The organism is Rhodoferax koreense (assembly GCF_001955695.1).
GTDB classification, from domain to species: Bacteria; Pseudomonadota; Gammaproteobacteria; order Burkholderiales; family Burkholderiaceae_C; genus Rhodoferax_B; species Rhodoferax_B koreensis.
Genome location: NZ_CP019236.1, coordinates 4,405,409 through 4,516,905, shown reverse-complemented (window position 1 = coordinate 4,516,905; position 111,497 = coordinate 4,405,409). Strand labels below are relative to the sequence as shown.

At 65.9% G+C, this 111,497-nt stretch carries 110 protein-coding genes and 2 tRNA genes (2 of these 112 running past the window's edge); 71 read left to right on the top strand and 41 right to left on the bottom strand.

Going from position 1 to position 111,497, the window contains the following annotated elements; all coding sequences use genetic code 11:
• Together RD110_RS20980 and RD110_RS20975 are read right to left on the bottom strand one after the other, a co-directional pair.
• Positions 1–447, bottom strand: partial view of an acyl-CoA dehydrogenase family protein gene (locus RD110_RS20980; protein ID WP_076201728.1) — the beginning only. 711 nt of this gene lie to the left of the window's left edge; only the first 447 of its 1,158 coding nucleotides appear in the window; its start codon is at positions 445–447; the stop codon falls past the left edge of the window.
• A gap of 10 nt (positions 448–457) precedes the next feature.
• The gene (locus RD110_RS20975) at positions 458–1,267 is read right to left on the bottom strand and encodes a citryl-CoA lyase (RefSeq protein WP_076201727.1); all 810 of its coding nucleotides are present in this window, start codon (positions 1,265–1,267) and stop codon (positions 458–460) included.
• Between the two features lie 111 nt (positions 1,268–1,378).
• Between RD110_RS20975 and RD110_RS20970 the strand changes: the two genes are divergently transcribed.
• Both RD110_RS20970 and RD110_RS20965 read left to right on the top strand, forming a co-directional pair.
• The gene (locus RD110_RS20970; RefSeq protein ID WP_076201725.1) at positions 1,379–2,311 is read left to right on the top strand and encodes a LysR family transcriptional regulator; all 933 of its coding nucleotides are present in this window, start codon (positions 1,379–1,381) and stop codon (positions 2,309–2,311) included.
• Between the two features lie 276 nt (positions 2,312–2,587).
• Positions 2,588–5,170, top strand: a complete 2,583-nt coding sequence (locus RD110_RS20965) for a sensor domain-containing protein (RefSeq protein ID WP_083686408.1) — start codon at positions 2,588–2,590, stop codon at positions 5,168–5,170.
• Here the strand turns inward: RD110_RS20965 and RD110_RS20960 are convergent.
• Positions 5,160–6,137: an NADPH:quinone oxidoreductase family protein gene (locus RD110_RS20960; protein WP_076201722.1), complete on the bottom strand. Its 978-nt coding sequence runs from the start codon at positions 6,135–6,137 to the stop codon at positions 5,160–5,162. The genes RD110_RS20965 and RD110_RS20960 overlap by 11 nt on opposite strands.
• A 102-nt stretch (positions 6,138–6,239) precedes the next feature.
• Here RD110_RS20960 and surE point away from each other — a divergent pair, with 102 nt between their 5' ends.
• From surE to rpoS, 4 genes are all read left to right on the top strand, one after another.
• Positions 6,240–7,034 carry a 5'/3'-nucleotidase SurE gene (gene surE, locus RD110_RS20955; RefSeq protein WP_076201720.1) on the top strand — a complete coding sequence of 265 codons (795 nt, stop codon included), beginning with the start codon at positions 6,240–6,242 and terminating at the stop codon, positions 7,032–7,034.
• Positions 7,035–7,038: 4 nt separating this feature from the next.
• Positions 7,039–7,839: a protein-L-isoaspartate(D-aspartate) O-methyltransferase gene (locus RD110_RS20950; protein WP_076205379.1), complete on the top strand. Its 801-nt coding sequence runs from the start codon at positions 7,039–7,041 to the stop codon at positions 7,837–7,839.
• 11 nt (positions 7,840–7,850) lie between these two features.
• Positions 7,851–8,774, top strand: coding sequence for a peptidoglycan DD-metalloendopeptidase family protein (locus RD110_RS20945; RefSeq protein WP_076201718.1), 924 nt, complete (start codon positions 7,851–7,853; stop codon positions 8,772–8,774).
• 150 nt (positions 8,775–8,924) lie between these two features.
• Positions 8,925–9,812, top strand: a complete 888-nt coding sequence (rpoS, locus tag RD110_RS20940) for an RNA polymerase sigma factor RpoS (protein ID WP_076205377.1) — start codon at positions 8,925–8,927, stop codon at positions 9,810–9,812.
• 57 nt (positions 9,813–9,869) lie between these two features.
• Here the strand turns inward: rpoS and trxB are convergent, their stop codons facing one another.
• Positions 9,870–10,820 (bottom strand): thioredoxin-disulfide reductase, encoded by a 951-nt coding sequence (trxB, locus tag RD110_RS20935; protein ID WP_076201716.1) that lies wholly within the window; start codon positions 10,818–10,820, stop codon positions 9,870–9,872.
• A gap of 173 nt (positions 10,821–10,993) precedes the next feature.
• On the opposite strand from trxB, the gene RD110_RS20930 reads away from it, so the two are divergent.
• From RD110_RS20930 to lolA, 3 genes are all read left to right on the top strand, one after another.
• A complete protein-coding gene (locus RD110_RS20930; RefSeq protein WP_076201714.1) occupies positions 10,994–11,668 on the top strand; it encodes a Crp/Fnr family transcriptional regulator in 675 nt (224 codons plus the stop codon).
• A 99-nt stretch (positions 11,669–11,767) separates the two neighbouring features.
• Positions 11,768–14,101 (top strand): DNA translocase FtsK, encoded by a 2,334-nt coding sequence (locus tag RD110_RS20925; RefSeq protein WP_076201713.1) that lies wholly within the window; start codon positions 11,768–11,770, stop codon positions 14,099–14,101.
• 6 nt (positions 14,102–14,107) lie between these two features.
• A complete protein-coding gene (lolA, locus tag RD110_RS20920) occupies positions 14,108–14,743 on the top strand; it encodes an outer membrane lipoprotein periplasmic chaperone LolA (RefSeq protein WP_076201711.1) in 636 nt (211 codons plus the stop codon).
• On the opposite strand, the gene RD110_RS20915 is transcribed toward lolA, so the two are convergent.
• Positions 14,706–15,449 (bottom strand): alpha/beta fold hydrolase, encoded by a 744-nt coding sequence (locus RD110_RS20915; protein WP_157900267.1) that lies wholly within the window; start codon positions 15,447–15,449, stop codon positions 14,706–14,708. The genes lolA and RD110_RS20915 overlap by 38 nt on opposite strands.
• Positions 15,450–15,511: 62 nt before the next feature.
• On the opposite strand from RD110_RS20915, the gene RD110_RS20910 reads away from it, so the two are divergent.
• Positions 15,512–15,988, top strand: a complete 477-nt coding sequence (locus RD110_RS20910) for a universal stress protein (RefSeq protein WP_076201707.1) — start codon at positions 15,512–15,514, stop codon at positions 15,986–15,988.
• An 11-nt stretch (positions 15,989–15,999) separates the two neighbouring features.
• On the top strand, positions 16,000–16,719 hold the full coding sequence (locus RD110_RS20905; protein ID WP_076201705.1) for a histidine phosphatase family protein: 720 nt from the start codon (positions 16,000–16,002) through the stop codon (positions 16,717–16,719).
• Positions 16,720–16,724: 5 nt separating this feature from the next.
• On the opposite strand, the gene RD110_RS20900 is transcribed toward RD110_RS20905, so the two are convergent.
• The 5 genes from RD110_RS20900 to RD110_RS20880 all read right to left on the bottom strand — a co-directional run bounded on the left by RD110_RS20900 (position 16,725) and on the right by RD110_RS20880 (position 21,906).
• A complete protein-coding gene (locus RD110_RS20900) occupies positions 16,725–17,237 on the bottom strand; it encodes a CinA family protein (RefSeq protein WP_076201704.1) in 513 nt (170 codons plus the stop codon).
• 42 nt (positions 17,238–17,279) lie between these two features.
• Positions 17,280–18,587 (bottom strand): TRAP transporter large permease, encoded by a 1,308-nt coding sequence (locus RD110_RS20895; RefSeq protein WP_076201702.1) that lies wholly within the window; start codon positions 18,585–18,587, stop codon positions 17,280–17,282.
• Positions 18,584–19,177 (bottom strand): TRAP transporter small permease subunit, encoded by a 594-nt coding sequence (locus RD110_RS20890; RefSeq protein ID WP_076201700.1) that lies wholly within the window; start codon positions 19,175–19,177, stop codon positions 18,584–18,586. Before RD110_RS20890 ends, RD110_RS20895 begins: the two co-directional genes overlap by 4 nt.
• 18 nt (positions 19,178–19,195) lie before the next feature.
• Positions 19,196–20,269: a TRAP transporter substrate-binding protein gene (locus tag RD110_RS20885; protein ID WP_076201698.1), complete on the bottom strand. Its 1,074-nt coding sequence runs from the start codon at positions 20,267–20,269 to the stop codon at positions 19,196–19,198.
• A gap of 104 nt (positions 20,270–20,373) precedes the next feature.
• Positions 20,374–21,906, bottom strand: coding sequence for an amidohydrolase family protein (locus RD110_RS20880; RefSeq protein WP_204249992.1), 1,533 nt, complete (start codon positions 21,904–21,906; stop codon positions 20,374–20,376).
• Positions 21,907–22,109: 203 nt separating this feature from the next.
• Between RD110_RS20880 and RD110_RS20875 the strand changes: the two genes are divergently transcribed.
• The gene (locus RD110_RS20875; RefSeq protein ID WP_076201696.1) at positions 22,110–22,850 is read left to right on the top strand and encodes an aspartate/glutamate racemase family protein; all 741 of its coding nucleotides are present in this window, start codon (positions 22,110–22,112) and stop codon (positions 22,848–22,850) included.
• 4 nt (positions 22,851–22,854) lie between these two features.
• Here the strand turns inward: RD110_RS20875 and RD110_RS20870 are convergent, their stop codons facing one another.
• Complete coding sequence (locus RD110_RS20870) at positions 22,855–24,258, bottom strand: amidase (protein WP_076201694.1); 1,404 nt, start codon at positions 24,256–24,258, stop codon at positions 22,855–22,857.
• 178 nt (positions 24,259–24,436) lie between these two features.
• On the opposite strand from RD110_RS20870, the gene RD110_RS20865 reads away from it, so the two are divergent.
• Entirely contained in the window at positions 24,437–24,733 is a 297-nt protein-coding gene (locus tag RD110_RS20865; protein ID WP_076201692.1) for a YfhL family 4Fe-4S dicluster ferredoxin, read from the top strand.
• Here RD110_RS20865 and pth read toward each other — a convergent pair.
• From pth to RD110_RS20830, 7 genes are all read right to left on the bottom strand, one after another.
• Positions 24,730–25,356, bottom strand: coding sequence for an aminoacyl-tRNA hydrolase (gene pth, locus RD110_RS20860; protein ID WP_076201690.1), 627 nt, complete (start codon positions 25,354–25,356; stop codon positions 24,730–24,732). The two genes, RD110_RS20865 and pth, sit on opposite strands and share 4 nt — an antisense overlap.
• Before the next feature lie 116 nt (positions 25,357–25,472).
• Positions 25,473–26,126 carry a 50S ribosomal protein L25/general stress protein Ctc gene (locus RD110_RS20855; RefSeq protein WP_076201688.1) on the bottom strand — a complete coding sequence of 218 codons (654 nt, stop codon included), beginning with the start codon at positions 26,124–26,126 and terminating at the stop codon, positions 25,473–25,475.
• A gap of 111 nt (positions 26,127–26,237) precedes the next feature.
• Complete coding sequence (locus tag RD110_RS20850; protein ID WP_076201686.1) at positions 26,238–27,212, bottom strand: ribose-phosphate pyrophosphokinase; 975 nt, start codon at positions 27,210–27,212, stop codon at positions 26,238–26,240.
• 91 nt (positions 27,213–27,303) lie between these two features.
• Positions 27,304–27,380 (bottom strand) — tRNA-Gln (locus RD110_RS20845).
• 81 nt (positions 27,381–27,461) lie between these two features.
• The gene (ispE, locus tag RD110_RS20840; RefSeq protein ID WP_076205370.1) at positions 27,462–28,328 is read right to left on the bottom strand and encodes a 4-(cytidine 5'-diphospho)-2-C-methyl-D-erythritol kinase; all 867 of its coding nucleotides are present in this window, start codon (positions 28,326–28,328) and stop codon (positions 27,462–27,464) included.
• A gap of 5 nt (positions 28,329–28,333) precedes the next feature.
• Complete coding sequence (locus RD110_RS20835) at positions 28,334–28,804, bottom strand: outer membrane lipoprotein LolB (protein ID WP_076201684.1); 471 nt, start codon at positions 28,802–28,804, stop codon at positions 28,334–28,336.
• A 29-nt stretch (positions 28,805–28,833) separates the two neighbouring features.
• The gene (locus RD110_RS20830; protein WP_083686406.1) at positions 28,834–30,603 is read right to left on the bottom strand and encodes a tetratricopeptide repeat protein; all 1,770 of its coding nucleotides are present in this window, start codon (positions 30,601–30,603) and stop codon (positions 28,834–28,836) included.
• Between the two features lie 142 nt (positions 30,604–30,745).
• Here RD110_RS20830 and mutM point away from each other — a divergent pair, with 142 nt between their 5' ends.
• The 3 genes from mutM (at position 30,746) to mutY (ending at position 34,690) form a co-directional block, all read left to right on the top strand.
• A complete protein-coding gene (mutM, locus tag RD110_RS20825; RefSeq protein WP_076201682.1) occupies positions 30,746–31,561 on the top strand; it encodes a bifunctional DNA-formamidopyrimidine glycosylase/DNA-(apurinic or apyrimidinic site) lyase in 816 nt (271 codons plus the stop codon).
• A 100-nt stretch (positions 31,562–31,661) separates the two neighbouring features.
• Positions 31,662–33,620 (top strand): dynamin family protein, encoded by a 1,959-nt coding sequence (locus tag RD110_RS20820; RefSeq protein WP_076201680.1) that lies wholly within the window; start codon positions 31,662–31,664, stop codon positions 33,618–33,620.
• On the top strand, positions 33,617–34,690 hold the full coding sequence (gene mutY, locus RD110_RS20815) for an A/G-specific adenine glycosylase (RefSeq protein ID WP_076201678.1): 1,074 nt from the start codon (positions 33,617–33,619) through the stop codon (positions 34,688–34,690). Before RD110_RS20820 ends, mutY begins: the two co-directional genes overlap by 4 nt.
• A 91-nt stretch (positions 34,691–34,781) precedes the next feature.
• Here the strand turns inward: mutY and rapZ are convergent, their stop codons facing one another.
• The 3 genes from rapZ to RD110_RS20800 are packed head-to-tail and all read right to left on the bottom strand — an operon-like array spanning position 34,782 to position 38,295.
• Entirely contained in the window at positions 34,782–35,696 is a 915-nt protein-coding gene (gene rapZ / locus RD110_RS20810; RefSeq protein ID WP_076201676.1) for an RNase adapter RapZ, read from the bottom strand.
• A 25-nt stretch (positions 35,697–35,721) separates the two neighbouring features.
• Entirely contained in the window at positions 35,722–37,365 is a 1,644-nt protein-coding gene (gene recN / locus RD110_RS20805) for a DNA repair protein RecN (protein WP_076201674.1), read from the bottom strand.
• Positions 37,366–37,392: 27 nt separating this feature from the next.
• On the bottom strand, positions 37,393–38,295 hold the full coding sequence (locus RD110_RS20800) for an NAD kinase (protein WP_076201672.1): 903 nt from the start codon (positions 38,293–38,295) through the stop codon (positions 37,393–37,395).
• A gap of 28 nt (positions 38,296–38,323) precedes the next feature.
• Here RD110_RS20800 and hrcA point away from each other — a divergent pair, with 28 nt between their 5' ends.
• Together hrcA and RD110_RS20790 are read left to right on the top strand one after the other, a co-directional pair.
• A complete protein-coding gene (gene hrcA, locus RD110_RS20795) occupies positions 38,324–39,328 on the top strand; it encodes a heat-inducible transcriptional repressor HrcA (RefSeq protein ID WP_076201670.1) in 1,005 nt (334 codons plus the stop codon).
• 55 nt (positions 39,329–39,383) lie between these two features.
• Positions 39,384–39,460, top strand: a tRNA-Ile gene (locus tag RD110_RS20790).
• A 52-nt stretch (positions 39,461–39,512) separates the two neighbouring features.
• Here RD110_RS20790 and RD110_RS20785 read toward each other — a convergent pair.
• Together RD110_RS20785 and RD110_RS20780 are read right to left on the bottom strand one after the other, a co-directional pair.
• Positions 39,513–39,746 (bottom strand): hypothetical protein, encoded by a 234-nt coding sequence (locus RD110_RS20785; RefSeq protein ID WP_076201668.1) that lies wholly within the window; start codon positions 39,744–39,746, stop codon positions 39,513–39,515.
• Positions 39,747–39,778: 32 nt separating this feature from the next.
• On the bottom strand, positions 39,779–40,963 hold the full coding sequence (locus tag RD110_RS20780; RefSeq protein ID WP_076201666.1) for a hypothetical protein: 1,185 nt from the start codon (positions 40,961–40,963) through the stop codon (positions 39,779–39,781).
• A gap of 125 nt (positions 40,964–41,088) precedes the next feature.
• Here RD110_RS20780 and galE point away from each other — a divergent pair, with 125 nt between their 5' ends.
• Positions 41,089–42,099 (top strand): UDP-glucose 4-epimerase GalE, encoded by a 1,011-nt coding sequence (gene galE / locus RD110_RS20775; RefSeq protein ID WP_076201664.1) that lies wholly within the window; start codon positions 41,089–41,091, stop codon positions 42,097–42,099.
• On the opposite strand, the gene RD110_RS20770 is transcribed toward galE, so the two are convergent.
• Together RD110_RS20770 and metK are read right to left on the bottom strand one after the other, a co-directional pair.
• Complete coding sequence (locus RD110_RS20770) at positions 42,096–43,316, bottom strand: multidrug effflux MFS transporter (RefSeq protein WP_076201662.1); 1,221 nt, start codon at positions 43,314–43,316, stop codon at positions 42,096–42,098. The genes galE and RD110_RS20770 overlap by 4 nt on opposite strands.
• Positions 43,317–43,352: 36 nt before the next feature.
• Entirely contained in the window at positions 43,353–44,534 is a 1,182-nt protein-coding gene (gene metK, locus RD110_RS20765) for a methionine adenosyltransferase (protein WP_076201660.1), read from the bottom strand.
• A 144-nt stretch (positions 44,535–44,678) separates the two neighbouring features.
• Between metK and RD110_RS20760 the strand changes: the two genes are divergently transcribed.
• Together RD110_RS20760 and RD110_RS20755 are read left to right on the top strand one after the other, a co-directional pair.
• On the top strand, positions 44,679–45,554 hold the full coding sequence (locus RD110_RS20760) for a lysophospholipid acyltransferase family protein (protein WP_076201658.1): 876 nt from the start codon (positions 44,679–44,681) through the stop codon (positions 45,552–45,554).
• A gap of 16 nt (positions 45,555–45,570) precedes the next feature.
• The gene (locus RD110_RS20755; protein WP_076201657.1) at positions 45,571–46,437 is read left to right on the top strand and encodes an LpxL/LpxP family acyltransferase; all 867 of its coding nucleotides are present in this window, start codon (positions 45,571–45,573) and stop codon (positions 46,435–46,437) included.
• A gap of 62 nt (positions 46,438–46,499) precedes the next feature.
• Here RD110_RS20755 and yihA read toward each other — a convergent pair whose 3' ends face one another.
• On the bottom strand, positions 46,500–47,288 hold the full coding sequence (gene yihA, locus RD110_RS20750; RefSeq protein ID WP_083686404.1) for a ribosome biogenesis GTP-binding protein YihA/YsxC: 789 nt from the start codon (positions 47,286–47,288) through the stop codon (positions 46,500–46,502).
• Between the two features lie 132 nt (positions 47,289–47,420).
• Between yihA and RD110_RS20745 the strand changes: the two genes are divergently transcribed.
• From RD110_RS20745 to RD110_RS20725, 5 genes are all read left to right on the top strand, one after another.
• Positions 47,421–48,071 (top strand): c-type cytochrome, encoded by a 651-nt coding sequence (locus RD110_RS20745; RefSeq protein WP_076201655.1) that lies wholly within the window; start codon positions 47,421–47,423, stop codon positions 48,069–48,071.
• Between the two features lie 126 nt (positions 48,072–48,197).
• Entirely contained in the window at positions 48,198–50,363 is a 2,166-nt protein-coding gene (locus tag RD110_RS20740; RefSeq protein WP_076201653.1) for a cytochrome c biogenesis protein ResB, read from the top strand.
• A complete protein-coding gene (gene ccsB / locus RD110_RS20735) occupies positions 50,360–51,736 on the top strand; it encodes a c-type cytochrome biogenesis protein CcsB (RefSeq protein ID WP_076201652.1) in 1,377 nt (458 codons plus the stop codon). The genes RD110_RS20740 and ccsB overlap by 4 nt, the downstream gene beginning before the upstream one ends.
• Positions 51,737–51,785: 49 nt before the next feature.
• Positions 51,786–52,784, top strand: a complete 999-nt coding sequence (gene msrP / locus RD110_RS20730) for a protein-methionine-sulfoxide reductase catalytic subunit MsrP (protein ID WP_076201650.1) — start codon at positions 51,786–51,788, stop codon at positions 52,782–52,784.
• A 94-nt stretch (positions 52,785–52,878) separates the two neighbouring features.
• On the top strand, positions 52,879–53,547 hold the full coding sequence (locus tag RD110_RS20725; protein WP_076201649.1) for a protein-methionine-sulfoxide reductase heme-binding subunit MsrQ: 669 nt from the start codon (positions 52,879–52,881) through the stop codon (positions 53,545–53,547).
• 34 nt (positions 53,548–53,581) lie between these two features.
• On the opposite strand, the gene lysA is transcribed toward RD110_RS20725, so the two are convergent.
• Together lysA and lptM are read right to left on the bottom strand one after the other, a co-directional pair.
• On the bottom strand, positions 53,582–54,859 hold the full coding sequence (gene lysA, locus RD110_RS20720; RefSeq protein WP_076205366.1) for a diaminopimelate decarboxylase: 1,278 nt from the start codon (positions 54,857–54,859) through the stop codon (positions 53,582–53,584).
• 49 nt (positions 54,860–54,908) lie between these two features.
• Positions 54,909–55,154 (bottom strand): LPS translocon maturation chaperone LptM, encoded by a 246-nt coding sequence (lptM, locus tag RD110_RS20715; RefSeq protein ID WP_239467084.1) that lies wholly within the window; start codon positions 55,152–55,154, stop codon positions 54,909–54,911.
• Between the two features lie 35 nt (positions 55,155–55,189).
• On the opposite strand from lptM, the gene cyaY reads away from it, so the two are divergent.
• Positions 55,190–55,519, top strand: a complete 330-nt coding sequence (gene cyaY / locus RD110_RS20710; protein WP_076201645.1) for an iron donor protein CyaY — start codon at positions 55,190–55,192, stop codon at positions 55,517–55,519.
• On the opposite strand, the gene RD110_RS20705 is transcribed toward cyaY, so the two are convergent.
• Positions 55,509–57,914 (bottom strand): penicillin-binding protein 1A, encoded by a 2,406-nt coding sequence (locus tag RD110_RS20705; protein ID WP_076201644.1) that lies wholly within the window; start codon positions 57,912–57,914, stop codon positions 55,509–55,511. The two genes, cyaY and RD110_RS20705, sit on opposite strands and share 11 nt — an antisense overlap.
• A 263-nt stretch (positions 57,915–58,177) precedes the next feature.
• Between RD110_RS20705 and RD110_RS20700 the strand changes: the two genes are divergently transcribed.
• The 5 genes from RD110_RS20700 to RD110_RS20680 are packed head-to-tail and all read left to right on the top strand — an operon-like array spanning position 58,178 to position 63,254.
• Entirely contained in the window at positions 58,178–59,257 is a 1,080-nt protein-coding gene (locus tag RD110_RS20700) for a pilus assembly protein PilM (protein ID WP_076201642.1), read from the top strand.
• On the top strand, positions 59,254–59,898 hold the full coding sequence (locus RD110_RS20695) for a PilN domain-containing protein (RefSeq protein WP_076201641.1): 645 nt from the start codon (positions 59,254–59,256) through the stop codon (positions 59,896–59,898). The genes RD110_RS20700 and RD110_RS20695 overlap by 4 nt, the downstream gene beginning before the upstream one ends.
• A 4-nt stretch (positions 59,899–59,902) precedes the next feature.
• Positions 59,903–60,565, top strand: a complete 663-nt coding sequence (locus tag RD110_RS20690) for a type IV pilus inner membrane component PilO (RefSeq protein WP_076201639.1) — start codon at positions 59,903–59,905, stop codon at positions 60,563–60,565.
• Positions 60,562–61,101 carry a pilus assembly protein PilP gene (locus RD110_RS20685; RefSeq protein WP_076201637.1) on the top strand — a complete coding sequence of 180 codons (540 nt, stop codon included), beginning with the start codon at positions 60,562–60,564 and terminating at the stop codon, positions 61,099–61,101. The genes RD110_RS20690 and RD110_RS20685 overlap by 4 nt, the downstream gene beginning before the upstream one ends.
• 14 nt (positions 61,102–61,115) lie before the next feature.
• Positions 61,116–63,254, top strand: coding sequence for a type IV pilus secretin PilQ (locus RD110_RS20680; protein WP_076201636.1), 2,139 nt, complete (start codon positions 61,116–61,118; stop codon positions 63,252–63,254).
• A 208-nt stretch (positions 63,255–63,462) separates the two neighbouring features.
• On the opposite strand, the gene RD110_RS28265 is transcribed toward RD110_RS20680, so the two are convergent.
• Both RD110_RS28265 and RD110_RS28260 read right to left on the bottom strand, forming a co-directional pair.
• Entirely contained in the window at positions 63,463–63,882 is a 420-nt protein-coding gene (locus RD110_RS28265; RefSeq protein ID WP_162277369.1) for a hypothetical protein, read from the bottom strand.
• A gap of 27 nt (positions 63,883–63,909) precedes the next feature.
• A complete protein-coding gene (locus RD110_RS28260; protein ID WP_162277368.1) occupies positions 63,910–64,548 on the bottom strand; it encodes a hypothetical protein in 639 nt (212 codons plus the stop codon).
• A 19-nt stretch (positions 64,549–64,567) separates the two neighbouring features.
• Between RD110_RS28260 and RD110_RS28255 the strand changes: the two genes are divergently transcribed.
• The 6 genes from RD110_RS28255 to RD110_RS20645 all read left to right on the top strand — a co-directional run bounded on the left by RD110_RS28255 (position 64,568) and on the right by RD110_RS20645 (position 69,743).
• Complete coding sequence (locus RD110_RS28255) at positions 64,568–65,284, top strand: hypothetical protein (RefSeq protein WP_162277367.1); 717 nt, start codon at positions 64,568–64,570, stop codon at positions 65,282–65,284.
• Complete coding sequence (locus tag RD110_RS20665; protein ID WP_076201631.1) at positions 65,281–65,811, top strand: shikimate kinase; 531 nt, start codon at positions 65,281–65,283, stop codon at positions 65,809–65,811. Before RD110_RS28255 ends, RD110_RS20665 begins: the two co-directional genes overlap by 4 nt.
• Before the next feature lie 49 nt (positions 65,812–65,860).
• Positions 65,861–67,015: a 3-dehydroquinate synthase gene (gene aroB / locus RD110_RS20660; protein ID WP_076201629.1), complete on the top strand. Its 1,155-nt coding sequence runs from the start codon at positions 65,861–65,863 to the stop codon at positions 67,013–67,015.
• 63 nt (positions 67,016–67,078) lie between these two features.
• A complete protein-coding gene (locus RD110_RS20655; protein ID WP_076205363.1) occupies positions 67,079–68,269 on the top strand; it encodes a deoxyguanosinetriphosphate triphosphohydrolase in 1,191 nt (396 codons plus the stop codon).
• Positions 68,266–68,859 (top strand): DUF1415 domain-containing protein, encoded by a 594-nt coding sequence (locus RD110_RS20650; RefSeq protein ID WP_076201628.1) that lies wholly within the window; start codon positions 68,266–68,268, stop codon positions 68,857–68,859. Before RD110_RS20655 ends, RD110_RS20650 begins: the two co-directional genes overlap by 4 nt.
• A complete protein-coding gene (locus tag RD110_RS20645; protein WP_076201626.1) occupies positions 68,856–69,743 on the top strand; it encodes a class I SAM-dependent methyltransferase in 888 nt (295 codons plus the stop codon). The genes RD110_RS20650 and RD110_RS20645 overlap by 4 nt, the downstream gene beginning before the upstream one ends.
• Positions 69,744–69,811: 68 nt before the next feature.
• Here the strand turns inward: RD110_RS20645 and RD110_RS20640 are convergent, their stop codons facing one another.
• Positions 69,812–70,180: a YXWGXW repeat-containing protein gene (locus tag RD110_RS20640; protein WP_076201625.1), complete on the bottom strand. Its 369-nt coding sequence runs from the start codon at positions 70,178–70,180 to the stop codon at positions 69,812–69,814.
• 161 nt (positions 70,181–70,341) lie between these two features.
• Between RD110_RS20640 and RD110_RS20635 the strand changes: the two genes are divergently transcribed.
• From RD110_RS20635 to RD110_RS20595, 9 genes are all read left to right on the top strand, one after another.
• Entirely contained in the window at positions 70,342–71,055 is a 714-nt protein-coding gene (locus tag RD110_RS20635) for a transposase (protein WP_076201623.1), read from the top strand.
• 165 nt (positions 71,056–71,220) lie between these two features.
• A complete protein-coding gene (locus tag RD110_RS20630; RefSeq protein ID WP_076201621.1) occupies positions 71,221–75,951 on the top strand; it encodes a glutamate synthase-related protein in 4,731 nt (1,576 codons plus the stop codon).
• Positions 75,952–75,980: 29 nt separating this feature from the next.
• On the top strand, positions 75,981–77,459 hold the full coding sequence (locus tag RD110_RS20625) for a glutamate synthase subunit beta (RefSeq protein WP_076201620.1): 1,479 nt from the start codon (positions 75,981–75,983) through the stop codon (positions 77,457–77,459).
• 132 nt (positions 77,460–77,591) lie between these two features.
• On the top strand, positions 77,592–78,434 hold the full coding sequence (locus RD110_RS20620) for an ABC transporter ATP-binding protein (protein ID WP_204249991.1): 843 nt from the start codon (positions 77,592–77,594) through the stop codon (positions 78,432–78,434).
• A complete protein-coding gene (mlaE, locus tag RD110_RS20615) occupies positions 78,431–79,213 on the top strand; it encodes a lipid asymmetry maintenance ABC transporter permease subunit MlaE (RefSeq protein WP_076201616.1) in 783 nt (260 codons plus the stop codon). The genes RD110_RS20620 and mlaE overlap by 4 nt, the downstream gene beginning before the upstream one ends.
• Positions 79,214–79,228: 15 nt before the next feature.
• Positions 79,229–79,717, top strand: coding sequence for an outer membrane lipid asymmetry maintenance protein MlaD (mlaD, locus tag RD110_RS20610; protein WP_076201615.1), 489 nt, complete (start codon positions 79,229–79,231; stop codon positions 79,715–79,717).
• Between the two features lie 25 nt (positions 79,718–79,742).
• Positions 79,743–80,498 carry an MlaA family lipoprotein gene (locus RD110_RS20605; protein ID WP_076201613.1) on the top strand — a complete coding sequence of 252 codons (756 nt, stop codon included), beginning with the start codon at positions 79,743–79,745 and terminating at the stop codon, positions 80,496–80,498.
• A gap of 110 nt (positions 80,499–80,608) precedes the next feature.
• On the top strand, positions 80,609–81,262 hold the full coding sequence (locus RD110_RS20600; protein ID WP_076201611.1) for an MlaC/ttg2D family ABC transporter substrate-binding protein: 654 nt from the start codon (positions 80,609–80,611) through the stop codon (positions 81,260–81,262).
• Between the two features lie 11 nt (positions 81,263–81,273).
• A complete protein-coding gene (locus RD110_RS20595; RefSeq protein WP_076205360.1) occupies positions 81,274–81,546 on the top strand; it encodes an STAS domain-containing protein in 273 nt (90 codons plus the stop codon).
• Between the two features lie 20 nt (positions 81,547–81,566).
• On the opposite strand, the gene RD110_RS20590 is transcribed toward RD110_RS20595, so the two are convergent.
• From RD110_RS20590 to RD110_RS20560, 7 genes are all read right to left on the bottom strand, one after another.
• Positions 81,567–82,730: a CaiB/BaiF CoA transferase family protein gene (locus RD110_RS20590; protein ID WP_076201609.1), complete on the bottom strand. Its 1,164-nt coding sequence runs from the start codon at positions 82,728–82,730 to the stop codon at positions 81,567–81,569.
• An 8-nt stretch (positions 82,731–82,738) separates the two neighbouring features.
• Positions 82,739–83,695, bottom strand: a complete 957-nt coding sequence (locus tag RD110_RS20585) for a hydroxymethylglutaryl-CoA lyase (protein ID WP_076201608.1) — start codon at positions 83,693–83,695, stop codon at positions 82,739–82,741.
• Positions 83,696–83,761: 66 nt separating this feature from the next.
• A complete protein-coding gene (locus RD110_RS20580; RefSeq protein ID WP_076201606.1) occupies positions 83,762–85,048 on the bottom strand; it encodes a TRAP transporter large permease in 1,287 nt (428 codons plus the stop codon).
• Positions 85,032–85,655 (bottom strand): TRAP transporter small permease, encoded by a 624-nt coding sequence (locus RD110_RS20575; RefSeq protein WP_076201605.1) that lies wholly within the window; start codon positions 85,653–85,655, stop codon positions 85,032–85,034. The genes RD110_RS20580 and RD110_RS20575 overlap by 17 nt, the downstream gene beginning before the upstream one ends.
• Positions 85,652–86,653, bottom strand: coding sequence for a TRAP transporter substrate-binding protein (locus RD110_RS20570; protein ID WP_076201603.1), 1,002 nt, complete (start codon positions 86,651–86,653; stop codon positions 85,652–85,654). The genes RD110_RS20575 and RD110_RS20570 overlap by 4 nt, the downstream gene beginning before the upstream one ends.
• A 90-nt stretch (positions 86,654–86,743) precedes the next feature.
• The gene (locus RD110_RS20565) at positions 86,744–87,703 is read right to left on the bottom strand and encodes an SMP-30/gluconolactonase/LRE family protein (protein ID WP_076201602.1); all 960 of its coding nucleotides are present in this window, start codon (positions 87,701–87,703) and stop codon (positions 86,744–86,746) included.
• A gap of 214 nt (positions 87,704–87,917) precedes the next feature.
• Positions 87,918–88,883, bottom strand: a complete 966-nt coding sequence (locus tag RD110_RS20560; protein WP_076201600.1) for a LysR family transcriptional regulator — start codon at positions 88,881–88,883, stop codon at positions 87,918–87,920.
• 172 nt (positions 88,884–89,055) lie between these two features.
• Here RD110_RS20560 and RD110_RS20555 point away from each other — a divergent pair, with 172 nt between their 5' ends.
• From RD110_RS20555 to hisD, 7 genes are all read left to right on the top strand, one after another.
• Positions 89,056–90,228, top strand: a complete 1,173-nt coding sequence (locus RD110_RS20555; protein ID WP_076201599.1) for an aminotransferase class V-fold PLP-dependent enzyme — start codon at positions 89,056–89,058, stop codon at positions 90,226–90,228.
• A gap of 81 nt (positions 90,229–90,309) precedes the next feature.
• Positions 90,310–91,257 (top strand): ABC transporter ATP-binding protein, encoded by a 948-nt coding sequence (locus RD110_RS20550; RefSeq protein WP_076201597.1) that lies wholly within the window; start codon positions 90,310–90,312, stop codon positions 91,255–91,257.
• Between the two features lie 14 nt (positions 91,258–91,271).
• The gene (locus RD110_RS20545; RefSeq protein ID WP_076201595.1) at positions 91,272–92,027 is read left to right on the top strand and encodes an ABC transporter permease; all 756 of its coding nucleotides are present in this window, start codon (positions 91,272–91,274) and stop codon (positions 92,025–92,027) included.
• Between the two features lie 6 nt (positions 92,028–92,033).
• Complete coding sequence (locus RD110_RS20540; RefSeq protein ID WP_076201594.1) at positions 92,034–92,276, top strand: BolA family protein; 243 nt, start codon at positions 92,034–92,036, stop codon at positions 92,274–92,276.
• 74 nt (positions 92,277–92,350) lie between these two features.
• Positions 92,351–93,631: a UDP-N-acetylglucosamine 1-carboxyvinyltransferase gene (murA, locus tag RD110_RS20535; protein ID WP_076201592.1), complete on the top strand. Its 1,281-nt coding sequence runs from the start codon at positions 92,351–92,353 to the stop codon at positions 93,629–93,631.
• A gap of 2 nt (positions 93,632–93,633) precedes the next feature.
• Entirely contained in the window at positions 93,634–94,299 is a 666-nt protein-coding gene (gene hisG, locus RD110_RS20530) for an ATP phosphoribosyltransferase (RefSeq protein ID WP_076205357.1), read from the top strand.
• Positions 94,300–94,304: 5 nt separating this feature from the next.
• Positions 94,305–95,621: a histidinol dehydrogenase gene (hisD, locus tag RD110_RS20525; RefSeq protein ID WP_076201591.1), complete on the top strand. Its 1,317-nt coding sequence runs from the start codon at positions 94,305–94,307 to the stop codon at positions 95,619–95,621.
• A 177-nt stretch (positions 95,622–95,798) separates the two neighbouring features.
• On the opposite strand, the gene RD110_RS20520 is transcribed toward hisD, so the two are convergent.
• Positions 95,799–98,036: an NADP-dependent isocitrate dehydrogenase gene (locus RD110_RS20520; protein ID WP_076201589.1), complete on the bottom strand. Its 2,238-nt coding sequence runs from the start codon at positions 98,034–98,036 to the stop codon at positions 95,799–95,801.
• A 276-nt stretch (positions 98,037–98,312) separates the two neighbouring features.
• Between RD110_RS20520 and hisC the strand changes: the two genes are divergently transcribed.
• From hisC to tatC, 13 genes are all read left to right on the top strand, one after another.
• Positions 98,313–99,404 (top strand): histidinol-phosphate transaminase, encoded by a 1,092-nt coding sequence (hisC, locus tag RD110_RS20515; RefSeq protein WP_076201587.1) that lies wholly within the window; start codon positions 98,313–98,315, stop codon positions 99,402–99,404.
• On the top strand, positions 99,401–100,036 hold the full coding sequence (gene hisB, locus RD110_RS20510; protein ID WP_076201586.1) for an imidazoleglycerol-phosphate dehydratase HisB: 636 nt from the start codon (positions 99,401–99,403) through the stop codon (positions 100,034–100,036). Before hisC ends, hisB begins: the two co-directional genes overlap by 4 nt.
• A gap of 52 nt (positions 100,037–100,088) precedes the next feature.
• On the top strand, positions 100,089–100,760 hold the full coding sequence (hisH, locus tag RD110_RS20505) for an imidazole glycerol phosphate synthase subunit HisH (protein ID WP_076201584.1): 672 nt from the start codon (positions 100,089–100,091) through the stop codon (positions 100,758–100,760).
• Between the two features lie 49 nt (positions 100,761–100,809).
• Positions 100,810–101,550: a 1-(5-phosphoribosyl)-5-[(5-phosphoribosylamino)methylideneamino]imidazole-4-carboxamide isomerase gene (gene hisA / locus RD110_RS20500; protein ID WP_076201582.1), complete on the top strand. Its 741-nt coding sequence runs from the start codon at positions 100,810–100,812 to the stop codon at positions 101,548–101,550.
• Positions 101,551–101,685: 135 nt separating this feature from the next.
• Positions 101,686–102,507 carry a D-hexose-6-phosphate mutarotase gene (locus RD110_RS20495; RefSeq protein WP_204249990.1) on the top strand — a complete coding sequence of 274 codons (822 nt, stop codon included), beginning with the start codon at positions 101,686–101,688 and terminating at the stop codon, positions 102,505–102,507.
• Between the two features lie 25 nt (positions 102,508–102,532).
• Complete coding sequence (gene hisF, locus RD110_RS20490) at positions 102,533–103,312, top strand: imidazole glycerol phosphate synthase subunit HisF (RefSeq protein WP_076201579.1); 780 nt, start codon at positions 102,533–102,535, stop codon at positions 103,310–103,312.
• Positions 103,313–103,338: 26 nt separating this feature from the next.
• A complete protein-coding gene (gene hisI, locus RD110_RS20485; protein ID WP_204250086.1) occupies positions 103,339–103,752 on the top strand; it encodes a phosphoribosyl-AMP cyclohydrolase in 414 nt (137 codons plus the stop codon).
• Positions 103,753–103,756: 4 nt separating this feature from the next.
• Positions 103,757–104,146, top strand: coding sequence for a phosphoribosyl-ATP diphosphatase (locus RD110_RS20480; RefSeq protein ID WP_076201577.1), 390 nt, complete (start codon positions 103,757–103,759; stop codon positions 104,144–104,146).
• Entirely contained in the window at positions 104,143–104,541 is a 399-nt protein-coding gene (locus RD110_RS20475) for a DUF4870 family protein (protein ID WP_076201576.1), read from the top strand. Before RD110_RS20480 ends, RD110_RS20475 begins: the two co-directional genes overlap by 4 nt.
• Before the next feature lie 4 nt (positions 104,542–104,545).
• Positions 104,546–104,902 carry a histidine triad nucleotide-binding protein gene (locus RD110_RS20470; protein ID WP_076201572.1) on the top strand — a complete coding sequence of 119 codons (357 nt, stop codon included), beginning with the start codon at positions 104,546–104,548 and terminating at the stop codon, positions 104,900–104,902.
• 93 nt (positions 104,903–104,995) lie between these two features.
• Positions 104,996–105,238, top strand: coding sequence for a Sec-independent protein translocase subunit TatA (gene tatA / locus RD110_RS20465; protein WP_076201571.1), 243 nt, complete (start codon positions 104,996–104,998; stop codon positions 105,236–105,238).
• 15 nt (positions 105,239–105,253) lie between these two features.
• Positions 105,254–105,730, top strand: coding sequence for a Sec-independent protein translocase protein TatB (tatB, locus tag RD110_RS20460; protein ID WP_076201568.1), 477 nt, complete (start codon positions 105,254–105,256; stop codon positions 105,728–105,730).
• Positions 105,731–105,801: 71 nt separating this feature from the next.
• Positions 105,802–106,596, top strand: coding sequence for a twin-arginine translocase subunit TatC (tatC, locus tag RD110_RS20455; RefSeq protein WP_076205355.1), 795 nt, complete (start codon positions 105,802–105,804; stop codon positions 106,594–106,596).
• 59 nt (positions 106,597–106,655) lie between these two features.
• Here tatC and RD110_RS20450 read toward each other — a convergent pair whose 3' ends face one another.
• Positions 106,656–107,816, bottom strand: coding sequence for a S1C family serine protease (locus tag RD110_RS20450; protein WP_076201567.1), 1,161 nt, complete (start codon positions 107,814–107,816; stop codon positions 106,656–106,658).
• Positions 107,817–108,033: 217 nt separating this feature from the next.
• Here RD110_RS20450 and RD110_RS20445 point away from each other — a divergent pair, with 217 nt between their 5' ends.
• The 4 genes from RD110_RS20445 to RD110_RS20430 form a co-directional block, all read left to right on the top strand.
• A complete protein-coding gene (locus tag RD110_RS20445) occupies positions 108,034–109,380 on the top strand; it encodes an MFS transporter (RefSeq protein WP_076201566.1) in 1,347 nt (448 codons plus the stop codon).
• A gap of 38 nt (positions 109,381–109,418) precedes the next feature.
• Positions 109,419–110,261, top strand: coding sequence for a Nif3-like dinuclear metal center hexameric protein (locus RD110_RS20440; RefSeq protein ID WP_083686398.1), 843 nt, complete (start codon positions 109,419–109,421; stop codon positions 110,259–110,261).
• Complete coding sequence (pdxA, locus tag RD110_RS20435) at positions 110,258–111,310, top strand: 4-hydroxythreonine-4-phosphate dehydrogenase PdxA (protein ID WP_076201565.1); 1,053 nt, start codon at positions 110,258–110,260, stop codon at positions 111,308–111,310. The genes RD110_RS20440 and pdxA overlap by 4 nt, the downstream gene beginning before the upstream one ends.
• A gap of 121 nt (positions 111,311–111,431) precedes the next feature.
• Positions 111,432–111,497, top strand: partial view of a hypothetical protein gene (locus RD110_RS20430; protein WP_157900265.1) — the beginning only. The gene runs 228 nt beyond the window's last position; the window shows 66 of its 294 coding nt (coding positions 1–66); its start codon is at positions 111,432–111,434; its stop codon lies off the right edge, out of view.

The following is a 111,497-nucleotide window of genomic DNA, read 5'->3' as shown; positions in this document are numbered from 1 at the left end:
GAATGCGTCGCCCTCTCGCACCGCCCGCGTCTGCACGTTGCCCACGTCGGAGCCGGCGTTGGGCTCGGACATGCTCCAGGCAGTGAGCAATTCACCCTTCACGATGCGCGGCAGGTATTTCTGTTTGTGCGCCTCGGAGCCGATGCCGAGGATGGCGCGCGGCGTCGCGCCGTCGGTGCACGAAAACAGCATGGCGGTGTTGGCACAGTACCGGGCCAGTTGCTCGACGACCAGCACGTTCTCCAGCAGGCCAAGCTCCGAGCCGCCGTAGGCGGAGGGCATGCACATGCCGGTGTAGCCGTGGTCCGCGAGCACCCTGAGGTTGGCGACCGGCGCCTGGTATTGCTTGTCGGCCAGGGCGGCGCCGGGCGCAAAGCGTTCGCGGGCCAGCGCACGCACGTTGTCGCGGATCAGGCGTTGTTCTTCGGTGAGTCCGAGGTCTTGCATGGGTGGTGGCTCAGGTCCGGTTGTGTTCGCTCGACTCGTCTTCGGTGCGTTCCCACACCTCGCGGCCGATCGGGTTGCGCAGTTCCTCGGCCAGATGGCCGACGATGCCGATGGTCCGGCCGATGACGGCCAGGCCGCGGCACAGCCGCCAGGGGATGTCCAGTTCGGAGGACAGCGCGCCGATGGCGCCGGTGGCATTGACCGGCAGCTGGCCAGGCTTGCCCAGCGCGCGCTCGGCGGCCTGGGCCACCAGCTTCATCAACGCCACGTAGCGGCCGCTGAGGCCGTTGGCCTCGGCGAGGTTGAACAGCACTGGTGTGCGCGGATCGATGGGTTTGTGCAACGGGTGGCCGATGCCCGGGATCGCCGTGCGGCTGGCGCGGTGGCGGGCCACGATGTCTTCCGCCAGGGCGGGCAGGTGCTCCATCGTGGTCTCGGGCCGGATGGCTTCCTGCAGGAGGCGGGCCGACCCCTCGGCCGTGCCGGCGAAAGTCGTGCCCATGCCCAGGATGCCCGCGGCCACGGCACCCTGCAGCGACTCTGGGGCGCCCAGGTAGGTCAGCCGCGCGGCGATGACCATCGGCGTCATGCCGTGTTCGACCAGCGTACCCAGCAGGGCGTTGAACACTTGCGATTCGCGGGCGTCGGGCCGGCGGCCCTTGATTTCGAGGAAGGCGAAGTCGCCGAGATTGAGGTGGCCGAGGATGTCGGTGCACAGGTCCAGCCCCTGGACGGTGATGCTGTGCGGGTCGCTCCAGCCCATGTCGGACCGGAGTTTTTTGGGCTTGCGTGCCGGGGATGCCGCTGGGGCATGGTCCATGTCGTTGTCTCCTGCCTTTGTAGTGGGCGCGAAGTTATCACCGCGCGTTCATCCATACAATCGATGGGCGGCATGTGCTGCATTCATCAGGCTAATGACAAGGCATTGTCCATGGACCTTCAGAAAACCGATCTCAACCTGCTGCTGGCCTTCGATGCGCTGATGCAGGACGGCAACCTCACGCGCGCGGGTTTCCGGCTCGGCCTGTCCCAGCCGTCGATGAGCCATGCGCTGGCCCGGCTGCGAAAGCTTTGGGACGATCCGCTGTTCGTGCGTGTGCCCAGCGGCATGGAGCCCACACCGTTTGCAAGGCAGATCGCGGTGTCGGTGCGCGAGGGCCTCGGCCTGCTGCAAGGCGCGCTCGGCGTGGCGGCGGTGTTCGACCCGAAGACGTGCACGCGCACCTTCCAGATCCTGATGAGCGACATCGGCGAGCTGGTCTACCTGCCGACGCTGATCACCAAGCTCAAGGCCGTTGCGCCGGATGTGAACCTGCGCATCCTGCAACTGCCACGCGAGTCCTATCAAGAGGCCTTCGCCAGCGGCGAAGCGGATCTGGCCATCGGCTACCTGCCGGCCCTGAAAGCTGGTTTCTACCAGCAACGGCTGTTCGTCGATTCCTATGTCTGCATCGCCCGCGAAGCCCATCCGCGCATCGAACGGGTGCTCACGCTGGCACAGTTCACGCAGGAGTCGCACATCATGGTCGAGCCCGCGGGTTCGCGCTACCGCACGGCCTCGTTGCAGTCATCGACGACGACCTTCATCGAACGCCATCTGGCCGATCGGGGCCTGAGGCGGCGCGTTGCGCTGCGCGTGCCGCATTTCATGGTGGTGCCCGGCATCGTCCAGCAGACCGACCTGCTGGCCACGGTGCCGAGCTCGGTGGTGGCGCACATCAGGCCGATGCCGCGGGTCCAGTTGCTGCCGCTGCCCATCGACGCGCCAACTTTCGAGGTGTGCCAGTTCTGGCACGAGCGCAATCACCACGACGCCGCGAACCAATGGCTGCGCCGCACCATGGCGGAGCTGTTCAAGGGCTGAGCGTGGCCGTGGCGCGGAAGCCGCGACGAGGGCATCGGCTTCTTGAGGATGGGATGGGCGCGTCCCGGGCGACCCCGAACCCGTCAACTTTGCGAGGTGAACCGTAGCTTGGCAGGAGCCGATGCGGAAAAACCCTCGTCATGCACTAATATGGACGGGTCAGGTGCTTAATTCGCGAAATTTTCGATCGGATGAGGCGCATGGCGACGCGAATCCGTCGGACTAGGCCGGGCCCGGTCTCAACGGAACTTCTCCCATGGCCTGCAGGACTGATGTGTGGACTCCGAATCTTCCGATCTAACGCCGACGGTGATCACGGTCGAAGGCTTCAATGCCAACGACCATTTCTACCTGGAAGCCGGCGAAACGACGCGTGAGGAGTTGACGGAGCCCGAAGCCTCGGAGCCCAACTCGCCGCAGGTGCTGGAGGTGCTGCAGCGCCTGCCGGTGCTGGTTATCGCACTCGACCTGCCGCGCCGGATCATCGTGTTCTGGAACCAGGAGTGCGAGTCGGTCACCGCCTACCGCAGCGAGGAGATCGTCGGCAATCCGGGTGCGCTGCAACTGCTCTATCCCGAGCCGGTCTACCTGGCGCGCAAGTTGGCCGATCTGCACGAAACGCAGTCCAGTCTTCGCAACATGGAGTGGACGCTGACCACGCGTTCGGGCAGCAAGCGGCGCATCGCCTGGTCGGCCATCGAGGGTCTGAAGATCGGGGCGGCATCGGGTATCTCGTGGTGGATCGGCCTGGACGTGACCGCCCGTTCCGAAGCCGACCGCCGGCTGCGCGATCGCGACAAGCTGTTGAATTCGGTGTTCCGCCATTTGCCGGACATGGTCTACCTGAAGGACGGCGAAAGTCGCTGGCTGTTGACCAATCCGGCCGCCCGCGCGGTGCTCGGGCTCACCGAGCAGGAGGCTTACGGCTACACGGATCTGGAGATCGCCAACCGCAACCATCCGGCCAGCGCCGGACTGCGCCACAGCGCGCTGGCCGAGGAGGCCACTTGGCAGTCGGGCCGGGCCTCGCACATGCAGGAAACGGCCGACGACGGCCAGGGCAATGTCCGTTCGTTCGATGTGGTGCGTGTGCCGACCTTCGGCCGGCGCGGCCAGCGCCTGCACCTGTTGGTGGTGCGCCGCGACATCACCGACCAGCGCATTGCCGCCACCAAGCTCGAGCTCGCCGGCCGTGTGCTGGAGCAGAGCACCGACGGGATCATCATCACCGACGAGAAGAACCGCATCATCATGGTCAATGGCGCGTTCTCGGAGATCACGGGCTACCAGGCGGCGGAAGTGCTCGGGCGCGACCCCGGCATGCTGGCCTCGGGGCAGCACGGCCCCGAGTTCTTCCAGGCTTTGTGGAAGACTTTGAACGAGGAAGGGCGCTGGGCCGGCGAGATCTGGAACCGGCGCAAGAATGGCGAGGTCTATCCGCAGTGGATGAGCCTGTCGGCGCTGCACCAGCGCGCGCACGGGGAAATCACGCATTACGTGGCCTCCTTCTCCGACCTGAGTTCGCGCAAGGCGGCCGAGGAAAAAATTGCCTACCTGTCGAGCCAGGACCTGATCACCGGCCTGCCCAACCGCGCGCAGACCGCACTGCGTTCGACCCTGGTGCTCAAGCACGCGCAGGCCACGCGCGAACAGGTGGCGCTGATCGTGATCGACGTCGACAACTTCAAGACACTCAACGACTCGCTGGGCCATGCCGCGGGCGACCAGTTGCTGCGTGAGGTGGGCAATCGGCTCAGCGCCGCGCACAACGAACGCACCATCGTCGGCCGCCTCAGTGGCGACGAGTTCCTGGTGCTGGTGCGCAATGTGCAGGGCACGGCGGAGGCGGCGCACATGGTGAATGCGCTCACCGAGGCCGTGGGCCGCACCATGACCCTGGCCGACCTGCCGGTGAATGTGTCGATCTCCGCCGGCATCGCCATGTTTCCGTCCGATGGCGAGCACTTCGACGCCCTGTTCGGCCGTGCCGACTCGGCGCTGTACGCGGCCAAGCGCAACGGCCGCGGCACCTACCAGTTCGCCAACGCCACCATGAACGAGGCCGCGCTCGAGCGGCTGCGCATCGAGGCGGCATTGCGCACCGCCATCGAGAGCGACACGCTCCGGCTCGAATACCAGCCGCTGATCCACCTGCCCAGCGGTCGCATCGTCGGCACCGAGGCACTGTGCCGTTGGGACCATCCGGAGCGCGGCAGCATTCCGCCGGGCTTGTTCATCCCGATTGCCGAAGACTGCGGCCTGATCGAGGCGCTCGGCGGCCTGGTGCTGAGAAAGGCTGCGCTGCAGCTGCGGGCCTGGCACGACGCGGGACATCCCGAGCTGATGATGTCGGTGAATCTGTCTGCCCGGCAGTTCCAGCGCGGCGTGGTGCTCAAGCAGGTGGAGGACGCCCTCGCCATCAGCGGGATTTCACCGGACCGCCTGGAGCTCGAGCTCACGGAGAGCGTGCTGCTGCACGATGGCGAGGCGGTGATGGCGGTGCTGCGCCGGCTCAAGGCGCTGGGCGTGAAGCTGTCCATCGACGATTTCGGAACGGGCTATTCGAGCTTCGCCTACCTGCGCCGCATCAAGTTCGACAAGATCAAGATCGACCAGTCCTTCGTACGCGACCTCATCGACGATCCCGACAACGCGGCGATCGTGCGCGGTGTGATCTCACTCGCGCTCAGCCTCGGGTTAGCCGTGCTGGCCGAAGGCGTGGAAACCGAGGAAGTGGCGCAACGCCTGCGCCATCTGCAATGCACCTATGCGCAGGGCTACCACTTCGACCGGCCGCTCAGGCCGGAGGTGTTTGCCCAAAGGCTGCAGAGCCTGCGGCCTTCCGGCTTCACGGGTTGACCAGGACGAGTTTGCCCTTGACCTCGCGCGAGCCCATGCGCGCGTAGGCGGCCTTGAGTTCGGCCATCGGCAGGGTCCGGTCGATCACCGGCTTGATCCTGCCTTCGCCGTACCAGCGCACGAGTTCGGCCAGGGCCTCAGCGCTGGCCTCGGGTTCCTGCCTGGCGAAGCCGCCCCAGGAGACGCCGACGATGGAGGCGCCCTTGAGCAGCGCCAGGTTGAACGGCAGGGCTGGAATCTGCCCCGCGGCGAAACCCACGACGAGGTAGCGCCCGCGCCACGCGATGGCGCGAAATGCGGGCTCGGCCAATGCGCCGCCGACCGGGTCGTAGATCACATCCGGCCCCTTGCCGCCGGTCAGCCCCTTGATGGCTTCGCGCAGGTCCTGGCTGCCGTAGTCGATGGTCTCGTCGGCGCCGAGGCCCTTGCAGAACGCGCATTTCTCGGCGGTGGAGGCGGCGGCGATCACGCGCGCACCCACCGCCTTGGCGATCTGGATCGCCGAACTGCCCACGCCGCCGGCCGCGCCCAGGATGAGCACGGTTTCACCGGCCCTGAGTCGCGCGCGGTCCACCAGGGCATGGTGCGAGGTGGCGTAGATCATGATGAACGCGGCCGCGTCCACGTGGGGAAAACCATCGGGCAGCGGCAGGCACATGGCCGCCTCGGCAATGACGTGCGTGCCGAAGCCGCCGGTGCCGGCCAGGCAAGCCACGTTCTGCCCGACCTTCAACCGGGTCACGCCCGCGCCGAGGGCCTCGACCACGCCCGCGTATTCGGCGCCGGGCACGAAGGGCAAGGGCGGCTTGAGCTGGTATTTGTTCTGCACGATCAGCAGGTCGGGAAAGTTCAGGCTCGCGGCCCGGATGGCCACGCGCACCTGGCCGGCAGCCGGCTCGGGCGTGGGCAGTTCCTGCCAGGTGAGCGCATCGACGCCGGTCGGGTTTTCGCAGAGCCATGCAAACATTGGGGTCTCCAGTCGGGGGATTCGGGTCGCCGATGATCGCCGGTTTTTCTGCCTGGCGCTGTCCCCTGCGGCGCCTACAATGCCCCCACTTTCTGACATGCCATGAAGATCCTCATTTCCAACGACGACGGCTTCCAGGCACCGGGCATTCTTGCGCTCTACGAGGCGCTCAAGGACGTGGCCGAGGTCGAAGTGGTGGCGCCGGAGCACAACAACAGCGCCAAGTCGAACGCGCTCACGCTGGCGCAGCCGCTGTACGTGCACGAGGCGGCCAACGGCTTTCGTTATGTGAACGGCACGCCGGCCGACTGCGTGCACATCGCCATGACCGGGCTGCTCGGCTACCGGCCCGACCTGGTGGTCTCGGGCATCAACAACGGCGCCAACATGGGCGACGACACCATCTACTCCGGCACCGTGGGGGCGGCCATGGAAGGTTATCTCTTCGGCGTGCCGGCCATCGCCTTTTCGCAGACCGAGAAAGGCTGGCGCCACATCGACGCGGCCGGCCGTGTGGTGCGCGACATGGTGCAGCGCATGGCCCAGCAGCGGCTCATCGGCGAAAAGCCCTGGCTGCTCAACGTGAACATCCCGAACCTGCCCTACGAGGAACTCAAGCCCGTGCAGGTGTGCCGGCTGGGCCGCCGGCACGCCGCGGAGAAGGTCATCACCATGACCAGCCCGCGCGGTGAAACCATGTACTGGATCGGCGATGCCGGCGCGGCCATGGACGATTCCGAAGGCACGGACTTTCACGCCACCAGGCTCGGCCATGTGGCGATGACGCCACTGAAGGTCGACCTCACGGACCGCGACGGGCTGCGCCACTGGGCGCAGGTGGCATCGAAGCTGGCCGGCACGGCGGACGCGGTTGGCGGCCAGGCCGGCCAGGGTTGACGCCATGGCACAACAACGTCCCTCATTTCCGGCGCGGCTGGACTTTTCCTCGGGCAAGCCCGGCGCGCCTGGAAAGATCCTGCCGGTCTCTGGTGCCAGCCCGGCACCATCGAAGCCGAAGCCCCAGGCGGCGCATGCGACGCAGGGCCTGGGCATGGATTCGGCCGCGGTGCGCGCGCGCATGGTGCGCCATCTCGCGGCCTCGGGTATCGCCTCGGCCGCGGTGCTGCAGGCCATGGGGACGGTGGAGCGGCATCGCTTCGTCGACTCCGCGCTGGTGAACCAGGCCTATGAGGACACCAGCCTGCCGATCGGCCTGGGCCAGACCATTTCCAAGCCCAATGTGGTGGCCCGCATGAGCGAGCTGCTGCTGGGCGCCGAACTCGCGCGGACCGGGTCGCTGGCGCGTGTGCTGGAGATCGGCACCGGGTGCGGCTACCAGGCCGCGGTCCTGAGCCTGCTGGCACGCGAGGTCTACAGCATCGAGCGGCTGCGCGGCCTGCACGACAAGGCGCGCGAGAACCTGCGCCACTTCCGGCTGCCCAATGTGCATCTGCTGTTCGGCGACGGCATGCTCGGTTATGCCAAGGGCGCGCCGTACGCAGGCATCATCGCCGCAGCTGGCGGCGCTGCGGTGCCGCAAGCCTGGACCGACCAGCTCGCCATCGGCGGCAGGCTGGTGGCGCCGATGGTCAGTGGCACGGGTCAGCAGGCCCTGGTGGTGATCGACCGCACGGCGCAAGGGCTCAAACAGCAGGTGCTCGAGGCGGTCCATTTTGTCCCCTTAAAATCCGGCATCGCTTGAAGGAATTACACATGCTGGGTTTGCGCAGTCAGGGTCGGAAGAAAAGCATTTTGCTGGTTGGCGTGTTGGCTGCGTTGGTGCTCGGAGGCTGTTCTTCTACCAAGCCGGGTGCGAGCCGCGCGCCCATCGAAGACCGCGGCACGGCGGCGGCCTCCGGCGGCAGCGTCGGCGCACCGCTGGAGGCGGCTCCGCTGAAGCCGCTGCCCGGTGCCGAAAACGCCGGCAAGCCGGGGTACTACACCGTGAAGCCCGGCGACACGCTGATCCGCATCGGCCTGGAGACGGGCCAGAACTGGCGCGACATCGTGCGCTGGAATGCGCTGGACAACCCGAATGTGATCGAAGTCGGACAGGTTTTACGCGTGGTTTCGCCCAACGTGACGCCGAGCGCCGACACCGGCGTGGTGACGCGTCCGGTGGCCTCCTCATCCATTACGCCGGCACCGGCAGCACCGGCTTCTTCGGCTTCGTCCGCCTCTGCCGCGGCCAGTGCCGCCAGCGCGGCCAAGCCCGCGGCAACGGTGGCGCCGCCGGTGGCCAGCGCGCCTGCGGCTTCGGCTGGCGAGGACGACCTGTCCTTCATCTGGCCCACGCCCGGTGGGGTGCTGGCTGGTTTCGACGAAGCCAAGAACAAGGGCCTGGACCTGAGCGGCAAGGCGGGCGATCCGGTGCTGGCCGCGGCCGATGGCCGCGTGGTCTATGCCGGCGCAGGCCTGCGCGGTTATGGCAACCTGATCATCCTGAAGCACAACAACACCTTTCTCACCGCGTACGCGCACAACCAGACCCTGCTGGTCAAGGAAGACCAGTCGGTGCGCAAGGGCCAGAAAGTGGCCGAGATGGGCAGCAGCGACACCGACCGCGTGAAGCTGCACTTCGAGATCCGCCGGCAGGGCAAGCCGGTCGATCCCGCCAAATACCTGCCGGCGAGGTAGGCCTTGGAACATCCCGACGCCTCCGGCAAACCCTCGGGTTCGGACGCGTCGGGCGTGTCGCTGCCGCGCTTGCGGGTTGCCGAGCCGCGTTACGCTGGCTCGACCGATCCATCGGAAGACAGCCTTGCCGGCATTGGCGAAGCGGCCGAGATGGCCGACGGCATCGAGCCGGCCGCGGTGGCCGGCGACAGCAGCGACACACTCACCCTGTACCTGCGCGACGTGCGCCGCACACCGTTGTTCACGCCGTCGGAGGAATTCGAGATGGCCACGCGGGCCCGCGCGGGCGACTTCGAGGCGCGCCAGCGCATGATCGAGCACAACCTGCGGCTGGTGGTGAGCATCGCCAAGTCCTATCTCGGCCGCGGCGTGCCCATGAGCGATCTCATCGAGGAAGGCAACCTCGGCCTGATGCACGCCATCGACAAATTCGAGCCCGAACGCGGTTTCCGGTTCTCGACCTATGCGACCTGGTGGATTCGGCAGGCGGTGGAGCGTGCGGTGATGAACCAGGGGCGGGTGATCCGCCTGCCCGTGCACGTGGTGCGTGAACTGCAACAGGTGCTTCGCGCGCGCCGCGCGCTGGAGAACGATTCGGCTTTCTCGGCGCTGCGGCCCGAGGGCGTGCGCGTCGACGACGTGGCCGCACTGCTCGGGCGGGACACGCAGTCCGTGGCCGATCTGCTGGCGCTGGCGGAAACGCCGCGCTCGCTCGACGCGTCGATGGACCGATCGGAAGACGGCAGCAGCATCGGTGACAGCCTGCCGGACGATCTGGCCATCGACCCTTCGAACACCACCCAGACCCATGAGGTGGAGCGCCTGCTCGAAGTCTGGATCGGCACGCTGACCGCACGCGAGCGCGAAGTGCTCGATGCGCGTTTCGGGCTGCACGAACGGGAGCCGGAAACCCTGGAAACGCTCAGCGAGCGGCTGGGCCTGACGCGGGAGCGGATCCGTCAGATCCAGATGGAGGCGCTGCGCAAACTGCGCACCTATCTATCGCGGCACGGGATCGGCAAGGATTCGGTCTTGTAGCGCCCCGGGCCCTCATCCCGACCCTCTACGGGAGGGAGAGGGCGCAAATCCGGTGCCTTATTGATTTTCCAGGAAGCGCTGCGCATCGAGCGCGGCCATGCAGCCCGTGCCGGCGCTGGTGATGGCCTGGCGGTAGACATGGTCCTGCACGTCGCCGGCGGCGAACACGCCCGGCACGCTGGTCATCGTGGCGAAGCCCTCGAGGCCGGAGCGTGTGACGATGTAGCCGTTCTTCATCGTCAGTTTGCCTTCGAAGATTTCGGTGTTGGGCTTGTGGCCGATGGCGATGAAGCATCCCTTGAGGGCCACGTCGTGCAGCGCGCCGTCGAGCGTGTGGCGCAAACGCACGCCGGTCACGCCCGAGGCGTCGCCGAGCACTTCGTCGAGCGTATGGAACAGCTTCAACTCGATCTTGCCGGCGGCCACCTTGTCCATCAGCTTGTCGACCAGGATGGCCTCGGCCTTGAACTTGTCGCGCCGGTGCACCAGCACCACCTTGCTGGCGATGTTTGACAAATACAACGCTTCTTCAACCGCCGTGTTGCCGCCGCCGACCACGCAAACCTCCTGGTCGCGGTAGAAAAAACCGTCGCAGGTGGCGCAGCCCGAAACGCCACGGCCCTGGAACGCGGTTTCCGACGGCAGACCGAGGTACTGCGCAGAGGCCCCGGTGCACAGGATCAGCGCATCGCAGGTGTAACTGCCGCTGTCGCCCTTGAGCTTGAACGGCCGTTCGGTGAAGTCGACTTCGCTGATGTGGTCGAAGATGATTTCGGTGTTGAAGCGCTGGGCGTGCTCGAGAAACCGCTGCATCAGCTCCGGCCCTTGCACCCCATGCACGTCGGCAGGCCAGTTGTCCACCTCGGTGGTGGTCATGAGTTGGCCGCCCTGGGCGATGCCGGTGATCAGCACCGGCTGCAGGTTGGCGCGCGCCGCATAGACGGCGGCCGAGTAGCCGGCAGGGCCGGAGCCCAGGATCAGCACCTTGGCGTGTTTGCTTGGGTTCATGGTGGAAAAACCTGTGGTGAAAATGGATGTGTGGCTGTACAGTTTGCGACTTGTTACAACAAAACAAGACGGTACGTGAGAAACGCCGGGCTGGTGATACGCTTGCTCAGAATTTTGCCCTTGATTGTAAGAACCCACCCCGTGCAGGGAAGAGAAGTAGAAGGAGCCCGTAAATGTCGATGCTTTCCAACCTAGAACTGCTGCTGCGTGTGCCGCTGTTTTCCATGATGACGGCGGACCAAGCAGAAGTGGTGGCCAAGGCCATCATCAAGCAGCGCTTCAAGCGTGGAGAAATGATCGTGGAGCAGGGGCGCAAGTCCAACGCACTGTTCATCGTGCTCAGCGGCCGGGCGCGTGTGCTCACCACCGATGCGCGCGGGCGTGAGGTGATCCTGGCCACGCTGGGCATGGGCGACTATCTGGGCGAGATGAGCCTGATCGACAACGAGCCGCATTCGGCCACCGTCACCACCGAGGTGCCGACCGACTGCCTGATGCTCGGCCGTGCCGAGTTCGAGCACTGCCTCAGCACCAACGCCGCCATGTCGCGCGCGGTGATGACCGGCCTGGTCAAGCGGCTGCGCAAGGCCGACCAGAAGATCGAATCGCTGGCGCTGATGGATGTCTATGGCCGTGTGGCCCATGTGCTGCTGGAGCAGGCCAATCCCGACGCCGAGGGCAAGATGGTCATCAAGGAAAAGATCTCGCGTCAGGACGTGGCCAAGATGGTCGGCGCCTCGCGCGAGATGGTCAGCCGCGTGATGAAGGATCTGGAAGAACGCGGCTACATCCAGAGCAACGACAACGGCTCCTTGGCCCTTCGCTCGGTGCTGGGCACCCTCAACTGATCCGCGCCGTCCGGACGCCTCCGGCCCGTTGCCCGGCAGGCGTCTGCGTTGCGGGGCCGTGACCCGGCATGGGGTAAAGTTGGGCTGACTTCCTAGCCCATGACTTATTCCCTCAACACCCTCAATTCCTCCGGTCCGGTGGTTTCGCCGTTGCGCAGCGGCGCAAGGCGCTTCGCGCGCGAGATCGGCCTGATCCTCGGCCTGCTGGCCCTGGTGTTCTGGCTGCTGGCTTTGTTCAGTTTTTCGCTGCAGGATCCGGCCTGGTCCACCTCGGGTCAGATTGCGCAGGCGCGCAACTGGGGTGGCCGCTTCGGGGCCTGGCTGGCCGACGTCAGCTACTACAGCCTGGGCTTCTCGGTCTGGTGGTGCTTCGCCGCGGGCGTGCGCACCTGGCTGTCCACGCTGGCCGAATGGATGCGCGGCAGCGACGAAACCCGCAAGCCCGGCGCTTCCGAAAGCCACTGGCTGCACAGCCGCACGGTGTTCTGGTGCGGCCTGGCGCTGCTGCTGTGCGCCAGCTCCGCGCTCGAATGGTCGCGGCTGTACCGCCTGGAGGCCGCGCTGCCGGGCCACGCCGGTGGCATCCTCGGCTTCCTGATCGGCCCCTTGAGTGTCAAATGGCTGGGGTTTGCGGGCTCCGGCCTGGTCTGGATCGCGCTGGGCGTGATCGGCGTCTCGGCGGTATTCCGTTTTTCCTGGAGCCATGTCGCCGAAAGCCTCGGGGCCTGGGCCCATTCGCTGGTGGAAATCCGCCGCGAGAAACGCGAGGTCGCCGAAGACCTCGCGGTGGGCAAGAAGGCCGCACGCAAGCGCCAGGAAACCGTGCTCGAGGAGCGTGTGGAGATCCAGGCGCACCATCCGGTGCCGGTGGTGATCGAGCCGGTGCTGGTCGAGGCGCCCAAGAGCCAGCGCGTGGCCAAGGAGCGCCAGAAGCCGCTGTTCACCGAGATGCCCGATTCGCGCCTGCCGCAGGTCGACCTGCTCGACGGCGCGCAGGTGCGCCAGGAAACCGTGTCGCCCGAGACGCTGGAGATGACCAGCCGCATGATCGAGAAGAAGCTCAAGGACTTCGGCGTCGAGGTGCGGGTGGTGCTGGCCTCGCCCGGCCCCGTGATCACGCGCTACGAGATCGAGCCGGCCACCGGGGTGAAGGGTTCGCAGATCGTCGGCTTGGCCAAGGATCTGGCGCGTTCGCTGAGCCTGGTGTCGATCCGCGTGGTGGAGACCATCCCCGGCAAGAACTACATGGCGCTGGAGCTGCCCAACGCCAAGCGCCAGTCGATCACGCTCTCGGAAATCCTCGGCTCGCAGGTCTACCACGAGGCCAAGTCGATGCTGACCATGGGCCTGGGCAAGGACATCATCGGCAACCCGGTGGTGGTCGACCTGGCCAAGATGCCGCACGTGCTGGTGGCCGGCACCACCGGCTCGGGCAAGTCGGTGGGCATCAACGCGATGATCCTGTCGCTGCTGTACAAGGCCGAGGCCAAGGACGTGCGGCTGCTCATGATCGACCCGAAGATGCTGGAAATGTCGGTCTACGAAGGCATTCCGCACCTGCTGGCGCCGGTGGTCACCGACATGCGCCAGGCCGCGCACGGCCTGAACTGGTGCGTGGCCGAGATGGAGCGGCGCTACAAGCTGCTGAGCAAGCTCGGCGTGCGCAACCTGGCCGGGTACAACGCCAAGATCGACGAGGCCAAGGCGCGCGAGGAATTCATCTACAACCCGTTCAGCCTCACGCCGGACGATCCGGAGCCGCTCAAGCGCGAGCCGCACATCGTGGTGGTGATCGACGAACTGGCCGACCTGATGATGGTGGTGGGCAAGAAGATCGAGGAACTCATCGCGCGGCTGGCGCAAAAGGCGCGCGCGGCCGGCATCCACCTGATCCTGGCCACGCAGCGGCCCAGCGTGGACGTGATCACCGGCCTGATCAAGGCCAACATCCCGACGCGCATTTCCTTCAAGGTCAGCAGCAAGATCGACAGCCGCACCATCCTCGACCAGATGGGCGCCGAGGCGCTGCTCGGCCTGGGCGACATGCTCTACATGCCCGGCAGCGGCATGCCGACGCGGGTGCACGGCGCCTTCGTCAGCGACGAGGAAGTGCACCGCGTGGTGAGCTTCCTCAAGACGCAGGGCGAGCCGGATTACATCGAAGGCGTGCTCGAAGGCGGAACCGTGGACGGCGAAGACGGTCTCATGGGTGAAGGTGGCGATGGCGGCGGCGAAAAGGACCCGATGTACGACCAGGCGGTCGAAGTCGTGCTGAAGAACCGCAAGGCCAGCATTTCGCTGGTGCAGCGCCACCTGAAGATCGGCTACAACCGCGCCGCGCGGCTGGTCGAGGACATGGAAAAGGCCGGCCTGGTGAGCGCGATGAGTGGCGCCGGGCAACGCGAAATCCTCGTTCCCGCAAGGGCCGAGTAAACGTCGATGAAAAATATTGTTGCTGCGATTTTGATAGCTACTGGCGCGCATGCTGCCTGCGCTGACGGCCTGGAAAGCCTGGAAAACTTCGTCAAGACCGTGAAGTCCGGCCGGGCCGACTTCACCCAGGTCGTGACCTCGCCGCCGAAGGAGGGCCAGGCCGTGCGCAGCAAGACCTCCACCGGCACCTTCGAATTCCAGCGGCCGAGCCGTTTTCGTTTCATCTACAAGAAGCCGTTCGAGCAGAGCATCGTGGCCGATGGCCAGACCTTGTGGCTCTACGACGCGGACCTGAACCAGGTCACCGCGCGCCGGCAGTCGCAGGTGCTCGGCAGCACGCCGGCCGCCTTGATTGCTTCCGCGCCCGACTTGCGTGCCCTGCAGGCCGATTTCGCGCTGCAGGCTGCGCCGGACAAGGACGGTCTGCAGTGGGTGGTGGCCACGCCCAAGGCCAAGGACGGCCAGTTGCAGAACGTGCGCATCGGCTTCAAGGCCGGCGATGAACTGGCCGCGCTGGAAATCCTGGACAGTTTCGGGCAGCGCTCGGTGATGAGTTTCACGAAGGTGGAGGTCAATCCTTCGTTGCCCGCCGAGAACTTCCAGTTCAAGCCGCCGGCTGGGGCGGATGTGGTGCGCCAATAGCGAAGGCGCTGCGCAGCCACGCCAGCATTTCGCGATTCACCGGTTCCGGTGCTTCCATCGTCGGCATGTGCCCACATCCCGCCAGCATTCTCAATTCGGCCCCCGGCACCAGACCCGCAATTTCGCGCGAATGTTCGGGCGGCGCCAGCCGGTCCATGTCTCCGCACAGCACCAGCGTGGCGCAACGCAGGGCCGGCAGATGCGGCCGCAGGTCAGGCCGCGCCATGACGGCGCGGTTCTGCCGCGTCAACTGATCGTCTCCGGCGCGCAGCATCATCGACAGATAAGCCTGCGCCAGCACGGGATCGGCCGCGTGTCGCGGCGCCAGCGCCAGCGGGATGTTGGCGCGCAGCACCTCCGCCGCGCGGCCCTGCGCGAAGAGGTTCAGCACGCCTTCGCGCAGCTGCCGCATCGCCGCCGTCTCAGGCCGGGCGCTGGTGCCGATCAGGACCAGGCCGCGAACCCGCGCGCCGCCGAGATGCGCGGCCTGCATGGCGATCATGCCGCCCATGGAGGCGCCGCACAGCAGCAGCTCCCCCGGATGCTCGTCGAGCAGGGCTTGTGCCATGGTTTCGATCGTCGGAAGGCGCGTGTGCACGTCGCTCACCATCGGCCGCAGCGCGACAGGCAGCACGTCAAGTGGCGCACGCCACATCTGCGCATCGCAGGCCAGGCCGGGGATCAGGACCAGTTGCGGCAGGGACATGACTTCCTCGTGCATTGCGGGCGGGTTATGCTGGGCAACAGAACCAAAAAGGAGAATGTGCCATGAAAATCTTGCTACCCGTCGATGGCTCGGAAGTCTCGCTCGAAGCCGTGCGCCAGGCGATCCGCATGACGCGCCAGGGCCTGCGGGCGCATTTCGTGCTGGCCAACGTGCAGGAGCCGGCGCACCTCTACGAGATGATGATCAATCCCGACCGCGCCCTCATCGAGCGCGCCAGCGCCGAAGCCGGCGAGTTCGCGCTGCGCGGCGGCGAGGCACTGCTGAAGCAGGCGGGGCTCGCCTATGAATCCGAGGTGGCCACCGGCGACCCGGCCCACACCATCGTCGACCTGGTGGAGCGTTTCGGCTGCGACATGATCATCCTCGGCGCACGCGACAAGGGCAGCCTGCGCAGCGCCTTGCTGGGCTCGGTGGCGCACGAGGTGCTGCATGCCGCGCAGGTCCCGGTGATGGTGATCAAGCCGCGCGGCGAGGGCGATCCGGTGGACGAGGCCGCGCTCACCGACCCCGTGGCTTGACGGCGCCAGGCATGCAGCACGCGACGGAACTGATCCTGGTTCGCCACGGCGAAACCGACTGGAACCGCGAGCTGCGTTTCCAGGGCCAGATCGACGTGCCGCTGAACGCCGTCGGCCACGCCCAGGCCGAACGGGTGGCCGCGCGGCTGGGCGACGAAGCTGGCATCCATGCCGTGGGGGCCAGCGACCTGCAGCGTGCGGTGCAGACGGCGGCGGCCATCCGGCAACGGAGTGCGCCGCAGGTGGATGCGGACGTGTTCCAGCTCGCCGGCCTGCGTGAGCAGAACTTCGGCATGGTCGACGGCATGCGCGTGGCCGACATCCAGCGCGAGCACAGCGAAGCCTGGGCCCAGTGGGTGCGCTTCGACGCCGATTACGCGTTCGACGGCGCCGAGAGCCCGCGCCAGTTCCATGCGCGCGTGATGGCCGCGCTGCACGACCTCGCGCTGCGCCATCCGGGCCGGAAGCTGGTGGTGGTGACCCACGGCGGCGTGCTCGACATGGTGTATCGCACGGCCCATGGCCTGGCGCTTTCCGGGCCGCGGCAGGCGGTGATTCCCAACGCCGGCATCAATCGCGTGCGCATGGCCATCGAACAGGCCGCGCTGCGCTTCGAGATCGTCGACTGGGCCGATGCGCGCCACCTCCAGGATCTGCCGGCGCAGCCGGTGTACGACCAGAGCAGGCTGGCGCTGGCGGCGGCGTTGGCCGTGCCCTCCGCGCCGCGCTGAAGGGATCAGGTCGAAGGCTGCGTCAGCAGCGTCGCTTCAAACAAGTTCAGCAAGTGCCGCGCGAACACATCCATGTTCGCGGCGCGATTCGTGTCGCCGGTCTCGACGCTGAGGCAGGCCGAGGCACGGCCGGCCACCGCCAGGCACACATGGCCCGCGGCGTCGCCATAGCGGTTGCCCGTCGGGCCGGCCGCGCCGCTCTCGCCCAGGCCCCAGGTGGCACCGTGGCTGCCGCATGCCTGGCGAGCGATCAGCGCGGCGTAGGCTTCGGTGCTCGGGCGCATGCCGGCGAGGTCGGCCTCGGTCAGGCCCAGCAGCGCTTTGCGCGCTTGCAGGGTGTAGACCACGGCGCCGCCCACAAAATAGGCCGAGGCGCCCGGCAGCGCGAGCAGCGCCGCCGAAACCAGGCCACCGGTGGAGGATTCGGCGACGGCCACGGTCTCGCCGCGGCGGCGCAACAGGGCGCCGACACGCTCGGCAAGCACGTTCAGCGCCGGCAACGCAGGGGGCTGGGACATGGCGACTCCTTCATTCGGCCGCATTGTCGCCGCCAGGCAGACTTACTTGCCGAAGGAGGCCTCCGGCAACCACAGCGCGAGCCCGGGAAAGGCCACCAGCAGCACCACGAGCAGCAGCATCATCACCAGGAAGGGCAGGGTGCCGACGATCACGTCGGTGATCAGCCCCTCCTTGCGGATGCCCTGTACCACATACAGGTTCATGCCCACCGGCGGCGTGATCAGCGCGAGCTCGGCCATCACCACGAGGTAGATGCCGAACCAGACCGGGTCGATCTTCAACGCCGTGATGAGCGGGAACACGATGGGGATGGTGCCGATGACCATGGCCAGTGCGTCCAGGAAGCAGCCCAGGATCAGGTAGAACACCGTGAGCACGAACAGCAGCATCAGCGGCGACGAGGCGAAGTTGCTCGCCAGCGCGGCCAGCGCCTGGGGCACACCCATCAGGCCGAGCACGAAGTTGAGGTAGAAGGCCGCGGCGGTGATCAGCATGATCATGGCCGTCACCGTGGCGGTGGTGACGAAGCTCTCGTGCAGCATCTTCATCGAGAACTTGCCGTAGGCGATGCACAGCAGCAGCGCCATCACCACGCCCAGCGCAGCCGATTCGGTGGGCGTGGCCCAGCCGAGGTAGATGCTGCCCATGACCACCACGAACAGCGCCGTCGGCGGCAGCAGGTGAACCAGACGGCGCAGGCGCACGCCCAGTGGTGCTGGTGCGGCCACGGCGCCAGCCAGCGAAGGCTTCCACCAGCAGGCGAGCACGACCACGGCCATGAACAGCCCGGTGAGCAACAGACCCGGAATGACGCCGGCCGCGTACAGGCGCCCGACCGAGGTGTTGGTCATCGCGCCGTAGATGATCATGTTGATCGACGGCGGAATCAGGATGCCCAGCGTGGCGCCGGCGGCGATGGTGCCCAGCACCAGCCGAGGGTCGTAGTTCTGGCCCTTGAAGGCCGGGATCGCCACCGTGCCGATGGTGGCGGCGGTGGCCACCGACGAGCCCGACACCGCGGCGAACATTGCCGAGGCGCCGATGTTCGTGTGCAGCAGGCCCCCGGGCAGGGGGTTCAACCAGTCGGACAGCGACTTGTACATGCGGTCGGTGAAACCGCCGCGCACCAGCAGTTCACCCAGCAGCACGAACAGCGGCACGGCGACCAGCACGAAGTTGTTCGTGGCGCCCCAGTACTGCGTGCCGAACTCCATCACGGCCGGCGTGCCGAGGTAGAACATGGCGCCCAGCATGCTGATCACGAACATGACGAAGGCCACGTGCAGGCCCAGCGCCATCAGGCCGACCAGCAGCGCGAAGCCCACGAGGGCCGAGGTCAGGCTGATCATGCGCGTTCTCCTTCGCGCTCGGCGCGGGCGGCGAGTTCGGCTTCGAGTTCGTCCTGCGCGCTGGCCGGGCCGTAGAAGCGGTTGAGTTCCGGCGCGCCGCTCACCAGCAGGATCACGGCGTGCACGGCATAGGCCAGGGCGATCAATGCGAACAGCGCCAGCCCGAGCAGCCAGATGCCTTGGGGCTGCCACAGCGGTGTCTGCAGCGGATTGCTGGCGGTGCTCTGGAATTCGATCGATTCCATCAGCACGGTGCTGCCGCGCCAGGCGGCGAAACACGTGAACACGGCCATGCCGACCATGGCCACGGTATTGAGGATGCGTTGCCACATCGGCGACATGCGCACCAGGAACACGTCGACGCGTGTGTGGCCGCGCATGGCCATGGTGTAGGACGCGCCGATGACGGCGATGATGGCCAGCACATAGCCGCCGAAGTCATCGGTGCCCTGCAGCGTGAACCCGAACAGCTTGCGGCCGATGATTTCAATGGTGATGGCGAACGACAGCAGCAGCACGAGATAGCCGCACAGCACGGCAGCGACGCGCGCCACGGGCTCGACCACGCGGCTGATCGGGTTGGGATTCATGGCGGGGCCTCTCTGGGATCACTTGATGTCGAAACCGCGGGCCTTGCCCACCGTGGCGTTCCAGACCTCGGTGCATTTCGGATCGACCTTGTTGCACGAGGCCTTCCACAACGGCAGCACGGAACTCGTCACCGCGGCCTTCACCTTGGCGGCATCGGCCGGGGTCACCGGCACCATCGTCATCTTGAACTTCGTACCCTTGGTGCAGGGCTCCGCGCCGACGTTGCAGTTCATTGCGTCGTCGTTGGACGTATCGGCCAGGTCCCACATGCGGTCTTCCATCTGCTTGAAGCCGGCAAGCAGCTTCTTCTGCGCATCGGGCGAGAACTTGTTCCAGTAGTCCAGGTTCATGAAGTGGCCCTGGACCGAGCCGGAGACCGACAGCGGCAGGAAGTGGGTCGTGACCTCGGGCCACTTGCCCGAGTTGCCCGAGGTCGGCGAGGTCACGCCGCAGTCGGCCACGCCGCGCTGCAGTGCCGGATACACCTCGGAGAATTGCAGCGTGACGGGCGTGGCGCCCAGTGTCTTGATGAGCTCGGCCATGGACGGCGTGAAGCTGCGGATCTTCATGCCCTTGACGTCGTCGATGGTCTTGATCGGCTTGTTGCAATAGAAGACCTGCGGGCCGAACGGCCACAGCGTGAGCACCTTGGCGTTGAAACGCTTCTGCAGCCGCTGGTCGAACACCTCGCGGTACGCGTCCACGGCCTTGCGCAGGTCCTTCATGTTGGTGGAGACGCCGATCAGGTCCACGCCCTCGAAGAACGGGTCGTCGCGCGAAGCCATGCCGATCTGCACGCTCATCACGTCGAAGGTGCCCGAGCGCAGCAGGCGCAGCGCGTCGGCGGCCTGCACGTTGACCACGTCCATCGGGTTGTAGTTGATGGTGATCGGCGCGCCCATCAGCTTGGGCAGGGCGATGAAGAAGGGCTTCTCGATCTCGTCCACGTGTTTGGTATTCGACGAAAAATTGCCGGCGATGCGCATCGTCGTGGGGTCTGCCGCGTGGCTTTGCGGACTGAACCCGGCGATGGCCAGTGCAAGGGCCGCGCCGACGCTGCGCAGAAAGGAGTTGGCGGGACGAGAGGGCATGGAAATCTCCGGTTGAGGTTGAAGCGGGAGGCTGGTTGCGCATCCGACTGGACCGCTGCACAGGCTTTCAAAGCACGAACTGTTCCAAGTGGTCACCTGCCGGCTCAGCGCAGTGCGACGGCCTGGGCGCGTTCCAGCATGGCGCGGTAGTACGGCGCGAGCCTTTCGGCGTCGCCCGACTGGCGGGCGGCCACCGCCTGGAAAGCGGCATGCAGCGCCCGCGCTTCGGCGCGCAGGGCCTTCTCGTCGATGCCGGCGATGCGGCCGTCCTCGAAGACCACCCGGCCATCCACGATGGTGTAGCGCACGGAGCTGCCGTCTTCGCAGAACACGAGCTGCCGCCGCAGATCGTTGAGCGGCGTGAACGCATGGGTGTCCAGGTCGAGCAGGACCAGGTCGGCCCGGAAGCCGGGCTGGAGCTGGCCCAGGTCGGCGTGGCGCCGGATCGCGCGCGCGCCGCCGCGGATCGCCGCGTGCAGCACCTCCTCGGCCTGCGGCCAGCGCCGGCAGTCGGCGTCGGCCAGCGAATGGACCATGCCGGCCAGCTTGGTGACGGCCCAGAGGTTGGTGGTGTCGTCGGTGTTCATCTCGTCCGTGCCCAGGCACAGCGGCACACCGGCGTCGCTGAGCTTGCGCCAGGGCATGATGCCGCTGCCCAGGCGCAGGTTGCACACCGGGTTGTGGGCCACCGTGCAGCCCGAGGCGGCGAGCAGCGCGATGTCTTCGTCGTCGACCCAGATGGCGTGGATCACCATCATGCGTTCGTCGAGCAGGCCGAGCCGATGCACGTACTTGACGAGCGATTCGCCGAACACCTCCTGCCCGAGCACCCGCTGCAGCCGGGTTTCGAGGATGTGGATGTTGAACGGCAGGTCGTGCTGCTTCGACAGTGCCGACAGCGCGCGGAAGTAGCTCGGCGTGACGCGCTGCGGCGCCGAGCAGGACACGGCCGCCCGCAGCCGCCCACCGGCCGCGCCGTGCCAGTGCGTGATCAGGTGGTGGTAGGCAGCGAGCAGTTCCGCTTCGCTCTGCAGGGGCGCGGCGTCCATGTGGGCGCGCTCGCCGGGCGGCAGCAAGTCGCGCAGGAACGGGTACTTGTCATATTCGACGATGTTGGGCTGGTCGATGGCCACCGTGGCACGGATGCCCGCGTCGGCGTAGGCCTGCAGCATGGCGTCAAGGCCTGTATGCGTGACGATGGGCACGTGGTAGGCGTCGTCGTGCACGGTGGTGATGCCCCGGCGCAGCATTTCCACCGCGCCGAGCAGCGTGCGCACATAGGTGAACCGATCGGCCTGCGCGGCCAGTCCGCCCTTGGCCGAATCGCCGGCCAGGGGCGGCACCTCGTACAGCATGAAGAGCTCCAGCGGCATGCCCTCCAGGCAGCCCTTCATGAAGTTGCCAGGGGAATGGAAATGCGCGTTGACCAAGCCCGGCATCGCCAGCAGGCCGCGGCCGTCGATCACGCGGGCTGCGCGCGCCAGCCATGGTGCGGCCGCGCCCGGACCCAGGGCGGCGATGATGCCGTCCTGGATCACGATGTCGGCCACCGGCCATTCATGGCGTGTGTCGTCCATCGCCAGCACATGGGCATTCTGGATGACGATAGGGGAGAGGGAGGGCGTGGCGGTGCTCATGGATTCAGCAATGGCTGCAATTTGTCGATCTGTGTGTGATCCAAATGTAATAAGATGGTATTCAATCTGTCAAAGAAAATTTTCTTTTAAATCAATGGCTTGAATGCATTTATATGGTGCATTTGAATGAAATTGCGCACGGTAATGGTGAGCGACTTATCGATTTGGTGCGCAATGATTCGAGCTGCTGGGAAAGGGTTTCCATGCGTTTGTTGATCGTCAATTCCAATACGTCGGCCTATGTGACCGCCAAGGTCGCCGATGCCGCGAGGGCCGTGGCCAGCCCGGGCACCGAGATCGCGGCGATGAACGGCACGTTCGGTGCGCACGTGATCGGTACCCGCACCGAACTCGCCGTGGCCGAGCACGCCACCGTCGACCTGCTGGCGCAACATGCGGGGGAGGCCGATGCCGTGGTTATCGCGGTGTCCTATGACGTGGCCCTGCGCGCTGCGCGCGAGATGCTGGACGTGCCGGTGGTAGGCATCACCGAGGCCGCGTTGCTCACCGCCTGCATGCTCGGCGGCCAGATCGGCGTGGTGGTGTTCGGCGCGCGCGTCCTGCCGATCTACCAGGAACTGGTGCGCAGCTACGGCCTGCAGCACCGGGTGGCCGGCTGGCGCGTGGTGGAAAGCAATGCCCCGTATGCGGCCGGCGACCAGAGCGAGGCCGATGCGCTGGCCGTGGCCGCGGCCAACCAGCTCGTGGCGCAGGACCATGCCGAGGTGGTGGTGCTGACGGGCGCCGTGATGGCCGGCGTGCCGGCCAGGTTGCAGCCGCATATCGACGTGCCGGTGCTCGACGGCGTGAGCTGCGCCGTGCGCCAGGCCGAATTGCTGACTTCGATGCGGCCGATCAAGCCGCGCGCCGGCAGCTACGCGCGCCTGCCGCCGCGCGAGATGAGCGGCGTGAGCGAAGCGCTGGCGGCGCAGTTCGGGCGTTAGGTGCCTACGCGCCGGGCGGCTCGGGCCACGGCCGCTGCGGCGCACGCATCAGCTCGAAGGCGCGTGCGACCTGCAGCACGCCCAGGTCGTCGAAGCGCTGGCCCGCGATCTGCAGGCCGATCGGCAGGCCGCGGGCGGTGTAACCGCAGTTGATCGAGGCCGCCGGCTGCTCGGACATGTTGAAAGGCACGGTGAAGCCGATGTGGGCCATGGCGCGCAGCGGGTCGTTGGTGGGCGAGGGCAGTTCCGCGTCGAAGGCCGGCATGGACGACACCGGCGAGACCACGTAGTCGAAGGCTGCGCAGGCCTTCACCGTCGCAACCCGCGTCGCGTGGAACTGGTGGTAGGCGGCGAAGGTTTGTGGCCCGCTGAAATGCGCCACGCTGTCGGCCCAGGCCCGGATGTAGGGCAGCACGGCCTCGCGTTTCTCGGGCGCGAGCGCCGCCAGGTCGACATGGGAGCGCATGCGCCAGGCGTGGTCCATGCCGTCGAGCATGGCCTGCGTCATGAAGGGCTGCATCGGCACGACGATGGCGCCGGCCTGCTCCATCAGGCCGGCCGCGGCCTCGATGGCGGCGCGCACTTCCGGTTCCACCGACAGCCCGCAGCCCGCGTCGAGCAGCAGGCCGATGCGCAAGCCCTTGAGTTTCTCCACGCCGCCGTCGAAGTCCTGCCAGCGGATGGCCTCGAAGGGCAGACTCATGCAGTCGCGCTCGTCCGGCTTCGACAGCACCTGCATCATCAGCGCCGCGTCGGCCACGCTGCGGGTCATCGGGCCGGCGGCGCGGCCGGTGTACGGTGGGTCGATGGGGACGCGGCCCAGGCTCGGCTTCAGGCCGAACACGCCGCACCAGCCGGCAGGCAGCCGGATGGAGCCGCCGATGTCGGTGCCGATGTGCAGCGGCCCGTAACCCGCTGCGGCCGCCGCCCCGGCGCCGGCGCTCGAGCCGCCTGGCGTCTTGCGCAGGTCCCAGGGGTTGCGCGCCAATGCGTGGAAGGTGGAAAGCCCGGAGGACAACATGCCGTAGTCGGGCATCGTGGTCTTGCTGACGAGTACGGCGCCCGCCTCCAGCAGGCGGGCGGCCGGCGGTGCGTGGGCGGCCGCAGGCGCCAGGCTGGTGGCGGCCGTGCCCAGTGGCAGCGGGTCGCCCTGGGTGGCGATGTTGTCCTTGATGGTGGTCGGCACGCCGTCCAGCGGGCCGCACGGGGCGCCGCGCAACCAACGGGTTTCCGAGGCCCGTGCCTGCGCCAATGCCGCGTCCGGCCGCAGCAGGTAGGTTGCCCGCAGATGGGGTTCCCAGCGCGCGATGCGGTCGAGCACGGCCTGCGTGACCTCCACCGGTGAAAGGCTGCGCTGGCGGTAGGCGGCGAGCAGGGTGTGGGCAGGCAGGTCGTGCAGATCGGACATGGCGGTGGCGTGGTGCGCGGTAGGGAAGGGCGGTTCGGCAGAGTGTGCCTCAGCCTGCCGCAGGTGGCTTATCCGCCCTGGCGTCAGGGATGGCGCGCAGGCCCGATAATCGGTGTATGAAGCCTGTTTTTCCGATGGTTGCCGCGTGGCGTGTTCCTGGCCTGTTGAGGAGCCCGGCATGGCGCTGATCATCACCGACGAGTGCATCAACTGCGACGTGTGCGAGCCCGAGTGCCCGAACGATGCGATCTACCTCGGCCAGCAGATCTACGAGATCGACCCGCACAAGTGCACCGAATGTGTGGGCCACTTCGACGAGCCGCAGTGCGTGCAGGTCTGCCCGGTCTCCTGCATCCCGGTGAACCCCGATTTTGTCGAGGACAAGGAGACGCTGTGGCAGAAATACCGTCGCCTGCAGTCGGAAATCAAGTCCGGGACGGCGTCTGAAGCGCCGCCCGTCGGCAAGGAAGACTAGGACGGCGCAGTTTCGGCCGCCGCGGGCGGCTTGGGCGGCTTCGGACGGGGCGGCTTGGTGGTGTGGATCAGCATGGTGGCCTTTTCCATGTCGCCCGCCATCAGCTCGGGCAGGGCCTTGATGGTGCGGTCCATGCTTTCCTCGATCGCAGCCAGGTGTTCCTTGGACGGTTTCTTCAGCACCCAGTGCAGCACCTGGTCTTTCACGCCCGGATGGCCGATGCCGATGCGCAGCCGCCAGTAGTCGCCGGTGCCCAGTTGCGCATGGATGTCCCGCAGGCCGTTGTGCCCGGCGTGGCTGCCGCCGAATTTCAGCTTGGCCTGGCCCGGCACGATGTCGAGCTCATCGTGCGCCACCAGGATTTCGGACGGCTGGATCTTGAAGAACCGGGCCAGCGCCGCCACCGACTTGCCCGACAGGTTCATGAAGGTCTGCGGCTCGAGCAGCCAGCGCGTCTCGCCCGCCACCGTGGTGCGGGCGGCCAGGCCGAAGTACGTCTTCTCCGGCACCAGGTTGAGCTTGAGTTCGCGCGCCACTGCGTCGATCCACCAGAACCCGGCGTTGTGGCGCGTGGCCTCGTATTCGGGCCCGGGATTGCCCAGGCCGACAAACAGTTTGATCATGGCTTGATTATCCGGTCTCGGCGATGCGGGTGTTTGCCTGCAGAACCCATGAAAAAGGGCCCGCCGAAGCGAGCCCATTTTGCAGATCCGGCAGGGCCGGCAAGCAGGTCAGAAGGTTACTTCTTGGCCGGGGTCTTGGCAGCGGGCTTGCCGCCCTTGGCTGCGGGAGCGGCGGCGGCAGCAGCGGCTGCAGGATCCGGTTCCACTTCTTCGGCCTTGGCCACCACGGACACCAGCACGGGGTTTTCCTTGCCCTTGACCAAGGCCGTCACGCCCTTGGGCAGCGTGATGTCCTTGACGTGCAGGGAGGCGCCCTTCTTCAGGCCGGTCAGGTCGACGGCGATGAATTCAGGCAGGTCACCCGGCATGCAGGTGACTTGCAGCTCGGTCAGCACGTGGGTGATCAGGCAGTGGTCGACCTTGAAGGCATCGGACTCTTCCTCACCGCTGTAATGCAGTGGCACCTTCATCGTGAGCTTGGTGTTGGCTTCGACGCGCTGGAAGTCGATGTGCTGGATCAGTTGCTTGTACGGGTGCATCTGCACGTCGCGCAACAGAACCTTGCTCACGGTGCCGTTGATTTCCATGTCCAGGATGCTGGCGTGGAAGGCTTCCTTCTTGATGGCGTGCCACAAGGCGTTGTGGTCCAACTCGATGCGGGTGGCCTCGTTGGCGCCGCCGTAGACGATGCCGGGGGTACGGCCGGTGATGCGGAGACGGCGGCTCGCACCCGTGCCCTGCGATGTGCGCTCAAAAGCGACGAATTTCATAATCAACTCCTGTGGAAGTGCATCGCGACCAATGTCACTTCGTTTTGAAAAAAGCCCGCGGCGCCGTCCCCACTTCGGAGGCGCGCCCGCAGGCTCACTTTTTGCCGCGGATCAGAACAGGTTGTCCTGGTCCGAGAACAAACTCATCACCGACTCGCCGTTGGCAATGCGCTGGATCGTTTCGCCGATCAGCGGGGCCACGGTGAGTTGACGGATTTTCTTGCATGCCGCTGCAGCATCGCTGAGCGGAATGGTGTTAGTGACCACCACCTCGTCCAGGGCCGAGCCCTGGGTGATACGTTCGATGGCCGGGCCGGAGAAGATCGGGTGCGTGCAATACGCATAGACCTTCTTGGCGCCGCGCTCCTTCAGCACCTCGGCGGCCTTCACCAGCGTACCGGCGGTGTCGATCATGTCATCCATGATCACGCAGTTGCGGCCTTCGATCTCGCCGATCACATGCATGACTTCGCTGACGTTGGCCTTGGGACGGCGCTTGTCGATGATGGCCATGTCGCAGCCGAGCTGCTTGGCCAGCGCACGCGCACGCACCACACCGCCGACGTCGGGCGAAACCACGATCAGGTCCTCATAGTTCTTCTGGCGCAGGTCGCCCAGCAGTACCGGCGAGGCATAGATGTTGTCGACCGGAATGTCGAAGAAGCCCTGGATCTGGTCGGCATGCAGGTCCATCGTCAGCACGCGGTCCACGCCCACGGCCTGCAGCATGTTGGCCACCACCTTGGCCGTGATCGGCACCCGGGCCGAACGCGGGCGGCGATCCTGCCGGGCGTAGCCGAAGTAGGGGATCACGGCGCTGATGCGTTCGGCCGAGGCGCGCTTGAGCGCATCGACCATGATCAGCAGCTCCATCAGGTTTTCATTGGTCGGCGCGCAGGTGCTTTGCACCACGAAAACGTCGCGGGCCCGCACGTTCTGGTTGATCTCGACAGTGACTTCACCATCGGAGAAGCGGCCTACGCTTGCAGCGCCCAGCGCGATACCCAGATGTTGGGCGATTTCAGCGGCCATGCCTGGATTGGCATTGCCCGTGAAAACCATGAAGTCGGTGTGATTAGCCTGCATGAGGGATCCGGCGATGAAGAAGCTGTGCCTGTACGTTCAACCAACATGGGTGGCGTACTCTTCGAAGTACGCACCACCCGTCGAACATATTTGGCAGGGGAAGAAGGATTCGAACCTTCGCATGCTGGAATCAAAATCCAGTGCCTTAACCAACTTGGCGACTCCCCTACACGGGTCGACCGTGAAACACGACCGACCATTTAACTTTTATGAAGCTGCAGTGCAGCCTCAATGATAAAAGTTTTCACATTAACCATCGCTGGTGGCCCAACCTAACAGAGGATGAGCCGCCATATTGCTGCACTTGCGAACCTGCCACCGGCTGTCGGCATCCGACACATCGATGTCGTCGGCCTCGCCAGCATCACCTGTCGACATGTGCGCAAACACCGCACTTCCTGAGCCGGTCATCCTGCCTTTAAGGCCTTTGCCTGCAAGCCAAATCAGGGCTTGCGATAAAGCAGGACAGAGCCTTTCGGCTACCGGCTGCAAGTCGTTTTCACCGAAGTGATAAGGGTGTGCAGCAAAGCCTGTGATTATAGCACTAGCAGAATCGCGTTTTAGCCCGTCATCCGAAAAAATCGTTCTGGTCTCCAATCCGTCCTGCGGCTTGACCACCAGAAATTTGCCGGGCGGCAACACAACGGGCGTGATTCTCTCACCAATTCCCTCGACCCAGGCGTTGCGGCCACGCAAAAAAAACGGAACGTCGGCGCCGAGCTGCAGGCCCAGGGTTTCGAGCCGCGAAAGCGGCATGTCGAGGCCCCACAGCCGATTCAAAGCGAGCAGTGTCGATGCGGCGTCCGATGAGCCGCCGCCCATGCCGGCCTGCGCCGGCACCCTTTTCTCGATGCCGATGTCGGCCCCGAGCGAAGTCCGGCCCGCGGCCTGCAGCAGGCGCGCGGCGCGCAGCACGAGGTCGTCCGCAGGCAAGGGCGTGGTGAGGTCCTGCCGGCTCAGCCGGCCGTCGCTGCGCAGTTCGAAATGCAGCGTGTCGCACCAGTCGATCAGCATGAAGGCCGACTGCAGCAAGTGGTAGCCGTCGGCGCGCCGGCCGGTGATGTGCAGGAACAGGTTGAGCTTGGCCGGCGCGGGGACGTCGTAGATGGCCTTCAGCGTTTTCATCGTTCGAGCACCACGCGCAGATCGGCCGCGGGCAGCGGGTCGCTGCGGTGCGCCTGTACCCGGCCGTCGGCCAGGCGCGACAGGTCGGCGCGCCATCCCGGCACCGCAGTGTCGCGGCCGGCGAGCCAGTCGAACAATGCCGCCACCGGTATCACGCTGCCCGTCGCCTGCTGCACCAGCGCATCGATGGAGTCGAAGGACCGGGTCTTCCCGTCGGCCTGCATCTGCGCCGAACCGGGCTGCCAGGACAACACGGCGAGGGTGCCGCCCAGCGGTGTGAAAAGCGCCAACTCGCCCTGCCGCGCGGAGCCCTTGAGTTCGAAGCCGGCACTGAAGGATTGTGCGGACGCGTCTTCCACCTGCAGCGCGAGCCGGCCACTCCAGAAGGCCTCGGGCGTGTCGCGTTGCAGCAGCCTGGGATTGGCGCACCCGGCCAGCAGCGCAGCGCAGGCCAGCAGCATCGGCATGCGCCGCAAAAACCGCAACAACCGCGCGCTCAAAGCTTCACGCGCAGGCGTTTGATGGTTTCCTGCAGGGTTTCGTTGTCGGCGTTGAGCAGCAGGCCTTCCTTCCAGATCGCGGCGGCGCGGTCGCGCTGGCCCAGGCTCCACAGAATCTCGCCGAGGTGGGCGGCGATCTCGGCATCGGGCTGGGCCTTGTAGGCCTGGTCGAGGATGCGCAGCGCTTCCTCCTTGTTGCCCATGCGGAATTCGACCCAGCCCAGGCTGTCGGAAATGAAGGGGTCGTTCGGCACGAATTCCAGCGCCTTCTGGATCAGTTGCCGCGCCTCGGGCAGCCGCACATTGCGATCGGCCAGGGAATAGCCGAGCGCGTTGTAGGCATGGTGGAAATCGGGCTTGACCGCGATGATCTCGCGCAGCAGCCGTTCCATCTCGGCAGGCTTGTCGAGCTTTTCGGCGACCATGGCCTGGTCGTACAGCAAGTCCACGTCCTTCGGATCCTTGGCCAGTGCCGCGGCCAGCAGGTCGTGAGCGGCCTGGTAATCCTTGGCTTCGCGCAGCAACTGCACCTCGGCGGAAAGCTTGAGCCGGGTCTCGGCGGCATTGCGCTCCGGCAGGCTGCGGATCAGCGCGCGCGCCTGCGACAGCTTGCCCTGTTTGGCCAGCAGCGAAGCACGGCGGTTCTGCGCGCCGAACAGGTCTTCCGCATTCTGGATCTTGCCCAGCCAGGCTTCGGCTGCGGGATAGTCCTTGCGCTTCTCGGCCACCTGGGCCAGGGCCAGGTAGGCCTGCGACAGGCCACGGTTGCGCTCCTCCGAAGTGGGCTGGGCCTGGGCCAATGCCAGGAAACGCTGCAGGGATGCTTCGGCTGGCGCGGGGTCGTTGCCCTGCGCCTGCAGCGTGCCGAGCACGAGCCAGGCTTCGGCGAAATCGGGCTTTTCCTTGGTCAGCAACACCAGTTGCTGGGTCGCTTCCGCGGCGCGCATGCCGTCCAGCAGCACGCGTGCATAAGCCATGCGCAGTTCCGGTGCGGGTTTGCCAGCCTCGAAGTACTGCTTGACCAGCAATTCGGCCAAAGGTGTCTTCGGGCCCATCATCTCCAGCGCCAGCAGCACCGGGCCGTCGGACCGGGCGTCGATCGCCTGGGCGCGGCGCGCCGCTTCGAGCGCGCCCGAGGTGTCGCCGGCCATCAACCGCATGCGGCCGACGGTGGTCCAGGCCGAGGCGCCGACCGCCGGGTCCTGCAGGTAGGCGCCCAGGGCCTGTTCGACCACGGTCGCGGCGGACTGCTTGTCCGTGACGCGGGAATAGGTGCGCGGGATCGAGGCGAATGCCAGCGGACGCTCCATCAGCTCGACCATGGCCAGGTCGTTGCGCAGCGGCTCCAGTGTTTCCTGGGGTCGGTTTAGCAGAATGAGGATTTGCAGCAGGTAACGGTTGGCCTCGCGCGACTCCGGCTGGGCCTGCTGCCAGGCGCGGGCGGCCTGCAGCGCGGCATCGCCGGCGCGGGTCTGCAGCGCGATTTCCACGGCGCGCTGATAGAGCCGGCCGTCGTTGGCCTTGCGTGCGCCATCCAGGATCAGCGAAAAGGCCGTGCCCGGGTCGCCGCCGCCGAGATTGAGTTCACCGAGCAGCAATTCGTAGAACAACTCCGCCGTCATCGCCGAATGCACGATGGGCTGGTCCGAAGGGTCGGCCGGGGCTGTCGGGTTCGCCGGTGCGGTCTGGGCCTGCAGGCAGGTAGCACTGGCGGCCAGGGCCAGTGTGGCCAGGCCGTGGGAGGCCAATCGTTGGAGTCGCTTCATCGACCCATAATAATCCAAGGGCAATACCCGACACATTGCGCCGACCGCCATAGACCGGCTTTTCACACTGCCTTTGCCAAGGGTTTACAAACCATGGCTTCGCTTCCATTTCCACCCGCGGCGGTCTGCCGCAACGCCCAAGATGCCCGAACTACCCGAAGTCGAAGTCACCCGCCTGAGTTTTGCCGACCGCATCGCAGGCGCCGAAATCTTCGAAGCCCACCTCGGCAAGCCGCTGCGCTGGGCCCTCGGCGTCGACCCTGACGACCTGATCGGCCGCCAGGTGCTCGGCGTGCGCCGGCGCGGCAAATACCTGCTGCTCGACCTGAGCCGCGGCCTGCTGCTGGTCCATCTCGGCATGTCGGGCAGCCTGAGTTTCGCCGCGCAGCAGCCGGCGCCGGGCGCCCATGACCATTTCGATCTGGTCACCAGCCGCGGCACCTTGCGCCTGAACGACCCGCGCCGTTTCGGTGCCGTGGTCTATGCCGAGAGCGAGACCGCGCAGAACGCGCAGAAACTGCTCGGCCGCCTCGGCGTGGAGCCGCTCGGCGAGGCCTTCGACCTGAAGGCTTTCCAGGCCGGGCTGCGCGCACGCCAGTCGACGATCAAGCAGGTCCTGCTGGCGGGCGAGGTGGTGGTCGGCGTGGGCAACATCTATGCCTCGGAAGCCTTGTTCATGGCCGGCATACGCCCCACGGTGCGCGCCGCCGCCATCAGCGGGCCGCGCATGGCCAGGCTGCATGCGGCAATCCGCGAAGTGCTGACACGCGCCGTGCACAAGGGAGGCAGCACGCTGCGCGACTTCTCCAACGCCCAGGGCCAGAGCGGCTATTTCCAACTGGAAGCCATGGTCTACGACCGCCACGGCGAGCCCTGCCGCGTCTGCGCCACGCCGATCCAGCAGCTGCGCCAGGGCCAGCGCTCCACTTACTTCTGCCCGCAATGCCAGAAGCGCTGAATCGAGGCCGCGCGTCGGGGGGCGGTGCAAGCCTGGGGGTGTGCCTAACACTGCTATATTTTGCCGAGATGTTTCCAATTACGACAAAGAGCACGCACTAGTGGCGACTTCCTTCAACGAGCAATTCGGCCAGTACGGCGCGTGGCGGCGCGAGTTCGCGTTGCGTCTCAAGCTGCTGTCGGCCTGGATGAAGGAGCACGCACTGCTGGACGCGGCGGTGCAGGATCGACTGCGCCGACTCGAGGATCAGATGCGCAGCGACAAGGTCAGCGTCGCCTTCGTCGCCGAATTCTCGCGCGGCAAGTCGGAGCTGATCAACGCGCTGTTCTTCGCGACTTACGGCCGGCGCATCATGCCGGCCGGCGCGGGCCGCACCACCATGTGCCCGACCGAACTCGGCTTCGACCCGGCTTTGCCGGCCAGCCTGCGCCTGCTGCCCATCACCTCGCGGCTGGACACCCGCTCGCTGATGGACTGGCGCCTCGCGCCCGAGGAATGGACGGAGGTGGCGCTGGACGTGCACGATCCGGCGCAGCTCGCGGGTGCGTTGACCAAGGTCACCGAGGTGCGGCGCGTGCCGATCGACGAGGCCCGCGCGCTCGGTTTCTGGCACGACGACCTGCCCGACGACAACCCCATCGCCGATGCGGCCGGCCAGGTGGAAGTGCCGCGCTGGCGCCATGCGCTGGTGAACATCGCCCATCCGCTGCTGCAGCAGGGCCTGGTGATCCTGGATACGCCGGGGCTGAACGCCGTCGGCGCCGAGCCCGAACTCACCATCAACCTGATCGCCCAGGCGCATGCCGTGGTTTTCATCCTGGCCGCCGATGCGGGCGTGACCCGATCCGACATGGCGGTGTGGCGCGAACACCTGAGCGGCGAGGCCACACACGACAACGCGCGCGTGGTGGTGCTCAACAAGATCGACACCTTGTGGGACGCGCTCAGCACCCCCGAGCAGATCGCGCGCGAGATCGACCGGCAGCGGGCCGCTTCCGCCGCCATCCTCGGCCTGCCGGCCGAACGTGTGATGGCGGTGTCGGCCCAGAAGGGCCTGCTGGCCAAGATCAGTGCCGACGACGCGTTGCTGCAGGCCAGCGGCCTGCCCGCGCTCGAACAGCTGCTGGGCCAGGGCATCCTTGGCGAGCGGCAGAACATCCTGCGCGCCACGGTGTCGCGCGGCATCGCCGAGCTACGCCTGGAGACCGGCCGCGTGATCCAGATGCGCCGGCGCGAACTCTCCGAGCAGAAGATAGAACTGCAGGGCCTGGGCGGCAAGAACACGGCCGTCATCAAGAACATGCGGCAGCGCATCGAGCAGGAGAAGCTTGAATTCGACATCGGCAACGCCAAGATCCACGCCGTGCGTTCGGTGCAGCACAAGCTGCTGGGCGAAGTGTTCGGCCTGCTCGGCAGCCGCGCGCTCAAGGCCGAGATGATGGCGCTGGCCACCGCGCTGCAGCGGCCCGGGCTCAAGCTCGGCATGAAAGGCATCTACGCCGAGACTTTCACCCGGCTGCGCGGCAACCTGGACCGCGCGCGCGCCCACAGCCTCGAGATCCAGAGCATGCTGGCCGCCACCTTCCGCCAGCTCAACGCGGAATACGGCTTTTCGCTGCAGGCCCCCGCCGAGCCCGACGTCATGCGCTTCGACAAGGAACTGCAGCAGATCGAACAAGGTCACCTGCGATATCTCGGGCTGGGGCACGCGCTGCGCATGGCCCAGCCCGAATTCGCCGACCGGCTGGTGCGGGCGCTGGCGACACGGCTGCGCGCCGTCTATGAGGCGGCATTCGCCGAGGTGGAGCTGTGGAGCAAGACCGCGGCCGGCCAGCTGGAAGCGCAGTTGCAGGAGCGGCGCACCAGCTTCGGGCGGCGCATCGAGGCCATCGACCGCATCCAGCAGGCGGCCGGCGGCCTCGACGAACGCGTGGCCGAGATCGAAAGCCAGGAGGCTGTGCTCGGCCAGCTGGAAACGCGTCTGCAATTGCTGACGTCCTACTTCGTCTCCACCGGCGTGGCGCTGCAGGACCAGGCCGCCCCCGAGGCTTCGCCATGAGCGACGATATCCTGCCGGCCGTATTGCCCGGCGTGGCGGAGGACCGCGCAGCCGGCTCGGTCGCCGATCGCGTGGTGCACTGGCAAGCCAGCCATGGTCGCCACAGCCTGCCTTGGCAGAACACCGTGGACCCGTACCGCGTCTGGCTGTCCGAGATCATGCTGCAGCAGACCCAGGTCAGCGCGGTGCTCGAATACTTTCCGCGTTTCCTGAACCGCTTCCCGGACGTGGCGTCCCTGGCGGCCGCGCAGCAGGACGAGGTGCTGGTGTTGTGGGCCGGTCTCGGCTACTACAGCCGCGCCCGCAACCTGCATAAATGCGCGCAGCAGGTCGTGGCTTTGCATGGTGGCCAGTTCCCGGGCACGGCGGCCGAATTGCAGACGCTGCCCGGTATCGGCCGCTCCACCGCTGCGGCCATAGCGTCGTTCTGTTACGGCGAACGCGCGGCCATCCTCGATGGCAATGTGAAACGGGTGTTGACACGGGTACTCGGCTTCGACGCCGACCTTTCGGTGGCCAGCAACGAGCGTGCGTTGTGGGACCGAGCCACCGCACTGTTGCCGCTCGACGACCTCGCCGTGGCCATGCCGCGCTATACCCAGGGGCTGATGGACCTGGGCGCCACCATCTGCCTGGCGCGCAACCCGTCCTGCCTGTTGTGCCCGTTGCGCGAAGTCTGTGTCGGCCATCGCTCGGGCGATCCGACGCGGTTTCCGGTGAAGACGAAAAAGCTCAAGCGCAGCACCGAATCCTGGTGGCTGCTCTGGGCGCGGGATGCACAGGGCCGGGTGTGGCTCGAACGCCGCCCCGACGCGGGCGTCTGGGCCGGCCTGTTCTGCCTGCCGGTGTTCGCCAGCCGCGAGGCCATCGGGCTGGCGCAAGAGGGCGGTGTGGAAGACCTGCCCGCATTCCTGCACGTGTTGACCCACAAGGACCTGTTCCTGCATCCGGTGCGGGTGGCGTGGCCGGATGGCGTGGCGCCCGGCGCCAACGGCCAATGGGTGGAGGCCGCACGCTGGGCCGACTTCGGCTTGCCGACGCCGGTGCGCAAGCTGCTTGAAGCGACCTAGTCAGGATCACTTCCACCGTTCGGGCTGAGCCTGTCGCAGCTCGCCCGAGCCCATCGACAAGCTCAGGGCGAAAGGAATTCCCCTGGGCTGATCAGAAAATCGTCGAGCCCGACTTCAAGCCGCGCGACTGGCCGTTGAAGTCGCCGCGCGCATCGAGTTCACGGTGCCGCTTCAGGGTCACCCAGCGCTGGCTGAATGCCGCCGTGAGCTTCTCCACCAGGTACACCGAGCGGTGCTGGCCGCCGGTGCAGCCGATGCCGACCGTCACATAGCTGCGGTGGTCCCGCGCCAGGAGTTCGAGCCAGTGCGAGAGGAACTGCTCGATGTGGCTGAACATCTGCGCCACGTCGCGGCTTTGCCGCAGGAACTGCGCCACCGGTTCGTCGCGGCCGGTGAGTGGCCGCAGGTCGGCTTCGTAGTGCGGATTGGGCAGCATGCGCACGTCGAAGACGTAGTCGGCGTCGAGCGGAATGCCGCGCTTGAAGGCGAAGGATTCGAACACCAGCGTGAGCTGGCTGGAGGCCGACGCCACCAGACCCTTGATGTAGCCCTGCAACTGCGACGAGCGGATGATGCTGGTGTCGATCACATGTGCCTGTTCGCGCAGGTCGGCCAGCAACTCGCGTTCGAGCTCGATGGCTTCGAACAGCGCGCGCTGCTGGTCCATCAGATCCGAACGCGACAGCGGATGCTTGCGCCGCGTCTCCGAATAGCGCCGCACCAGCGTGTCCGTGGCGGCGTCGAGGAACAGCAGCTTGATGTCCACGCCATTGCGCCGCAGGGTGTCGAGCTGTTGCGGCACCAGCGGCAGCGAGGTCGCGCTGCGCACGTCCATGGCGATCGCCACCTTGGCCGCACCCTGCGTCTGCTCCAGCTTCACGAAGGTCAGCAGCAGCTCGGGGGGCAGGTTGTCGACGCAGTAGAAGCCCGCATCCTCGAGCGCGTGCAGCGCCACGGACTTGCCCGAGCCCGACATGCCGGTGATGAGGACGATTTCAGTGTTCATGGTGGTCACCGTCGAGGCGGGTTGTTCAAGGCATGCCCAGCATTTCCTTGGCGTGCGCCAGGGTGGTGCTCGAGAGGCGTTCACCGCCGAGCATGCGCGCAACTTCGGCCACGCGTTCCTCGCCGGCCACGCTGCCCACACTGCTCACGGTGGTTTTGCCTTCGCGCTGCTTGGCCACCACCAGGTGGTGGTCGGCGCACGCGGCCACCTGGGGCAGATGCGTGACGGCCAGCACCTGGCGGTCGCGGCCGAGCTGTTTCATGAGCCGGCCCACGGTCTCGGCCACGGCGCCGCCCACGCCGGAGTCGACCTCGTCGAAGATCAGCGTCTGTGCCGTGCCGAGTTCGCTGGTGGTCACGGCAATCGCCAGCGCGATGCGCGACAACTCGCCGCCGGAGGCCACCTTGCCCACCGGCCGCGGCGAACTGCCCGCATGGCCGGCGACCAGGAACTGCACTTCTTCCATGCCGCTGGCGCTGGGCTCGGCGGGCAGCAGCGCCACCTCGAAACGGCCGCCCTGCATGCCCAGGCCTTGCATGGCCTGGGTGATGGCGCGGGCGAGCTTGGGCGCGGCCAGGTTGCGGGCCTTGCTCAGCAGCTTGGCCTCGGCCAGATAGGCCTCGTGGGCCGCGCGTTCGGCCGCCTCGAGCGCGCCCTGGTCGGCGGCGGCATCGAGTTTGGCCAGTTCCTGCTTCCACGCGGCCAGCAGCGCGGGCAATTCGGCCGGGGTGCGTTTGTAGCGGCGTGCCAGCGACACCCACAAGGCCAATCGCTCATCGAGCTCGGCCAGGCGGTCCGGGTCGAGTTCGGTCTTGCGCAGTGTGCTGTGCAGCGAATGCGCGGCGTCTTCGGCTTGCGCCAGGCTCGATGCCAAAACCTCCGCCAACGCACGGTATTCGGGCGCAATGTGCTCCTGATTTTGTAGCGCCGTGTGCGCACGCACCAGGCCGCCGAGCGCGCCGCTGTCGTCGTTCTCCAGCGCGTCGATGGCGGTCTGCACCGCGTCGAGCAGGGCCTGCGCGTTCGACAGCCGCGCGTGGTCGGTGTTGAGTTCGTCCCATTCGTCGGCCCCGGGCGCGAGTTTTTCCACCTCGCCGATCTGCCAGGCCAGGCGCTCCTGCTCCTGCTGCAGGGAATCGCGTGCCGAACGGGCATCGGCCAGCGCCTTCTGCGTCGTACGCCAGGCGGCCCAACGTTTTTCGAGCGTGGCCGGACCGGTGCCGGCGTAGGCGTCGAGCAGGCCACGCACCGTGTCGGGCCGCGTCAGGCTTTGCCAGGCGTGCTGGCCGTGGATGTCGAGCAACTGGTCGCCGATGTCGCGCAACTGCGTGGCCGTGGCCGGGCTGCCGTTGATCCAGGAACGGCTCTTGCCCTGGGCGTCCACCGTGCGGCGCAGGAGCAGGCTGTCGGCCACGTCGAAGCCGGCGTGTTCCAGCCAGGCCACCGTCGCCGGCGGGCTGTCGAATTCGGCGGCGATGTCGGCCCGTGCCGCACCTTCGCGCACCACGCCGGCATCGGCCCGGCTGCCGAGCGCGAGTTGCACCGCGTCGATCAGGATGGATTTGCCCGCGCCGGTTTCGCCGGTGAGCACGCTGAAGCCCGAGGACAGGTCCAACTCGAGTTCGCGCACGATCACAAAATCGCGCAGGGTGATACGTTTGAGGGCCATTTCAGTGCTGAGCCTTGGAGTGCATGTTCACGAATTGCCTTCGTTCCAGCGCAACTTCTTGCGCAATGTGTCGAAATAGCTCCAGCCCTTGGGATGCAGGAAGCGCACATGGTGCTGCGAGCGCCGCACCGAGATGCGGTCGCCGTGCTGCAGCGAGGCCAGCGACTGCATGTCGAAATTGGCGCTGGCGTCGCGGCCGGCCACGAGTTCGATGACGATCTCGCCGGGGTCGGCCAGCACGATGGGCCGGTTCGACAGGGTATGCGGCGCAATCGGCACCAGCACCCAGCCCGGGATCGAGGGATGCAGCAGCGGCCCGCCCGCGGAAAGCGCGTAGGCCGTGGAGCCGGTGGGCGTGGCGATGATCAGGCCGTCGGCGCGCTGGTTGGCGATGAGCTGGCCGTCCACCTCGACGCGCAGCTCCACCATGCCCGAGGTCGCGCCGCGGTTCACCACCACGTCGTTCATCGCGCGCGCGTCGAACACGCACTGGCCGTCGCGCATCACGCGCGCATGCATCAGGCTGCGATGGTCTTCCTCATAGGCGCCCCGCAGCATCGGCGTGAGCGTGGCCTGGTAGGTGTCGATCGGGATGTCGGTCACGAAGCCGAGCCGTCCCTGGTTGATGCCGATCAGCGGCACCCCGTAGGCCGCGAGCAGCCGCCCGATGCCGAGCATGGTGCCGTCGCCGCCGACCACCAGGCCCAGGTCGCATTCGGCGCCGATGGTGTCCACGTCCAGCGCGCGGTAGCCGGCGATGCCGGTGTTGGCCACCGTCTCGCGTTCCACCACCACCTCGCAGCCTTGGGCCTTGAGGTACGTGGCGATGCCTTCCAGCGCCTGCCGCGAAGCTTCCGTACTGGCGCCGCCGGCCGAGCCGGGAGCGTGGTACTTGCCAAATAACGCGACGCTTCGGAATTTAAGGGTCATTCGCAAATTACATCATTAAAATGATTTGATGCTCGATGATCGTGCCAAGTTGTTGTTGAAAGCGCTGGTCGAGCGGTATATCGCCGAAGGCCAGCCGATCGGTTCGCGCACGCTGTCGCGCGCATCGGGGCTGGACCTGTCGCCGGCCACCATCCGCAACGTGATGTCCGACCTCGAAGACCTCGGCCTGATCGTCAGCCCGCACACCTCGGCCGGGCGCATTCCCACGGCGCGCGGCTACCGGCTTTTCGTCGACACCATGCTCACCGTGCAGCGCGACGGGCCGCAGCCGCCCAGGCTCGCACCCGAGCAGCCACAGAAGGTGATCGCCAACGCGGCCAACCTGCTGTCCAACCTGTCGCAGTTCGTCGGCGTGGTGATGGCGCCGCGGCGCACGTCCGTGTTCCGCCACATCGAATTCCTGCGCCTTTCGGAAAAGCGCCTCTTGGTGATCATCGTCTCGCCCGACGGCGACGTGCAGAACCGCGTGATCTTCACCGAGGCCGACTATTCCCAGACCCAGCTCGTCGAGGCCGCCAACTACCTCAACGCCAACTACGCCGGCCTTGCCATGGAGCAGGTGCGCGAACGGCTCAAGAACGAAGTGGAAAGCCTGCGCGGCGAAATCGCCAGCCTGATGCAGGCCGCGGTGCACGCCAGCTCCGAAGCGCTGACGCAGGAGCAGGACGAAGTGGTCATCTCCGGCGAACGCAACCTCCTGTCGGTGAGCGACTTCGCGGGTGACATGGGCAATCTGCGGCGCGCCTTCGACCTGTTCGAGCAGAAGACGCAACTCATGCGCCTGCTCGACATCTCCAGCCAGGCGGCCGGCGTGCGCATCTACATCGGCGGCGAGAGCCAGGTCGTGCCGTTCGAGGAACTCTCCATCGTCAGCGCACCGTACGAGGTCGACGGCCAGGTCGTCGGCACCCTGGGCGTGATCGGCCCGACGCGCATGCCCTACGACCGGATGATCCAGATCGTGGACATCACCTCCAAGCTGGTCAGCAACGCGCTGAGCCGGCCGAAATAGGCCGGCGGACCAACCGGAAACGGTGGAGGGCGGCCTCTACAATAGCGGCTCGGTCGGGGCGTTAGCTCAGTTGGTTAGAGCAGAGGACTCATAATCCTTTGGTCCACGGTTCAAGTCCGTGACGCCCTACCATTCTTCATCCGTGTTGGCCGATCCATGCCTGCGGTCGCAGGCCGCTCGGTCCCTAGCTGGCCGTCGCGGCCATCCCCACGGAAATGCGGTTTTCCCGCTCCGGCAACAGATACATGGGGATCTCGCGCACCTCGGTGCGCAGGCCGCCGTTCGGGCTCGCCACGGTGAAACGCTCGGTGAGCGCACTCTCCAGGAACTCATCCACCTCGCACTTCAATGCGTCCAGCAACGCCTGGTTGGCGGAGGCGGTGCCTGAATCGGTCGCATGGTCGAAAGGAATTTGCATTTTTGCTAGCACTCCGGCGCGGTGTGGCTTGATCAAGATAAGTATAGAGACTTGTATTTCAATAGCAACCGGGCCAGTTGCTGGCGCATCGGGGCGACGAGCGGCACGAGCAGTTCCATGCGGTCCTTGATGCGCGGGTTGGGCACGTCGAGGTGGATGTTGAGCACGCCGACCAGGCCGGTGTCGCTGGCGAACAGCGGCACGCACACGAAGCTCTGCACGCTGCTCCTGATGTTGGGCTGGTCGAAGTAGTCGAGCATCTCGGCCTTCACGGTGTCGGGGGCTTTCAGGTCTTCCAGTGCGCGGCGGTAGTCCGCGATGCTGGCGTAGGCGACGTGGATGATGTTCACGCAGGCGTTCACCGCGCCGGGCAGGGTGGGGCGCTCCTTCGACGCGCGGTCGGCGTGGGCGGGGGCGAGTGCCACGGGGATCGCGAAATGCTCGAGTTCGTTGTCGGGGGCCTCCACGCCGTCGGCGATCGACGCCGCGGGCAGCATGTCGAGCACGCCGGCCGCGTTGTCCAGGGTGAGGCCGCTGTCGGCGTAGCGCAGGCGGCCGGCCAATGCCTGCTGCAGTGCGGGCCGGGACTGGATTTCGGCCTGCGTGACGTACAGCATGATGTTCAGGCCGTAGCGCACCTTGCGCCCGGCGAGCTGGTGGCCGTCGAAGGTCTGGATCACGCGGCCGACCACCGACAGGAAGCGCCGCAGAAAGACTTCCAGGTCGGCGCGGGCCGAAGGTACCGAGGTGTCGAGCCGGGCCGATTTGGCCGAGATGCTGTCGCAGACGTCATAGGCGCGGCGGAAGTCTTCAAGCACGCCGAGCGGCGGTAGCGAATGCAGCTGGCCTACGGCGGTGGTCAGCTCCTGCGAGCGTTCCTGCAGCGAGGCCAGCAGGCGCTTGACCTCGGCCGAGGCGCGGTCCGCATCACGCTTTTTGGCCCAGGCATTGCCGACGCCGAGCGACAGCAACAACAGGCACAGCAGCCAGAACACCGTGGAGTGCAGCGAAAAATCGGGGCTGGCGGGAGAGGCCGGCACCAGGAAGGAGGCAGCGATCTCCGTCTTCCAACTACTCCACGCGTAACCCACGCCGATCGAGAAGAACGGGATGATCGCGCCCACCCAGGAGGCGGCCAGCAGCCAGTTCAGTGCATCGACGAACTTGTGCATGCCGGCAGTGACGGTTTTGCCGATACCTGGCGTTGGGGGGCTCATGGCACCTATTGTGAAGCTTCGCGTGGACCCTGGCGCGGGCATTGCGCGCCGGCCGCGGGCACGGGCGGGCCCGGTTTTTGCCTCCATAATTCTTTCATCCATCATCGCATCGCGAAAGGCTTCTCATGATTCTGGTGACAGGCGGCGCCGGCTACATCGGCACCCACATCTGCGTCGAGTTGCTCGATGCCGGCCATGACGTGGCCGTGTTCGACAACTTCAGCAACAGCCAGCCCGAGGCCCTGGCGCGGGTGAAGCGCATCACCGGCAAGTCGCCACGCCTGATCGAGGGCGACATCCGCGACCGCGCGGCGCTGGTCGCAGCCCTGCGTGACAACGCGGTCACGGCCGTCATCCATTGCGCGGGGCTGAAGGCCGTGGGCGAGTCGGTGGAAAAACCGCTGAGCTATTACGACAACAACGTCGTCGGCACGGTGCGCCTGCTCGAGGCCATGGGTGAATGTGGCGTGAAGATCCTCGTGTTCAGCTCGTCGGCCACGGTGTACGGCGAGCCGCAGTTCCTGCCGCTGACGGAAGACCACCCGCTGTCGGCAACCAACCCCTATGGCCGCAGCAAGCTCATGATCGAGGACATGCTGCGCGACGTGCAGCGCAGCGACGCCTCCTGGCGCTTCGGCATCCTGCGCTACTTCAATCCGGTGGGCGCGCATGCCAGCGGCCTGATCGGCGAAGATCCGCGCGGCATTCCGAACAACCTCATGCCCTTCGTGGCGCAGGTGGCGGTGGGCAAGCGCGAGAAGCTCAGCGTCTGGGGCAACGACTACGCCACGCCCGACGGCACCGGTGTGCGCGACTACATCCACGTGGTCGACCTGGCCGCCGGCCACCTGAAGGCGTTGGAGGCCCTGCAGCGTTCGCCCGATCTGCTGACGGTGAACCTCGGCACCGGCGTGGGCTACAGCGTGCTCGACATGGTCGAGGCCTTCGAGGCCGCCAGTGGCAAGGCCGTGCCCTACCAGATCATGCCGCGCCGCGCGGGCGACGTGGCCGCCTGTTATGCCGAGCCGGCGGCCGCCTTGCAACTGCTGGACTGGCGTGCCGAGCGCGGGCTGGAGGCGATGTGTGTCGATGCCTGGCGCTGGCAGAGCGCCAATCCGCAGGGATTCGGCGGCTAGCCGCGTCCAATCTCCGGCCAGCGGTGATGCAGCCAGAGCCAGGCGGCCAGGCCGATGCCCATCATCAGCAGGGAAGCCAGCGCGAGCAGCACCGTGGAGTGCATCACCAGCGGTGCGATCACGCCGGCCACCACGCCGTTGGCGGTGGAGCCGACCACGGCCTGCAGCGAGGACGCCATGCCGCGTCGCGCTGGGTAGAGATCCAGCACCAGCAGCGTGACCACCGGCACCATCAGCGCCCAGCCGAAGGCGAACACCGCGATCGGCGGCAGCGCCCAGAGCGGTTGTGCGGTCCACACCAGGTTGGCCGCCAGGTTCAGCAACGCCACCACCGTCATGATCAAAAAGCCGTGGCGGATTTGCCGCTTGGGCGGGATGCGCCCGGCGAGTCGCCCGCTGGCCCAGGCGCCGCCCATGATGCCGGAGATGGTGAGGATGAAGAACCAGAAGAACTGCGTGGGCGCCAGGTGCAGCAGCGTGCCCAGGAACTCCGGCGCCGACAGCACGTACAGGAACATGCCGTTGAACGGCACGCCGCTGGCGAAGGCCAGCAGCACGAAACGTGGGTCCGACATCAGTTGCCGGTAGCCGCTCATCAGGTCGGGCACGTGGAAGGGTTGGCGCTGTGCGGGCTGCAGCGTCTCGGGCAACAGCCGCCAGTTGCTGATCCACAGCACCACACCGACGCCGGTGAGAAACCAGAACACGCTGTGCCAGCCCAGGTGCACGAACAGCCAGCCGCCCACGATGGGGGCGATCGCCGGTGCCACACCGAAGTAGATGGTCACCTGGCTCATGACCTTCTGCGCCTCGGCCGGCGGGTAGACGTCGCGGATCACGGCGCGCGAGACCACGATGCCGGCGCCGGTCGACAGACCCTGCAATGCGCGAAAGAGGACCAGCTGGCCGATGTTCTGCGACAGCGCGCAGCCGGCCGAGGCGATGGTGAACACGGCGATGCCCCAGAGCACCACGGGCCGGCGGCCGAAGCTGTCTGACAGCGCGCCGTGGAACAGGTTCATGAAGGCGAAGCCGAACAGGTAGGCCGACAGCGTCTGCTGCATCTCCACCGGCGTGGCGCCGAGCGAGCGCGCGATGCCGGAGAAGGCCGGGATGTAGGTGTCGATCGCGAACGGGCCCAACATGCCCAGCATCGCGAGCAGCACTGACAGCGCCCACTTGGGGCCGCGCCAGACCGGGTCGGCGTTGGGTGTCATCGCCGGCCCGTTCTCAAGCGCATCGTGTCGGACGTTTTACAGGCCTGCGGCAGCACGCAAGGCAGCTGCTTTATCGGTACGTTCCCACGTGAATTCCGGCTCCTCGCGACCGAAGTGGCCGTACGCGGCGGTCTTCTCGTAGATCGGGCGCAGCAGGTCGAGCATCTGGATGATGCCCTTGGGCCGCAGGTCGAAGTGCTCGGCCACGAGTGCCGACAGCTTGTCGTCGGAGATCACGCCCGTGCCTTCGGTGTAGACCGTGATGTTCATCGGCTTGGCCACGCCGATGGCATAGGCCACCTGGATCTGGCACTGGCGCGCCAAGCCGGCGGCCACGATGTTCTTGGCCACGTAGCGCGCGGCGTAGGCGGCCGAGCGGTCGACCTTGCTCGGGTCCTTGCCCGAGAACGCGCCGCCGCCGTGCGGGCAGGCGCCGCCATAGGTGTCGACGATGATCTTGCGGCCGGTCAGGCCGCAGTCACCCTGCGGGCCGCCGATGACGAAGCGGCCGGTCGGGTTGATCAGGTAGCGCGTGTTCTGCAGCCACTCCTTGGGCAGCACCGGCTTGATGATCTCCTCGATGATGGCTTCGGTGAACGAGGCCTTCATCTTGGTCGAAGTTTCGCTCTGGTCCGGGCTGTGCTGGGTGGACAGCACCACGGTGTCGATCGAGTGCGGCTTGCCGTCCACGTAGCGCATCGTTACCTGGCTCTTGGCGTCGGGGCGCAGGAAGGGCAGGCGGCCGTCCTTGCGCAGCTGGGCCTGGCGCTCCACCAGCCGGTGCGCGTAGTAGATCGGCGCGGGCATCAGCTCGGGCGTCTCGTCGCAGGCGTAGCCGAACATCAGGCCCTGGTCGCCGGCGCCGGTGTTCAGGTGGTCGTCGCTGGCGTGGTCCACGCCCTGGGCGATGTCGTTGCTCTGCTTGTCGTAGGCCACGAGCACCGCGCAGCCCTTGTAATCGATGCCGTACTCGGTGTTGTCGTAGCCGATGCGCTTGATGGTGTCGCGCGCGACCTGGATGTAGTCGACGTGCGCGTTGGTGGTGATCTCGCCGGCCAGCACGACCAGGCCGGTGTTGGTCAGCGTCTCGGCGGCCACGCGGGAGAGGGGATCCTGCTTGAAGATCGCGTCCAGGATCGCGTCGGAGATCTGGTCGGCCACCTTGTCGGGATGGCCTTCGGAAACGGATTCGGACGTGAAGAGGAAATCGTTCGCCATTTGAATAAACTCCAGTGTTGTTGAAAACAGACCTTTGATGCGCTGCTTACGGCCCTGGAGCCTTTGGCGAACGCTTTAGCAGAATTATTTCAAGTCGCCCTGCAAGTAGTTCAGTAACTCAGCGACCGCCGCCATTCTAACGTGATGACATTTTTATTTCGACTCGCGGCGCGCCTGCCCCTGCCGGTGCTGCACGCGGTGGGCGCGTGGCTGGGCTGGGTGGTCTATGCCTGTTCGCCCACCTACCGCCGCCGCTTCCAGGACAACATCCGCCAGGCCGGCGTCTCGCCGCAGCAGGCGCGCCGCGCCATCGCCGAGGCCGGCAAGCTGGCCACCGAACTGCCCTGGCTGTGGCTGCGCCCGCCCGCCGAGAAGCTGCCGCTGATCACCTGGCAGGGTGCTGAGCTGCTCGAGCAAGCCCTGGCGCGCGGCAAGGGCGTGATCTTCATGACGCCGCACGTCGGCAGCTTCGAGGCCGTGCCGCTGGCTTTCGCCGCCCGTTTCAGCCCCAAATACGGCGCGATGCCGATCCTGTACCGGCCGTCCAAGTTCAAGTGGCTCGACGACTTCCTGCGCGCCGCGCGCTCGGCACCCGGCATGGAGCCGGCGCCGACCACCACGGCCGGCGTGCGCCTGATCCTCAAGGCGCTCAAGCAAGGCCGCGTCACCGGCATGCTGCCCGACCAGGTGCCCGGCGACGGGCTGGGCGTGTGGGCGCCGTTCTTCGGCCGGCCGGCCTACACCATGACGCTGGCCCTGCGCCTGGCGCGCCAGACCGGGGCGCCGATGCTCACCGCGCTGTGTGACCGCCTGCCGGGCGGCGCCGGCTACGTGATCCACGTGGCGCCGCTGTCGCTGCCGCTCGACCAGGGCGACGAGGCCGCGGCCACGGCATTGAACGCGGCGCTGGAAAAAGTCATCCTGCAGCGGCCGGGCATGTACCTCTGGAGCTACAACCGCTACAAGCGGCCACGCGCCCAGCCCTCGGCCGAAACGCCGTCCGCGGCTCCGCCCGCCTGAGTCCAAACAAGGATCGATGTTGTCTTATCTCGGTATCGTTTTCATGCGCCTGCTGGCGCTGCTGCCGCTGTCATGGGTGCGCGGGCTGGGCTGGCTGGTGGGGGTGCTGCTGTTTCACCTGGTGCGTTCGCGCCGGCGCATCGCCGAAACCAACCTGGCTTTGTGTTTTCCGCAGAAGAGTGCTGCCGAGCGGCGCGCCATGACGCGCCAGGTCTTCATCCGTTTCGTGCAGGCCTGGCTCGACCGCGGCTGGCTCTGGCATGCCGCGCCCGAGGTGACGAAGCGGCGCCTGCGCATGACCGGCGACCTCGCACAGCTGGCCGGCGAAGCGCCGACGGTGCTGTTCGCGCCGCATTTCGTCGGCCTCGATGCCGGCGCGACGGCCCTGTCGCAGCAGATCCCCCGGCGCTACACCACGCTGTACGCCAAGCAGTCCAATCCCGTGGTCGACGAGTGGATCAAAAAGGGCCGGCTGCGTTTCGGCGAGGTGCGGCTGTTCGGCCGTTTCAGCGAGATGAAACCCATCGTCGCCTCACTGCGCGCTGGCGAGGTGCTGTACCTGCTGCCCGACATGGACTTCGGTGCCAAGGACGCGTTCTTCGTGCCGTTCTACGGGGTGAGCGCAGCCACGCTGCCGTCATTGCCGCGTTTCGCGCGCCTGGGCCGGGCCAAGGTGGTGCCGGTGCTCACGCGGATGACGCCCGAGGGGTACGACGTGGAAATTTTGCCGGCCTGGACCGACTATCCGACGCAGGACGTGGAGGCCGACACCGCGCTCATGAACCAGCGGCTGCAGAGCTATATCGACACCATGCCCGAGCAGTATTTCTGGGTCCACAAGCGCTTCAAGACGCGGCCTCCGGGCGAGCCGGGTGTTTATTGATTTGCTAGTGATTCGATAGCTGGTAACGCAGCACTGAACTGCGCTGGAGGCCTGAAAGGCTTCTATGCCTCGTCGAGATTCTCGGGTTCTTCGAGGTCCGGCTCGGCCGGCTTCACGGCGGGCGCGGCGGCACCTTCCGGATGCGCCCACTGCCACAGCAGCATGCTGGCCTCGTCGATGCCCTGCTTCTTGAGCGCCGAGAACAGCTTGACTTCGCCGCCGCCGGCCTGCAGCCGCGCGATCGACAAGGCCTTGGTCGATTCCTCGCGGTTGAGCTTGTCGGCCTTGGTCAGCAGGATCAGGAACTTCAGGCCCTCGACCACGCGCGGGCGGATGATGTCGAGCAGGATCTCGTCGAGCTCGGTCAGGCCGTGGCGCGGGTCGCACATCATCACGATGCCGGTCAGGTTCTCGCGCGTGACCAGGTAGTTGGCCATCACCTGTTGCCAGCGCACCTTGTCGGCCTTGGGCACGGCGGCATAACCGTAACCCGGCAGGTCGGCCAGCACCGCGTCGGTCACGCCCTGCTTGCCCAGGGCGAACAGGTTGATGTTCTGCGTGCGGCCGGGCTTCTTGGAGGCGTAGGCCAGCTGCTTTTGCTGCGTCAGCGTGTTGATGCAGGTGGACTTGCCGGCGTTGGAGCGGCCGACGAAGGCGATCTCCGGGATGTCGAGCGGCGGCAGGTGGTGCAACTGGGGTGCCGTGGTGAGGAAGCGCGCGGTGTGCATCCAGCCGGAGGCCACGACGGCGGCCGATTTGGCTTCGGCAGGTTTGGCCGTGGCCGTCTTCGCGGGGGCCGTCTTGGCGGCGGCCGCGGGCTTGCGGGCACGGGGATGGGAGGTGTTGGTCATGCAATCTTCGACGCGCCCTCGAGAAGAGGGCTGGACCCTCATTGTAGAATCAAGGGGTTTTGCGCAAACAAACAGCGTCGGAACAGCGCCTGAATAGCTCCAATACAAGACCCTCGATAAGACAAACCCGCTATGAAGTTCTTTGCCTCCCTGTTGGTCTCCGCTGTGCTCGCAGCCCCCATGTTGACCTTCTCGCCGAGTGCTTCGGCCGCCGAGGAAAAGCCCGCCGCGCCAGCCGTTGCCAAGCCCGACCTGGTCAAGGGCGAGGCCAGCTTCACCGCCGTGTGCGCGGCCTGCCATGGCGCCGACGGCAATTCGGGCGTGCCGGCCAACCCCAAGCTCGCGCAGCAGCATCCCGAATATCTGGTCAAGCAGCTGCAGGAGTTCAAGTCCGGCAAGCGCAACAATCCGATCATGAAGGGCTTCGCCTCGACGCTGAGCGACGACGACATGCGCAACATCGCCTACTGGGCCGCGTCGAAGAAGGCCAAGCCCGGCTTCGCGAAGGACAAGGCACTGGTGTCCCTGGGTGAAAAGATCTACCGCGGCGGCATCGCCGACCGCCAGGTGCCCGCCTGCGCCGGCTGCCACAGCCCGACCGGCAGCGGCATCCCTTCCCAATACCCGCGCCTGGGCGGCCAGCATGCCGACTACACCGCGGCGCAACTGGTGGGCTTTCGCGACGGCGCACGCCTGAACAGCCTGCCGATGACGCAGGTCGCCGCCAAGCTCAACGACCGCGAAATCAAGGCCGTGGCCGACTACATCGCCGGCCTGCGCTGAGCGCAGTCCGAGCCGCCATGGCATTTTCGTGGCATGCAGGATTGAACCAAGCGCCACTTCCAGCACCTAACAAGGGCGGGGCATCGACGATGACCCGCCTTTTTTGATTCCAGTCCAGAACCCGCAATGTCCGTTTCCACCCAAGGCGTCAGCGTCAGAACCCGCTCACCGCTGCTGCGCGCGCTGGTCGAGATGCTGTCGTCGATGCGCTTCGCGATCTCGCTGCTGACGCTGATCTGCATCGCCTCGGTGATCGGCACGGTGCTCAAGCAGCACGAGCCGCTGGGCAACTACATCAACCAGTTCGGCCCTTTCTGGGCCCGCGTGTTCGAGGCCGCGAGCCTGACCGCCGTCTACAGCGCCTGGTGGTTCCTGCTCATCCTGGCCTTCCTGGTCACCAGCACGTCGCTGTGCATCGCCCGCAATGCGCCGAAGATCCTCGTCGACGTGCGCACCTACAAGGAAAACATCCGCGCGCAGAGCCTGAAGGCGTTCCACCACCGCGCCGAGGCCACGCTGGCCGAGACGCCGGAAGCCGCCGCCCGGCGCGTGGGCCAGTTGCTCGTCGGCGGGGGCTGGAAGGTCAAGCTGCAGCAGCGAGAAACGCCCGGGGGCGCGGGCTGGATGGTGGCGGCCAAGGCCGGTGCGGCCAACAAGTTCGGCTACATCGCCGCCCACAGCGCCATCGTGCTGGTGTGCATCGGCGGGTTGCTCGACGGCGACCTGGTGGTGCGCGCGCAGATGCTGTTCACCGGCAAGAGCGCCTATGCCGGCGGCGGCATGATCGCCGACGTCAAGCCCGAGCACCGGCTGCCACCCGGCAACCCGACCTTCCGCGGCAACATCCTGGTGGCCGAAGGCACGCGTTCGAGCACGGCCATCCTGAACCAGGCCGACGGCATCCTGGTGCAGGACCTGCCTTTCGCCATCGAACTCAAGAAATTCATCGTGGAGTACTACTCCACCGGTATGCCCAAGCTGTTCGCCAGCGAGATCGTGATCCACGACCGCGACACCGGCGCCGCCACACCGGCACGGGTCGAGGTGAACCACCCGGCCAGCTACCGCGGCGTGGAGATCTACCAGTCCAGCTTCGACGACGGCGGCTCCTCGGTCAAGCTCAAGGCGATCCCGATGAATGCGGCCACCAAGCCCTTCGAGATCGACGGCGTGATCGGCGGCACATCCAGGCTGGCGCGCGGCGAAGGCACGGGCCATGACGCGCTGACGCTCGAATACACCGCCCTGCGCGTCATCAACGTCGAGAACTTCGGCGGCGGCAACAGCCCCGACGGCTCCGGCCTGGACGTGCGCAAGGTCGACCTGCGCGCCTCGATCGACGCCCGCCTGGGCGCGGCCAACAAGACCGTCACGCAGAAGGAGCTGCGCAACGTCGGCCCGAGCATTTCCTACAAGCTGCGCGACGCCTCCGGCCAGGCGCGCGAATTCCACAACTACATGCTGCCGGTGGACACCGGCGAGGGCGCGCCTTCGTTCCTGCTCGGCGTGCGTGAGAACCCGTCCGATGCCTTCCGCTACCTGCGCATTCCGGCCGACGACGCCGGCGGCATGGAAGGATTCCTGCACCTGCGCGCCGCGCTGGCCGACCCTGCGTTGCGCGAGAAGGCGGTGCAGCGCTATGCGGCCAAGGCGGTGGACGCGGCCCGGCCCGAACTCGCGCAGCAGCTCGCGGCCTCGGCCAACCGGGCGATGGCGCTGTTCGCCGGCGCCGAGACCGACGGGACGAAGGGCGCGCCTGCCAAGCCCGGTGGCGGTTTGCAGGCGATCGCCGATTTCATGGAAGCCAACGTGCCCGAGGCCGAGCGTGGGCGCGCTGGCGAGGTGCTGGTGCGTATCCTCAACGGCGTGCTCTTCGAACTTGCGCAGATCACGCGCGAGCAGGACAAGCTGGCGCCGCTGGTGCCGAGCGAGAAGACCCAGGCCTTCATGACCCAGGCCGTGTTGTCGCTGAGCGACGCGCAGCTCTATCCCGCGCCGATGGCCTTCGAGCTCACCGACTTCAAGCAGGTGCAGGCCAGCGTGTTCCAGGTGGCGCGTGCGCCGGGCAAGAATGTGGTGTATCTTGGCTGCGCCTTCCTGATCCTGGGCGTGTTCGCGATGCTGTACGTGCGCGAACGCCGGGTCTGGGTGTGGATGGCCCCCGATGGGGAAGGCACGCAGGCGACGATGGCGCTGTCCGCCAACCGCAAGACCATGGACGGCGACCGCGAATTCGAACATCTCAAGCTGAAGCTGATCGGCGTGGAAACGTTGAAGAAGGACCCGACATGAACACCGCAACCGGTGCAGCCCCGCGTGGTACGCCCGCCACCAAGACCATCACCCTGAACGAAGGCTTTTTCAGCCGCCGCAGCCCTTTCGACTGGTTGTTCGCCGCGCTGATGCTGGCCGGCGCCTGGTTCACCTTCAGCCGCTACGGCGCCTACATGGACGTGTACGAACGCGGCATCCTGGTGGCGGCGGTGCCGGCGCTGGTGTCGCTGGCCTGGTTCTGGCGGCCGCTGCGCTGGCTCACCCTGGCGGTGATCGGCTTTTCGCTGCTGGCCATTTTCTCCTACCAGGGCTCGGGGCTGGAAGGCCAGGCTCAGCTCGCGCGTTCGGAAAACGTGTTCTGGCTCAAGTACTTCCTGTCCAGCCAGTCGGCGATCCTGTGGATGAGCATGCTGTTCTTCATGAGCACCATCTTCTATTGGCTCGGCATGCTGTCGTCGCCACAACACAGCGGCAGCCTGGAACTCATTGGCTCGCGCCTGGCCTGGGTGGCGGTGGCGATGGCGCTGATCGGCACCATGGTGCGTTGGTACGAGAGCTACCTGATCGGCGCCGACGTCGGCCACATCCCGGTGAGCAATCTGTACGAGGTGTTCGTGCTGTTCTCCTGGCTCACTGCGGCCTTCTACCTCTACTTCGAGGCGCAGTACAAGACGCGTGCGCTCGGCGCCTTCGTGATGCTGGTGGTGAGTGCGGCGGTCGGCTTCCTGCTCTGGTACACCGTGGTGCGCGAGGCCCACGAGATCCAGCCGCTGGTGCCCGCACTCAAGAGCTGGTGGATGAAGCTGCACGTGCCGGCCAATTTCATCGGCTACGGCACCTTCGCGCTGTCGGCCATGGTGGCGTTCGCCTACCTGATCAAGCAGCAGGCTGGCCAAACCCGCTGGTACAAGCTTGCGCCGCTGTGGCTCCTGGGCATCGTGCTGTGTTTCGAGCCGGTGGTGTTCCGCAAGACCGTGGGCGATGCCGGCAGCGGTTATTGGGCCGTGTACTTCGGGATTTCGGCGCTGATCGTGGCCAGCATCGTGTTCGGCCGCCGGCGCATCGCCGCGCGGCTGCCGAGCTTCGAAGTGCTCGACGATGTGATGTACAAGTCCATCGCCGTCGGTTTCGCCTTCTTCACCGTGGCCACGGTGCTCGGCGCCCTGTGGGCCGCCGAAGCCTGGGGCGGCTACTGGAGCTGGGACCCGAAGGAAACCTGGGCGCTGATCGTCTGGCTCAACTACGCGGCCTGGCTGCACATGCGGCTGATGAAGGGGCTGCGCGGCACTGTGGCCGCCTGGTGGGCGCTGGTGGGGCTGGCGGTGACGAGCTTCGCGTTCCTCGGCGTCAACATGTTTTTGAGCGGATTGCACAGTTACGGCACTTTGTGACGAAAACCTGGTCTATCCAGTTCAGATAAATACCAAACAGGAATTTGCCATGCTGATCAAGACCCGGAACGACGGTTTCATCCACCCCGCCTCGAGCGAGATCACCCCGCAGGCGGTCTACGCCGGCCGGCGTGACCTCATGAAGCTCATGGCCACCGGCGCGGCGGGTGCGGCGATGGCGACCTGGGCCGGCCGCGAGGCCTTGGCCCAGTCGGCGCCGGGATCGGGCAAGCTCGCGCCGCTCAAGGGCGCGAAGTCGGCCGTGGCCGGCGCGGTGACCATGGAAAAGATCACCGAATACAAGGACGCCAGCACTTACAACAACTACTACGAGTTCGGCACCGACAAGGCCGATCCGGCCAAGAACGCCCACACGCTGAAGACCACCCCGTGGACGGTCGAGATCGAAGGCCTGGTCAAGAAGCCCGGCAAATACACGCTCGAAGACCTGCTCAAGCTCAGCGCGCAGGAAGAACGCATCTACCGCCTGCGCTGCGTCGAAGGCTGGTCGATGGTGATCCCGTGGGTGGGTTATTCGCTGGCTGAGCTCATCAAGAAGGTGGAGCCGCAGCCCGGCGCCAAGTTCATCGAATTCGTCACGCTGGCCGATCCGAAGACCATGCCTTTCGTCGGTTCGCGCGTGCTCGACTGGCCCTATGTCGAAGGCCTGCGCATGGACGAGGCCATGCATCCGCTGACGCTCTTGACCTTCGGCATGTACGGCGAGGTGCTGCCCAACCAGAACGGCGCGCCCGTGCGCATCGTCGTGCCATGGAAATACGGTTTCAAGAGCGGCAAGAGCATCGTCAAGATCCGCTTCACCGACAAGGAACCCGCCACCGCCTGGAACAAGGCCGCGGCCAACGAATACGGCTTCTATTCCAACGTGAACCCCAACGTCGACCATCCACGCTGGAGCCAGGCGACCGAGCGCCGCATCGGCGAAGACGGCCTGTTCGCCAAGAAGCGCAAGACGCTGATGTTCAACGGCTACGAGGCCCAGGTCGGGCAACTCTACGCCGGCATGGATCTCAAGAAAAATTTCTGAGTATGTGGCCCCCACGCGCATCGCTTCGCGTATCGCTGCCCCCCGAGGGGGCGCGTCAGCGGCTTCGGAGCGGCCGGGCGCCGCTGACCCGCTGATGCTGCTGCCTGCCAAAGTCCTGCTGCATCCCGCCGCCAAGCTGGTGGTGTTCGCGCTGTGCGCATGGCCGTTTGCGTGGCTGGCGTGGAACGTGTTCCAGGCGCAGGCGGGCAACGCCAACATCCTCGGCGCCAACCCGGCCGAATTCCTGATCCGCGCCACCGGCGACTGGACGCTGCGTTTCATCTGCATCGTGCTGGCCGTCACGCCGCTGCGCGTGTTGACGAAGACGCCACCGTTGGCGCGGTTTCGCCGGATGTTGGGACTGTTCGTCTATTTTTACGTCGTGATGCACCTGTTGAGCTACAGCTGGTTCGACATGGGTTTCGACGTGGCCGACATTGCCAAGGACATTGCCAAGCGGCCGTTCATCCTGGTGGGTTTTTCGGCCTTCGTGCTGCTCACGCCGCTGGCTGCCACGTCGTTCAACCGCGCCATCAAGGCGCTGGGCGCGAAGCGCTGGCAGGCGCTGCACAAGCTGGTGTATGTGATCGCCGGCCTCGGCATCCTGCATTTCTTCTGGCTGCGTGCGGGCAAGAACAACTTTGCCGAGGTGTCGGTCTACGCGGCCATCATCGCTGTGCTCCTGGGCTGGCGCGTCTGGCAGGCTATTAAGAAAAAGAGGCTTTCAAGCCCAGTGGGCCTGCGCAGCCAGCTATCGAAATAGAAGCAAGTAGAGCGGTATGAAGCGAGGTGGTGGGTCAACCCACCAGCCGCTCGAGCCGCGTCTGGTCCGCCGTGCTTTCGCGTTCGCGGATCAGGTGCGCCTGGTCGCCGTCCACCAGCAGTTCGGCCGGCCGGCCGCGCGTGTTGTAGTTGCTGGCCATGCTCATGCAATAGGCGCCGGCCGAGAACACCGCCAGCAGGTCACCGGGCGCCACGCCGAGTTCGCGGTCGCGGCCGATCCAGTCGCCGCTTTCGCAGATCGGGCCGACCACGTCGTAGACGGTGGTCTGGCCATGGCGTGGCGACACCGGCTCGATCCGGTGGAAGGCCTGGTACATGGCCGGGCGCGGCAGTTCGTTCATGGCCGCGTCGATCACGCAGAAGCTCTTCTGTTCACCGGGCTTGAGGTACAGCACTTCGGTGACGCACACGCCGGCGTTGCCGACCAGCGAGCGGCCGGGCTCGATCATCAGCAGGCGGTCGCCGTAGCCGCGCGCGTCGATCTTGGCCAGCAGCTTGTGCCACAACACGTCCGCCTCGGGCGGCGTGTCGCCGCGGTAATCGATGCCCAGGCCGCCGCCGAAATCGATGTGGTGCAAGGCGATGCCGGCCGCCTCGATCGTGGTCACCAGGTCGAGCATGCGGTCCATCGCGTCCAGGTAGGGCGTCTCCTCGGTGATCTGCGAGCCGATGTGGCAGTCGATGCCCACCACGGCCAGGCCGGGCAGGGCGGCCGCGCGCTGGTAGATGCGCAGCGCGTCTTCGTGGGCCACGCCGAACTTGCTGCCCTTGAGACCGGTGGAGATGTAGGGATGGGTCTTGGGATCGACGTTCGGGTTCACGCGGATGCTCACCGGCGCGCGCCGACCAGTGGCCTGCGCCACCTCGCTCAGCACTTCGAGTTCGCCTTCGCTCTCCACGTTGAAGCAGCCGATGCCGACCTCCAGGGCCCGGCGCATCTCGGCGCGGGTCTTGCCGACGCCGGAAAAGATGACCTTGCCCGGCTCGGCGCCTGCCGCGAGCACGCGTTCGAGTTCACCGCCCGAGACGATGTCGAAACCGCACCCGGCCTGGGCGAACACCTGCAGCACGCCGAGCGTGGAGTTGGCCTTCATGGCGTAGCAGATCTGCGCCTTGCGTCCCGCAAAGCCTCGCTGGTAGGCCCCCAGGGCCGACAGCATCGACGCCTTGGAGTAGACGAACAGCGGCGTGCCGTGTTGCGCGGCCAGTTCGGCCAGCGGCCGTTGTTCGATGTACAGGGCGTCGCCGCGGTAGGCGATGTGCGGATGGCCGGGAAGAGTCGTGGAAGTCATGTGGGAGAAGTTGGTGGGTGCCGCGCCATCCAACGCGGCGCGCCCGGGTTCAGGGGACGGAAACCGGCGATGAAGCCGCGGGCGTGTTCGGTGTGGCCGCTGCTGGGGGCATCAGCAACTGCGCAGGCGGCGTGGTTGGCGTCGTTGGCGTGGCCTGCAGGGGCGACAGCGTTTCGACCAGCGTGGCACGCCGCGCCGCGACCGCGTCGGTCGGCAGGTACAGCGGACCCTTCTGGCCGCAGCCGCCCAGAACGAGCAAAGCCGCCGTACCGCCAGCAAGGACTATGCTGTTCACTAGAATTTGTCTTAACTTCAACATGGCGAAATTGTATGACCGACCCGGAATTCATGGACCACGCGGAAAAACTGCTGCAAGCGGTGGAGCTTTCCTGCGACCGCATCAACGACGAAGGGGACGCGGATGTGGACAACCAGCGCACCGGCGGCATGATCACCCTGGTCTTTCCCAACCGCAGCCAGATCGTCATCAACCTGCAGAAGCCGCTGCACGAAGTCTGGCTGGCCGCCAAATCCGGCGGCTACCACTACAAGTTCGACGGCCAACGCTGGATGGACACCAAGGGCCAGGGCGAGTTCTTCGAGAGCCTGAGCCGCGATGCGACGGCCCAGGCAGGGCAAGCGCTGACCTTCAGTTCTTGAACAGATCCAGGATGCGGTTGCGTTCTTCCGCCGCAGGCGCGGGATGCGGCGGCTCCGTGCCACCGGCGCCGCCCACACCCTTGTCGTCCAGGCCCAGGCTGGTCACGCCGGTGCTGCGCGCGTATTCGTTGTAGAACCATTCGCCGCCGACGTTGACCACGCCTTCGGGCGGCACGAGTGGAGCCACGGGCACACCCTTGAGGGCGGTCTCCATGAAGTTGATCCACACCGGCAGGCTCAGGCCGCCGCCGGTTTCGCGCGAGCCGAGGTTGCGCGGCGTGTCGTAGCCGATCCAGGTCACGGCCGCCAGCGTGGGCTGGAAGCCGGCGAACCAGGCATCGATGGAGTCGTTGGTGGTGCCCGTCTTGCCATAGAGGTCGGGCCGCTTCAGGATGCGCGTGGCCGACGCCGCGGTACCGCGGGTCGCGACCTCGTTGAGCAGGCTGTCCATCACGAAGGCATTGCGGGCCGGGATGGCGCGCACCGATTCGTCGAGCACCGGCGGCTTGGTTTCGGCGAGCACCTTGCCGCGCTGGTCGGTGACCTTGGCGATGATCCACGGGTTCACCCGGTAGCCGCCGTTGGCGAACACCGAATAGGCGCTGGCCATCTGCATCGGCGTGACCGAGCCGGCGCCCAGCGCCATCGTGAGGTAGGCCGGGTGCTTGTCGGCATCGAAGCCGAAATGCGTGGCCCATTCCTGCCCGTTCTGCGCGCCGATGGCCTGCAGGATGCGGATCGAGATCATGTTCTTCGATTTCGCGAGTGCGGTGCGCAAGGTCATCGGGCCTTCGAACTTGCCGTCGTAGTTCTTCGGCTCCCAGGGCTGGCCGCCGGTGGTGCCGGCGTCGAAGAACAGCGGCGCGTCGTTGACCACGGTGGCCGGGGTGAAGCCTTTCTCGAGCGCAGCCGAGTAGATGAACGGCTTGAAGCTCGAACCCGGCTGGCGCCAGGCCTGCGTCACGTGGTTGAACTTGTTCTTCTGGAAATCGAAGCCGCCGACCAGCGCCTTGATCGAGCCGTCGCGCGGGTCGAGCGCCACGAACGCGCCTTCCACCTCGGGCAACTGGGTGATCTCCCAGGTGTCCTTGGGCGTCTTGGCTACGCGGATGATGGCGCCGCGGCGCAGCTTGATGTTCGGCGGGGCCTTGTCGGCCAGGCCCGACTGCGCGGGCTTCAGGCCTTCGCCGGTGATCTCCACCGCGTCGCCGTTGCCACGCACGGCGGTGATCTTCTTCGGGTTCGCGTCGAGCACCATGGCCGACATCACGTCGCCGTTGTCGGGATGTTCGAGCAGCGCCTCGTCGATGGCGTCGTCGAGCTCGGCCGGGTCCTTGGGCAGGGTCACGAATTTCTCGGGGCCGCGGTAGATCTGGCGGCGTTCGAAGTCCATCAGGCCGCGGCGCAGCGCCTTGTACGCCACGTCCTGGTCCGCGGAGCGCAGCGTGGTGTAGACGTTCAGCCCGCGGGTGTAGGTCTCGTCGCCATATTGCGCGTACATCAGCTGGCGCACGGTCTCGGTCACGTATTCGGCGTGGATGCGGTTGGCGTTGGCGCCGCTGCGCACGCTGAGTTCTTCCTTGCGCGCGGCGGCGGCCTGGTCTTCGGTGATGAAGCCGTTCTCGGCCATGCGGTCGATGATGTACTGCTGGCGGGTGCGTGCGCGATTGGGATTGCTGATCGGGTTGTAGGCCGACGGCGCCTTGGGCAGGCCGGCCAGCATGGCGGCCTCGGCGATGGAGATGTCCTTCAGCGGCTTGCCGAAATAGGTCTCCGAGGCCGCGGCGAAGCCGTAGGCGCGGTTGCCCAGGTAGATCTGGTTCATGTAGATCTCGAGGATCTGGTCCTTGCTCAGCAGGTGCTCGAGCTTGAAGGTCAGCAGGATTTCATAGATCTTGCGCGTGAAGGTCTTCTCCGACGACAGGTACACGTTGCGCGCCACCTGCATGGTGATGGTGGAGGCGCCCTGGCTCTTCACACGGCCGAGGTTGGCGATGGCGGCGCGCAGCACGCCCTTGTAGTCCACGCCGCCGTGCTGGTAGAAGCGCGCGTCCTCGATGGCCAGCACCGCGTCCTTCATGACCTGCGGAATGTCCTTGATCGGCGTCAGGCTGCGGCGCTCCTCGCCGAATTCGCCAAGCAGCGTGCCTTCGGCCGAGAACACCCGCAGCGGCAGCTTGGGGCGGTAGTCCGACAGGTCGGAAATGTCGGGCAGGTTGGGGTAGGCGACCGACAGCGCGATCGCGATGACGATGGCCACCGACACGGCGCCGGCGATCGCCAGGCCGGCGCCCCAGGCGACGATCCGCAGCAGCCAGGCCGCCCAGCCCGTGCGGCGCGCTTCGGCAGACTTGCCGGATGGCGTGTCGGGTTTGGAGGTGGGTTTTGAAGGCATAACAATCCAGGGACCCTAGGGTCCGATCCTGTGAGACGAAAAGCGGTATGCGGCGTATTTTGCCTTGGTGACCGTAAAGCGAGGCAACAAGGGCCGGACACCCCCGCGGCCGGGCGACGCCCGGGGGCCATTGGATCGTCGGCTTTTGACAACGGTTCCACGGTTTCCCCTGGGAAATAAGCTTTGCGGGGGGTAGTCTTGCTGATAGCATGCCCGGCAAGTGTTAGTTTTTGTAGCATAGTGCTCAGTTTCAGGAGATAGATTTGATCTCTTTGGGGTCGTTATTCAGCCGCCAGCCCGCTCCGTTGCTGGGTATCGACATCAGCTCCTCCAGCCTCAAGCTGGTCGAACTCGACCAGGATGGCGCCGGTAATCTGCAACTGAAGCGTTGTGCCATCGAGCCGCTGGAACGGGGCTGGATCAGCGACGGCAACATCGAGAAGTTCGACGAGGTGGCCGAAGCCGTGCGCCGGCTGGTGAAGAAAAGCGGCACCCGCACCAAGAACGTGGCGCTGGCGCTGCCGCCGTCCGCCGTCATCACGAAGAAGATCATCCTGCCCGGCGGGCTGTCCGACCTCGAACTCGAGGTGCAGGTCGAGTCCGAGGCCAACCAGTACATCCCGTTCTCGCTCGACGAGGTGAGCCTGGATTTCTGCGTGGTCGGCCCGAGCAGCAATTCGCTGGGCGACGTGGAGGTGCTGATCGCCGCGTCGCGCAAGGAAAAGGTGCAGGACCGCCAGGGCCTGGCCGAGGCCGCGGGCCTGAACCCGGTCATCCTCGACATCGAATCCTATGCCTCGCGGCTGGCCGCGTCGCGCCTCATCGAACGGCTCCCCAACAAGGGCGCAGGCGCCATGGTGGCGCTGTTTGAAGTGGGCGCGCTCACCACCAGCATGCAGGTGATCCGCGACGACGAAGTCGTCTACGACCGCGACCAGGCTTTCGGCGGCGCGCAACTCACGCAGCTGATCGTGCGGCAATACGGTTTTTCGCTCGAGGAAGCCGAATCCAAGAAGCGCAGCGGTGACCTGCCCGAGGACTACGACACCGCCGTGCTCGTGCCCTTCGTCGAAAGCATGGCCCAGGAAATCGGCCGCGCGCTGCAGTTCTTCTTCACCAGCACGCCGTACAACAAGGTCGACTATGTGATGCTGGCCGGTGGCTCGGCCGCGCTGCCGGGGCTCACCGAAGCCGTGACGCAGCATTCGTCCTTCGCCTGCACGCTGGTGAATCCCTTCGACGGCATGGAAATGGGCAACGATGTCCGGATGAAGAAGATGATGCGCGAAGCGCCGTCGTACCTCACCTCCTGCGGCCTGGCGATGCGGAGATTCCTGCAGTGATCCTGATCAATCTACTGCCCCACCGCGAAGCCGCGCGCAAACGCCGGCGCGACACCTTCAACGCGCTGCTCGGCCTTTCGGTGCTGGTGGGTGCCTTGATCGTGGGCGCGATCTACCTGTGGTACCAGGCGCAGATCAGCGAACAGCAAAACCGCAACGCGTTCCTCAAGTCCGAGATCACCGTGCTCGAAGGGCAGATCAAGGAGATCGCCACCATCGAGTCCGAGATCAAGGCCCTGACCGAACGCCAGAAGGCCGTGGAGGACCTGCAGGCCGACCGCAACCTGCCGGTGCACCTGCTCAACGAACTGGTGAAGCAACTGCCCGATGGCGTCTATCTCACCAGCCTGAAGCAGGACAACCAGAGCGTTTCCATCCAGGGCGTGGCGCAGTCCAACGAACGCGTCTCGGAGATGTTGCGCAACCTGGCCAACAACACGCCGTGGCTGTCGCGTCCGGATCTCGTCGAGATCGTGGCCGACACCATCTCGCTGAGCGCACGCGACCAGCGCCGCGTGGCCAAGTTCAATCTGCGTGTGCGCCTGATGCGGTCGAGCGAAGTGCAGGCCGTGCTCGATGCGGCTGCTGCCGCGGGCGCCGCCAACCCGGCGTCAGCGCCAGCGAAACCTGCGACACCGTAGCACCATGGCCACCAAAAAACCTTCCATCGACATCGATTTCGCCGGCCTGAAGGAAGACCTGCAGAAGCAGTTCACCGGCCTGCATCCTTCCGATCCTTCGCAATGGCCGGTGCTGCCGCGCACGCTGCTCTACGTCTTCGCGGCTGCCGTGGTGGTGGTGGCGCTCTGGTACACCTGGCTCAATGGCTTCGAGGAAGAGCTCAAGGCCGAGCAGGCCAAGGAACTCGACCTGCGCGGCTCCTACGGCACGCTGTTGACCAAGGCCGTCAACCTCGAAGCGCTGAAGAAGCAGCGCGAACAGGTCCAGCAATACGTGACCCAGCTCGAAAAGCAGTTGCCGAGCAAGGCCGAGATGGCGGCGCTGCTGTCCGACGTGAACCAGGCCGGCCTGGGCCGCAGCCTGCAGTTCGAGCTGTTCCGTCCGGGGCAGGTCATCGTCAAGGACTTCTACGCCGAGCTCCCGATCGCGGTGCGCGTCACTGGCCGCTACCACGACATCGGCGCCTTTGCCTCCGACGTCGCCAACCTCTCGCGCATCGTGACCCTGAACAACATGACGCTCGCGCCGGCCAAGGACGGCAACCTGGCGATGGACGTGACGGCCCGCACCTTCCGTTATCTCGACAAGGACGAGATCGCCGCGCAGAAGCCCGGGGCCAAGAAATGAGGGCAGGGATCTGTTTCAGCGCCATGCTGCTCGTGCTGCTCGCGGGTTGCGGCAATTCGGGTGAAGATGAGTTGCGCCAGTGGATGGCCGAGCAGCGCAGCCAGGCGCGCCCCAGGGTCACGCCGCTGGTCGAGCCCAAGAAGTTCACGCCGCAGGCCTATACCCAGGAAGGTGCGGTCGATCCGTTCAGCCTGACCAAGCTCACGCAGGCGTTGCGCCGCGACACGACACAAAGCGTGGCCAACACCACGCTGGTAGCCCCCGAGATGGCCCGCCGCAAGGAGCCGCTCGAAGCCTTCCCGCTCGATTCGATGGCCATGGTGGGCAGCCTGCAGAAGGACGGCAAGCCGGTGGCCCTGGTGCGCATCGACAACCTGCTGTACCAGGTGCGGGTGGGCAACTACCTCGGACAAAACTTCGGCCGTGTCACCAAGATCGACGAAACGGAGGTTTCCCTCAGGGAAATCGTGCAGGATGCCACCGGTGACTGGATCGAGCGCACCGCCAGTTTGGTGCTACAAGAGAGAGCGAAATGAAGAATCTAATTCGAATGGAACGGCGCATGTGGGATAGGTTCGTGGACAGGTTCGCTCTGGCGGTACTCTTGGGGCTGGCTTCGGTGGCCGCGCAGGCGCAAAGCGCGATCGAATCCGTCACCGGTTCGATCCAGGGCGGCGCCGAAGTGATCCGCATCGACCTCACCGAGCCGCTGGCGGCCCTGCCTTCCGGCGTGTCGATCCAGTCGCCCGCGCGCATCGCGCTCGATTTCCCGGGCATCGCCAATGGCATCGGCCGCTCCTCGGTCGAGATCAACCAGGGCAACCTCAAGTCCGTCAACGTGGTGCAGGTGGGTGAGCGCTCGCGCGTGGTGCTGAACCTGAAGCAGGCCACGTCGTACAAGGCCGAACTCAAGGGCAAGTCGGTGCTGGTGGTGCTCGATCCCGTGGCCGTGGCGGCCCCGGCGGCGACGACGATGCCGACCTTCGCCGGCAGCAACTCGCGCGACAACGCGCCGATCAAGGACGTGGATTTCCGTCGTGGCGCCGACAACGCCGGCCGTGTCATCGTCTCGCTGCTGAACAACCAGGTCGGTGTGGACGTGCGCAAGCAGGGCAACGCGCTCGTCGTCGATTTCCTCAACAGCACCTTGCCCGAAGGCCTGCGCCGCCGCCTCGATGTCGCCGATTTCGGCACGCCGGTGCAGACCGTCACCACCACCCAGGCGGGCGACCGCGTGCACATGGTGATCGAGCCCAAGGGCGGCTGGGAGCACAGTGCCTACCAGAGCGAAGGCCAGTTCGTCGTCGAAGTGCGGCAACAGAAGGTCGACCCGGGCAAACTGAGCCAGGGGCCAGGCTACACCGGCGAGAAGCTCTCGCTGAACTTCCAGAGCATCGAAGTGCGTTCGCTGCTCCAAGTGATCGCCGACTTCACCAACTTCAACGTGGTGACGTCCGACTCCGTCTCCGGTTCTCTGACCCTGCGGCTGAAGGACGTGCCCTGGGACCAGGCGCTGCAGATCATCATGGATGCCAAGGGCCTGGGCATGAAGAAGAACGGCACCGTGCTGTGGATCGCGCCGAAGGACGAGATCGACGCGCGGGCCAAGAAGGACCTGGAATCGATTGCCTCGCTCGAAAGCCTGGAGCCGCTGCAGACGCAGTCGTTCCAGATGAACTATGCGAAGGCCTCCGACATCGCGGCCCAGATCACCAGTGGCGGCGGTGGCACGACAGGGGCGAACAACTCGCGCTTCCTGAGCGCACGCGGTACGGCCATTCCGGAGCCGCGGACCAACCAGCTGTTCGTGACGGATGTGGGAAGCAAACTGGCAGCGGTGGCCGAACTGGTGAAAAAACTCGACGTGGCCGTGCGCCAGGTCCTCATCGAGGCGCGCATCGTGGAGGCGTCCGACACCTTCGGCAAATCCCTGGGTGTGAGGTTGGGCAGCACGGCGGGCAGTTCCTCGACGGCCGGCACCGCGGCTGGCAGCTTCGGGCTCAGCGGCAACACCCGCGCCACGATCGGCACCAGCTACAGCAACGTCACGGCCAGCAACGGGTCGAGCGGTTCCGCGGTCGATACCTCGAGCAACTTCGTCAACCTGCCGGCCGTGGGGCAGGGCGGCTACGACGCGGCATCCTTCGCCTTTTCGATCTTCAGCAGCGCCGCGAATCGTTTCCTCAACCTGGAAATTTCAGCGTTGGAGAACGACGGCAAAGGAAAGCTGGTGTCCAGCCCGCGCATCGTCACGGCTGACCAGACCAAGGCCCTGATCGAACAGGGGACGGAATTCCCCTACCAGCAGGCCACCTCCAGCGGTGCGACTTCCGTGGCCTTCCGCAAGGCGAACCTGAAGCTCGAAGTCACGCCGCAGATCACCCCGGAGGGCAATATCATCCTCGACCTGGACATCAACAAGGACAGCCGCGGCGAGACGACCTCGGCCGGCATCGCCATCGACACCAAACACATCAAGACGCAGGTGCTGGTCGAGAACGGTGGCACGGTGGTGATCGGCGGGATCTTCACGTTGGACGAAACGGACAGCATCACCAAAGTGCCGGTGCTGGGCGACATTCCCTATGTGGGCGTGTTATTCAGAAGCAAATCGCAGTCGAGTTCGAAGAAGGAAATGCTGGTGTTCATTACGCCGAAGATGATCATGGAACGGTCTTCGTCGAGATAAAAAATTATTAGAGAGGTGGGGAATCAATGCGTTATTTGAAATTCTGGATACTGGCGGTTTGGGTTGTTGCGCTGGCCGCATGCGGCGGGGGGGGGAATCCGGGATCGACGAGTTCGACGACAACCAGCACCCCGACGCTTGCTTTGAGCTTGGTAAATGCCTCAGGAACAACACTGACACTCAACGCGATCAACAAAAGCGCTACTTTCTATGCCAAGGCGGTAATCACCAATGCCAGCGGTGCGGGTATTGCCAACCAATTGGTGACATTTTCGACCGATTTCACCATTGCAACCCTGGCGGGCAATGCCGCCAGTGCCACGGCATTGACCGATAGCAATGGCGTGGCCATGGTGGCGATCAGCCCCTTGACCTTGACCACAACCGGTGCGGCAGCACTCAGCGCAAGTGCCACAGTGAACAGTGCTTCCGTTACCGGGAGCTTGAATTTCAGCACCAGCGCCTCCAATGTTTCATTGACGGGCTTGACCAAATCGCCAGCTTCCATCGGTGCACTTGAAACCTCGGCCGTGACCGTGGTCGGTGCTGTCAATGGTGTGGCATCGTCAGGTGTCGTGGTCAGCTTTTCCGCGACCTGCGGTTCCTTCAGTCCCAGCAGTGCCACCACGAACAGCAGTGGGGTGGCAAGTTCAACCTACCAATCCGTCTCAGGTTGTGGTTCCAGCACGGTCACCCTGACGGCATCTGCCGTCGGCGCAACTTCGGTTGACACGACGATTGCAATTGCGGCGGCCAAGGCAGCCAATATCGTGTTCACTTCCGCCACGCCGGCGTTGATGTACGTCTCCAGTGCCGCGAGTGGCAACAAGACCTCGGTAGTCAAGTTCCAGGTTTTGGACAGTTCTTCGGTTGGCTTGGCTTCCCAGAGCGTGGTCTTCACTTTGTCGAATGCATCGATTGCTTCAGGGGTCAGGTTTTCCTTGAGTGGAACGACCAGTACCTCCGCCCAGACAGTGACAACGGACAGCAACGGTTTTGCCAGTATCACAGTGGCTTCTGGCACTCTGCCAACGACGGTTACGGTGACGGCAACGTTGGCGACCGACAGCGCAGTGGTCGCTTCGTCTTTGGGTCTGGTGGTGACTACCGGTGCTGCCACGCAAAACTCTGCTTCTCTGAGCGCCTCCAAACTCAGTATCGAAGCGTGGAATACCGATGGCGTGACGACTGCATTGACGATGCGCGTGGCCGACCGCCTTGGCAATCCTGTGCCTAACGGTACCTCCGTGAATTTCGTGGCGACGGCGGGACTTGTGACGGGTAGCTGCACCACGGTGTCGTCCGCATGTTCCGTGACTTACACCAGCCAAGGAACCCGTCCTAGCAATGGCCGAGTTGCGATTCTGGCCTACCTGGATGGAGAAGAGAGTTTCGTCGACTTGAATGGTGACAACATCTGGCAGTCTGGTGAGACCTTCTATGACGCGGGCAAGGCCTATATCGATGAAAACGAGGACGGCGCCTGGACCAGTGGCGAGCAGATCATCGATACCAGCACGAGCAGTTCCGCTTGTGTGAACACGACGAACACCTATCCCGCCATTGTCAGCACGTGCGACAGCACGTGGAGCAGTGCGATCCGGGTTCGCAAGCAGACAGTCATCACGCTGGCCACTTCCAACGCAACGATAGATTGCGTGACCCGGAACGCCGGCCAGCCAGGCGGTTATGTCACATCGTCCAATTGCGCTACAACGCCCGGCCGTAGCGTCTCAGGCTTCACAGTGTTCGTCCATGACACGAATGCCAATGGGAACGTCCGCGGCAATCAATTCGGATCATCGGCGCTCTACAACGCCATGCCAACCGGCTCAACGGTGTCCGCGGCGGTTACAACGTCCGGTGCAACCTGCACCGTCACGGCGGTGAGTCCAAATGTGGTGCTGAACTCGCCCAATGGCGACCTGCATGACATTATCCTGAGCGGTGCGGCAGACTGTGCAACAGCCAACATTGCCGTGACGGTCACATCGCCTGGCGGAACTTCCACTACGCAACCTTATCCTTGATCAGTCTCGTAGGCCTACCCGGCTCCGGTAAGTCCACCGTCGGGCGGCAACTTGCACGGCGGCTTGGGCTGCCTTTCATCGACTCCGACCACGTGATCGAGCAGCGCATCGGCTGCTCGATCCGCGAGTTTTTCGAGCGCGAGGGGGAAGCGCGTTTCCGCGATGTCGAGGAGGAGGTCATCGGTGACCTCTGCCGGCGCGACAGCGGCGTGCTGGCCACGGGCGGCGGCTCGGTGCTGCGTTCGGCGAACCGGTTCGCTTTGCATGGGGGCAGCCGTGTCGTCTACCTCCGCTCCACCCCTGAGGAATTGTTTCGCCGGCTGCGCCACGATGTGAGCCGGCCGCTGTTGCAGGTGGAAGATCCGCTGTCGCGGCTGCGCGACCTGTTCGAGATTCGCGATCCGCTGTACCGCGAGACGGCACATTTCGTGGTCGAAACCGGCCGGCCCTCGGTGTCCGCGCTGGTGAAGATGATTTCGGCGCAGCTCGGCATCGCGCCCGGACCGGGCGGCGCCACGCCGACCTGACAACGCCTGCGCCGCAGGCCTTCCGAGCCGGCGCACTACACTTGAAGGCATGCAAGCCTTTTTCCTTCCGGCCGCCACGTCGGCGGCCGCGCCTCTTTCCGCCGTGCCCGAGCAGGTGCAGATCAGCCTGGGCGATCGCAGTTATCCGATCCTGATCGGCACCGGCCTGCTGGGCCATGCGCAGGCCTGGGCCGGGTTGCCGCAGGCCGCCACGGCCTTCATCGTCACCAACACCACGTTGCAGCCGCTGTATGCCGAGCGGCTGCAGGCGGCGCTGCAGCCGCACTATGCGGCGGTGTTCACCGTGGCGTTGCCCGACGGCGAAGCGCACAAGAACTGGCAGACGCTGAACCTGATCTTCGACGCGCTGCTGCAGCAGGGCAGCGACCGCAAGACCGTGCTGTTCGCGCTCGGCGGCGGCGTGGTCGGCGACATGACCGGGTTCGCCGCCGCCAGCTACATGCGCGGCGTGCCCTTCGTGCAGGTGCCGACCACCTTGCTGGCGCAGGTCGATTCCTCCGTCGGCGGCAAGACGGCGATCAACCATCCGCTGGGTAAGAACATGATCGGCGCGTTCTACCAGCCGCACCTGGTGGTCTGTGACCTGGACCTGCTCAAGACCTTGCCGCGGCGCGAGCTCAGCGCCGGCCTGGCCGAGGTCATCAAATACGGGCCGATCGCCGACATGGCCTTCCTCGACTGGATCGAATCGAACCTGGATGCGCTGCTGGCCAGCGAACCGGCGGCGCTGGCGCATGCGGTCAAGCGCAGCTGCGAGATCAAGGCCTGGGTGGTGGGGCAGGACGAACGCGAAGGCGGGCTGCGCGCCATCCTCAATTTCGGCCACACCTTCGGCCACGCGATCGAGGCCGGCATGGGTTATGGCGCCTGGCTGCATGGCGAGGCGGTGGGCTGCGGCATGGTGATGGCCGCGCGGCTGTCGCAGCGGCTCGGCCTGATCGACGAGTCGCTGGTGCTGCGCCTGACGCGGCTGATCCACCACGCCGGCCTGCCGGTGCAGGGGCCCTTGCTCGACGAAACCGACAACGCCGGCCGCTATCTGCAGCTCATGCGCCTGGACAAGAAGTCGGAGGCCGGCGAGATCCGTTTCGTCGTCATCGACGGGCCGGGCCGCGCCGCGGTGCGCAGCGCGCCCGACGCGCTGGTGCGCGAGGTCATCGATGACTGCTGTCTTTCGGTCTGAGTACCATTGCTCTCAAAAGAATAGCGACCTGCGCCCATGACGACAGCGCCCAAGGCCGATTCGATGCTCAAGTCCGGGCTGGCGCCGTACGCCTGCGATCCCGCGGCTTCGCGCGGACGGCGCTACCCAGAGGCCGCCGCGCCCACGCGCACCGAGTTCCAGCGCGACCGCGACCGCATCGTGCATTCCACCGCCTTTCGGCGGCTGGTCTACAAGACCCAGGTGTTCCTGAACCACGAGGGTGACCTGTTCCGCACGCGGCTCACGCATTCGCTCGAGGTGGCGCAGCTGGGCCGCTCCATCGCGCGTTCGCTGGCACTCAACGAGGATTTGGTCGAGGCCATCGCCCTGGCGCACGACCTGGGCCACACGCCCTTCGGCCATGCGGGGCAGGACGTGCTCAACACCTGCATGGCCGACTACGGCGGCTTCGAGCACAACCTGCAGAGCCTGCGCACCGTGGACACGCTGGAAGAGCGCTACCCGCAGTACGACGGGCTCAACCTGAGCTTCGAGACCCGCGAGGGCATCCTCAAGCATTGTTCGCGGGCCAATGCGGAGAAGATCGAAGCCGCCGCGCCGATTTCCGTGGGCATGGCCGCCGATGGCCGGGGTGACGTGGGCCGGCGTTTCCTGGACCGCACCCAGCCGAGCCTGGAGGCGCAACTGTGCAACCTGGCCGACGAGATCGCCTACAACGCGCACGACATCGACGACGGCGTGCGCTCCGGCCTGATCACGCTGGAGCAGCTGCAGGAGGTGCCGCTGTTCGACGGTTTCCGGCGTCAGGCACTGGCCGAATACCCGGCGCTTGCTGGCCGCCGCGTCTTGTTCGAAAGCATACGCCGCATGCTCAGCAACCAGGTGTACGACGTCATCGATGCCACGCGCGCAGCGATCAAGGCCGCCGCGCCGCAAAGTGTGGACGAGGCCCGGCAATGCGCGCCGCTGCTGTGCTTCAGCGCGGACATGCGGGCGCAGTCGCAGGTGCTCAAGCAATTCCTCATGAAGAACCTGTACCGCCATCCCCAGGTGATCGAGCAGACCGTGCAGGCCAAGACGGTGGTGCACGAACTGTTCGCCGCCTACATGGCCGCGCCCGGCGAGATGGCGCAGGGGTTTGCCGGCCGTGCGCGCGCGGCGCAGGAGGCCGCCGACGTGGCGCGTGCCGTGGCCGACTACATCGCCGGCATGACGGACCGCTTCGCCGCACGCGAACACGAGCGCCTCACGGGCCGGAAGATCCTCGGATGAGCGCGCCGATGGCCAACTCCGATGCTAGCTCCGATGCCGATGTGGTGCAGATGATGCGCACCTGGCTCGAACGCGCCGTGATCGGGCTGAACCTGTGTCCGTTCGCCAAGGCGGTGCACGTGAAAGGCCAGGTCCACTACGCCGTGTGCCGCGCGCGCGATGTCGAGGGTCTGCGCGAAGCCTTGATTCACGAACTGAATGAGCTCCTGGCCCAGGATCCCTCTGTGCGGGACACGACGCTTTTGATAGCGCCCGACATGCTGGCCGATTTCCTCGACTTCAACGATTTCCTCGCCCAGGCCGACGACGCGCTGGCCGAGCTCGACCTGGAAGGCGTGGTGCAAATCGCCAGCTTCCATCCGCACTACCAGTTCGGCGGCACGGCGGCCGACGACATCACCAATTACACCAACCGCGCGCCTTATCCCACGCTGCACCTGTTGCGCGAGGAGAGCGTGGACCGCGCCGTCGCGGCCTTCCCCGAGGCCGAGGCCATCTTCGAACGCAATATGCAGACGCTGGAGGACCTGGGCCACGCCGGCTGGCAGGCGCTCGGGCTCGACGCCGCACCCGGTCCCACCCAACCATGAACGCACCCAAGAAAAAGGCCGCTGCGCCGAAGCCGGCCGCGCAGGACATCGCTTCCGAGATCGCACCCGGCCAGTCGATCGAACTGCTGAAGGCGCTGCACATCCTCACGCGCGAGGGCAAGCTCAACCAGGACTCCCGGCGCAAGCTCAAGCAGGTCTACCACCTGTTCCAGTTCATCGAAAAGTTGCTGCGCGAGTTGCCTGCCACCGATGCCGGCCTCACGCTGGCCGACCATGGCGCGGGCAAGTCCTACCTCGGCTTCATCATCTACGACCTGTTCTTCAAGGCACTCGGCCAGGGGCGCATCTACGGCATCGAGACGCGGGCCGAGCTGGTGCAGAAGTCGAAAGAACTGGCGGCCGAACTCGGCTTCGAGCGCATGGAGTTCCTCAACATCAGCGTGGCCGAATCGACCGAGTCCGAACGCCTGCCCGAGCGCATCGACGTGGTCACCGCGCTGCATGCCTGCGACACCGCCACGGACGACGCCATTGCCTTTGGCCTGCGCAAGAACGCCCAGGCCATGGTGCTCGTGCCGTGCTGCCAGGCGGAGGTGGCGGCCTGCCTGCGCCAGAACAAGGCGCTGCAACTCGCACGCACGCCGCTGGCCGAGCTGTGGCGCCACCCGATCCACACGCGCGAGATGGGCAGCCAGATCACCAACGTGCTGCGCTGCCTGTACCTCGAGGCCTCGGGTTACCAGGTCACGGTGACCGAACTCGTGGGCTGGGAACACAGCATGAAGAACGAGTTGATCATCGCGCGCTACACCGGCCAGAAGAAACGCAGCGCCGCCGAGCGGCTGGCCGCGCTGCTGGACGAACTCGGCCTGGGCAGCCTGCTGGCCGGGCGGTTTCCGTTGCCGGCCACGGTGCGGGCCTGAACGCAGCGGGTCGGAGCGCTGCGGGTCGGAGCGCTGTGAGTCGGAGCGCTGCGCGGGGCGCCTTCAGTTCAACGGCCCGGCGCCCAGAAGCCGCCGCGCAGCTGCCAGCCCCGGCCGCTCGGCACCCATTGGTGCGGCTGCCAGTGGTAGCCGGGGCGATACGCTTCCATGTGCCCTGGCCGCCACACGTGTCGACCGCCTTCCCACAGCCAGATCCCCGAGACCCAGAAATAGCCCGCGGGCGCGACGCTGACGACCTCGGGCGGTGGCGGCGGCGGGGCGACTTCGGCATAGATCGGCTGCGGCTGCACCTGCGGCGGGCTGGTGTAGACCACCTGCTGGCGCGGCGGTGCGACGACGCAGCCGGTCAAGGCTGTGGTGGCGGCCGCCACGGCCAGCAGGCCGGCCAGGGACAGGGGTGAGCGAATCGGGCGCATGGGGTTCTCCAGAATCGGGTTGGTGTCTGCCTACAACTGCCCACACCAGGGCGGGGCTGACCGACCAGGCGTAATGTTTCGGTAAAGACCGGTCAGCAGACGATTCCCTTTACCATCAGGCCCCTTTCCCATCCTCCATCCTTCCTCCGCATCGCCCCACCATGGCCCGACTTCCGCGCCTGAACGTCCCCGGCCTGCCGCACCATGTGGTCCAGCGGGGCAACAACCAGCAGCCCGTGTTCGCCGGCGTGGAAGACTACGTTTTCTTCTCTTCGCTGATGGAAGAGAACGCCCGGGCCTTCCGCGTGGCCGTGCACGCCTACGTGTGGCTGCCGAACCAGGTCCAGCTGCTGGCCACGCCGGAAACGGAAGAGGGCTTGCCCAAGCTGATGCAGGCCGTCGGCCGCCGGTACGTGCGCCACTTCAACGACAGGCAAGGCCGCAGCGGCACCCTGTGGGAAGGGCGCTACCGCAGCACGGTGCTGCAGCCGGAGCGGCACCTGCTGCCCTGCATGGCCTTGATCGACACGGCCCCGGTGGATGCCGGAGAGGCGGGCGAGCCGCGCGACTATCCCTGGTCCAGCCACGGCCACTACGTCGGCCTGCGCAACGACCGGCTGGTGACGCCGCACGCGCTGTTCTGGCGGCTGGGCAACACGCCGTTTGCCCGGGAAGCCGCCTACGCCGAATTGGTGCAGACCGGACTCGCGGCCGACGAGCGGCAGCAGCTCTTCGATGCCGTGCTCCGAGGCTGGGCGTTGGGCGACGCCGAATTTGTCGCGAATTTGCAAACGAGAACCGAGCGACGCGTGAGCAAATCGTCCGCTGGACGACCGTCGACCCGTAAATCCGAAGTGCCAAAAATGACTGGTTAGACCATCGAATCGGCGTCATCAGCTATCTTTTTTGATTTGTCCCCAATTAATTTCTGATTAAATTTCTCAAGAAATAATTGGAATCTGACCCCAATTTTATTGCTTGGCATTGTTGTTGCAGTGGTCTATGCTCCCATTCCCTGCGATATCTATTAGGAGTGCGCCATGACGACGGCTGCCGAGATTCAATATCTCAAAGACCACGGTTTGTATTCGTCCAGCAACGAGCATGACGCTTGTGGCCTGGGTTTTGTGGCCCACATCAAAGGCGAGAAGCGGCACGACATCGTGACCCAGGCGCTGAAGATCCTGGAAAACATCGACCACCGTGGCGCGGTCGGCGCCGACAAGCTGATGGGTGACGGCGCCGGCATCCTGATCCAGATCCCCGACGCGCTGTACCGCGAGGAAATGGCGAAGCAGGGCGTGACCTTGCCGGCGGCCGGCGAATACGGCGTGGGCATGATCTTCCTGCCCAAGGAGCATGCCTCCCGCCAGGCCTGCGAACAGGAGATGGAGCGCGCCATCAAGGCCGAGGGCCAGGTGCTGCTCGGCTGGCGCGACGTGCCGGTGGACCGCGACATGCCGATGTCGCCCAACGTGCGCAAGACCGAGCCGCTGTTGCGCCAGGTGTTCATCGGCCGCGGCGATGACGTGATCGTGCAGGATGCGCTCGAGCGCAAGCTGTACGTGATCCGCAAGACGGCCAGCGCCAACATCCAGAACCTCAAGCTCAAGCACAGCAAAGAGTATTACGTGCCGAGCATGTCCAGCCGCACGGTCATCTACAAGGGCCTGCTGCTGGCCGACCAGGTGGGCGTGTACTACAAGGATTTGTCCGACGAGCGCTGCATTTCCGCCATCGGCCTGGTGCACCAGCGCTTCTCGACCAACACCTTCCCCGAATGGCCGCTGGCCCACCCGTACCGCTACGTGGCGCACAACGGTGAGATCAACACCGTCAAGGGCAACTACAACTGGATGAAGGCGCGCGAAGGCGTGATGGCCTCGCCGGTGCTCGCCGCCGACCTGGCCAAGCTTTACCCGATCAGCTTCGCCAACCAGTCCGACACCGCGACCTTCGACAACTGCCTCGAATTGCTGACCATGGCCGGCTACCCGATCAGCCAGGCGGTGATGATGATGATCCCCGAGCCGTGGGAGCAGCACACCAACATGGACGAGCGCCGCCGCGCGTTCTACGAATACCACGCCGCGATGATGGAGCCGTGGGACGGCCCGGCGTCGATCGTCTTCACCGACGGCCGCCAGATCGGCGCCACGCTGGACCGCAACGGCCTGCGCCCCTCGCGCTACTGCGTGACCGACGACGACCTGGTCATCATGGCTTCCGAGTCCGGCGTGTTGCCGATCCCGGAAAACAAGATCGTGCGCAAATGGCGCCTGCAGCCCGGCAAGATGTTCCTGATCGACCTGGAACAGGGCCGCATGATCGACGACGACGAGCTCAAGGCCAACATCGTCAACACCAAGCCCTACAAGCAGTGGATCGACAACCTGCGCATCAAGCTCGACAACGTGGCTGCCGACGCCGCGCCCGTGGCCGCCAGCGCCACGGCCTTGCTCGACCGCCAGCAGGCCTTCGGCTACACGCAGGAAGACATCAAGTTCCTGCTCTCGCCCATGGCCCAGGCCGGCGAGGAAGGCATCGGCTCCATGGGCAACGACAGCCCGCTGGCTGTGCTCAGCGACAAGAACAAGCCGCTGTACAACTACTTCCGCCAGATGTTCGCGCAGGTGACGAACCCGCCGATCGATCCGATCCGCGAAGCCATCGTCATGTCGCTGGTGTCCTTCATCGGCCCCAAGCCCAACCTGCTCGACATCAACCAGGTCAACCCGCCGATGCGGCTCGAGGTGGCGCAGCCGATCCTCGACTTCGCCGACATGGCCAAGCTGCGCGACATCGATCGCCACACGCATGGCAAGTTCAAGAGCGCCACGCTCGACATCACCTATCCCGCGGCCTGGGGCCGTGAAGGTGTGGAAGCCAAGCTGGCCTCGCTGTGCGCCGAAGCCGTCGATGCCATCAAGGGTGGCAAGAACATCCTGATCGTCAGCGACCGCAACGTCAGCGCCACGCAGATCGCCATTCCGGCGCTGCTGGCTTCCAGCGCCATCCACCAGCACCTGGTGGGCCAGGGCCTGCGCACCACCACCGGCCTGGTGGTCGAGACCGGCACCGCGCGCGAAGTGCACCATTTCGCCGTGCTCGCGGGCTACGGCGCCGAAGCCGTGCACCCCTACCTGGCGATGGAAACCCTGGCCGACCTGCACAAGGACCTGCCGGGCGACCTGTCGCCCGAGAAGGCCATCTACAACTACGTCAAGGCCATCGGCAAGGGCCTGTCGAAGATCATGTCGAAGATGGGTGTCTCCACCTACATGAGCTACTGCGGCGCGCAGCTGTTCGAGATCATCGGCCTGAACAACGACACGGTGGCGAAGTACTTCACCGGCACGGCCAGCAAGGTCGAAGGCATCGGCGTGTTCGAGATCGCCGAGGAAGCGCTGCGCATGCACAAGGCCGCCTTCGGCGACGATCCGCTGCTGGCCAGCATGCTCGACGCCGGCGGCGAATACGCCTGGCGCGCGCGTGGCGAGGAGCACATGTGGACGCCCGACGCGATCGCCAAGCTGCAGCACAGCACGCGCGCCAACAACTGGAGCACCTACAAGGAATACGCCCAGCTGATCAACGACCAGAGCCGCCGCCACATGACGCTGCGCGGCCTGTTCGAGTTCAAGATCGACCCGGCCAAGGCCATTCCGGTCGAGGAAGTGGAGCCGGCGAAGGAAATCGTCAAGCGTTTCGCCACCGGCGCGATGTCCATGGGCTCGATCTCCACCGAAGCCCACACCACGCTGGCCGTGGCGCTGAACCGCATCGGCGGCAAGAGCAACACCGGCGAAGGCGGCGAGGACGCGAACCGCTACCGCCAGGAACTCAAGGGCATCCCGATCAAGCAAGGCCAGACGCTGGCCGACATCATCGGCAAGGACGTGGTCGAGAGCGACTATCCGCTCAACGAAGGCGACTCGCTGCGTTCGCGCATCAAGCAGGTGGCTTCGGGCCGCTTCGGTGTCACGGCCGAATACCTGTCGTCGGCTGACCAGATCCAGATCAAGATGGCCCAGGGCGCGAAGCCGGGCGAGGGCGGCCAGCTTCCCGGTGGCAAGGTCACGGAATACATCGGCAAGCTGCGCCACTCCGTGCCGGGCGTGGGCCTGATCTCGCCGCCGCCGCACCACGACATCTATTCGATCGAGGATCTGGCCCAGCTGATCCACGACCTGAAGAACGTGGCGCCGCATGCGAGCATCAGCACCAAACTGGTCTCCGAAGTGGGCGTGGGCACCATCGCCGCGGGCGTGACCAAGTGCAAGAGCGACCACATCGTGATCGCCGGCCACGACGGCGGCACCGGCGCGTCGCCGTGGTCGTCGATCAAGCATGCGGGCGGTCCGTGGGAAATCGGCCTGGCCGAAACCCAGCAGACCCTGGTGCTGAACCGCCTGCGCAGCCGCGTGCGGGTGCAGGCCGACGGCCAGATGAAGACCGGCCGCGACGTCGCCATCGGTGCCTTGCTGGGTGCCGATGAATTCGGCTTCGCCACTGCGCCGCTGGTGGTCGAAGGCTGCATCATGATGCGCAAGTGCCACCTGAACACCTGCCCGGTGGGTGTGGCGACGCAGGACCCGGTGCTGCGCAAGAAATTCCAGGGCAAGCCCGAACACGTGGTGAACTTCTTCTTCTTCGTCGCCGAAGAAGTGCGCCAGATCATGGCCCAGCTCGGCATCCGCAAGTTCGACGACATGATCGGCCGCGCCGACCTGCTCGACATGCGCCGTGGGCTGTCCCACTGGAAGGCCAGCGGCCTGGACTTCAACCGCCTGTTCGCGCTGCCGAACGTGCCCGCCGACGTCGGCCGTTACCACACCGAGAACCAGGAACACGGCCTCGAGAAGTCGCTCGACAACGTGCTCATCGAAAAATCGCGCCCAGCCATCGACCGCGGCGAGAAGGTGCAGTTCATCGAGGTGGCGCGCAACGTGAACCGTTCGCTCGGCGCCATGCTGTCGGGTGCGCTCACCAAGGTGCGGCCCGAAGGCCTGCCCGACGACACCATCCGCATCCAGCTCGAAGGCACGGGCGGGCAGTCGTTCGGCGCCTTCCTGGCCAAGGGCATCACGCTGTACCTGATCGGCGACGCCAACGACTACACCGGCAAGGGCTTGAGTGGTGGGCGCATCGTGGTGCGTCCGAGCATTGACTTCCGCGGCGTGTCGACGCAGAACACCATCGTCGGCAACACCGTGATGTATGGCGCGACGAGCGGCGAGTCCTACTTCAGCGGCGTGGCCGGCGAACGTTTTGCCGTGCGCCTGTCGGGTGCGACCACGGTGGTCGAAGGCACGGGCGACCACGGTTGCGAATACATGACCGGCGGCACCGCGGTGATCCTGGGCAAGACCGGGCGCAACTTCGCCGCGGGCATGAGCGGTGGCGTGGCCTACGTTTTTGATGAGGACGGCCAGTTCGCCAAGCGTTGCAACACGTCGATGGTGACGCTCGAGAAAGTGCTGCCGGCGGCGGAGCAGACCGCGATCGGTGGCCTGCCGCATCACTGGCATTCGGGCCAGACGGACGAGGCGCAGCTCAAGAAACTGCTGGAAGACCACAACCGCTGGACCGGCAGCAAGCGCGCGCGCGAACTGCTGGACAACTGGGGCGAGTCGCGCGGCAAGTTCATCAAGGTGTTCCCGAACGAATACAAACGCGCGCTGGCTGAACGTCAAGAGCAAAAAGTGCTCGCAGCGCCCGAAAAGTCTACGCCTGCAGCTGCGAAAAACGTAGCAGTCCCCGCCAAATAAAAACCACGACGAAACAGGATCAGAACATCATGGGAAAAGTCACTGGCTTCATGGAGTACGGGCGGATCGAGGAAGGCTACAAGCCGGTCCCCGAACGCCTGAAGCATTACAAGGAATTCGTCGTCGGCCTCGATGAGAAGCAGGCCAAGGTCCAGGGCGCGCGCTGCATGGACTGCGGCACGCCGTTCTGCAACAACGGCTGCCCGGTCAACAACATCATTCCGGACTTCAACGACCTGGTCTACCGCGGCGACTGGCAGAACGCGTTCGCCGTGCTCGACTCGACGAACAACTTCCCAGAGTTCACCGGCCGCATCTGCCCCGCGCCCTGCGAGGCGGCCTGCGTGCTCAACGTGAACGACGACGCGGTGGGCATCAAGTCCATCGAACACGCCATCATCGACCGCGCCTGGGAAGAGGGCTGGGTCAAGCCGCGCCCGGCACAGCACAAGACCGGCAAGAAGGTCGCCGTGGTCGGTGCCGGCCCGGCCGGCCTGGCGGCGGCGCAGCAACTGGCCCGTGCCGGCCACGACGTCACGCTGTTCGAGAAGAACGACCGTGTCGGTGGCCTGCTGCGCTACGGCATTCCCGACTTCAAGATGGAGAAGAGCCACATCGACCGCCGCGTCGAGCAGATGAAGGCCGAGGGCGTGACGATCCGCACCGGGGTGGTCGTCGGCGCGGCCAAGGATCCGCTGGGCAAGGGCTCCAAGGTCACCAACTGGGCCAAGGAAAACATCACGCCCGAGCAACTGCAGAAGGAGTTCGACGCCATCCTGCTGACGGGCGGCGCCGAGCAGTCGCGTGACCTGCCGGTGCCCGGCCGCGACCTGGACGGCATCCATTTCGCGATGGAATTCCTGCCGCAACAGAACAAGATCAATGCCGGCGACAAGCTCAAGGCGCAACTGCGCGCGGACGGCAAACACGTCATCGTGATCGGCGGCGGCGACACCGGCTCCGACTGCGTGGGCACGAGCAACCGCCATGGCGCGGCCAGCGTCACGCAATTCGAATTGCTGCCGCAGCCACCCGAAGTGGAAAACCGTCCGCTGACCTGGCCCTACTGGCCGATCAAGCTGCGCACCAGCTCCAGCCATGAAGAAGGCTGCGAGCGCGAATTCGCCATTTCCACCAAGGAGTTCATTGGCGAAAAGGGGAAAATTACCGGTTTGAAGACCGTCCGCATCGAGATGAAGGACGGCAAGCTGGCCGAAGTGCCCGGTTCCGAGCAGATCCTGAAGGCCGATCTGGTGCTGCTGGCCATGGGCTTCGTGAGCCCCGTGGCCACCATGCTGGACGCCTTCGGGGTCGAAAAGGACGCGCGCGGCAACGCCAAGGCGACCACCGATTTCACCGGCGGTTACGCCACGAGCGTGCCCAAGGTGTTCGCCGCCGGCGACGTGCGCCGCGGCCAGAGCCTGGTCGTGTGGGCGATCCGCGAAGGCCGGCAGGGCGCGCGTGCCGTCGATGAGTTCCTGATGGGGTATAGCGATCTGCCACGCTGAAAACGCGTTGCCCGCCAATGAAGTGTGGCAATTTGCCACACGAACCGCCGGGGGAGCCAACCCGACAACGGGTTAATGCGGATTCCCTTATCATCGAAGAAGGCCGGAGCCGTTCCGGCCTTTTTCATTTTTATGCCTGCGAACCCTTCCGAAAATCTTGTCGAACTGCGCAACCTGACCTTTGGTTACGGTGAGCGCGCCGTGCTCGATGGCATTTCGCTGACCATTCCGCGCGGCAAGGTGACCGCCTTGATGGGCGCCTCCGGCGGCGGCAAGACCACGGTGCTGCGCCTGGTCGGCGGCCAGCTGCAGGCGAACCGGGGCGAATTGCTGTTCGACGGCAAGCCGTTGCCCACCGACGCGGCCGGCCTCTATACCGCGCGCCGGCGCATGGGCATGCTGTTCCAGTTCGGCGCCCTGTTCACCGACATGAGCGTGTTCGACAACGTGGCCTTCCCGCTGCGCGAACACACCGACCTGTCCGAGGTGCTGATCCGCGACATCGTGCTGATGAAGCTCGGCGCCGTCGGCCTGCGCAATGCGCGCGAGCTGATGCCCAGCGAAGTCTCCGGCGGCATGGCGCGGCGCGTGGCGCTGGCGCGCGCGATCGCGCTCGATCCGGAACTGATCATGTACGACGAACCGTTCTCCGGCCTGGACCCGATTTCGCTGGGGACATCGGCCCGGCTGATCCGCGACCTGAACGACGCCATGGGCCTGACCAGCATCATCGTCTCGCACGATCTGGACGAGACCTTCCGCATCGCCGACCAGGTGATCGTGCTGGCCAACGGCCGGATCGCCGCCCAGGGCACGCCCGACGAGGTGCGCCACAGCAACGATCCGCTGGTGCACCAGTTCGTCAATGCCCTGCCGGACGGGCCGGTGCATTTCCATTACCCTGGCGCCACGGTGGCGCAGGATTTCGGCGCGGGGCTGAACCCCGTGGAACAACAGCGCGGCGGTACACGATGAGTTGGTACAAACCGGCCGACGTCGGCTTCGCCACACGCCTCAAACTCGCCGAGATCGGCAGCGGCACGCGCCTGCTGCTGCGCCTGGTCTCGCTGATCGGGCCGACGTTCCGGCGTTTCGGCCTGGTGCGCGACCAGATCCATTTCCTGGGCAACTATTCGCTGGCTATCATCATGGTCTCGGGGCTGTTCGTCGGCTTCGTGCTCGGCCTGCAGGGTTACTACACGCTGCAGCGCTACGGCTCGTCCGAGGCGCTCGGCCTGCTGGTCGCCCTGAGCCTGGTGCGCGAGCTCGGGCCGGTGGTCACCGCTTTGCTGTTCGCCGGCCGGGCCGGCACTTCACTCACCGCCGGCATCGGCCTCATGAAGGCCGGCGAACAATTGAGCGCGATGGAGATGATGGCGGTGGACCCGGTGAGCCGCATCCTCGCGCCACGTTTCTGGGCTGGCGTGATCACCATGCCGCTGCTGGCCGCGCTGTTCAGCGCCGTCGGCATCCTCGGCGGCTACGTGGTCGGCGTGGTGATGATCGGCATCGACGCCGGTTCGTTCTGGAGCCAGATGCAGGGTGGCGTCGACGTCTGGCGCGACGTCGGCAACGGCGTGATCAAGAGCGTGGTATTCGGTTTCACCGTGACCTTCGTGGCGCTGCTGCAGGGCTTCGAGGCGCAGGCCACGCCCGAAGGCGTGTCGCGGGCCACGACGCGCACGGTGGTGATGGCATCGTTGGCGGTGCTGGCGCTGGACTTTGTCCTCACCGCCACGATGTTCAGTCTTTGAAGAAGAAGGATGGTTATGCAGCGTTCCAAAAATGACGTCTGGGTGGGTTTGTTCGTGCTTCTGGGGGCGGCCGCGGTGTTGTTCCTGGCCTTGCAGTCGGCCAACCTGCTGTCGCTGAGTTTCCAGAGCGGCTACCGCGTCAACGCCAAGTTCGACAACATCGGCGGGCTCAAGCCCAAGGCCGCGGTGAAGAGTGCGGGCGTGGTGGTCGGCCGGGTGGCGGCCATCGTGTTCGACGACAAGTCCTTCCGCGCCGACGTGGCGCTGGACCTGGACCCGCACTACGCGTTTCCCAAGGACAGTTCGCTCAAGATCCTGACCAGCGGCCTGCTGGGTGAGCAGTACATCGGCATCGAAGCCGGCGCGGACGAGAAAAATCTCGTGGCCGGCGACACCATCGCCAGCACGCAGTCGGCGGTCGTGCTGGAAAATCTGATCAGCCAGTTCCTGTACAGCAAGGCCGCCGACGGTCCGAGCACGCCGGCCGCGCCAGCCAAAAAATAAACCATAACAAGGAAAGTTCCCTGCCATGAAAAAGATAGCACGCTATGCAGCCTCCATGGGGGCTTTGATGGCATTACTCGTGTTGAGCGGCTGCGCCACCGGCCCCGATGCCAATCCGCGCGATCCGCTCGAACCGTTCAACCGCGGCGTCTACAAGTTCAACGACGCGGTCGACACCGCCGTGGTGAAGCCGGTGGCCACGGCCTACACCAAAGTCACGCCGCAGCTGGTGCGCACCGGGGTGACGAATTTCTTCTCGAACCTTTCCGAGCCGTGGAGCTTCATCAACAACGTGCTGCAGGGCAAGGGTCAGGCGGCCGGCGACAATTTCGGCCGGTTCGTGCTGAACACGGTGTTCGGCGTGTTCGGCCTGGCCGATCCGGCCAGCGACATCGGCATCGAACGCCATCGTGAAGATTTCGGCCAGACGCTCGGCCGCTGGGGTGTGCCTTCCGGCCCGTACCTGGTGCTGCCGCTGCTGGGCCCATCCACCGTGCGCGACACGGCCGCACTGCCGGTGGACTACACCGGCAATCCGCTGACCTACGTGGAGGACGACGGCGCGCGCATCGGGCTGTACGTGCTGCGCGCGGTGAATGCCCGCGCCAACCTGCTACGCGCCGGCAACGTGCTCGACGAGGCGGCGCTCGACAAATACAGCTTCAACCGCGACGTCTACCTCCAGGTGCGCCGCAACGAGGTGTATGACGGCAATGCGCCCGATCCGGACGCTGCCGCCCCCGCCGGCCCGGCACCTGCCGCCCCTGGCCTCAAACCCTGAACCTGTTCATCCTGTTGCAAAACGCCTGGCCGGTCCGGAACTGGCGCCCTCGGCGCCGGCTCCAACGCCGAGTGCAGCAACGGGACCTTTCCCTTACGGAGATCCATTCCATGAAGAACCCTGTTTTCCATCGTCGCTTTCTCGGCCTGCTGGCCGGTGCCTTCGTGCTCGCGGCGGCAACCATGACCACGGTGCCCGCACGTGCGGCCGATGAATCGCCCGACGCGCTGGTCAAGCGCCTGTCTTCCGACGTGCTCGACACCATCAAGGCCGACAAGTCGCTGCAAGGTGGCGACATCAACAAGATCATCGCGCTGGTCGACACCAAGATCATGCCCAACGTCAACTTCCAGCGCATGACGGCCTCGGCCGTCGGCCCCGGCTGGCGCCAGGCCACGCCCGACCAGCAGAAGAAGCTGCAGGACGAGTTCAAGACGTTGCTGGTGCGCACCTATTCCGGCGCGCTGGCCCAGGTCAGCGACCAGGAGATCAGCGTCAAGCCGCTGCGCGCCGCGCCAGAGGACAAGGATGTGCTGGTGCGCACCGAGATCAAGGGCCGCGGTGATCCGATCCAGCTCGATTACCGGCTGGAGAAGACGCCCGGCGACGGCGCGGGCTGGAAGATCTACAACCTGAACGTGCTCGGTGTCTGGCTGGTCGAGACCTACCGCAGCCAGTTCGCCTCCGAGATCAACGCCAAGGGCATCGACGGCCTGATCGCCTCCCTGGCCGCGCGTAACCAGACGAACGCGAAGAAGAGTTGAGCCTCGACGACATGCTCGTCCTTCCCGCCGAACTGACCCACGACCAGGCCGAGCCCTCGCTGCGCATGCTGCTGCAGGGCCTGCGTTCGCAGACCGATGCGGCCGTGGTCGTCGATGCCTCGCCGCTGGCCAAATTCGATTCCTCCGCGCTGGCCGTACTGCTCGAATGTCGGCGCGAAAGCATGGCCATGGGCCGCAGTTTCGCGGTGCGTGGCCTGCCGGCACGGCTGGCTGCGCTGGCGGGGCTGTACGGCATCGCCGAGCTGTTGCCGGCGGCCAACTGAGCGACGCGAGCGAAGCGCGGCTACGGGCTCGCGCGGGCTGCCGATAAGCCCAACTCGGCCAATATCTCTTCCGTATGCGCCCCGTGGTCGGGTGCCGGATGGCGAACCTTGCATGGCGTGCCGGAGAGTTTGACCGGGAACCCGACCATCTGCACGGCACCATGCGCCGGATGCATCACCTCCAGCACCATGTCCTGGTGCCGCATTTGCGGATCGTTCAGAGCCTCCCCCACGTTCTGCACACGGCCGCATGGCACGCCCCCGGCGTTCAGCCGCCGTATCCAGTTGGCCTGTGTGTCGCGCCGGAGCCTTTCATTGATCAGCAGGTTGAGTTCCTTGCGGTGCAGCAAGCGCAGGTCGTTGGTGCAGAAACGCGCGTCGGCCAGGACATCGGCCAGACCCAGAATCGACATGAAGCGCGCGAGGATGTCTTCCGTGCTCGGTGCCACCGCAATTTCGCCGTCGCTGGCGCTGAACATGCCGTAGGGTGAAGTGATCGGGTGGTCGTTGCCGGTGCGCGGCGCGAGTTGCCCTGTCGCCAGGTAGTCGGATGTGAGGTAGGCGAACATGCTCAGCATGCCCGCCATCATCGACGACTCGACGCGTTGGCCGCGGCCGGTGAGGTCGCGCGCGCGCAGCGCGTTGACGATGCCGTAGGCGGCGTAGAGTCCGGCGACGAGATCGGTGATGGGCGGCGCGCAGCGCAGCGCGGGATGGTCCGGCCCGCCATTGGCGCTCATGAAGCCGCTCATCGCCTGGATCACGAAATCGAAGGCTGGCCGATCCGCATAGGGTCCCGTCGATCCGTAACCGTTGATGCTGGCCACGACCAGCCGCGGGTTGATGAGTTCGAGCTGGGTCTCGTCGAAACCCATCTCGGCCAGCACGCCGGGACGAAAGTTCTCGACCAGTACGTCCGCGCGCTGCAGCAGTCGCACCAGCACGTCCTTGTCCCGCTCGGTGCGCAGGTCCAGCGCCATGGAGCGCTTGTTGCGGTTGAACGAGGCGAAGTACCAGCTGAAATCATTCACAAGCGTCCCCGCCTTGCGCACCGGGTCGCCCTCCCGGACACCTTCGATCTTGATGACATCTGCGCCCATGTCGCCTAGCAGCATGGTGCAGAACGGGCCGGAAAGGATGCGTGTGAGGTCCACCACCTTGATGCCGGAAAGCGGTTGTTGCATGAAGACTCCTAGCCCGCAGCGGTGGGCACGGCATCGGCGGCGTGCAGCGTCAGTCGCGGGCCCGCCCGCATCACCTGGCCGACCAGCGGCTTCTCGAGCGCACGCTCCATGCGCAATGCGACGTCGATCGACTTGCACAGGTCGATGCCGGTCTCATAACCGCTCTCCTGCAGCAGGTAGACCAGGTCCTCGGTGCAGATGTTGCCCGTGGCGCCGGCCGCGAACGGGCAGCCGCCCAGGCCACCCACCGACGCATCGAAGCGACGCACGCCTTCCTCCAGTCCGACAATGACGTTGGCCAGGCCCACACCACGCGTGTTGTGCAGATGCAGGCAGAGGTCGAGCCCGGGAAATTCGGCCTTCAGCGCGCGTACCGTGGCGCGCACGTTGGCCGGCGTGGCCATGCCAGTGGTGTCGCCCAGCGTCAGGTGTTTCACGCCGAGCTCCGCATAGGCGCGCACGATGCGGAACATGTTGGCCTGATCGATCTCGCCTTCGAAAGGGCAGCCGAAAGCCGTGGCGACCGCGCCGAGCCGGTCGATGCCGGCCTCCCGCAAACGTTCGGCAATGGCCGCAAAGCCGTCGATCGACTCGCCGATGCTGCGGTTCAGGTTCTTGCGGTTGTGGGTTTCCGAGGCCGAGCACAGCAAAACGCCGCCGTCGAGCGAAGTTTCGGCCGCGCGGTCAGCACCGCGCACGTTGGGCACCAGCGCCATCAGGTAGGTGTCGTCGCGCCGGGCGATGCCGGCCAGCACCTCGGCCGCATCGGCGAGTTGCGGCACGGCTTTCGGCGACACGAAGGAGGTCACCTCGATGAGGCGGATGCCGCTGGCGATCATGGCGTCGAGGATGGCGATCTTCTCGGCGGCAGGGATCAGCTTCTTTTCGATCTGCAGGCCGTCGCGCGTGCCGACTTCGATGATGTCGACCCATTTGTCGGACCTGGGGGACGCGTCTTTTGACATTTCTTTTCCTTGGTTGGGGGCCGTAAGGCTTTGCCGTGTGGAAGGGACAAGGGGGATTTGAGAGGGCTACTTGATCGCCAGGTTGGGCAGCCAGGTGGCGAATGCGGGAAAGACCGAGACCAGCGCCAGCACCAGCAGCGACCAGGCGAGGAAGGGCAGCGTCTCCACCGCCACCGACCACAGCCGCACGCGGCCGATGGCGGCGGTGATCAGGATCAGCAGGCCGACCGGTGGATGCAGCATGCCGATCATCAGGTTGATCACCACCACGGTGGCGAAGTGCGTCGGGTCGATGCCCAGCGCCGCCTGGATCGGCAGCAGCGTCGGCACGAACATCACCAGCGCCGGCAGCGGCTCGAAGACCATGCCCACGGCCAGCAGCAGCAGGTTGACCACCAGCAGCACCACCAGCGGATCCTTGGAGATGCCGAGGATGGACTGCGAGATCAGCGTGGCGATGTGCGCCTCGCTCATGAGCCACGAGAACGGCCCGGCAGCGGCCAGCAGGAACAGGATCACCGCCGCCGTCTTGGCCGCGGAATAGAACACCGTGCCCAGGTCGCGCAGCTTCAGGTCGCGGTAGATGAACACGCCGACGGCCAGCGCATAGACGCAGATCACGCCGGCCGCCTCGGTCTCGGTGATCACGCCGGAGCGAATGCCGACGATGATCAGCACCGGTACCATCAGCGCCCAGATCGCCACGCGCGTGCTGCGCACCTGCTCGCCCCAGCCGACCTTGGGCCTGGCCAGGTAGTTGCGCCGGCGCGCCATGTAGGCGCAGATGGCCACGTAGCCGCCGAACAGCATGAAGCCCGGCACGATGCCGGCGAGAAACAGCTTGGCCACGGAGATGTTGGCGATGACGGCGTAGACGATCATCGGGATCGACGGCGGCAGGATCGGCCCGAGCATCGCCCCGGCGGCGATCACCGCGGCCGCGTAACCCGGCTGGTAGCCTTCCTTCTTCATCGCCGGGATCAGCAGCGCGCCGGTGGCGGTGGCGTCGGCCACGGCCGAACCCGAGATGCCGGCCATCACCAGGTTGGTGGTCATGGCGACCTGCGACAGGCTGCCGCGGAAATGGCCGACCATGGCGGTGGACCAGTCGATGAGCCGGCGCGTGAGCCCGCCGTGGTTCATGACCTCACCAGCCAGCACGAACAGCGGCACGGCCACCAGCGCCGGGCTGTCCACGCCCGAGACCAGGGTCATCGGCGCCATGATCAGGTCGATCGGCGTGCCGCTGTGCAGCAGCATGCCGAACAGCGCCGCCACGATCATCGAAAAGCCGACGTCTAGGCCCGCGACCAGCAGGAAGAAGAACAGCAGGACGCTAATCGTGATGATCATCGTGGTCCACCCTGAAATCGATGTTCAAAAGCCCGCCGCTCAGCAGGTCGGCGAAGCGCAGCACCAGGAACAGGATCAGCAGGCCCAGACCGCCGAGTGCCGCCGCGTACATCACGTCGTAATTCAGCGGTGTGCCCATGATGGCCTGGAAGGCGCCGACTTCCAGCAGCCTGAAGCCGACGATCACCAGCACCACCGACACCGCCAGGATCACGAGATCCAGCACGATGGCGATGGCACGCCGCACGCGTGGCGGCGCCAGGTGGTTCAGCACCTCGACACGCACGTTGGTGCGGTCGCGGATGCCGACGGCGATGCCGAGGAAGGTCAGCCAGACCAGCCCGAGCCGCGCGAACTGGTCATGCGCGTCGAAGCTCGACTTGAGCACGTAACGGTCGGCCACCTGGCCCACGGTGAACAGCAGCACCATCAGCAGGCACAACACCAGCGCGGCCTTGACGAGGGTGTCGAGCCAGCGCACCGGCCAGGCCAGGTGGCGACGGTCCGACGGCGCCCGCGGCTCGGCATCGAGGGACGGCGCTGGCGCGCTGGCGGCCATCGGCCGCGCGGCGGTCTGCAGAGGTCGCAGGTGTGGCAGCGCGCTCACTGGGCGTCCTGGATCTTGCGGATGCGGTCGACCAGGCCGGTCGGCCACAACTTGCCATCCTGGTCTTTCTCGATGCCGGCCGTGGCGGCGCGGAAGGCAGCCTTGTCTGGCACCACGTAGTTGACGCCGGCCGCCTTCAAGGTGGCCACGCTGTCCAGGTCGAACTGGCGTGTGAGTTCGGTGGTCACCGCGCCGGCTTCGCGCGATGCCTTCTTGAACACCTCGCGGTCTTCCGGAGACAGCGTCTTCCACAGCCGCTCGGAGACGAAGAAGCCGACCACTTCGTACACATGGTCGGTGGCCGACCAGAACTTGGCAGCCTCATGGAATTTGGGCGGGATCGAAAGGTCGAAGCCGTTGTCCTGCCCATCCACCGTGCCGCGCGACAAGGCGTTGTAGATCTCCATCATGCCCAGCGGCGTCACCTGCACGCCCAGCTTGTCGAAGGTGGCCTTGAGCATCGGAATCGCCGGAATGCGCAGCCGCATGCCCTTCAGGTCCTCGGGCTTCATGATCGGCCCCCTGGTGGTCTGGATCGCGCGCGGCGAACGTTGTCCCCAGGCGCCGAACACGCGCACGCCGGAAGTCTCGCCGACCTTGTTGTAGATGGCCTGGAACTCGTCGTTGTTCAGGATCTTCTCGGCCCATTCGCCGTTCTTGAACAGGTAGGGTACGTAGACCACGTTCAACGCCTCGCCGCCGCGCACGAAGCTGATCGACGACAGGCCGAAGTAGCTCATGTCGACCGTGCCGACCTGCATCGCCGACAGCAGCTGCGAGATGTCGCCGAGCTGGCCGTCGGTGTAGACGCTGACCGTGTAGCGGCCCTTGCTCTCGGCTTCGACCACTTCCTTGAACTTCAGCAGCGCCTTGTGCCAGGGGCTGTTGGAGATGGCGATGGTGGCCATCTTGATGACCTTGGGTTGGGCTTGCGCAGCGGCCAGCGTGGGCAGCAACAAACAGGCGGCGAGCAGCCAGCCCCAGAATCTGAGTTTCATTTTTGTCTCCTGATGGATCGGTGATGAACAGCCCCGCATCGGCGTGCGGGTGCAGGGAACGGGTCGGGATGAGCCTGGCGACGCGGTCGCTCAGAACTCCCACTGCACGGGCTTGGCGCCCGCGATCGGCGACTTGAAACGCGCCACGCGGGTGCCGAACAGCGAGGCCAGGTAGACCGTCTTCAGGTCCGGCCCGCCGAAGGCGATGCTCGAGAGGTTGCCGAGCGGGCGCTGGCCGCCGGAATCGAGGTGCTTGCGCGTGTAGCTGCCGTTGTGGAAAGCTTCTTCCGCGGCCGCCAGCGTCGCCGGGTCGGCATCCTCGAGGACGATTTCCTGCCGGCCATCCTGCGTGGCACGGATCACGCGGTTGCTGACCACGCTCACGATCCACACCGCGCCCTCGGAGTCGAAGGTGAAGCCGTCCGGAAAGGTACCTGCGCCATACTGCGCGAACACCTCGCGCGGGCCGAGCGAGCCATCGGGACGCAGTTCGAAGCGGCTGGTGCAGCGCGCGATCGTTTCATTCACGTAGAGGTGGCGGCCGGTCGGATCGACGATGGCCTCGTTGCTGAACCCGATGCCCTCGGCCACGATGCGCGGGCCACGCTCATCGATGAGGATGATGTAGCCGTCGGCATGACCCTTCTTCATCGATTGTTCCCTTGGCACCAGGCGCGTGCTCACCGTGACCCATGTTCTGGATTGGCTGTCGATGCCGACGAAGTTGGTGGGCTCTAGCTTGCGCCCGCCGAGCTCGAGCAGGCGCGGCTTCATCGTGCCGTCGGGCGCCATGTGCCAGACGCCGCCGCCCGGGCCGAGGTCGGCCATCAGGAAGCTGCGGTCGGGCAGCAGCGCGATGCCGTTGGGCAGGAAACCCTCTGGCGCACCTTTTGCGCGGATGCGTTCGGTGCGGCCGTCGGAGCGGATGATGCTGATGCCGCCGCGCCGGTCCGGCAGGAACAGGTCGCCCGAACGTGTCGCCAGCACACATTCGCCGCGGTCTAGGTCTTCGCCGATGAAGTCGATGTCTTCCGCTGAAACTTTGAACATTTTGTCTCCTCGCTGGGATGTTTTTTGAAGGTCCGTCGCGCGTCGAGGTCGCTTGCAGACCAGCGCGATTCTGTGGCGTCCAGCGCAAAGTACAAGCGATGATTGAGAACCTCCCCCCTGCTCGAAACGAGATGGGTCGTGCAGGGATCAGCGGGAAATGGGTTTCGCTGCGGCTGCGCGGGCGCCGCGGTGTGGCAACGCCGACAGCGCGCCGTCAGGCCATCGACGGCCAGCCGACGTCTCGGTGCCTGGTCATGCTGGTGAGCAGGCTGTCCTGGAAGCGTTCTTCCACGCCGCGCTGCTGCAGATGGGCGACGAAAGCCTTGGAGGCGGATGGCAGGGAGGCGTCGTCCCGCACGGCCAAGCAGATCATCGGCCGGGCCCAGGCATCGTTGAGCGGCGTGAATTTCAGGCCGAAGCTATCGCTGTGGGTCCTGGCGAAGAACAGCGGTACCACGCCGACGCCCATGCCGTTGGCCACCATGCGGCAAACGGTCTCGTACGAGTTCACGCGGATGTTGGTGTGTTTGGGGCGCGCGAAGTCGCGTGCGGCATGCTCGAGCAGGGCTGACATGCCGCTGCCCTGGCTGAGCTCGACCTGCTGGAAGTCGAGCGTGTCGGTGTAGGCCAGCTCGGCGCGGTCGGACAACGCATGGTCGGCCGGCATGACCACGGCCAGGGTCAGCGTGCGGTAGGGATGGATCTGCAAGCTCTCGTGGTTGGCGATGTCGGGCGCGATGCCGACGTCGGCCGTGCCCTCCATTACCGAGCGAAAGATGGCGGGCGTGACGTTTTCGCAGAGGTCGATCTTGATGTGGGGATGGGCGCGCATGAAGTCCTGCATGTCCGCGGGCAGGTGCGAGGCCAGTGCCGACGAGCCAGCCAGCACCCGCACATGGCCGCGAATGCCCTGCGCATATTCCGACATCTCGCCGTGCATGCGCTCCATGGCCTGCAGCAACATGCGCGCGTGGTGCTGCAGCGCCTCGCCGGCCGGCGTGGGAGTGACGCCTTTCACGCCACGCTCGAGCAGCGGCACACGGAACAGGGATTCCAGTTCACCCACGCGTTTGCTCACCGCGGACGCCACGATGCATTCCCGGGCCGCGGCTTTGGCGATGCCGCCTTCTTCGAGGATTGTGAGAAACAACCGGATGGAAAAAGGGTCGATGTCGCGCACGGCTCTGGAGTGTTCGAGGCAGGGAGGAGTGGGGCTGTGCAAACACTAACATGCGATCCCCCGGGTCCGATACCTGATAAACCTGGATACGCAGCCTGGATTCGGGCAAGACCCGAGGCAGCGACAAAGGCCGCGTGCTAGGCTGGCTGGCAAAACCAAGACGGAGATCGCCATGCCAGGATTGCTACCCCAAGTCGACCCCCAGGGCCTGCTCGAATATTCGGTGGTCTACACCGACCGCGCGCTCAACCACATGTCGCAGAGTTTCCAGGGCGTGATGCGCGACATCTCTGGCGTGCTGAAACAGGTTTACCACGCGCACGCCGTGGCCCTGGTGCCCGGCAGCGGCACCTTCGGCATGGAGGCCGTGGCGCGCCAGTTCGCGGGCGGCCAGAAGGTGCTGGTGCTGCGCAACGGCTGGTTCAGCTACCGCTGGACGCAGATCTTCGAGATGGGCCGGATTCCGTCCGACGCCACCGTGCTCAAGGCGCACCGGCAGGGCAGCCACAAACAATCGCCTTTCGCGCCCGCGCCCATCGAGGAGGTGCTGGCCACCATCGCCGCCGAACGCCCGGCCGTGGTGTTCGCGCCGCATGTGGAAACCGCCAGCGGCATGATCCTGCCCGACAGCTACCTGCGCGCCGTGGCGGACGCCGTGCACGCGGTCGGTGGCCTGTTCGTGCTCGACTGCATCGCCTCCGGTGCGATCTGGGTCGACATGGCAGCCACCGGCGTCGACGTGCTGATCAGCGCGCCGCAAAAGGGCTGGAGCAGTTCGCCCTGCTGCGCGCTGGTGATGCTCAGCCCGCTGGCGCGCGAACGCATCGAGCACACCACCAGCAGCAGCTTCGCCTGCGATCTGAAGAAGTGGCTGCAGATCATGGAAGCCTACGAAAAGGGCGGCCATGCCTACCACGCGACCATGCCCACCGATGCGCTCGCGCGGCTGCGCGACGTGATGCTGGAAACCCGCGACTACGGCTTCGAGAAGCTGCGCGCCGAGCAGCAGGCGCTTGGTGAGCAGGTGCGTGCGCTCCTGGTGGCGCGGGGCTTCCCGAGCGTGGCCGCGGCCGGTTTCCAGGCGCCGGGCGTGGTGGTGAGCTACACCGAGGACCCCGAGATCCAGTCGAGCAAGAAGTTCCTGGGGCAGGGCCTGCAGACCGCCGCTGGCGTGCCGCTGCAGTGCGACGAAGGCGCGGACTTCCAGACCTTCCGCATCGGCCTGTTCGGGCTGGAAAAGCTGCACAACCCCCAGCGCAGCGTGGACTTCCTGGCGCGTGCGCTGGACCAGATCCAGGCGCCCCAACGCGCTGCTGCCCGACCCGCCGCCGAGATGGCCCGATAGACCGCCTCCCACCCTTGATCCAAGGGTGATCCGGGCGCCGCCCGGCGCCCGCCGCCGCGTGCCCGTAAAATCTCGCCTCCCATGCCCGCCATCTCCTTCCAGTCGGTCTGCAAGACCTACGCCGCCAGCCGCGGCGCCAAATCTCCGGCAACTCCCCTCAAAGCCCTCGACGATGTCAGCTTCGACATCGAGGAAGGGGAGTTTTTCGGCCTGCTGGGGCCGAACGGCGCCGGCAAGACCACGCTGATCAGCGTGCTGGCCGGCCTGAGCCGCGCCACTTCCGGCCGCGTGCTGGTGCACGGCAGCGACGTGCAGGCCGACTATGCCAAGGCGCGCCGCCTGCTCGGCGTGGTGCCGCAGGAGCTGGTGTTCGATCCGTTCTTCAACGTGCGCGAGGCCTTGCGCATCCAGTCGGGCTATTTCGGCATCAAGAACAACGACGCCTGGATCGACGAACTGTTGGAAAGCCTGGGCCTGGCCGACAAGGCCAATGCCAACATGCGCCAGCTTTCGGGCGGCATGAAGCGGCGCGTGCTCGTGGCGCAGGCGCTGGTGCACAAGCCGCCGGTGATCGTGCTCGACGAGCCCACGGCCGGCGTGGACGTGGAACTGCGCCAGACGCTGTGGCAGTTCGTCGCCAAGCTCAACAAGCAGGGCCACACGGTGCTGCTGACCACGCATTACCTCGAGGAAGCCGAGGCTTTGTGCAGCCGCATCGCGATGTTGCGCACGGGCCAGGTTCTGGCGTTGGCGAGCACCAGCGAACTGCTGCGCTCGGCCTCCAGCAACGTGCTGCGCTTCAAGATCGACGGCGAGCTGCCGCCGGCGCTGGCCACCGAGGCGCGGGTTACCGGCCGCATCGTGCAACTGCCGGCGCATGGCGCACTGGAGATCGAGCGCTACCTCGCGGCCGTGCGCGAGGCCGGCCTGAAGGTCGAAGACGTGGAGATCCGCAAGGCCGACCTGGAAGACGTGTTCCTCGAAGTCATGGCCACCGAAAAAGGCAAAAAATGGCAAATGGCCATCTGAAAGAAGAACAACAAATGAGTGGTTGGCAAACGCTTTTCTACAAGGAAGTCCTGCGCTTCTGGAAGGTCGGATTCCAGACCGTCGGCGCCCCCGTGCTCACCGCCGTGCTCTACCTGCTGATCTTCGGCCACGTGCTCGAAGGCAACGCCAAGGTCTACGGGCAAGTGCACTACACGGCCTTCCTGGTGCCGGGTCTGGTGATGATGAGCGTGCTGCAGAACGCGTTCGCCAACAGTTCCTCCTCGCTGATCCAGAGCAAGATCATGGGCAGCCTGGTGTTCGTGCTGCTCACGCCGATCTCGCACTGGGGGCTGTTCGCCGCCTATGTGGGCTCGTCCATCGTGCGCGGCGTGGTGGTCGGCTTCGGCGTGTTCATCGTCACCGTGTGGTTCACCGGCACGAGTTTCGCGGCGCCGCTGTGGATTTTGCTGTTCGCCGTGTGCGGCGCGGCGCTGCTGGGCGTGCTCGGCCTGATCGCCGGGCTCTGGGCCGAGAAGTTCGACCAGATGGCCGTGTTCCAGAATTTCGTGGTCATGCCGCTCACGTTTTTGAGCGGTGTTTTCTACTCGATCCATTCGCTGCCGCCGTTCTGGCAGACGGTCAGCCACCTGAACCCGATCTTTTACATGATCGACGGCTTCCGCTACGGCTTCTTCGGCGTGAGCGACGTGTCGCCGTGGCTGAGCCTGTCCATCGTCGGGATTGCGCTACTTGTCGTCAGCGCGATCGCCGTTAACCTCCTGCGTATCGGCTACAAGATCCGTAGCTAATCTTTTATGACCGCCGAAGAACTGCAATCCCTCATCAAATCACACCTGCCGTGTGAACACATCACGCTCGAGGGCGACGGCCGACATTGGTACGCCACCATCGTCTCGGCCGAGTTCGAGGGCAAACGCGCGATCCAGCGGCACCAGCGGGTCTATGCCACGCTGGGTGCGAAAATGCATACCGACGAGGTGCATGCGTTGTCGATGAAGACCTACACCCCCACCGAATGGGCTGCGTTGCCTCGCTGAGGCCGGCCGCATCCGTTTCGGCATTCCGAGCTTGTGATGACGCGTTGACGAAGCGTCGCTATTCCGTTGATTCCATGGACAAACTACTCATCCGCGGCGGCCGCTCCTTGCAGGGCGAGGTCCGCATTTCCGGCGCCAAGAACGCCGCCTTGCCCGAACTCTGTGCCGCGCTGCTGACGGCCGAGCCGGTCACGCTGACCAACGTGCCCCGCCTGCAGGACGTGGCCACCATGCTCACGCTGATCCGCAACATGGGCGTGCGTGCCGACCGTACCGAAGACGGCACGGTGCAGATCAACGCTGCCGACCTGTCCTCGCCCGAGGCCCCCTACGAACTCGTCAAGACCATGCGCGCCTCGGTGCTGGCGCTCGGGCCGCTCTTGGCGCGCTTCGGCGAGGCCACGGTGTCGCTGCCCGGCGGCTGCGCCATCGGCTCGCGGCCGGTGGACCAGCACATCAAGGGCCTGCAGGCCATGGGCGCGGAGATCGTGGTCGAGCACGGCTACATGATCGCCAAGCTGCCCAAGGGCTGGAAGCGCCTGAAGGGCGCGCACATCACCACCGACATGGTGACCGTGACCGGCACCGAGAACTTCCTCATGGCCGCGAGCCTGGCCGAGGGTGAGACCGTGCTGGAAAACGCCGCGCAGGAGCCCGAAATCACCGATCTGGCCGAGATGCTGATCAAGATGGGCGCGCAGATCGAAGGCCACGGCACGAGTCGCATCCGCATCCAGGGCGTGGCCAAGCTCTCCGGCTGCAGCCACCAGGTGGTGGCCGACCGCATCGAGACCGGCACCTTCCTCTGCGCCGTGGCCGCCACGGGTGGCGACGTGATCTTGCGCCACGGCCGCGCCGACCACCTGGACGCGGTGATCGACAAGCTGCGCGATGCCGGTGTGCAGATCACGCCCATGGCGGACGGCATCCGTGTCTATTCCGCCGGTCCGGCTCACCATTATTTGAAGGCGCAGAGCTTCCGCACCACCGAATACCCGGGTTTCCCCACCGACATGCAGGCGCAGTTCATGGCGCTGAACTGCATCGCGCAGGGATCGAGCATGGTCACCGAGACCATCTTCGAGAACCGCTTCATGCATGTGAACGAGATGGTGCGCCTGGGCGCGCACATCCAGATCGACGGCAAGGTGGCCGTGGTCGAGGGCATCGCCAAACTCTCGGGCGCGACCGTCATGGCCACCGACCTGCGCGCCTCGGCCAGCCTGGTGATCGCCGGCCTGGTGGCCGAGGGCGAGACCATGGTCGACCGCATCTACCACCTGGACCGCGGCTACGACCAGATGGAAGCCAAGCTGCGCGGTATCGGGGCGGACATCGAAAGAATTAAGGCATGAGCATGATCACGTTGGCGTTATCAAAGGGCCGCATCTTCGACGACACGCTGCCGCTACTCGACGCCGCCGGCATCCAGGTGCTCGACGATCCGGAAAAATCGCGCAAGCTGATCCTCGCCACCAACCGGCCCGACGTGCGCGTGGTGCTGGTGCGCGCCAGCGACGTGCCGACCTATGTGGAATACGGCGGTGCCGACATCGGCATCACCGGCAAGGACACACTGCTCGAACACGGCAGCCAGGGCCTGTACCAGCCGCTGGACCTGCAGATCGCCAAGTGCCGCATCAGCGTCGCCGTGCGCAACGACTTCGACTACGCCCATGCCGTGCGCCAGGGCTCGCGGCTCACCGTGGCCACCAAATACGTGGCCATCGCGCGCGAGTTCTTCGCCGCCAAGGGCGTGCACGTGGACCTGATCAAGCTCTACGGCAGCATGGAACTCGCGCCGCTGACCGGCCTGGCCGACGCCATCGTCGACCTGGTGTCCACCGGCAACACGCTGCGCGCGAATCACCTCATCGAAGTCGAGCGCATCATGGACATCAGCTCGCGCCTGGTGGTGAACCAGGCTGCGCTCAAGCTCAAGCAGGCGCCGATCCGCCGGCTGATCGACGCCTTTGCCGCGGCCGTGGCTGCCCGAAATCCAGCTTCCCAGTCTCCTTCCTGAATGTTATGAATTTTGTAGCAGCACCTGCACGTCTTTCAACCGCCAGCGGCACATTCGAGGCCGAATTCAAGGCGCGGCTGCATTGGTCGGCCGAGGCGGACGCGGCGATCGAGCAGCGGGTGGCCGACATCCTGGCCGACGTGCAGGCGCGCGGCGATGCGGCGGTGCTCGAATACACGCAGCGCTTCGACGGCCTGGAGGCAACGAACATGGCCGCGCTGGAACTGACACAGGCCGAGCTCAAGGCCGCGTTCGACGCGATTCCCGCGGCCCAGCGCGAAGCCCTGCAAGCCGCCGCAGCGCGCGTGCGCCGCTACCACGAGGCGCAGAAGAAGGCCACCGGCGAAAGCTGGAGCTACCGCGACGAGGACGGCACGCTGCTCGGACAGAAGGTCACGCCGCTGGACCGCGTGGGCATCTACGTGCCCGGCGGCAAGGCGGCCTACCCCAGCAGTGTGCTGATGAACGCGATTCCCGCCCACGTGGCCGGCGTCGGCGAGATCATCATGGTCGTGCCCACGCCCAGGGGCGAGAAAAACGCGCTGGTGCTGGCCGCGGCCTACGTGGCCGGCGTCACGCGTGCCTTCACCATCGGCGGCGCGCAGGCCGTGGCCGCGCTGGCCTACGGCACGGCCACGGTGCCCAAGGTCGACAAGATCACCGGCCCGGGCAACGCCTACGTGGCCAGCGCCAAGAAGCGCGTGTTCGGCACGGTCGGCATCGACATGATCGCCGGTCCGAGCGAAATCCTGGTGCTGGCCGACGGCAGCACGCCGGCCGACTGGGTGGCGATGGACCTGTTCAGCCAGGCCGAACACGACGAACTTGCACAGAGCATCCTGCTGTGCCCCGATGCGGCCTACATCGACGCCGTGCAGGCCGCCGTCGACCGGCTGCTGCCCGAGATGCCGCGCGCCGAGATCATCGCCAAGTCGCTCACCGGCCGCGGCGCGCTGATCCACACGCGCAGCATGGAAGAGGCCTGTGCCATCAGCAACCGCATCGCGCCGGAACACCTGGAAGTGTCGAGCCGCGAGCCGCACCGCTGGGAGCCGCTGCTCAAGCATGCGGGCGCGATCTTCCTCGGCGCCTACACCAGCGAAAGCCTGGGTGACTACTGCGCCGGCCCGAACCATGTGCTGCCGACCAGCGGCACGGCACGTTTCTCGAGCCCGCTGGGCGTGTACGACTTCCAGAAGCGCAGCAGCCTGATCGAGGTCAGCGAGGCGGGCGCGCAGACGCTGGGCCGGATTGCCGCCGAGCTGGCCTACGGCGAAGGCCTGCAGGCGCATGCGCGAGCGGCGGAAATGCGGCTGAAGTAGCCAGTCGCGGCGCCAGACAAAAAGGCCACCGACTTTGCAGTCGGTGGCCTTTTGATTTTTCTGGTTGACCTCGTCGAGTGAGGTCACCCCAAATCACCGTTCGGGTTGAGCCTGTCGAAGCCGCGCCGGCCGGTGGGCAGGCCCTTCGACAGGCTCGGTGCGAACGGCCGTGGCGACTCAGACCTGCGCCGCCGCGATCGCCGCGTTGAAGGTCGGGCTCGGACGCATCACTTCGGCCGTCTTCTGCGTGTCGGGCTTGTAGTAGCCGCCGATGTCCACCGGCTTGCCCTGCACCACGCGCAGTTCCTCGACGATCTCGGCTTCCTTCTCCGTCAGTGTCTTCGCCAGCTTGGCGAAATGGGCCTGCAGTGCCTTGTCCTCGGTCTGTTCGGCCAGGGCCTGGGCCCAGTACATGGCGATGTAGAACTGGCTGCCGCGGTTGTCGAGCTGGCCGGTCTTGGGCGATGGGCCCTTGTTGTTGTCGAGCAGCTTGCCGGTGGCGGCGTCCAGCGTCTTGGCCAGCAGCTTGGCCTGCGTATTGCCGGTCTTGATGCCGAGGTCTTCCAGCGAGACGGCCAGCGCCAGGAACTCACCCAGCGAATCCCAGCGCAGGTGGTTTTCTTCCACCAGTTGCTGCACGTGCTTCGGCGCCGAGCCGCCGGCACCGGTTTCGTACATGCCGCCGCCGGCCATCAGTGGCACGATGGACAGCATCTTGGCGCTGGTGCCGAGTTCCATGATCGGGAACAGGTCGGTCAGGTAGTCGCGCAGGATGTTGCCGGTGACGGAGATGGTGTCCAGGCCGCGGATCACGCGTTCCAGCGTGTAGCGCATGGCGCGCACCTGGCTCATGATCTCGATGTGCAGGCCGCTGGTGTCGTGCTCCTTCAGGTAGGTCTGGACCTTCTTGATGACTTCGTTCTCGTGCGGGCGGTACGGGTCGAGCCAGAACACGGCCGGCATGCCGGAGTTGCGCGCGCGCGTCACGGCCAGCTTGACCCAGTCGCGGATGGCGGCGTCCTTGACCTGGCACATGCGCCAGATGTCGCCTTCCTCCACGTTCTGCGTGAGCAGGATTTCGCCGGTGGCCAGGTCGACGATGTTGGCCACGCCGTCTTCGGCGATCTCGAAGGTCTTGTCGTGCGAGCCGTATTCCTCGGCCTGCTGGGCCATCAGGCCGACGTTGGGCACCGTGCCCATGGTCTTCGGATCGAAGGCACCGTGCCACTTGCAGAAGTTGATGATCTCCTGGTAGATGCGGGCGAAGGTGGATTCGGGCATCACGGCCTTCACGTCCTTCAGGCGGCCGTCGGCGCCCCACATCTTGCCGCCGTTGCGGATCATCGCGGGCATGGAGGCGTCGACGATGATGTCGTTGGGCGAATGGAAATTGGTGATGCCCTTGGCGGAGTCCACCATGGCCAGCTCTGGGCGGTTGGCGTGGCAGGCGTGCAGGTCCTTCAGCACTTCCTCGCGCTTGGCGGTGGGCAGTGTCGCGACCTTGTCGTACAGGTTCGCCATGCCATTGTTGACGTTCACGCCGAGTTCGTCGAACAGCTTGCCGTGCTTGGCGAAGGCATCCTTGTAGAAGATCTTCACGCAGTGGCCGAACACGATGGGATGCGACACCTTCATCATCGTGGCCTTGACGTGCAGCGAGAACATCACGCCCGTCTTGTGCGCGTCCTCGATCTCCTTCTCATAGAACTCGACCAGCGCCTTCTTGCTCATGAACATGCTGTCGATGATCTCGCCGTCCTTCAGCGACACCTTGGGCTTGAGCACCACGGTCTTGCCGCTCTTGGTGATCAGTTCCATCTTCACGTCGCGCGCCTTGTCCAGCGTCAGCGATTTTTCGCCGTGGTAGAAGTCGCCGCTGTGCATGTGCGAGACGTGCGAGCGCGAAGCCTGGCTCCATTCGGCCATCGAATGCGGGTTCTTGCGCGCATATTCCTTGACGGCCTTGGGTGCGCGGCGGTCGGAATTGCCTTCGCGCAGCACCGGGTTCACGGCGCTGCCGATGCACTTGGAGTAACGCGCGCGGATGGCCTTTTCTTCCTCGGTCTTCGGATCTTCGGGGAAGTCGGGAATCGCGAAGCCCTTGGCCTGCAGTTCCTTGATGCAGGCCTGCAGCTGGCCCACCGATGCGCTGATGTTGGGCAGCTTGATGATGTTGGTGTCGGGCAGCAGCGTCAGGCGGCCGAGCTCGGCCAGCGTGGCGGGCACCTTCTGCGCGTCGGTCAGGTATTCCGGGAATTCGGCCAGCACCCGGCCGGCAACCGAGATGTCGGCCTCGGCGACTTCGATGCCGGCCGGTGCCGCGAAGGTGCGCACCACGGGCAGGAAGGCGGCGGTCGCGAGGAACGGGGCCTCGTCGGTCAGCGTGTAAATAATCTTCGATTTGGCTGTTGCCATAAGAATCTCTCAGTCTGTGGTCAAAAGGTGAATCGGGACCGAACGCCTGGCATGCGCGGCCGGCAGGATCGGCCGATTGCGGTGCGGTGGGGCGTGCGGGACAACCGATCGAAAATACCACGATTTCGCCTCTCCTTGCCTGACTTGGCGCATGTGCCGTGCGGCTTCGCGCCGTCGTCTAAAATTTAAGCATTCGGAAAGTGCCGGCGATGACCGCCGGAGAACGCCGAAGACGCCCGGACACCGTTTTTTCCCTCACGATCGCCCCCCAGACCCATGACCGCGCCCGACCCCGTCCAGCGTATCCGCCAGGACATCCAATCCATGCACGCCTATGCGGTGCAGCATTCCGCCGGCCTGCTGAAGATGGACGCGATGGAGAATCCGCACCGCCTGCCGCCCGCGCTGCAGGCCGCGCTGGGCGAGCGCCTGGGCCGATTGGCGTTGAACCGCTACCCCGACGCACGGGTCGACGATCTGCGCGCCGCGCTCGCCGCCCATGCCGGCATGCCTGAGGGCTACGGCCTGATGCTGGGCAACGGCTCGGACGAACTCATCTCGCTGCTGGCCATGGCCTGCGACGTGCCCGGAGCCACCATCCTGGCACCGGTACCGGGTTTCGTGATGTATGCGATGAGTGCGCAACTGCAGGGCCTGGGCTTCGTCGGCGTGCCGCTCACGGCCGATTTCGCGCTCGACGAGGCCGCGATGCTCTCCGCGATCGAGCAGCATCGCCCGGCCATCACCTACCTGGCCTACCCGAACAACCCGACCGCCAACCTGTTCGACGCCGCGGTCATGGCCCGCCTCATCGCCGCCGTGGGCCGGCAGGGTGGGCTGGTGGTGCTCGATGAGGCCTACCAGCCGTTCTCGAGCCGCAGCTACATCGACGTGTTGCGCGCCGAGCCGGCCGCACACCGCCATGTGCTGCTGATGCGCACCATGAGCAAATTCGGCCTGGCCGGCGTGCGCCTGGGCTACATGATGGGCCCGAAGGCGTTGATCGACGAGATCGACAAGGTGCGCCCGCCCTACAACATCAGCGTGCTCAACTACGAATGCGGCCTGTTCGCGCTGGAGCACGCCGAGGTCTTCGCCGCCCAGGCGCAGGATCTGCGCACCCAGCGCGACCGGCTGCTGGCCGCGCTGCGCGAGCTGCCGGGCACCAGGGCCTGGGACAGCGATGCCAACATGGTGCTGCTGCGCGTCCCCGACGCGGCCAAGACCTTCGAGGGCATGCGGGCGCTGGGCGTGCTGGTCAAGAACGTTTCTAAAATGCACCCATTGCTGGCCAACTGCCTGCGCCTGACCGTGGGCACCGCGGACGAGAATGCGCAGCTGCTGGCCGCGCTCCAGAAATCCTTATGAACAACACGATCCCCTCCGTCGACCAGCCTGGCCAACCCGTACAACAACGTGTGGCCGAGGTGGTGCGCAACACCGCCGAGACCAAGATTTCCGTGCGCGTGAACCTCGACGGCACGGGCCGCGCCAAGCTGCATACCGGCATCGGCTTCTTCGACCACATGCTCGACCAGATTGCGCGCCACGGCCTGATCGACCTCGACATCCACTGCGAAGGCGACCTGCACATCGACGGCCACCACACGGTGGAAGACGTGGGCATCACCCTCGGCCAGGCGGTTTACAAGGCCGTGGGCGACAAGAAGGGCATCCGCCGCTACGGCCACGCCTACGTGCCGCTGGACGAGGCGCTCTCCCGCGTGGTGATCGACTTCTCGGGCCGGCCCGGTCTCGACATGCACGTGCCGTTCACCAGCGGCATGATCGGCGGCTTCGACAGCCAGCTGACCTACGAATTCTTCCAGGGCTTCGTGAACCATGCCTTCGTCACGCTGCACATCGACAACCTCAAGGGTGTGAACGCGCACCATCAGTGCGAGACCGTGTTCAAGGCCTTCGCCCGCGCGATGCGCTTCGCGCTCGAGATCGATCCGCGTTCGGTGGGTGTGATCCCCTCCACCAAGGGTTCGCTCTGATTTCTTACCGTCAAATCGGCTTCCGACGCAGCAAATACCTGCGTAACCAGCTATGAATACTGCAGCAAACAAGACCGTCGCCGTGGTCGACTACGGCATGGGCAACCTGCGCTCGGTGTCGCAGGCCGTGATGCACGTGGCCGCCGACACCGGCCATACCGTGGTCGTCACCAACCGGCCCGACGAGGTGATGGCCGCCGAACGGGTGGTGCTGCCAGGGCAGGGCGCGATGCGCGACTGCATGCGCGAACTGCGCGACTCCGGCCTGCAGCAAGCCGTGCTCCACGCCGCCGCCAATAAACCGCTGATGGGGGTGTGTGTCGGCATGCAGATGCTGCTGGACCACAGCGAAGAGCAGGACACCCCGGGCCTCGGCCTGATTCCGGGACGGGTGCGCCGCTTCCAGCTCGAAGGCCGCCTGCAGCCCGACGGCAGCCGTTTCAAGGTGCCGCAGATGGGCTGGAACCGCGTGTCGCAACAGAGTCCTGGCGGGCGGCGACACCCGATCTGGGGCGAGGTGCCCGACGACAGCTACTTCTACTTCGTACACAGTTTCTACGCCGAACCGTCGGATGCACACCACAGCGCGGGCCTGGCGGATTACGGCGGGGCCTTTACGGCCGCGGTTGCACGCGATAATATTTTTGCATCCCAGTTTCACCCAGAGAAGAGCGCGGGCCACGGTTTGGCGCTCTACAGGAATTTCCTGCGCTGGAATCCTTGATTTCTCCTTCCTTTTCTTCACCACTTCTCCACTCGCTGCCACCAGCACCATGCTTCTCATTCCTGCAATCGATCTGAAGGACGGCCATTGTGTCCGTCTCAAACAAGGCGACATGGACCAATCCACCGTATTCGGTGAAGACCCGGCCGAGATGGCCCGCAGCTGGGTGGACAAGGGAGCAAGGCGCCTGCATCTGGTGGACCTGAACGGCGCGTTCGCGGGCAAGCCCAAGAACGAGTCGGCGATCCGCAAGATCCTGAAGGAGGTCGGCGGCGAGATCGACGTGCAGCTCGGCGGCGGCATCCGCGACCTGGACACCATCGAGCGTTACCTCGACGCCGGCCTGCGCTACGTGATCATCGGCACGGCCGCGGTGAAGAACCCCGGCTTCCTGCAGGACGCCTGCACGGCCTTCGGCGGCCACATCATCGTCGGCCTCGACGCCAAGGACGGCAAGGTCGCCACCGACGGCTGGAGCAAGCTCACCGGGCATGAAGTCGTGGACCTCGCCAAGAAGTTCGAGGACTATGGCGTCGAATCCTTCATCTACACCGACATCGGCCGCGACGGCATGCTCACCGGCATCAACGTCGACGCCACCGTGCGCCTGGCGCAGGCCATCACCACGCCGGTGATCGCCTCCGGCGGCCTGGGTGGCATGGCCGACATCGAGGCGCTGTGCGCGGTCGAGTCCGACGGTATCGAAGGTGTGATCTGCGGCCGCGCCATCTACAGCGGCGACCTCGATTTCGCCAGCGCCCAGGAGCGCGCCGACGAACTCGCTGGATGAATGGCTCACCCCCAGGTCGCTCACTTCGTGTAGCTCCCACCCCCTTGCAGGGGGCGACACCTGCGGCCTGGCGAAGCCAGTTCCGCGGTGTCTCTGGCATAAGGCAGGCATTCCCTCCGACCGTGGAGCAGACTGATGATTAGTCAAAACGAAATCTTCCAGGGCCAGCCCTGCATGCGACTGAGCCACGCGAGCGGCGACAGTGCACTTGTGGCGCTGCACGGGGGCCACGTGTTGTCGTGGACGGCCGGCGGCATCGAACGCCTGTACCTGAGCCCCAAGGCGGTCATGGACGGCAAGACCGCCATCCGCGGCGGTGTGCCGGTGTGTTTCCCGCAATTTAACCAGCGCGGCCCGTTGGCCAAACACGGCTTTGCACGCAACCTGCCGTGGACGGCCGAGGTCGATGGCGACAAGGGTGTCTTCACGCTGCAAAGCAACGCCACCACGCGCGCCCTGTGGCCGCACGATTTCAAGGCGAAACTGGCCGTGTCGCTGTCGGCCGGCGGTCTGCAACTCGATTTCTCGGTGGACAACACCGGCACGGCGCCACTCGAATTCACCGTGGCGTTGCACACCTATTTCCGCGTGGCCGCGATTGCCGAGGTCAGCCTCGAAGGCCTGGATGGCCGGCCCGTCTGGGATTCGGTCGCCGACACGCATGCCGTGCAGGATGGCGCCGTGCGTTTCACCCAGGAGTTCGACTGCGTCTACCAGGCTGCGGCAAATCCGCTCAAGCTGAACGACGGCCAGACCAGCCTGCACATCGCCCAGAGCGCCAACCTCGGCCAGACCGTCGTCTGGAATCCCGGCGCCGAACTCTGCGCCAGGCTCGCCGACATGCCGGCCGATGGTTACCAGAACATGCTGTGTGTCGAAGCTGCGCAGATCGATGCACCCGTGTCGCTGGCTGCCGGCATGCATTGGGCCGGCTGGCAACAACTCACCGTCGCCTGATCCGACTTATTTCCCTGGAGTTCCCATGCTCGCCAAGCGCATCATTCCCTGCCTGGACGTGACCGGCGGCCGCGTCGTCAAGGGCGTCAACTTCGTCGAGCTGCGCGATGCCGGCGACCCGGTCGAAATCGCCGCGCGCTACAACGAGCAGGGCGCCGACGAGCTCACCTTCCTCGACATCACCGCCACCAGCGACGGCCGCGACCTGATCCTGCACATCATCGAGGCCGTGGCCTCGCAGGTCTTCATCCCGCTGACCGTGGGCGGCGGCGTGCGCACCGTGGAAGACGTGCGCCGGCTGCTGAATTCGGGCGCGGACAAGGTGAGCTTCAACTCGGCGGCCATCGCCAACCCCGACGTCATCGAACAGGCCTCGGGCAAATACGGTGCGCAGGCCATCGTGGTTGCGATCGACGCCAAGCGGCGCTCCGATGCGGATGCGCTCACCCGCGGCCCCGGCTGGGACGTCTACAGCCATGGTGGCCGGCAGAACACCGGCCTGGACGCCGTCGCCTGGGCCACCGAGATGGCGCGCCGCGGTGCCGGCGAGATCCTGCTCACCAGCATGGACCGCGACGGCACGAAATCCGGCTTCGACCTGGCCCTGACCCGCGCCGTGAGCGATGCGGTGAGCGTGCCGGTGATCGCCTCCGGTGGCGTGGGCAACCTGGACCACCTGGCCGACGGCATCCAGACCGGCGGCGCCGACGCCGTGCTGGCTGCGAGCATCTTCCACTACGGCGAATACACGGTCCAGCAGGCCAAAGACCGCATGGCGGATCGTGGCATCCCGGTGCGCCGTTAGGCGCACCGTCACGTCCATCGCGCACAATCGCGTCCATGAACTGGTTAAACGATGTGAAATGGGATGCGCAGGGCCTGGTGCCCGTGATCGCGCAGGAAGCCGCGAGCGGCGACGTGTTGATGTTCGCCTGGATGAACCGCGAAGCGCTGCAGAAGACCGCCGAACTCGGCCGTGCCGTGTATTTCAGCCGGTCGCGCAACAAGCTGTGGTTCAAGGGCGAGGAATCCGGCCATGTGCAGACGGTGCACGACATCCGCATCGACTGCGACAACGACGTGGTACTGCTCAAGGTGACCCAGCTCGGCCATGAGCCCGGCATCGCCTGCCACACCGGCCGGCATAGCTGTTTCTACAGCGTGCTGCAAAAAGACGCCACCGGCGCACCCGCGTGGCAGGCCGTTGATCCGGTCTTGAAAGACCCTGAGTCCATTTATAAGTAATCGCATGAGTTCTCCAACACCCTCTCAGGATGCACTGGCCCGCCTGGCCACGGTGATCGAATCCCGCAAGCCCGGCCGTGGCGGCGATCCGAACGCGAGTTACGTGGCCCGTCTGCTGAACCAGGGGCCGGATGCGTTCCTCAAGAAAATCGGCGAGGAAGCCACCGAGGTGGTCATGGCCGCCAAGGACGCCGACCACGGCGGCGACAAGGCCAAGGTGGTCAATGAAGTGGCCGACCTGTGGTTCCATTCGATGATCGCGCTGGCCCACTACGGCTTCGCGCCGGCCGACGTGATTGCCGAGCTCGAGCGCCGCGAAGGCACGAGCGGCATCGAGGAAAAGGCGCTGCGCAAGGCCTTGAGCCGTGCCGCGGCCGAGAGCGAAAAGTCATGAGCCGAACGGACGATGTGATCGACGTCGAAGTGGTCGACAACGAGAAAGCCCAGTCGCTGAAGACGGTCGGCTGGATCAGTTATGTGCTGCACCTGATCGTGGCCGTGGGGGCGGTGATCCCGGGCGCGCAGCCCGGTGCCGCGCTGCTGCTGATCGCGCTGGTGATCGACCTGGTGAAGAAGGGCGAGGCCGAAGGCACCTGGCAGGCGAGCCATTTCTCGTGGCGCATCCGCTCGGTGGTCTGGGCCGGGATCCTGTATGTGATCACCATCCCGCTGTGGCTGCTGTTCGTGCTGCCGGGCTGGATCGCCTGGGGCCTGATCTCCTTGTGGTTCCTCTACCGCATCGTGCGCGGCATGGTCGCGATGAACCAAAACCAACCCGTCGGAGCCTGAAGCCATGCACGACCCGAATTGCCTTTTCTGCAAGATCACCCAGGGCCAGATTCCTTCTCGCAAGGTCTATGAGGATGAAGCCGTTTTTGCCTTCCACGACATCCGGCCCTCGGCGCCCGTGCATTTCCTGATCGTGCCCAAGCTGCATGTGCCTTCGATGGCGCAGGCGACGGACGAACACGCGGCCTTGATCGGCCGCATGATGGTGCTGGCGCCCAAGCTGGCCCTGCAGGAGGGTTGCAACCCGTACCCGGATGGCGGTTTCCGCATCGTGGTCAACACCGGCACGGAAGGCGGGCAGGAGGTGCACCATCTGCACCTGCACGTGATGGGCGGGCCCCGGCCCTGGCTGCGGGGCTGAACCATCTGCGCGCCAAAGAGTCAAATTCAGGGTCTTGACCGGGTGCAACCCGGCCAGCCGACTAAAATCGACACTATTCGTTAGGAGTACACCATGGGTTCTTTTTCCATTTGGCATTGGCTGATCGTTTTGTTGATCGTCGTGATGGTGTTCGGCACCAAGAAACTCAAGAACATCGGCGGCGACCTCGGTGGCGCGGTCAAGGGTTTCAAGGACGGCATGAAGGAGGGCTCGACGCCCGAAGACAAGCCGGCCAGCCAGGTCGTGAACGCGACGCCGGCGGCCGAAAAGGCCACCATCGACGTCGAAGCCAAAAACATGTCCAACAAGTCCTGATCGGGACCGCTGTCCGTGATTGACATTGGCATCTCGAAGATGGCGCTGATCGGCGCGGTGGCGCTGATCGTCATCGGGCCGGAAAAGCTGCCGCGTGTCGCGCGCACCGTGGGTACCTTGCTCGGCAAGGCGCAGCGTTACGTGTCCGACGTCAAGGCCGAGGTCAACCGCTCGATGGACCTGGACGAGCTGAGGAAGATGAAGGAGACCGTCGAGGGCGCGGCCCACGAGGTCCACAACTCGATCCAGACCAGCGCCAGCGACTTCGAGAAGCAGTGGTCCACCACAGACAGTGGTACTGGCAATGCCGACTCGCTCGCCGCACCGGCCGAGCCCTACGTCAGTTATCCGTCGTACAAGCATCCGAAGAAGAACTTCCGGCTCAAGCAGGGCGCCACGCCGCAGTGGTACAAGGCGCGCTCCGGCGTGCGCACCAAGGCGCTTTCGGGCGCGGCGCGGGTCGCGCGTTACCGCCCCTCCAAAATCAATTGACCGGCGCAGCCTGCCGCCGCCGCCCGGCTTTCCCGTTTCCCCTCTGGGCATGATCCCAATGAATGTCCACCATGGCTGACACTCCCAAATCCCCAGAAGACGAACTCGCCGGCACCGAACAGCCGTTCGTCGCGCACCTGATGGAGCTGCGCGACCGGCTGATCAAGGCCGTGGTCGCCATCGCCGTCGCCGCGGCCGTGCTGGCCATCTATCCGGGCCCGGCGGCGCTCTACGACATCCTTGCCGCGCCGCTGGTGGCCACGCTGCCCAAGGGCGCCACGCTGATCGCCACCTCGGTGATCTCGCCTTTCCTCGTGCCCTTGCAGATCATGTTCATGACGGCCTTCATGATCGCCTTGCCCGTGGTGCTCTGGCAGATGTGGTCCTTCATCGCGCCCGGCCTGTACATGCACGAGAAGAAGCTGGTGCTGCCGCTGGTGATTTCGAGCACCATCTTGTTCTTCGTCGGGGTGGCTTTCTGCTACTTCTTCGTGTTCGGCCAGGTGTTCAAGTTCATCCAGAGCTTTGCGCCGAAGAGCATCACCGCCGCGCCCGACATCGAGGCCTACCTGAGCTTTGTGCTGACCATGTTCCTGGCCTTCGGCCTGGCGTTCGAGGTGCCGATCGTGGTCATCGTGCTGGCGCGCATGAACATCGTGCCGATCGACAAGCTGAAGTCGTTCCGTGGTTATTTCGTCGTGCTGGCCTTCATCGTCGCCGCCATCGTGACGCCGCCCGACGTGGTGTCGCAACTCGCGCTGGCCGTGCCGATGTGCCTGCTCTACGAACTCGGCATCCATGCCGCGCAGTTCTTCATCCGCAACACCAAGTCACCCGAGGACGAGGCGGAAACCGCCGGCTCCTGAGGTGGGCCTGGAGGACCAAAAAAACGGACCCTTGCGGTCCGTTTTTTTTTGGGGCTCGATCAGCGCTGCTGCTGTTCCACGCGGCGCTGCGGCCGGGGACGCAGGCCGGGGGTCACTTCCAGTTCGAGCTGCTTGTCCTGGCGCAACACGCCGAACTTCGAGGCCGTGCCGGGCTTGAGCGCGGCCACGCTGGTCAGCAGTTCGGACACGTTGCCGACCGGCCGGCCGGCCACGCTGGCGATCACGTCGCCCGGCCGCACGCCGGCCTGGGCGGCAGGGCCGTTTTGCAGCACGCCGGTGATGATCACGCCTTCCTTGGCCTTCACGCCGAAGGTTTCGGCGAGTTCGGGCGAGAGTTCATTCGGCTCCACGCCGATCCAGCCGCGGCGCACCTGGCCGTCGGTGACGATGCCCTCGAGCACGAGTTTGGCCGTGGACACGGGGATCGCGAAGCCGATGCCCATGCTGCCGCCGGAGCGCGAGTAGATGGCGGTGTTGATGCCCATCAGGTTGCCGTTCACGTCGATCAGCGCGCCGCCCGAGTTGCCCGGGTTGATGGCCGCGTCGGTCTGGATGAAGTTCTCGAAGGTGTTGATGCCGAGCTGGTTGCGCCCGAGTGCGCTGACGATGCCGCTGGTCACCGTCTGGCCTACGCCGAAGGGGTTGCCGATGGCCAGCACCTGGTCGCCCACCTGCAGCGCGTCGGAGCTGCCCAGCACGATCACCGGCAGCTTGTCGAGCTCGATCTTCAGGATGGCGAGGTCGGTGTCGGGGTCGGTGCCGATGACCTTGGCTTGCGCGCGCCGCGCGTCGTTGAGGATGACTTCGATCGCGTCCGCACCCTCGACCACGTGGTTGTTGGTCAGGATGTAGCCGCTCGGGCTGACGATCACGCCGCTGCCGAGCCCGGCCTGCTGCGGACCGCCCTGGCCCTGATCGCCGAAGAAGAAGCGGAACCACGGATCGCTGCTGCGCGGGTCGCGCTCGGCCATTTTGCTGGTGTTGATGCTGACGACGGCCGGCGAGGCCTTCTTGGCCGCCGCGCTGAAGCTGCCCGCCACCGGCGCGCTCGAGTTGCTGGCGGCGGGGGCCTCAATCAACGCGATCGCCCCCGAACCCGGCCGACGGCCCAGCCATTCGGGCTTCATGGTGCCCACGACGAAATAGGCCGCCAGCAGGACGGTGACGGATTGGGCGAAAACGAGCCAGAGGCGCTTCATGAAGGGATGGTTTCTGCGGAGAAGGCTTTGCGCCACACGGCGCGCCGCCTGTGAATCGGTGGACCGCTATTGTCTCTCAAGGCCGCCGCGCAGGGCAGTGACTTGCCGACCCCCACCGCGTGTCGGACATCGCGCCCTTGTCAAGAGGTGTAACGGGTAAACCCTTAAAATCGCCGGCTCCGTCCGCGCCGCAGTTCGCACTGCACAAACACTTCCCATGTCCCGTACCGTTCCGCTTTCCGCCGGCCTGCCTGCCGATCCATCGTCGCCGTCTTCCGCCAGGTCCCTGTCCGCCAGGGATGTGAAGACCCTGGGGTTGTCCGCCCTGGGCGGCACGCTGGAGTTCTACGACTTCGTGATCTACGTCTTCTTTGCCGCCGTGCTCGGCAAGCTGTTCTTCCCGGTCGACATGCCCGACTGGCTGCGCCAGCTGCAGACCTTCGGCATCTTCGCCGCGGGTTACCTGTCGCGGCCGCTCGGCGGCATCGTCATCGCCCATTTCGGCGACATCCTCGGCCGCAAGCGCATGTTCACGCTGAGCATCTTCCTGATGGCCGTGCCGACCCTGGTGATCGGCCTGCTGCCGACCTACGCCAGCATCGGCGTGGCCGCACCCTTGCTGCTGCTGGCGATGCGTGTGCTGCAGGGCGCCGCCATCGGCGGCGAAATGCCCGGCGCCTGGGTGTTCGTGGCCGAACACGTGCCGGCCAAACGCTATGGCCTGGGCGTGGGCACGCTCACGGCCGGCATCACCGGCGGCATCCTGCTGGGCTCGCTGGTGGCGATGGCCGTGAACCGCTCGTACAGCCCGGCCGACGTGAGCGATTTCGCCTGGCGCATCCCGTTCATCCTGGGCGGCGTGTTCGGCCTGGTGTCCGTGTATCTGCGCCGCTTCCTGCACGAGACCCCGGTGTTCCAGGAACTCGCCAAGCGCCGCAACGTGGCGCGCGAGTTGCCGCTCAAGACCATCCTGCGCGAGCACCGCGGCGCCTGCGTGCTGGTCGGCCTGCTGACCTGGGTGCTGTCCGCCGCCATCGTCGTGGTGGTGCTGATCACGCCGAACTACCTGCAGAAGGTGCACGGCATCGCACCCGCGCTGGCGCTCGAAGCCAACGCGGTCGCCACGCTGACGCTCACGCTCGGCTGCATCCTGATGGGTTGGGCCAGCGACCGCTTCGGCACCCGGCCGGTGATGCTGGTCGGCTTCGGTGGCCTGCTGGTCACATCCTACCTGTTCTACACCGGTCTGCCAGGCACGCCGGCTTCGCTGATTGGGAGCTACGGCCTGGTCGGCCTGTTCGTCGGCTCGATCGCGCTGGTGCCCATCGTCGGCGTGCGCGCGTTTCCGCCGGCCGTGCGCTTCTCGGGGCTTTCGTTCGCCTACAACATGTCCTACGCGATCTTCGGCGGCCTCACGCCGATCATCATCACGCTGTGGCTGCAGAAGGACGCGCTCGCGCCCGCGCACTACGTGGCGGCGCTGGCGGCGCTGGGCTTCCTGCTCGGCCTGGTGCCGATGTCGGGTCGGGGCTACCTGCCGCGCAAGGCTGTTCCGGCCAGATAGACCGTCGATCGGCGCTGCCTGGCTGACACAATGCGGCCATGAGCGAAACCTCCACCCCCTCCACCCCCTCCACCTCCTTCACCTCCTTCACCTCCTTCACCTCCTTCACCTCCTTCACCTCCTTCACCTCCTTCACCCACCGGACCGAACTGCTGCAGGCCTTCGATGCGCTGCTGCAGCCCGCGCGTTTCAAGGACTACGGGCCGAACGGCCTGCAGGTCGAAGGCAAGGCCGAGGTGCGCAGGATCGTCTCGGGCGTGACGGCCAGCCGCGCGTTGATCGAAGCCGCCATCGACGCGCGGGCCGACGCCATCTTCGTGCACCACGGCCTGTTCTGGCGTGGCCAGACCGGCACCGTCACCGGCTGGATGAAGCAGCGCCTGGCGCTGCTGCTGGCGCACGACATCAACCTCTACGCCTACCACCTGCCGCTGGATGCACACCCCACGCTCGGCAACAACGCACAACTCGGCTTGCGGCTCGGCCTGACATCGGAGGGCGCCCGGTTCGGCGAGCAGGAACTCGGCTGGCTCGGCGAGACCGACCATGCCTGTGCCGCGGATTTGGCGCGGCATGTCGAGTCTGCATTGAATCGGCCTGTCGTGCTCGTGGATACTGCGCAGAGAGCTATCAAAAAAGTAGCGTGGTGCACCGGCGGCGCGCAGGGCTATTTCGAGGCGGCGATTGCCGCGGGTGCGGACGCCTTTATCACCGGCGAGATTTCCGAGCCCCAGGCGCACTACGCGCGCGAGTGCGGCGTGGCCTTCATCGCCTGCGGGCACCACGCGAGCGAACGTTTCGGTGCACCGGCCGTCGCGGCCGAAGTGGCCCAGTCGCTCGGCATCGCCCACCAGTTCATCGACATCGACAATCCGGCATGAGCAACACTTCTTCCTTGCCAATCGCCATCACCCTCGGCGACCCGGCCGGCATCGGCCCCGAGATCATCGCCAAGGCCTTCCGCGACGCGCCGACGCTGACCCGCGGCTGCTTCGTCGCGGGCGACCTGGGCAGCATGCGCCGCGCCACGCAACTGCTGGCAGCACCGGGCCGGCCGGCCTGGCCGGTGGTCGAGATCGCAGACGCCGCGGATGCCTTCGACGCGCCGCCGAATGCCATCCCCGTGCTGCAGGTGATGGCGCCGCCCGGCGTCATGGCCGTCGGCGAAGTCAGTGCCGAAGCTGGCCGGGTTGCGGCCGATGCCGTGCTGTGGGCCGCGCGCGCGGCATTGCGTGGCGAGATCGCGGCGCTGGTGACGGCGCCCCTGCACAAGGAGGCGCTGGCCGCGGCCGGCGTGCCCTACCCCGGCCACACCGAACTGCTGCAGGCCGAGGCCGCCGCCCACGTGGGCACATCCATCGCCCAGATGCCGGTGCGCATGATGCTGGCCAACGACGAGCTGCGCACGGTGCTGGTGAGCATCCATGTCTCGCTGCGCCAGGCCATCGAGGCCGTGACCTTCGACAACGTGCTGCAGACGCTGCGCATCACCGACGCCTCGCTGCGGGCCGTGCTGGGCCGGCGGCCCCGCATCGGCGTGGCCGGGTTGAATCCGCATGCGGGGGAGGGCGGCCTGTTCGGCCGGGAGGAGATCGACACCATCGTGCCGGCCATCGAAGCCGCACGGGCCGAGGGTCTCGACGTGCACGGACCTTATGCACCCGACACGGTGTTCATGCGCGCGCGGGCCCAGGCCGGCCGGCCGAGTGAATTCGACGTGGTGGTGGCCATGTACCACGACCAGGGCCTGATCCCCGTGAAGTACCTCGGCGTGGACAAGGGTGTCAACGTGACGCTCGGCCTGCCGCTGGTGCGCACCAGCCCCGACCACGGCACGGCCTTCGACATCGCCGGCACGGGCCGCGCGGATGCGGCCAGCCTGACCGAGGCGCTGCGCATGGCCCGAAGGCTGGCCACGCGTGGTTTGTAGGTGAACGCCTACAAGGCCAGCGGCGCTGCGACGACAGCGCTGCCGCGCCTTGCCGCCTAAGCTTGTCGGGCAAAACCAAATCAGGAAGCCTGGGGCTTCCAGCCCACCGGAGTCCATTGCCATGCCACGTCCCTCGTCGCCATTGCCCCAAGCCGCTGCGCCGGCCGCCGCCGCAGCCCTGATGCAG

Excerpts from the sequence above, each read along its gene's own strand:
- RD110_RS20930 (WP_076201714.1), top strand. The coding sequence starts at position 10,994 with ATGTCGATGCTTTCCAACCTAGAACTGCTGCTGCGTGTGCCGCTGTTT.
- RD110_RS20650 (WP_076201628.1), top strand. The coding sequence starts at position 68,266 with ATGAGCGCGCCGATGGCCAACTCCGATGCTAGCTCCGATGCCGATGTG.
- RD110_RS20475 (WP_076201576.1), top strand. The coding sequence starts at position 104,143 with ATGAGCCGAACGGACGATGTGATCGACGTCGAAGTGGTCGACAACGAG.
- RD110_RS20520 (WP_076201589.1), bottom strand. The coding sequence starts at position 98,036 with ATGGCAACAGCCAAATCGAAGATTATTTACACGCTGACCGACGAGGCC.
- murA (WP_076201592.1), top strand. The coding sequence starts at position 92,351 with ATGGACAAACTACTCATCCGCGGCGGCCGCTCCTTGCAGGGCGAGGTC.
- RD110_RS20740 (WP_076201653.1), top strand. The coding sequence starts at position 48,198 with ATGTCCGTTTCCACCCAAGGCGTCAGCGTCAGAACCCGCTCACCGCTG.
- RD110_RS20875 (WP_076201696.1), top strand. The coding sequence starts at position 22,110 with ATGCGTTTGTTGATCGTCAATTCCAATACGTCGGCCTATGTGACCGCC.
- RD110_RS20970 (WP_076201725.1), top strand. The coding sequence starts at position 1,379 with ATGGACCTTCAGAAAACCGATCTCAACCTGCTGCTGGCCTTCGATGCG.
- RD110_RS20725 (WP_076201649.1), top strand. The coding sequence starts at position 52,879 with ATGCTGCTGCCTGCCAAAGTCCTGCTGCATCCCGCCGCCAAGCTGGTG.
- RD110_RS20865 (WP_076201692.1), top strand. The coding sequence starts at position 24,437 with ATGGCGCTGATCATCACCGACGAGTGCATCAACTGCGACGTGTGCGAG.
- RD110_RS20705 (WP_076201644.1), bottom strand. The coding sequence starts at position 57,914 with ATGCCTTCAAAACCCACCTCCAAACCCGACACGCCATCCGGCAAGTCT.
- RD110_RS20570 (WP_076201603.1), bottom strand. The coding sequence starts at position 86,653 with ATGAAACTCAGATTCTGGGGCTGGCTGCTCGCCGCCTGTTTGTTGCTG.
- RD110_RS20595 (WP_076205360.1), top strand. The coding sequence starts at position 81,274 with ATGCTCGTCCTTCCCGCCGAACTGACCCACGACCAGGCCGAGCCCTCG.
- rpoS (WP_076205377.1), top strand. The coding sequence starts at position 8,925 with ATGGCCGACGGCATCGAGCCGGCCGCGGTGGCCGGCGACAGCAGCGAC.
- RD110_RS20680 (WP_076201636.1), top strand. The coding sequence starts at position 61,116 with ATGGAACGGCGCATGTGGGATAGGTTCGTGGACAGGTTCGCTCTGGCG.
- rapZ (WP_076201676.1), bottom strand. The coding sequence starts at position 35,696 with ATGAACACTGAAATCGTCCTCATCACCGGCATGTCGGGCTCGGGCAAG.
- RD110_RS20590 (WP_076201609.1), bottom strand. The coding sequence starts at position 82,730 with ATGCAACAACCGCTTTCCGGCATCAAGGTGGTGGACCTCACACGCATC.
- RD110_RS20640 (WP_076201625.1), bottom strand. The coding sequence starts at position 70,180 with ATGCGCCCGATTCGCTCACCCCTGTCCCTGGCCGGCCTGCTGGCCGTG.
- recN (WP_076201674.1), bottom strand. The coding sequence starts at position 37,365 with ATGGCCCTCAAACGTATCACCCTGCGCGATTTTGTGATCGTGCGCGAA.
- RD110_RS20905 (WP_076201705.1), top strand. The coding sequence starts at position 16,000 with ATGCAGCACGCGACGGAACTGATCCTGGTTCGCCACGGCGAAACCGAC.
- RD110_RS20550 (WP_076201597.1), top strand. The coding sequence starts at position 90,310 with ATGCCCGCCATCTCCTTCCAGTCGGTCTGCAAGACCTACGCCGCCAGC.
- RD110_RS20690 (WP_076201639.1), top strand. The coding sequence starts at position 59,903 with ATGGCCACCAAAAAACCTTCCATCGACATCGATTTCGCCGGCCTGAAG.
- surE (WP_076201720.1), top strand. The coding sequence starts at position 6,240 with ATGAAGATCCTCATTTCCAACGACGACGGCTTCCAGGCACCGGGCATT.
- hisF (WP_076201579.1), top strand. The coding sequence starts at position 102,533 with ATGCTCGCCAAGCGCATCATTCCCTGCCTGGACGTGACCGGCGGCCGC.
- RD110_RS20585 (WP_076201608.1), bottom strand. The coding sequence starts at position 83,695 with ATGTCAAAAGACGCGTCCCCCAGGTCCGACAAATGGGTCGACATCATC.
- tatA (WP_076201571.1), top strand. The coding sequence starts at position 104,996 with ATGGGTTCTTTTTCCATTTGGCATTGGCTGATCGTTTTGTTGATCGTC.
- hisB (WP_076201586.1), top strand. The coding sequence starts at position 99,401 with ATGAACAACACGATCCCCTCCGTCGACCAGCCTGGCCAACCCGTACAA.
- mlaE (WP_076201616.1), top strand. The coding sequence starts at position 78,431 with ATGAGTTGGTACAAACCGGCCGACGTCGGCTTCGCCACACGCCTCAAA.
- mutM (WP_076201682.1), top strand. The coding sequence starts at position 30,746 with ATGCCCGAACTACCCGAAGTCGAAGTCACCCGCCTGAGTTTTGCCGAC.
- hisG (WP_076205357.1), top strand. The coding sequence starts at position 93,634 with ATGATCACGTTGGCGTTATCAAAGGGCCGCATCTTCGACGACACGCTG.
- msrP (WP_076201650.1), top strand. The coding sequence starts at position 51,786 with ATGCTGATCAAGACCCGGAACGACGGTTTCATCCACCCCGCCTCGAGC.
- RD110_RS20580 (WP_076201606.1), bottom strand. The coding sequence starts at position 85,048 with ATGATCATCACGATTAGCGTCCTGCTGTTCTTCTTCCTGCTGGTCGCG.
- RD110_RS20545 (WP_076201595.1), top strand. The coding sequence starts at position 91,272 with ATGAGTGGTTGGCAAACGCTTTTCTACAAGGAAGTCCTGCGCTTCTGG.
- RD110_RS20450 (WP_076201567.1), bottom strand. The coding sequence starts at position 107,816 with ATGAAGCGCCTCTGGCTCGTTTTCGCCCAATCCGTCACCGTCCTGCTG.
- hrcA (WP_076201670.1), top strand. The coding sequence starts at position 38,324 with ATGCTCGATGATCGTGCCAAGTTGTTGTTGAAAGCGCTGGTCGAGCGG.
- RD110_RS20445 (WP_076201566.1), top strand. The coding sequence starts at position 108,034 with ATGTCCCGTACCGTTCCGCTTTCCGCCGGCCTGCCTGCCGATCCATCG.
- RD110_RS20855 (WP_076201688.1), bottom strand. The coding sequence starts at position 26,126 with ATGAAATTCGTCGCTTTTGAGCGCACATCGCAGGGCACGGGTGCGAGC.
- RD110_RS20910 (WP_076201707.1), top strand. The coding sequence starts at position 15,512 with ATGAAAATCTTGCTACCCGTCGATGGCTCGGAAGTCTCGCTCGAAGCC.
- mutY (WP_076201678.1), top strand. The coding sequence starts at position 33,617 with ATGAGCGACGATATCCTGCCGGCCGTATTGCCCGGCGTGGCGGAGGAC.
- RD110_RS20440 (WP_083686398.1), top strand. The coding sequence starts at position 109,419 with ATGAGCGAAACCTCCACCCCCTCCACCCCCTCCACCTCCTTCACCTCC.
- RD110_RS20925 (WP_076201713.1), top strand. The coding sequence starts at position 11,768 with ATGACTTATTCCCTCAACACCCTCAATTCCTCCGGTCCGGTGGTTTCG.
- RD110_RS20960 (WP_076201722.1), bottom strand. The coding sequence starts at position 6,137 with ATGTTTGCATGGCTCTGCGAAAACCCGACCGGCGTCGATGCGCTCACC.
- mlaD (WP_076201615.1), top strand. The coding sequence starts at position 79,229 with ATGCAGCGTTCCAAAAATGACGTCTGGGTGGGTTTGTTCGTGCTTCTG.
- pdxA (WP_076201565.1), top strand. The coding sequence starts at position 110,258 with ATGAGCAACACTTCTTCCTTGCCAATCGCCATCACCCTCGGCGACCCG.
- RD110_RS20915 (WP_157900267.1), bottom strand. The coding sequence starts at position 15,449 with ATGTCCCTGCCGCAACTGGTCCTGATCCCCGGCCTGGCCTGCGATGCG.
- RD110_RS20830 (WP_083686406.1), bottom strand. The coding sequence starts at position 30,603 with ATGAAGCGACTCCAACGATTGGCCTCCCACGGCCTGGCCACACTGGCC.
- RD110_RS20630 (WP_076201621.1), top strand. The coding sequence starts at position 71,221 with ATGACGACGGCTGCCGAGATTCAATATCTCAAAGACCACGGTTTGTAT.
- trxB (WP_076201716.1), bottom strand. The coding sequence starts at position 10,820 with ATGAACCCAAGCAAACACGCCAAGGTGCTGATCCTGGGCTCCGGCCCT.
- RD110_RS20760 (WP_076201658.1), top strand. The coding sequence starts at position 44,679 with ATGACATTTTTATTTCGACTCGCGGCGCGCCTGCCCCTGCCGGTGCTG.
- RD110_RS20835 (WP_076201684.1), bottom strand. The coding sequence starts at position 28,804 with ATGCCGATGCTGCTGGCCTGCGCTGCGCTGCTGGCCGGGTGCGCCAAT.
- RD110_RS20945 (WP_076201718.1), top strand. The coding sequence starts at position 7,851 with ATGCTGGGTTTGCGCAGTCAGGGTCGGAAGAAAAGCATTTTGCTGGTT.
- RD110_RS20685 (WP_076201637.1), top strand. The coding sequence starts at position 60,562 with ATGAGGGCAGGGATCTGTTTCAGCGCCATGCTGCTCGTGCTGCTCGCG.
- RD110_RS20880 (WP_204249992.1), bottom strand. The coding sequence starts at position 21,906 with ATGAGCACCGCCACGCCCTCCCTCTCCCCTATCGTCATCCAGAATGCC.
- hisA (WP_076201582.1), top strand. The coding sequence starts at position 100,810 with ATGCTTCTCATTCCTGCAATCGATCTGAAGGACGGCCATTGTGTCCGT.
- RD110_RS20540 (WP_076201594.1), top strand. The coding sequence starts at position 92,034 with ATGACCGCCGAAGAACTGCAATCCCTCATCAAATCACACCTGCCGTGT.
- RD110_RS20950 (WP_076205379.1), top strand. The coding sequence starts at position 7,039 with ATGGCACAACAACGTCCCTCATTTCCGGCGCGGCTGGACTTTTCCTCG.
- RD110_RS20785 (WP_076201668.1), bottom strand. The coding sequence starts at position 39,746 with ATGCAAATTCCTTTCGACCATGCGACCGATTCAGGCACCGCCTCCGCC.
- RD110_RS20625 (WP_076201620.1), top strand. The coding sequence starts at position 75,981 with ATGGGAAAAGTCACTGGCTTCATGGAGTACGGGCGGATCGAGGAAGGC.
- RD110_RS20890 (WP_076201700.1), bottom strand. The coding sequence starts at position 19,177 with ATGAATCCCAACCCGATCAGCCGCGTGGTCGAGCCCGTGGCGCGCGTC.
- RD110_RS20800 (WP_076201672.1), bottom strand. The coding sequence starts at position 38,295 with ATGACCCTTAAATTCCGAAGCGTCGCGTTATTTGGCAAGTACCACGCT.
- cyaY (WP_076201645.1), top strand. The coding sequence starts at position 55,190 with ATGACCGACCCGGAATTCATGGACCACGCGGAAAAACTGCTGCAAGCG.
- RD110_RS20900 (WP_076201704.1), bottom strand. The coding sequence starts at position 17,237 with ATGTCCCAGCCCCCTGCGTTGCCGGCGCTGAACGTGCTTGCCGAGCGT.
- RD110_RS20495 (WP_204249990.1), top strand. The coding sequence starts at position 101,686 with ATGATTAGTCAAAACGAAATCTTCCAGGGCCAGCCCTGCATGCGACTG.
- galE (WP_076201664.1), top strand. The coding sequence starts at position 41,089 with ATGATTCTGGTGACAGGCGGCGCCGGCTACATCGGCACCCACATCTGC.
- RD110_RS20895 (WP_076201702.1), bottom strand. The coding sequence starts at position 18,587 with ATGATCAGCCTGACCTCGGCCCTCGTGGGCTTCGCGCTGCTGGTCGGC.
- yihA (WP_083686404.1), bottom strand. The coding sequence starts at position 47,288 with ATGACCAACACCTCCCATCCCCGTGCCCGCAAGCCCGCGGCCGCCGCC.
- RD110_RS20745 (WP_076201655.1), top strand. The coding sequence starts at position 47,421 with ATGAAGTTCTTTGCCTCCCTGTTGGTCTCCGCTGTGCTCGCAGCCCCC.
- aroB (WP_076201629.1), top strand. The coding sequence starts at position 65,861 with ATGCAAGCCTTTTTCCTTCCGGCCGCCACGTCGGCGGCCGCGCCTCTT.
- RD110_RS20620 (WP_204249991.1), top strand. The coding sequence starts at position 77,592 with ATGCCTGCGAACCCTTCCGAAAATCTTGTCGAACTGCGCAACCTGACC.
- RD110_RS20600 (WP_076201611.1), top strand. The coding sequence starts at position 80,609 with ATGAAGAACCCTGTTTTCCATCGTCGCTTTCTCGGCCTGCTGGCCGGT.
- metK (WP_076201660.1), bottom strand. The coding sequence starts at position 44,534 with ATGGCGAACGATTTCCTCTTCACGTCCGAATCCGTTTCCGAAGGCCAT.
- tatC (WP_076205355.1), top strand. The coding sequence starts at position 105,802 with ATGGCTGACACTCCCAAATCCCCAGAAGACGAACTCGCCGGCACCGAA.
- hisC (WP_076201587.1), top strand. The coding sequence starts at position 98,313 with ATGACCGCGCCCGACCCCGTCCAGCGTATCCGCCAGGACATCCAATCC.
- RD110_RS20655 (WP_076205363.1), top strand. The coding sequence starts at position 67,079 with ATGCTCAAGTCCGGGCTGGCGCCGTACGCCTGCGATCCCGCGGCTTCG.
- lolA (WP_076201711.1), top strand. The coding sequence starts at position 14,108 with ATGAAAAATATTGTTGCTGCGATTTTGATAGCTACTGGCGCGCATGCT.
- RD110_RS20565 (WP_076201602.1), bottom strand. The coding sequence starts at position 87,703 with ATGTTCAAAGTTTCAGCGGAAGACATCGACTTCATCGGCGAAGACCTA.
- ccsB (WP_076201652.1), top strand. The coding sequence starts at position 50,360 with ATGAACACCGCAACCGGTGCAGCCCCGCGTGGTACGCCCGCCACCAAG.
- RD110_RS20770 (WP_076201662.1), bottom strand. The coding sequence starts at position 43,316 with ATGACACCCAACGCCGACCCGGTCTGGCGCGGCCCCAAGTGGGCGCTG.
- RD110_RS20755 (WP_076201657.1), top strand. The coding sequence starts at position 45,571 with ATGTTGTCTTATCTCGGTATCGTTTTCATGCGCCTGCTGGCGCTGCTG.
- hisH (WP_076201584.1), top strand. The coding sequence starts at position 100,089 with ATGAATACTGCAGCAAACAAGACCGTCGCCGTGGTCGACTACGGCATG.
- RD110_RS20480 (WP_076201577.1), top strand. The coding sequence starts at position 103,757 with ATGAGTTCTCCAACACCCTCTCAGGATGCACTGGCCCGCCTGGCCACG.
- hisD (WP_076201591.1), top strand. The coding sequence starts at position 94,305 with ATGAATTTTGTAGCAGCACCTGCACGTCTTTCAACCGCCAGCGGCACA.
- RD110_RS20975 (WP_076201727.1), bottom strand. The coding sequence starts at position 1,267 with ATGGACCATGCCCCAGCGGCATCCCCGGCACGCAAGCCCAAAAAACTC.
- RD110_RS20635 (WP_076201623.1), top strand. The coding sequence starts at position 70,342 with ATGGCCCGACTTCCGCGCCTGAACGTCCCCGGCCTGCCGCACCATGTG.
- RD110_RS20645 (WP_076201626.1), top strand. The coding sequence starts at position 68,856 with ATGAACGCACCCAAGAAAAAGGCCGCTGCGCCGAAGCCGGCCGCGCAG.
- RD110_RS20850 (WP_076201686.1), bottom strand. The coding sequence starts at position 27,212 with ATGCAGGCTAATCACACCGACTTCATGGTTTTCACGGGCAATGCCAAT.
- lysA (WP_076205366.1), bottom strand. The coding sequence starts at position 54,859 with ATGACTTCCACGACTCTTCCCGGCCATCCGCACATCGCCTACCGCGGC.
- RD110_RS20555 (WP_076201599.1), top strand. The coding sequence starts at position 89,056 with ATGCCAGGATTGCTACCCCAAGTCGACCCCCAGGGCCTGCTCGAATAT.
- RD110_RS20885 (WP_076201698.1), bottom strand. The coding sequence starts at position 20,269 with ATGCCCTCTCGTCCCGCCAACTCCTTTCTGCGCAGCGTCGGCGCGGCC.
- RD110_RS20870 (WP_076201694.1), bottom strand. The coding sequence starts at position 24,258 with ATGTCCGATCTGCACGACCTGCCTGCCCACACCCTGCTCGCCGCCTAC.
- pth (WP_076201690.1), bottom strand. The coding sequence starts at position 25,356 with ATGATCAAACTGTTTGTCGGCCTGGGCAATCCCGGGCCCGAATACGAG.
- RD110_RS20780 (WP_076201666.1), bottom strand. The coding sequence starts at position 40,963 with ATGAGCCCCCCAACGCCAGGTATCGGCAAAACCGTCACTGCCGGCATG.
- RD110_RS20605 (WP_076201613.1), top strand. The coding sequence starts at position 79,743 with ATGAAAAAGATAGCACGCTATGCAGCCTCCATGGGGGCTTTGATGGCA.
- RD110_RS20470 (WP_076201572.1), top strand. The coding sequence starts at position 104,546 with ATGCACGACCCGAATTGCCTTTTCTGCAAGATCACCCAGGGCCAGATT.